Source organism: Actinotignum inguinis, from assembly GCF_051265835.1.
Lineage (GTDB): Bacteria > Actinomycetota > Actinomycetes > Actinomycetales > Actinomycetaceae > Actinotignum > Actinotignum timonense.
Genome location: NZ_JBOZDP010000002.1, coordinates 171,793 through 287,135, shown reverse-complemented (window position 1 = coordinate 287,135; position 115,343 = coordinate 171,793). Strand labels below are relative to the sequence as shown.

97 protein-coding genes, 1 tRNA gene, 2 pseudogenes and 1 riboswitch (2 of these 101 only partly in view) are annotated in these 115,343 nt (G+C 62.2%); of the genes and pseudogenes, 33 read left to right on the top strand and 67 right to left on the bottom strand.

Annotated elements, in window-relative coordinates:
- On the bottom strand, window positions 1-805 hold the start of the coding sequence (gene ppc, locus ACRQFC_RS02530) for a phosphoenolpyruvate carboxylase (protein WP_320757150.1). It extends 2,009 nt beyond the left edge of the window; only the first 805 of its 2,814 coding nucleotides appear in the window; it begins with the start codon at window positions 803-805; its stop codon lies off the left edge, out of view.
- 198 nt (window positions 806-1,003) lie between these two features.
- Here ppc and ACRQFC_RS02525 point away from each other — a divergent pair, with 198 nt between their 5' ends.
- The 8 genes from ACRQFC_RS02525 to ACRQFC_RS02490 all read left to right on the top strand — a co-directional run bounded on the left by ACRQFC_RS02525 (window position 1,004) and on the right by ACRQFC_RS02490 (window position 7,821).
- Window positions 1,004-1,975 (top strand): sugar-binding transcriptional regulator, encoded by a 972-nt coding sequence (locus ACRQFC_RS02525; RefSeq protein WP_155875945.1) that lies wholly within the window; start codon window positions 1,004-1,006, stop codon window positions 1,973-1,975.
- Between the two features lie 332 nt (window positions 1,976-2,307).
- Window positions 2,308-2,982, top strand: a complete 675-nt coding sequence (gene deoC, locus ACRQFC_RS02520) for a deoxyribose-phosphate aldolase (RefSeq protein WP_320757214.1) — start codon at window positions 2,308-2,310, stop codon at window positions 2,980-2,982.
- Window positions 2,983-3,106: 124 nt separating this feature from the next.
- Window positions 3,107-4,513 (top strand): L-fucose:H+ symporter permease, encoded by a 1,407-nt coding sequence (gene fucP / locus ACRQFC_RS02515; RefSeq protein WP_320757149.1) that lies wholly within the window; start codon window positions 3,107-3,109, stop codon window positions 4,511-4,513.
- 58 nt (window positions 4,514-4,571) lie between these two features.
- Window positions 4,572-5,669, top strand: coding sequence for an aldose 1-epimerase family protein (locus ACRQFC_RS02510; RefSeq protein ID WP_435734638.1), 1,098 nt, complete (start codon window positions 4,572-4,574; stop codon window positions 5,667-5,669).
- Entirely contained in the window at window positions 5,669-6,577 is a 909-nt protein-coding gene (gene rbsK, locus ACRQFC_RS02505; protein ID WP_087070794.1) for a ribokinase, read from the top strand. The genes ACRQFC_RS02510 and rbsK overlap by 1 nt, the downstream gene beginning before the upstream one ends.
- Window positions 6,578-6,745: 168 nt before the next feature.
- Window positions 6,746-7,120, top strand: a complete 375-nt coding sequence (locus ACRQFC_RS02500; protein WP_416341460.1) for a hypothetical protein — start codon at window positions 6,746-6,748, stop codon at window positions 7,118-7,120.
- A 59-nt stretch (window positions 7,121-7,179) separates the two neighbouring features.
- The gene (locus ACRQFC_RS02495; protein ID WP_435734637.1) at window positions 7,180-7,557 is read left to right on the top strand and encodes a YxxD family cognate immunity protein YxxD; all 378 of its coding nucleotides are present in this window, start codon (window positions 7,180-7,182) and stop codon (window positions 7,555-7,557) included.
- A 42-nt stretch (window positions 7,558-7,599) separates the two neighbouring features.
- Window positions 7,600-7,821: a hypothetical protein gene (locus ACRQFC_RS02490; protein WP_435734636.1), complete on the top strand. Its 222-nt coding sequence runs from the start codon at window positions 7,600-7,602 to the stop codon at window positions 7,819-7,821.
- 241 nt (window positions 7,822-8,062) lie between these two features.
- Here the strand turns inward: ACRQFC_RS02490 and ACRQFC_RS02485 are convergent, their stop codons facing one another.
- The 3 genes from ACRQFC_RS02485 to ACRQFC_RS02475 all read right to left on the bottom strand — a co-directional run bounded on the left by ACRQFC_RS02485 (window position 8,063) and on the right by ACRQFC_RS02475 (window position 9,318).
- Complete coding sequence (locus tag ACRQFC_RS02485) at window positions 8,063-8,752, bottom strand: DUF981 family protein (RefSeq protein WP_026429366.1); 690 nt, start codon at window positions 8,750-8,752, stop codon at window positions 8,063-8,065.
- Window positions 8,753-8,758: 6 nt separating this feature from the next.
- Window positions 8,759-9,010, bottom strand: coding sequence for a hypothetical protein (locus ACRQFC_RS02480; protein ID WP_016442796.1), 252 nt, complete (start codon window positions 9,008-9,010; stop codon window positions 8,759-8,761).
- Window positions 9,011-9,244: 234 nt separating this feature from the next.
- Window positions 9,245-9,318, bottom strand: a tRNA-Pro gene (locus tag ACRQFC_RS02475).
- 329 nt (window positions 9,319-9,647) lie between these two features.
- Between ACRQFC_RS02475 and ACRQFC_RS02470 the strand changes: the two genes are divergently transcribed.
- From ACRQFC_RS02470 to ACRQFC_RS02445, 6 genes are all read left to right on the top strand, one after another.
- On the top strand, window positions 9,648-10,097 hold the full coding sequence (locus ACRQFC_RS02470; RefSeq protein ID WP_016442798.1) for an FHA domain-containing protein: 450 nt from the start codon (window positions 9,648-9,650) through the stop codon (window positions 10,095-10,097).
- A complete protein-coding gene (gene ftsR, locus ACRQFC_RS02465; protein ID WP_284903277.1) occupies window positions 10,090-10,902 on the top strand; it encodes a transcriptional regulator FtsR in 813 nt (270 codons plus the stop codon). Before ACRQFC_RS02470 ends, ftsR begins: the two co-directional genes overlap by 8 nt.
- 226 nt (window positions 10,903-11,128) lie before the next feature.
- Complete coding sequence (locus ACRQFC_RS02460) at window positions 11,129-12,547, top strand: purine-cytosine permease family protein (RefSeq protein WP_435734635.1); 1,419 nt, start codon at window positions 11,129-11,131, stop codon at window positions 12,545-12,547.
- A gap of 52 nt (window positions 12,548-12,599) precedes the next feature.
- Window positions 12,600-14,366: an adenine deaminase C-terminal domain-containing protein gene (locus tag ACRQFC_RS02455; protein WP_435734634.1), complete on the top strand. Its 1,767-nt coding sequence runs from the start codon at window positions 12,600-12,602 to the stop codon at window positions 14,364-14,366.
- A 43-nt stretch (window positions 14,367-14,409) separates the two neighbouring features.
- Entirely contained in the window at window positions 14,410-15,417 is a 1,008-nt protein-coding gene (add, locus tag ACRQFC_RS02450) for an adenosine deaminase (RefSeq protein WP_435734633.1), read from the top strand.
- Window positions 15,418-15,778: 361 nt separating this feature from the next.
- Window positions 15,779-16,342 (top strand): MerR family transcriptional regulator, encoded by a 564-nt coding sequence (locus ACRQFC_RS02445; protein WP_026429372.1) that lies wholly within the window; start codon window positions 15,779-15,781, stop codon window positions 16,340-16,342.
- 160 nt (window positions 16,343-16,502) lie between these two features.
- Here the strand turns inward: ACRQFC_RS02445 and ACRQFC_RS02440 are convergent, their stop codons facing one another.
- A complete protein-coding gene (locus ACRQFC_RS02440) occupies window positions 16,503-20,165 on the bottom strand; it encodes a S8 family serine peptidase (protein WP_435734632.1) in 3,663 nt (1,220 codons plus the stop codon).
- Window positions 20,166-20,573: 408 nt separating this feature from the next.
- On the opposite strand from ACRQFC_RS02440, the gene ACRQFC_RS02435 reads away from it, so the two are divergent.
- On the top strand, window positions 20,574-20,927 hold the full coding sequence (locus ACRQFC_RS02435; protein ID WP_016442806.1) for an RNA polymerase-binding protein RbpA: 354 nt from the start codon (window positions 20,574-20,576) through the stop codon (window positions 20,925-20,927).
- Between the two features lie 57 nt (window positions 20,928-20,984).
- Here the strand turns inward: ACRQFC_RS02435 and ACRQFC_RS02430 are convergent, their stop codons facing one another.
- Genes ACRQFC_RS02430 through ACRQFC_RS02410 form a run of 5 tightly spaced genes read right to left on the bottom strand, consistent with a single transcriptional unit; the run spans window position 20,985 to window position 28,297 of the window.
- A complete protein-coding gene (locus ACRQFC_RS02430) occupies window positions 20,985-21,755 on the bottom strand; it encodes a polyprenol monophosphomannose synthase (protein ID WP_284896419.1) in 771 nt (256 codons plus the stop codon).
- A gap of 2 nt (window positions 21,756-21,757) precedes the next feature.
- Window positions 21,758-23,383, bottom strand: coding sequence for an apolipoprotein N-acyltransferase (lnt, locus tag ACRQFC_RS02425; RefSeq protein WP_284896417.1), 1,626 nt, complete (start codon window positions 23,381-23,383; stop codon window positions 21,758-21,760).
- Complete coding sequence (locus tag ACRQFC_RS02420) at window positions 23,380-25,977, bottom strand: DEAD/DEAH box helicase (RefSeq protein ID WP_435706577.1); 2,598 nt, start codon at window positions 25,975-25,977, stop codon at window positions 23,380-23,382. The genes lnt and ACRQFC_RS02420 overlap by 4 nt, the downstream gene beginning before the upstream one ends.
- A complete protein-coding gene (locus ACRQFC_RS02415; RefSeq protein ID WP_284896414.1) occupies window positions 25,974-27,248 on the bottom strand; it encodes a WYL domain-containing protein in 1,275 nt (424 codons plus the stop codon). Before ACRQFC_RS02415 ends, ACRQFC_RS02420 begins: the two co-directional genes overlap by 4 nt.
- Window positions 27,245-28,297, bottom strand: coding sequence for a helix-turn-helix transcriptional regulator (locus tag ACRQFC_RS02410; RefSeq protein WP_284896413.1), 1,053 nt, complete (start codon window positions 28,295-28,297; stop codon window positions 27,245-27,247). The genes ACRQFC_RS02415 and ACRQFC_RS02410 overlap by 4 nt, the downstream gene beginning before the upstream one ends.
- 36 nt (window positions 28,298-28,333) lie before the next feature.
- Between ACRQFC_RS02410 and ACRQFC_RS02405 the strand changes: the two genes are divergently transcribed.
- Window positions 28,334-29,449: a DUF3866 family protein gene (locus ACRQFC_RS02405; protein WP_284896424.1), complete on the top strand. Its 1,116-nt coding sequence runs from the start codon at window positions 28,334-28,336 to the stop codon at window positions 29,447-29,449.
- Between the two features lie 304 nt (window positions 29,450-29,753).
- Here ACRQFC_RS02405 and ACRQFC_RS02400 read toward each other — a convergent pair whose 3' ends face one another.
- From ACRQFC_RS02400 to mihF, 12 genes and pseudogenes are all read right to left on the bottom strand, one after another.
- On the bottom strand, window positions 29,754-30,557 hold the full coding sequence (locus tag ACRQFC_RS02400; protein ID WP_284896412.1) for a hypothetical protein: 804 nt from the start codon (window positions 30,555-30,557) through the stop codon (window positions 29,754-29,756).
- A 195-nt stretch (window positions 30,558-30,752) separates the two neighbouring features.
- On the bottom strand, window positions 30,753-31,799 hold the full coding sequence (locus tag ACRQFC_RS02395) for an ABC transporter substrate-binding protein (RefSeq protein WP_284896411.1): 1,047 nt from the start codon (window positions 31,797-31,799) through the stop codon (window positions 30,753-30,755).
- A gap of 145 nt (window positions 31,800-31,944) precedes the next feature.
- Entirely contained in the window at window positions 31,945-32,748 is an 804-nt protein-coding gene (locus ACRQFC_RS02390; RefSeq protein ID WP_284896409.1) for an ABC transporter permease, read from the bottom strand.
- Window positions 32,749-32,851: 103 nt separating this feature from the next.
- Window positions 32,852-32,970: riboswitch (FMN riboswitch) on the bottom strand.
- A 72-nt stretch (window positions 32,971-33,042) separates the two neighbouring features.
- Window positions 33,043-33,717: a ribulose-phosphate 3-epimerase gene (gene rpe / locus ACRQFC_RS02385; RefSeq protein WP_284896407.1), complete on the bottom strand. Its 675-nt coding sequence runs from the start codon at window positions 33,715-33,717 to the stop codon at window positions 33,043-33,045.
- Between the two features lie 10 nt (window positions 33,718-33,727).
- On the bottom strand, window positions 33,728-35,170 hold the full coding sequence (locus ACRQFC_RS02380; protein WP_284896405.1) for an RsmB/NOP family class I SAM-dependent RNA methyltransferase: 1,443 nt from the start codon (window positions 35,168-35,170) through the stop codon (window positions 33,728-33,730).
- Window positions 35,163-36,146 (bottom strand): methionyl-tRNA formyltransferase, encoded by a 984-nt coding sequence (gene fmt, locus ACRQFC_RS02375; protein ID WP_284896403.1) that lies wholly within the window; start codon window positions 36,144-36,146, stop codon window positions 35,163-35,165. The genes ACRQFC_RS02380 and fmt overlap by 8 nt, the downstream gene beginning before the upstream one ends.
- Before the next feature lie 48 nt (window positions 36,147-36,194).
- Window positions 36,195-38,432, bottom strand: coding sequence for a primosomal protein N' family DNA-binding protein (locus ACRQFC_RS02370; protein WP_284896401.1), 2,238 nt, complete (start codon window positions 38,430-38,432; stop codon window positions 36,195-36,197).
- 108 nt (window positions 38,433-38,540) lie between these two features.
- Window positions 38,541-39,740 (bottom strand): methionine adenosyltransferase, encoded by a 1,200-nt coding sequence (metK, locus tag ACRQFC_RS02365; RefSeq protein ID WP_284896399.1) that lies wholly within the window; start codon window positions 39,738-39,740, stop codon window positions 38,541-38,543.
- Window positions 39,741-39,814: 74 nt separating this feature from the next.
- Window positions 39,815-41,098, bottom strand: coding sequence for a bifunctional phosphopantothenoylcysteine decarboxylase/phosphopantothenate--cysteine ligase CoaBC (gene coaBC / locus ACRQFC_RS02360; protein ID WP_284896397.1), 1,284 nt, complete (start codon window positions 41,096-41,098; stop codon window positions 39,815-39,817).
- Window positions 41,098-41,346, bottom strand: a pseudogene (rpoZ, locus tag ACRQFC_RS02355) (DNA-directed RNA polymerase subunit omega); the annotation flags it as partial. The pseudogene rpoZ and the gene coaBC, both read right to left, overlap by 1 nt.
- Before the next feature lie 66 nt (window positions 41,347-41,412).
- Window positions 41,413-41,982, bottom strand: a complete 570-nt coding sequence (gmk, locus tag ACRQFC_RS02350; RefSeq protein WP_035277244.1) for a guanylate kinase — start codon at window positions 41,980-41,982, stop codon at window positions 41,413-41,415.
- Window positions 41,983-42,081: 99 nt separating this feature from the next.
- Window positions 42,082-42,390: an integration host factor, actinobacterial type gene (gene mihF, locus ACRQFC_RS02345; RefSeq protein ID WP_016442823.1), complete on the bottom strand. Its 309-nt coding sequence runs from the start codon at window positions 42,388-42,390 to the stop codon at window positions 42,082-42,084.
- 239 nt (window positions 42,391-42,629) lie between these two features.
- On the opposite strand from mihF, the gene ACRQFC_RS02340 reads away from it, so the two are divergent.
- Together ACRQFC_RS02340 and ACRQFC_RS02335 are read left to right on the top strand one after the other, a co-directional pair.
- Window positions 42,630-43,007 (top strand): RNA-binding S4 domain-containing protein, encoded by a 378-nt coding sequence (locus tag ACRQFC_RS02340; RefSeq protein WP_087070820.1) that lies wholly within the window; start codon window positions 42,630-42,632, stop codon window positions 43,005-43,007.
- Between the two features lie 204 nt (window positions 43,008-43,211).
- Window positions 43,212-43,805, top strand: a complete 594-nt coding sequence (locus ACRQFC_RS02335; protein WP_284896395.1) for a hypothetical protein — start codon at window positions 43,212-43,214, stop codon at window positions 43,803-43,805.
- Between the two features lie 631 nt (window positions 43,806-44,436).
- On the opposite strand, the gene ACRQFC_RS02330 is transcribed toward ACRQFC_RS02335, so the two are convergent.
- The 10 genes from ACRQFC_RS02330 to ACRQFC_RS02285 all read right to left on the bottom strand — a co-directional run bounded on the left by ACRQFC_RS02330 (window position 44,437) and on the right by ACRQFC_RS02285 (window position 55,238).
- Complete coding sequence (locus tag ACRQFC_RS02330; RefSeq protein ID WP_284896393.1) at window positions 44,437-45,120, bottom strand: transcription antitermination protein NusB; 684 nt, start codon at window positions 45,118-45,120, stop codon at window positions 44,437-44,439.
- Entirely contained in the window at window positions 45,120-45,683 is a 564-nt protein-coding gene (gene efp / locus ACRQFC_RS02325) for an elongation factor P (RefSeq protein ID WP_016442826.1), read from the bottom strand. Before efp ends, ACRQFC_RS02330 begins: the two co-directional genes overlap by 1 nt.
- A gap of 47 nt (window positions 45,684-45,730) precedes the next feature.
- Entirely contained in the window at window positions 45,731-46,252 is a 522-nt protein-coding gene (locus ACRQFC_RS02320; RefSeq protein ID WP_101594822.1) for a shikimate kinase, read from the bottom strand.
- A complete protein-coding gene (gene aroC, locus ACRQFC_RS02315) occupies window positions 46,249-47,460 on the bottom strand; it encodes a chorismate synthase (protein ID WP_284896392.1) in 1,212 nt (403 codons plus the stop codon). The genes ACRQFC_RS02320 and aroC overlap by 4 nt, the downstream gene beginning before the upstream one ends.
- Before the next feature lie 130 nt (window positions 47,461-47,590).
- Window positions 47,591-48,211 (bottom strand): prepilin peptidase, encoded by a 621-nt coding sequence (locus ACRQFC_RS02310; protein ID WP_284896391.1) that lies wholly within the window; start codon window positions 48,209-48,211, stop codon window positions 47,591-47,593.
- A gap of 156 nt (window positions 48,212-48,367) precedes the next feature.
- Window positions 48,368-49,759: an endolytic transglycosylase MltG gene (gene mltG / locus ACRQFC_RS02305; RefSeq protein WP_284896390.1), complete on the bottom strand. Its 1,392-nt coding sequence runs from the start codon at window positions 49,757-49,759 to the stop codon at window positions 48,368-48,370.
- Window positions 49,752-50,243, bottom strand: a complete 492-nt coding sequence (gene ruvX, locus ACRQFC_RS02300) for a Holliday junction resolvase RuvX (RefSeq protein WP_087070825.1) — start codon at window positions 50,241-50,243, stop codon at window positions 49,752-49,754. The genes mltG and ruvX overlap by 8 nt, the downstream gene beginning before the upstream one ends.
- Window positions 50,243-52,924, bottom strand: a complete 2,682-nt coding sequence (alaS, locus tag ACRQFC_RS02295; RefSeq protein ID WP_101594840.1) for an alanine--tRNA ligase — start codon at window positions 52,922-52,924, stop codon at window positions 50,243-50,245. Before alaS ends, ruvX begins: the two co-directional genes overlap by 1 nt.
- Window positions 52,925-53,162: 238 nt before the next feature.
- Complete coding sequence (gene rpsD, locus ACRQFC_RS02290) at window positions 53,163-53,783, bottom strand: 30S ribosomal protein S4 (protein ID WP_016442833.1); 621 nt, start codon at window positions 53,781-53,783, stop codon at window positions 53,163-53,165.
- Between the two features lie 111 nt (window positions 53,784-53,894).
- Window positions 53,895-55,238, bottom strand: a complete 1,344-nt coding sequence (locus tag ACRQFC_RS02285) for a replication-associated recombination protein A (protein ID WP_284896389.1) — start codon at window positions 55,236-55,238, stop codon at window positions 53,895-53,897.
- Between the two features lie 236 nt (window positions 55,239-55,474).
- On the opposite strand from ACRQFC_RS02285, the gene ACRQFC_RS02280 reads away from it, so the two are divergent.
- Entirely contained in the window at window positions 55,475-58,117 is a 2,643-nt protein-coding gene (locus ACRQFC_RS02280; RefSeq protein ID WP_284896388.1) for an MMPL family transporter, read from the top strand.
- Window positions 58,118-58,124: 7 nt separating this feature from the next.
- A complete protein-coding gene (locus tag ACRQFC_RS02275) occupies window positions 58,125-58,673 on the top strand; it encodes a DUF421 domain-containing protein (protein WP_284896387.1) in 549 nt (182 codons plus the stop codon).
- A gap of 137 nt (window positions 58,674-58,810) precedes the next feature.
- Here ACRQFC_RS02275 and aspS read toward each other — a convergent pair whose 3' ends face one another.
- Complete coding sequence (gene aspS / locus ACRQFC_RS02270) at window positions 58,811-60,667, bottom strand: aspartate--tRNA ligase (RefSeq protein WP_284896386.1); 1,857 nt, start codon at window positions 60,665-60,667, stop codon at window positions 58,811-58,813.
- Between the two features lie 251 nt (window positions 60,668-60,918).
- Between aspS and ACRQFC_RS02265 the strand changes: the two genes are divergently transcribed.
- The 4 genes from ACRQFC_RS02265 to ACRQFC_RS02250 all read left to right on the top strand — a co-directional run bounded on the left by ACRQFC_RS02265 (window position 60,919) and on the right by ACRQFC_RS02250 (window position 65,781).
- The gene (locus ACRQFC_RS02265) at window positions 60,919-62,373 is read left to right on the top strand and encodes an MFS transporter (protein ID WP_284896385.1); all 1,455 of its coding nucleotides are present in this window, start codon (window positions 60,919-60,921) and stop codon (window positions 62,371-62,373) included.
- Between the two features lie 100 nt (window positions 62,374-62,473).
- A complete protein-coding gene (locus ACRQFC_RS02260; protein WP_284896384.1) occupies window positions 62,474-64,582 on the top strand; it encodes a DEAD/DEAH box helicase in 2,109 nt (702 codons plus the stop codon).
- Between the two features lie 100 nt (window positions 64,583-64,682).
- On the top strand, window positions 64,683-65,054 hold the full coding sequence (locus ACRQFC_RS02255; RefSeq protein ID WP_284896383.1) for a hypothetical protein: 372 nt from the start codon (window positions 64,683-64,685) through the stop codon (window positions 65,052-65,054).
- A 241-nt stretch (window positions 65,055-65,295) separates the two neighbouring features.
- Window positions 65,296-65,781 carry a DcrB/PsbP domain-containing protein gene (locus ACRQFC_RS02250; RefSeq protein WP_284896382.1) on the top strand — a complete coding sequence of 162 codons (486 nt, stop codon included), beginning with the start codon at window positions 65,296-65,298 and terminating at the stop codon, window positions 65,779-65,781.
- 256 nt (window positions 65,782-66,037) lie between these two features.
- Here the strand turns inward: ACRQFC_RS02250 and ACRQFC_RS02245 are convergent, their stop codons facing one another.
- From ACRQFC_RS02245 to ACRQFC_RS02230, 4 genes are all read right to left on the bottom strand, one after another.
- Window positions 66,038-66,922: an SDR family NAD(P)-dependent oxidoreductase gene (locus ACRQFC_RS02245; RefSeq protein WP_284896381.1), complete on the bottom strand. Its 885-nt coding sequence runs from the start codon at window positions 66,920-66,922 to the stop codon at window positions 66,038-66,040.
- Complete coding sequence (gene pheT / locus ACRQFC_RS02240; protein WP_284896380.1) at window positions 66,922-69,465, bottom strand: phenylalanine--tRNA ligase subunit beta; 2,544 nt, start codon at window positions 69,463-69,465, stop codon at window positions 66,922-66,924. Before pheT ends, ACRQFC_RS02245 begins: the two co-directional genes overlap by 1 nt.
- Window positions 69,465-70,544 (bottom strand): phenylalanine--tRNA ligase subunit alpha, encoded by a 1,080-nt coding sequence (gene pheS / locus ACRQFC_RS02235; RefSeq protein WP_087070835.1) that lies wholly within the window; start codon window positions 70,542-70,544, stop codon window positions 69,465-69,467. The genes pheT and pheS overlap by 1 nt, the downstream gene beginning before the upstream one ends.
- 149 nt (window positions 70,545-70,693) lie before the next feature.
- Window positions 70,694-72,361, bottom strand: coding sequence for an MFS transporter (locus ACRQFC_RS02230; protein ID WP_051278604.1), 1,668 nt, complete (start codon window positions 72,359-72,361; stop codon window positions 70,694-70,696).
- 521 nt (window positions 72,362-72,882) lie between these two features.
- On the opposite strand from ACRQFC_RS02230, the gene uxaC reads away from it, so the two are divergent.
- Together uxaC and ACRQFC_RS02220 are read left to right on the top strand one after the other, a co-directional pair.
- Complete coding sequence (gene uxaC, locus ACRQFC_RS02225) at window positions 72,883-74,334, top strand: glucuronate isomerase (protein WP_087070837.1); 1,452 nt, start codon at window positions 72,883-72,885, stop codon at window positions 74,332-74,334.
- Between the two features lie 211 nt (window positions 74,335-74,545).
- Window positions 74,546-74,854, top strand: coding sequence for a hypothetical protein (locus ACRQFC_RS02220; protein WP_026429409.1), 309 nt, complete (start codon window positions 74,546-74,548; stop codon window positions 74,852-74,854).
- A 136-nt stretch (window positions 74,855-74,990) separates the two neighbouring features.
- Here ACRQFC_RS02220 and ACRQFC_RS02215 read toward each other — a convergent pair whose 3' ends face one another.
- From ACRQFC_RS02215 to hrcA, 19 genes are all read right to left on the bottom strand, one after another.
- Window positions 74,991-75,830 carry a TrmH family RNA methyltransferase gene (locus tag ACRQFC_RS02215; RefSeq protein WP_284896378.1) on the bottom strand — a complete coding sequence of 280 codons (840 nt, stop codon included), beginning with the start codon at window positions 75,828-75,830 and terminating at the stop codon, window positions 74,991-74,993.
- A gap of 82 nt (window positions 75,831-75,912) precedes the next feature.
- A complete protein-coding gene (locus tag ACRQFC_RS02210) occupies window positions 75,913-76,626 on the bottom strand; it encodes a glycerophosphodiester phosphodiesterase family protein (protein ID WP_284896377.1) in 714 nt (237 codons plus the stop codon).
- Between the two features lie 77 nt (window positions 76,627-76,703).
- Window positions 76,704-77,087 (bottom strand): 50S ribosomal protein L20, encoded by a 384-nt coding sequence (gene rplT / locus ACRQFC_RS02205; protein WP_026429412.1) that lies wholly within the window; start codon window positions 77,085-77,087, stop codon window positions 76,704-76,706.
- A gap of 37 nt (window positions 77,088-77,124) precedes the next feature.
- Window positions 77,125-77,319, bottom strand: coding sequence for a 50S ribosomal protein L35 (gene rpmI / locus ACRQFC_RS02200; RefSeq protein WP_016442851.1), 195 nt, complete (start codon window positions 77,317-77,319; stop codon window positions 77,125-77,127).
- Between the two features lie 81 nt (window positions 77,320-77,400).
- Window positions 77,401-78,069 carry a translation initiation factor IF-3 gene (infC, locus tag ACRQFC_RS02195; protein WP_087070840.1) on the bottom strand — a complete coding sequence of 223 codons (669 nt, stop codon included), beginning with the start codon at window positions 78,067-78,069 and terminating at the stop codon, window positions 77,401-77,403.
- A 286-nt stretch (window positions 78,070-78,355) separates the two neighbouring features.
- Window positions 78,356-79,117 (bottom strand): HisA/HisF-related TIM barrel protein, encoded by a 762-nt coding sequence (locus tag ACRQFC_RS02190; protein WP_284896375.1) that lies wholly within the window; start codon window positions 79,115-79,117, stop codon window positions 78,356-78,358.
- Complete coding sequence (locus tag ACRQFC_RS02185; RefSeq protein WP_284896374.1) at window positions 79,083-79,649, bottom strand: hypothetical protein; 567 nt, start codon at window positions 79,647-79,649, stop codon at window positions 79,083-79,085. The genes ACRQFC_RS02190 and ACRQFC_RS02185 overlap by 35 nt, the downstream gene beginning before the upstream one ends.
- A 28-nt stretch (window positions 79,650-79,677) precedes the next feature.
- Window positions 79,678-80,199, bottom strand: coding sequence for a YbhB/YbcL family Raf kinase inhibitor-like protein (locus ACRQFC_RS02180; protein ID WP_284896373.1), 522 nt, complete (start codon window positions 80,197-80,199; stop codon window positions 79,678-79,680).
- A 65-nt stretch (window positions 80,200-80,264) separates the two neighbouring features.
- The gene (uppS, locus tag ACRQFC_RS02175; protein WP_284896371.1) at window positions 80,265-81,101 is read right to left on the bottom strand and encodes a polyprenyl diphosphate synthase; all 837 of its coding nucleotides are present in this window, start codon (window positions 81,099-81,101) and stop codon (window positions 80,265-80,267) included.
- Window positions 81,098-81,829: a DNA repair protein RecO gene (recO, locus tag ACRQFC_RS02170; protein WP_284896369.1), complete on the bottom strand. Its 732-nt coding sequence runs from the start codon at window positions 81,827-81,829 to the stop codon at window positions 81,098-81,100. Before recO ends, uppS begins: the two co-directional genes overlap by 4 nt.
- Before the next feature lie 11 nt (window positions 81,830-81,840).
- On the bottom strand, window positions 81,841-83,721 hold the full coding sequence (locus ACRQFC_RS02165) for a 2-isopropylmalate synthase (protein WP_284896367.1): 1,881 nt from the start codon (window positions 83,719-83,721) through the stop codon (window positions 81,841-81,843).
- 183 nt (window positions 83,722-83,904) lie between these two features.
- Window positions 83,905-85,509 carry an alpha/beta hydrolase family protein gene (locus ACRQFC_RS02160; protein ID WP_284901279.1) on the bottom strand — a complete coding sequence of 535 codons (1,605 nt, stop codon included), beginning with the start codon at window positions 85,507-85,509 and terminating at the stop codon, window positions 83,905-83,907.
- Window positions 85,510-85,512: 3 nt separating this feature from the next.
- Window positions 85,513-86,421: a GTPase Era gene (gene era, locus ACRQFC_RS02155; RefSeq protein ID WP_284896363.1), complete on the bottom strand. Its 909-nt coding sequence runs from the start codon at window positions 86,419-86,421 to the stop codon at window positions 85,513-85,515.
- Window positions 86,422-86,427: 6 nt separating this feature from the next.
- The gene (locus ACRQFC_RS02150) at window positions 86,428-87,708 is read right to left on the bottom strand and encodes a hemolysin family protein (protein ID WP_284896362.1); all 1,281 of its coding nucleotides are present in this window, start codon (window positions 87,706-87,708) and stop codon (window positions 86,428-86,430) included.
- A gap of 6 nt (window positions 87,709-87,714) precedes the next feature.
- Window positions 87,715-88,200: an rRNA maturation RNase YbeY gene (ybeY, locus tag ACRQFC_RS02145; RefSeq protein ID WP_026429421.1), complete on the bottom strand. Its 486-nt coding sequence runs from the start codon at window positions 88,198-88,200 to the stop codon at window positions 87,715-87,717.
- Window positions 88,201-88,310: 110 nt separating this feature from the next.
- Window positions 88,311-89,282 carry a PhoH family protein gene (locus ACRQFC_RS02140; protein ID WP_035277247.1) on the bottom strand — a complete coding sequence of 324 codons (972 nt, stop codon included), beginning with the start codon at window positions 89,280-89,282 and terminating at the stop codon, window positions 88,311-88,313.
- A gap of 6 nt (window positions 89,283-89,288) precedes the next feature.
- The gene (locus ACRQFC_RS02135) at window positions 89,289-90,074 is read right to left on the bottom strand and encodes a 16S rRNA (uracil(1498)-N(3))-methyltransferase (RefSeq protein ID WP_284896360.1); all 786 of its coding nucleotides are present in this window, start codon (window positions 90,072-90,074) and stop codon (window positions 89,289-89,291) included.
- The gene (gene dnaJ, locus ACRQFC_RS02130; protein WP_284896359.1) at window positions 90,071-91,183 is read right to left on the bottom strand and encodes a molecular chaperone DnaJ; all 1,113 of its coding nucleotides are present in this window, start codon (window positions 91,181-91,183) and stop codon (window positions 90,071-90,073) included. Before dnaJ ends, ACRQFC_RS02135 begins: the two co-directional genes overlap by 4 nt.
- A gap of 136 nt (window positions 91,184-91,319) precedes the next feature.
- The gene (gene hrcA / locus ACRQFC_RS02125) at window positions 91,320-92,339 is read right to left on the bottom strand and encodes a heat-inducible transcriptional repressor HrcA (RefSeq protein WP_026429424.1); all 1,020 of its coding nucleotides are present in this window, start codon (window positions 92,337-92,339) and stop codon (window positions 91,320-91,322) included.
- A gap of 142 nt (window positions 92,340-92,481) precedes the next feature.
- On the opposite strand from hrcA, the gene ACRQFC_RS02120 reads away from it, so the two are divergent.
- The 3 genes from ACRQFC_RS02120 to ACRQFC_RS02110 all read left to right on the top strand — a co-directional run bounded on the left by ACRQFC_RS02120 (window position 92,482) and on the right by ACRQFC_RS02110 (window position 95,349).
- Window positions 92,482-93,339 carry a DUF3097 family protein gene (locus ACRQFC_RS02120; protein ID WP_284896423.1) on the top strand — a complete coding sequence of 286 codons (858 nt, stop codon included), beginning with the start codon at window positions 92,482-92,484 and terminating at the stop codon, window positions 93,337-93,339.
- Between the two features lie 181 nt (window positions 93,340-93,520).
- Window positions 93,521-94,483, top strand: coding sequence for a DMT family transporter (locus ACRQFC_RS02115; protein WP_284889062.1), 963 nt, complete (start codon window positions 93,521-93,523; stop codon window positions 94,481-94,483).
- Window positions 94,484-94,560: 77 nt separating this feature from the next.
- Complete coding sequence (locus ACRQFC_RS02110) at window positions 94,561-95,349, top strand: SDR family NAD(P)-dependent oxidoreductase (protein ID WP_101594937.1); 789 nt, start codon at window positions 94,561-94,563, stop codon at window positions 95,347-95,349.
- Between the two features lie 34 nt (window positions 95,350-95,383).
- Here ACRQFC_RS02110 and hemW read toward each other — a convergent pair whose 3' ends face one another.
- The 3 genes from hemW to lepA are packed head-to-tail and all read right to left on the bottom strand — an operon-like array spanning window position 95,384 to window position 99,495.
- Complete coding sequence (gene hemW / locus ACRQFC_RS02105) at window positions 95,384-96,652, bottom strand: radical SAM family heme chaperone HemW (protein ID WP_101594941.1); 1,269 nt, start codon at window positions 96,650-96,652, stop codon at window positions 95,384-95,386.
- A gap of 6 nt (window positions 96,653-96,658) precedes the next feature.
- Window positions 96,659-97,639: a tRNA (guanine(46)-N(7))-methyltransferase TrmB gene (gene trmB / locus ACRQFC_RS02100; RefSeq protein ID WP_244899277.1), complete on the bottom strand. Its 981-nt coding sequence runs from the start codon at window positions 97,637-97,639 to the stop codon at window positions 96,659-96,661.
- Window positions 97,640-97,641: 2 nt separating this feature from the next.
- Complete coding sequence (gene lepA, locus ACRQFC_RS02095; RefSeq protein ID WP_087070857.1) at window positions 97,642-99,495, bottom strand: translation elongation factor 4; 1,854 nt, start codon at window positions 99,493-99,495, stop codon at window positions 97,642-97,644.
- Between the two features lie 100 nt (window positions 99,496-99,595).
- On the opposite strand from lepA, the gene ACRQFC_RS02090 reads away from it, so the two are divergent.
- From ACRQFC_RS02090 to rpsT, 3 genes are all read left to right on the top strand, one after another.
- Window positions 99,596-100,573: an LLM class flavin-dependent oxidoreductase gene (locus ACRQFC_RS02090; RefSeq protein ID WP_244899282.1), complete on the top strand. Its 978-nt coding sequence runs from the start codon at window positions 99,596-99,598 to the stop codon at window positions 100,571-100,573.
- A 122-nt stretch (window positions 100,574-100,695) separates the two neighbouring features.
- Complete coding sequence (locus tag ACRQFC_RS02085; RefSeq protein WP_101594948.1) at window positions 100,696-101,208, top strand: PH domain-containing protein; 513 nt, start codon at window positions 100,696-100,698, stop codon at window positions 101,206-101,208.
- Between the two features lie 160 nt (window positions 101,209-101,368).
- Window positions 101,369-101,635: a 30S ribosomal protein S20 gene (gene rpsT / locus ACRQFC_RS02080; protein ID WP_016442875.1), complete on the top strand. Its 267-nt coding sequence runs from the start codon at window positions 101,369-101,371 to the stop codon at window positions 101,633-101,635.
- 119 nt (window positions 101,636-101,754) lie between these two features.
- On the opposite strand, the gene ACRQFC_RS02075 is transcribed toward rpsT, so the two are convergent.
- From ACRQFC_RS02075 to ACRQFC_RS02050, 6 genes and pseudogenes are all read right to left on the bottom strand, one after another.
- Entirely contained in the window at window positions 101,755-101,937 is a 183-nt protein-coding gene (locus tag ACRQFC_RS02075) for a hypothetical protein (protein WP_101594951.1), read from the bottom strand.
- Window positions 101,938-103,257: 1,320 nt separating this feature from the next.
- Window positions 103,258-104,691, bottom strand: coding sequence for a Re/Si-specific NAD(P)(+) transhydrogenase subunit beta (gene pntB, locus ACRQFC_RS02070; protein ID WP_180948638.1), 1,434 nt, complete (start codon window positions 104,689-104,691; stop codon window positions 103,258-103,260).
- 48 nt (window positions 104,692-104,739) lie between these two features.
- Entirely contained in the window at window positions 104,740-106,266 is a 1,527-nt protein-coding gene (locus ACRQFC_RS02065; protein ID WP_101594961.1) for a Re/Si-specific NAD(P)(+) transhydrogenase subunit alpha, read from the bottom strand.
- A 226-nt stretch (window positions 106,267-106,492) separates the two neighbouring features.
- Window positions 106,493-107,470, bottom strand: a complete 978-nt coding sequence (gene holA / locus ACRQFC_RS02060) for a DNA polymerase III subunit delta (protein WP_101594964.1) — start codon at window positions 107,468-107,470, stop codon at window positions 106,493-106,495.
- Window positions 107,471-107,684: 214 nt separating this feature from the next.
- Window positions 107,685-109,409: pseudogene (locus tag ACRQFC_RS02055) on the bottom strand (ComEC/Rec2 family competence protein); the annotation flags it as partial.
- A 548-nt stretch (window positions 109,410-109,957) separates the two neighbouring features.
- Window positions 109,958-110,974 (bottom strand): ComEA family DNA-binding protein, encoded by a 1,017-nt coding sequence (locus ACRQFC_RS02050; protein WP_101594967.1) that lies wholly within the window; start codon window positions 110,972-110,974, stop codon window positions 109,958-109,960.
- 117 nt (window positions 110,975-111,091) lie between these two features.
- Here ACRQFC_RS02050 and ACRQFC_RS02045 point away from each other — a divergent pair, with 117 nt between their 5' ends.
- On the top strand, window positions 111,092-112,990 hold the full coding sequence (locus ACRQFC_RS02045; protein WP_284896355.1) for a helicase HerA-like domain-containing protein: 1,899 nt from the start codon (window positions 111,092-111,094) through the stop codon (window positions 112,988-112,990).
- Here the strand turns inward: ACRQFC_RS02045 and ACRQFC_RS02040 are convergent.
- Window positions 112,962-113,939, bottom strand: a complete 978-nt coding sequence (locus tag ACRQFC_RS02040) for an aldose 1-epimerase (protein ID WP_284896421.1) — start codon at window positions 113,937-113,939, stop codon at window positions 112,962-112,964. The two genes, ACRQFC_RS02045 and ACRQFC_RS02040, sit on opposite strands and share 29 nt — an antisense overlap.
- Window positions 113,940-114,076: 137 nt before the next feature.
- Window positions 114,077-115,343, bottom strand: partial view of a leucine--tRNA ligase gene (locus ACRQFC_RS02035; protein WP_101594978.1) — the final stretch only. It continues 1,634 nt past the right edge of the window; only the last 1,267 of its 2,901 coding nucleotides appear in the window; the start codon falls outside the window, past its right edge — the gene reads right to left on this strand; it ends in the stop codon at window positions 114,077-114,079.

The following is a 115,343-nucleotide window of genomic DNA, read 5'->3' as shown; positions in this document are numbered from 1 at the left end:
TTCCGTCGCGGTCCCCACCGATCCAGGATCCGAAACGAATCGGCACTGCGTCTTCCGGAAGGCGGGCACCGTAACGTTCCAGTTCGTCACGGAAATCCGTGATGACATCGGGAAGGGTATCCGTGTAGAGGCTGCGCAGATACCACATGACATTGCGGGCTTCGTCCAGAGGAGTGGGCTGTACCCGGCGCAATTCATCCGTGAGCCAGATACTCTCCATCACCGAGGCGAGTTCGCGATCTTGGCGGGCGCGTTCTTCACTGCCTTCTTCCGTTTCCGTCTCTACAATTTCCGAGACGCGGCGTAGCTTGGTGAGCACGGCGCGCCGCTGCGCTTCGGTGGGGTGAGCGGTAAAAACAAGGCGAATATCAAGCGAATCGACGGTTTTTTGCAGGCCTTCCAGCCCGACCGCGTCATAGATTCGGGAAATTGCGCGCGGCACCCAGGATTCGGCCGGCTCTTTATCACCGATAACCTTGATACGGAACGTTTGTTCCGCGGCATTGGCCAGCAGGAAATATTCCGCGAAAGCGCGGGTGAGAATAATGGCGGTATCCGTGGACATATCATCCAGGGAGCGCTGCACTTCCGAAGCTGCCGTCTCCGAATCTAGGTCACGCGCAGCCGCGCGAACTTTCTCAATAAGGTCGAGGGTTTCTTCCCCGTGCTGCTGGGCGATTTCTTGACCGAGCATCGTGCTCAGGCGCCGCACAACCGCGCGCAACGGGGCGTCAAAATCTTCAGTGGAGCGGGCCGTGGTGCGGTCAACGGAGTCGTGGAGCTGAATATCTTGGTCGTGGCTCACTAGATCTACTCGCCTCTCCTTAGGGATCTCACCGTCACGGTATCGGGCGAGGCACAGCTGTGGCGTGTGCCCTTACCGATGCCGCTCTCCATCCTAACGCTAAGGCCGCGCCCCGGTGTAATCACAGGTCCCGGGTGGAACGACGCCGCGGCGACTGCGTTGTTACGTGCGCGGGAAGCCTCGCTTACACTAGCGGTGGTGAGGTACGACGACGAGGTGGTGCACGTGGACTCTGGTCTTTCTACTCGGGATATTGATGCGCTTGATGCCGCAAAACTGTATTACTCCGGTCTCAGTCAGGATGAGGTCGCCCAGCGGATGCACCTGGCTCGCTCCACGATTTCCAAGTTGCTCAGCCACGCCCGCAAACGCGGTTTTGTGCGGATTACCGTCAATGATCCGCGTGAAGATGATGCTTTCCTGTGCGCGCGTTTGAGCGAACGCTTCAATTTACTGGATGTGCGCCTGGTCAGTCCTCCCAGTTCCGCGCCGGAAGATATGCGCGAGGCCCTCGGGCGGGTGGGCGCGCAGGTGCTCAGCGAACAGATTCGTGACGGCGACGCTATCGGCATCTGCCTTTCGCGCACGACCGAAGCGGTCTCCCGCCATATGCCTCGTATTCCGCGCAAAGGCGTTGCCATTATTCAACTCACGTGCTGCATCGGGGCGTGCGTGCGCACCATTGATGAAACGATGGTGATGGAACGCATTGCCGCCTCCTGCGGCGGGCAGGCCGTGTATTTCCAGCTCCCGGCTTTTCTCAGTGCTCAGCAACGTGAAGATCCGGGCGTGAAGGCGCGCTTGCGAGCTACGCGCACGCAGCGGGCCAGCACTCGGGTGGTTCTCTACACCGTGGGGGATGCCCGCTCGAATCTGGCCTATCTGGCAGGTTTCCGCCTGGAGGATGCGGATATGACGCGCCTGCTCACCACCTCGGTTGGTGATATTTGCACCCATTTCATTACCGCGCAGGGCCGGATATGCCTCCCGGATCTCAATAATCGCGCCACCGGGATTAGCCTGCCCGAGTTGCGCGAAAAGGAGCAAAAGATCCTGGTCGCCGGAGGGCCGGATAAACTCCAAGCAATTTATGCAGCCCTGGCCAATGGCTATGTGTCCCGCCTGGTCACCGATGTTGGGACCGCGCGGGCTTTGACGATGATGGCCTGACGATGAGTCTGAACGCAGTGATCCGAAGTTGAACCGCTGAGGGATAACAAGGCTAAGCTGCCGTGTAACAAATGTTCCTTTCGCGAACATCGGTGGCAATATGCGCGCTCCGTAACCGCGCCACAGTGGTTTTCCCGCAAGCTGACGCCGTTCTATACGCTGCCGAAGCGCGGGGCAGCGCGTGGCGCGCAAGCGGGGCTCTCGCCTAGATTCACTCGTGAACACCGGGAACGGTGTTATATCAGTAGCGTGAGACTGCTAGGGGAGACTACGGTGGTGGAGTTTCCCGCTATCAGCGTGAATCACGGTGGGAAACATACAAAGGAGTCATGATGCCCGCTCTCGATCATTATCCACATCCCGCACAGCTCATCGACCACACACTCTTGCGAGCCGATGCACGCCGCGGCGAAATTGAGGAACTGTGCTCCCAGGCCCGCGACCTGGGAACAGCATCGGTATGCGTTAACCCGGTGTGGGTGGAAACTTGCGCGACCCTCCTTGCGGGTAGCGGCGTCAAGGTGTGCACCGTTATTGGATTCCCCTTGGGGGCCAGTACTTCGGCAACCAAAGCTTTCGAGACTCGCGATGCTATCGCGCATGGGGCTACCGAAGTAGATATGGTCATAGACCTGGGTGCGGCACGCGATGGACGCTGGGAGGATGTGGAAACGGATATCGCCGCGGTAGTGGGTGCGGCTCAGCCCACCGCACTGGTCAAGGTGATCATTGAGATCTGCCTGCTCAGCGATGAGGAGATCGTGCACGCCTGCCGGGCTGCCCAACGTGCCGGAGCGGATTTCGTAAAAACCTCAACGGGCTTTTCCTCCGGTGGGGCAACGGAACACGCTGTCGCCCTCATGCGGGCAACTGTAGGGGAAGAGATGGGGGTGAAAGCGGCCGGCGGAATCCGCAGCGCCGCTGATTTCCGCGCCATGGTGGAAGCCGGAGCCAATCGCATCGGAGCTTCCGCCGGAGTTCAGATCCTCGCCGAATTACAGCGCTAAACACACTAAACACCCGAACAAGTACCAGCAAAAACAACCGAATATTCTCCATCCGGGAGGTGGGGTGGCAGCGAGGCCGCAACCCACCACCCGCGGGCGAACTTTGACAAAAGAAGGACTAGTCATGTCAGGAAAATCGGGCAATGACGCCCCACTGCGGACCACACTAAAACCGCACGAAGAAGAATCCGGAGTTCCCAATACCAGCTTCGGTCTCATTAAAGATCCCTCCCTCCAGCTGCGCGACGGTTATCTCAACCGCACTCCGCTGCTCCAATACATTCTTATTTCTATTTGTTTCCCATTGTGGGGAGCTGCCGCGTCCCTCAATGACGTGCTCATTACCCAATTCAAATCAATTTTCGAGCTCTCTGATTTCGCCTCCGCCTTCGTGCAATCCGCCTTTTATGGCGGGTACTTCCTGCTGGCCATCCCCGCCTCGCGGGTGATCCGGAAATGGTCGTATAAAACCGGGATCCTGGTGGGTCTGAGCTGCTATATCATCGGCTGCACGATGTTCTTCCCGGCCTCACATATGGCAACCTACTCCGTTTTCCTGGCAGCGCTGTTCGCTATTGCTACCGGGCTTTCCTTCCTGGAGACCTCCTGCAATACCTATTCCACCATGATTGGCCCGCGGCGTAGCGCTACATTGCGGCTCAATATTTCCCAAACTTTCTATCCGCTGGGCTCTATTTTCGGAATTCTGCTCGGTAAATACCTGATTTTCACGGAAGGAGAGGCTCTTCATAAGCAGCTTGATGACCTGAGCGGCCTGGAGAAAACCCAATTTGCGCAGGAAATGCTCCAGCGCACCTTGCAGCCCTATAGGTTCATTATTCTGGTGCTCGCCGTCGTACTTATTTTGGTGGCGCTCACGCAATTGCCGTCGTGTAAACCGCTCAACGCCGCGCACCACCAGTCCCGGGCGTCCATTGGCGAAACGCTGCGCTATCTTGTCCACAATAAGCGCTTCGGCACCGGGATTCTCACCCAATTCCTCTACGTGGGTATGCAGACGGCGGTGTGGTCCTTCACGATTCGCCTCGCTCTCACCCTCGATACGTCGATTAATGAACGTACCGCCAGTAACTACATGGTGTGGGCTTTCGCGGCTTTCTTTACCGGGAAATTTATCGCGAATATTCTCATGACGAAGCTGAACGAAAACCTGGTCCTCGTGCTGTATTCCCTGGCCGGGGTAGCGGCCCTCAGCTACGTAGTACTGGTACCGAATATGACCGCGGTCTACGCCGCCATCGTAACCTCCGGGCTTTTCGGGCCGTGCTGGGCCACTATTTATTCACGTACCCTCGACGCCATCGAGGATAAGCGGCATACAGAAACCGGCGGTGCCGTTATTGTTATGTCGATTATCGGCGGCGCGGTGATCCCCGTCATTCAGGGACTGGTTTCGGACAAGACCGGGTCAATGCAGACGTCCTTCATCGTATCGCTATGCTGCTTCGTGGCGGTGCTCATCTACTTCTTCTCTATTTATCGTAAGGATCGCGCGTGCGCTGCGGCATGATCGCGCCCACCTGTCGTGCTGTTTTAAAACGTCACTGTTATGAACAAAGGAGATCATTATGACGTTCACTATTAATCTGCGTGAGGACCAGTTCGCCGAGGCACCGCGCTGCCTGGCCAAGTCCCCGGAGTTTCGGGTGATTGCGCAGCGCTATCCTTCGGGCGTTGCCTCGCTCACCGTGCATAATTCGCGCGGCTATATTGAGGTTCTGCCATTTATGGGCGGAATTATCTGGGACGCCCAATTCGACGGCATCTCGCTGCGCATGAAAAATATGTTCAGCCAGCCGCGCCCCGCCCGCGAGATTTCGGATACCTACGGCTGTTTCGCTTTCCATTCCGGCTTGCTCGCGGCCGGTTGCCCGAGCCCGGACGATACTCACGTGCTGCACGGGGAGTTTTCTTGCGCCACGATGGATCGCGCCTGGATTGAGATCGATAGTTGTGGGAACGACGGCGCTATTCGGCTTGCCTCCACCTATGAATACGCACGTGGATTTGGCGATCATTACCGTGCCACGCCCACGGTTTCACTGGGCGCCGGGGCCACCGATTTCACCATCGGTATGGATGTGGAGAATCTTTCTCCCTGCCAGCCGATGCCCCTCCAGTACATGTGCCATATGAATTATGCCTTCGTTTCCGGCGGCATTATGCGCCAGTCGCTCCCGGAGGGCAGTTTCCAATTGCGCCGCTCCATTCCCGCGCACGTCACGCCCACCCCAGAATGGACCGAGTTGAATAACCGGATTATCGCCGGTGATATTGATGCGGATTCCTTGGAAGGTGCGGAGAGCTTCAATCCGGAGATCGTGTACTTCGCCGATGATCTGCCCCGCTACGGGCAGAGCGCGCGTTTTGAGCTTGCGGCCCCGGAGGGGCACGCTTTCTTCACAGAATTTTCGACGGCGCAATTCCCCGTGGCGACCCGGTGGATCCTCTGGACTTTAGACCAGCAGGTGGCTGCTTTTGTTCTTCCGGGAACCAGCCGGCCCGAAGGTTTCCTGGCCGCTAAGGAGGCCGGCACCCTCATCTGGGTGGAACCCGGTGGCATAAGGAGTTTCCGGGTGCATACTGGCCTGGTACCGGAAGGGCAGGCCACGGAACTTTCTCACTCCCGCAGCGCGAAGAACGATACAGCAAAAGAGGCACACTAATGGATATCGCAGTAATCGGCTCGAATATGGTCGATCTTATTTCCTATATCAACCGCATGCCCGGCGACGGCGAAACCGTGGAGGCGCCCGATTTTGCGCTCGGCTGCGGTGGGAAGGGAGCCAATCAGGCAGTGGCTGCCGCACGCCTGGGTTCGGCGGTGCGGATGGTGACCCGGGTGGGTAATGACCTCTTTGCCGATAACACGGTTGCGAATTTCGAACGCAACGGGATTGATACCACCTACGTGCTGCGTACCGCGGCAACTTCGGGGGTGGCTCCTATTTTCGTCAATCCGGATTCCCAGAATTCCATCATTATTGTGCAGGGTGCTAATTCCTTGCTAACTCCGGCCGATATTGATGCCGCGGCGGCAGAGATTTCCAGGTGCAAACTGATCGTTCTGCAGCTGGAGATTCCCCTGGAAACGGTCTATTACGCTATTGAATTTGGGGTGAAACACGGAATTGATGTGCTTCTCAACCCGGCGCCAGCCCAACCGGATCTGCTGCTCTCCCGGGTGCGGGCCTGCACCTATTTCACACCTAATGAAAGTGAGCTATCGCTGCTCACCGGAATGCCGGTAGAAACTATCCCGGATGTTCGCAATGCCGCGCATACTCTGCTGGAGGCGGGGATGCGCAACGTTATTGTGACGCTCGGCGGTAGGGGAGTGCTCTGGGTGGCCGATGGCGTGGATATGCTGCTGCCGGCAACGCCGGTGGAAGCGGTGGATACCACCGGTGCGGGCGATGCCTTTATCGGGTGCTTCTCCCATTATGTGGTCGCCACCGGCGATATTGAGTACTCCTTGCGTATGGCTAATCGTTATGCTGCCGATTCGGTAACGAAACGCGGCACCCAAACCTCCTACGCCAGCAAAGAGGAATTCGCTCTCCTGCACAGCTAAACGGCGGTAGGGGATACGGATCCGCGCGCTGTTATATCCCCGCGCAGTGAAAGGCACGTAGAAAGTGGCGGCCAGGGGCTCTATCGGGAGCTTCCTGGTCGCTGCTGCGCTATAGTGCCAATAAGAACAATGCCGCATACCGTATCGAGCCGTCCGTGAGGGGAAATAATGGAACGAGGCTGGCTTTTTCATCCCGAAGAAAAATATCAATTTCACCACGTATGGGATTATGACAACCAGCATCCTGATGCACTTTACGAGATCAGCTTTTCTAATGGGGAATGTTACCGGGCGGTCTACTTCACCTCGTTCGAAAGCGATAATGCCGGTGAACTCGACATCGAAATGGACGATCCCCTCTACGACGAGTTTTTTGTAATGGATTTCGAGATTTTGGAAATTGTCCACGACGGCCCGCGCCGGTATAGCAATTTTCTCGCGGTCGATTACCGGGATTTTCCGGAGAAGATTATCGACATCACGACCAACACCGTGGTTTATCCGGCAAATTCAGCTCAGAATTCGGAAGATAGACATGAGTAAACCATTCCCTTCCAAGACGGGAGCTCATATTGTTCCTGCTGCGCCAAGGGAGGAATACCATGCGTCCAAAAATTGACCATCCCGAAGAACACGTGCAGGCAGGTCATCTGGAGGAATACCACTGGAATCATCTAAACGCGTGCTACCGCATCGTTTTCGCCGATGGTGAAGAATATATCGGCGTTTTTGATACAGCTTACGAAAGCGACAATTCCGGAGAGCTCGGGATAGAAATGGATGACCCCGAGTACGATGAGTTCTTCGTTGTTGATATCGAAATCCAAGAGATCCTGCACGATGGTCCCAGACGCCTCAACCAATACCTTTCGCTCGATTATCGAGACTTTCCGCAGAAGATTATTGACATCACGACCAACACCGTGGTTTATCCGGGAAATTCGCCGACTCGGGCAACGATACCTACTATCCAAAACTGAGGCCCACATCGTCCCTGTCACACTGAGCAAGAGGAACAATAAGTGACCGGCATCATCCATCCAGAGGAACGAAAGCAAGTAGATGTTCTTGAGGCGTACTACTGGGATCATCCAGATGCCCAGTATCGCATCGTTTTCGCCGATGGTGAGGAATACATAAGAATTTTTTCGCGGCATTCGAAAGTGATAATGCTGGCGAGCTTGGGATTGAGATGGATGATCCCCAATACGATGAATTCTTCGTCGTTGCGATTGAGATTGTGAGTATTGTTCACGATGGTCCCAGACGCCTCAACCAATACCTTTCGCTCGACTACCGGGATTTTCCGCAGAAGATTATCGACATCACGAACGGTGTTGTGCTCTATCCACCTTCGTCTCATTGTCCGAGCAGTACCGCTCAATAACAATCCGCGGGGCCCGGCTACTCGTGACGAGCAGTACCGAACCCCGCGGATTATTTTGGCGGTAGCAGTGAAAAACTACCGCGCGATGATGAGATTATTTAGATATAGGAACCGTCTGGCTGCGGGAAGAAGCCCACGTGGCTGTAGAACACCGTGAAGGACAGGAAGATCCACAGCATGCCCACGCCCCAGGTCAGGATGGCGGCAATACGCGCCACCCACTTGCTATCCGGAACGAAGGGGGAGAGGATCGCCGAAACCCCGGTGCCCACGTACAGGAACATGACCAGCAGCGGCTCGATGAGCGATCCGGCCATGAGGCGCGCAACCGGCTCAATTTCCGGGGGACGCCACATACCGAAGTGCATACCCGCGATGCCGAAAAGCACCAGCCCGAAGCCACCAATAGCGGCAACGTAGAGAAGCGGACGCAGCGTGGCCACCAGATCGAGGGGGCGCACACCCTTATCCGCAAGCTTTTCAGCACGCAGAATCGCAATACCGGCGATGAAGGTCAAAATTCCGTAGAAGGCAGCTGGCTCACCGAAGGTAATGTTATCAACGGAGCAGCAGAAAGCGCCGTCGATCTGGGCCAGCGGCCAGGTCAGGGTCATATGAATACCGGTAATCCCCAGGAAGGCACCGGTAGCAACGAAAGTCCAGCCCCACCCGGCCAGGGTGCGGTGATTCGGGTTCGCAGCCACGCGGGCGAAAAGAACCACGAGCACCATAATCGCACCGGCAACGAGCGCCATGGTGGTGTTATACGTAATACCTTGCATGAGCATGGCCCGTTACCTCCTTTCCGAAAGCAGGAATTGGCGGATGGACATCAAGGCGATGGAAGCGGCAAAAGTGATGCACCAGCTCAGGACGCCAAGATCCTGCCCGGTACTTCCGCTTGCCGTGGCCCAGAAGACCAGCCCGATAACGAGTCCAAGCGCGAGGACAACCCAGGTGGCTTTTGCGAGGAGCGACGCCCACCTGGCAACCTTGTGCTCCTCTAGGTCAGTGGGGATACCACTGAAATCTTGATGATTTTCCATGTGTCAAGCATAACTTAAATCGCCCAGACTTTTATCAGCTTGTGTGGAGCATTTCTTCGGACAATAGTCCCGTGTGACGTAAATCGCTGAAAACTCGCCATTTTTGCGAAATTTTAGTTGTAGTACGACGACGCTGCGTGTCTCACCACCCGGAATGGACTCAGCAGCACGCCGGTACAGAAACCCGATATAAGAAAATTCCCGAGACGCACTGCTGGCATCCCGGGTAAAACGTCGGGCTAGCGGGATTTGAACCCACGACCCCTTGACCCCCAGTCAAGTGCGCTACCAAACTGCGCCATAGCCCGAAGCGATAAGAAAACTTAGCGCTATCCCCGCCCCAATAACCGGATTTCAACATCAGGTCATCGCCACGTGGACCACATGAGATTACCTCAAACGAATAGAAAAAGACAAATCCCAGAAGGTGACATAGCCCGCTCTTCGCGCGGTGCTCCGATATGCCCTGGGCCGTGTCGCGATAAGTACAGCGCCGCACCGCGATATGCCCGACGCAGTGCCGCGATACGCCTCGAGACGGATGACCTCACTAGAGTTATGGTCCCGAATCGTTATAGGATTGTTACCGATAATGAGGCGCCGGAGGAAGTTCTCCAGGGCAGTGAAGGAGAGGCATATGGCTGAACAATTTGATCCGAGGTCGGCCGCACCCGCGCCCACGGAAACATCTCGCTTCACCGCTATTGGCGCCCAGCCCGATCAACCGGTGGCCGAACGCCATCTCAGCCCCCAAGAATGCACCGCCATCGATGCCCTCCCCGCCGGCTCCGCACTCCTCATTGCACTATCCGGCCCGAATTCGGGGGCCCGGTTCCTCCTCGATGGGGAAGTGACGAATGCAGGGCGTTCCCCGCGCGCGGATATTTTCCTTGACGACGTTACCGTTTCCCGCAAACACGTGCAGTTTTTCCGCCGTGGCGATACGTTCCACGTGCGTGATTCCGGCTCCCTCAACGGCACCTACGTTAATCGGGAACGGGTGGATGATGCCGTGCTCCGTACCGGAGATGAAATCCAAATCGGAAAATTCCGTTTGACCTTCTACGCTTCGCGAGCCGGTGCGTGATACACCGGTGATATCTCGCGCTTCTACGGCCACCCCGGATTCTTCCTTCTCGCCCGCTTCCGCTCCGCGCCGCATGCGGGCGGATGGTAGCCCGAGCACCTGGCCTCACGACCTCAGCCACGAACCAACCCTGCGTATCGGGGAGGTTCGCCGTGCCCTCACCGATGAATTCCCCATGCTCTCGGTTTCGAAAATCCGGCATTACGAATCCATCGACCTTATTTCTCCCTATCGCACCGCAACCAATCAGCGGCTTTTTTCCACCTCGGATACCGAACGTTTGCGTTTTATCCTGAGGGAACAGCGTGACCGCTTCCTGCCCCTCGACCAAATCCGGGAAGAGCTGCGCCAGCTCGATGAAGGCATCATCGAGGCACCGGGCCGCCCCGGGGGGATGCGCGCCGTCGCCGCACCGGAAGTGCGCCGCCCGAAACCGGGCGAACGTATCACCCAAGCCGAATTGGCCGATATGACCGGAGCGGCGCTGGGCACGATTGAAGAGCTGGTCACCGCGGGAATCCTCGCCACCGATGCGCGCGGGCGCCTCTCCGCGCAATCGGCGGATATTGTGCGCTACTGCGTGATGCTGCTGGAAGGCGGCTATGACCTGCGCCAGATTCGCAGCGTCAAGAATTCCGCGCACGCCCAGGCCGTGATGATTACCACCCAGCTGGCCACCGAGCTGGCAAAGAAAACCCCGGTTGCCTCCGAACGCGCCCTCAACCAGGCCGCCGAGGATGGCGCCACCATCGCCCGGCTTTACGGCGCTTTGCTCACGGAAAACGTCGAAGTGGAACTGCGCTAAATCGCATCGCGCGCCGCTGGAAAACACGTCGCGTACCGTCGGAAAACACGTCACGCGCCGCCCGCTTCGCACCCCTGAAAATGCAGCTCACGGCGCTATTTGCGCAAAAGTGAGCCACGCCGGGCAGACAGCACCGCCCACCCAGGAGTAGGGTGGCAGTACAACTTCATATCGATTGAACCGAACCCAGGTCATGCTGGGCACCTCAACTAGCAGGAGACAATTAATGTCAGGTTCTGTGGAAACCCAAGGTATCGACCTTGTTTCTCCCCGGGAAAGGTACGGTCGCCCCCGCGATCTTTTCTTTCTGTGGGCGGGCACAACCACGAATATTTTTACCGTGTCCTACGGCGCCATGCTGGTGCTGCTGTACGGACTTTCATTCACCCAGGCGCTCGCCGTTATTGTGATCGGCAACGTTATTGCCTATCCGCTTCTCGCGCTTACCTCCATTCAAGGGCCGCTCACCGGTACCACCACGATGACCATTTCACGGGCATCACTCGGTACCCGCGGGGCTCGTATTAATGGAGTGCTGTCCTGGCTTATGCTCATCGGCTTCGAAGCCGGCGGGCTCATTCTCGTCTACTACGCCTGTGAGGCACTCCTCGCCCGTGCGGGCATTGCCTTAGAGGGCGGCGGGCAGATTGCCGTCGTCGTTCTTCTTGCAGGGATTCAGCTTCTTCTTCCCCTTCTTGGCCACCGGATTCTCATGGCAGCGCAAAAATACGCAACCATGATTTTCACGGTGGCTTTTCTTGTGTTGGCGGCCCTCATTATTCCGCAGGCAGCGCCGGGTGCCTCGGCGGGCACCGATTCGCTTTTCACTCTGATTTCCGCAACCTCGCTCGTTATTGTCTCAGGTGGGCTGTCCTGGGCGCCGAGCGGCGCGAATTTCTCCCGCTACCTGCCTGCCGATTCTTCGCCCCTCGCGGTGGGAACCTGGGCCGCGCTGGGCGGGTTTATTCCCTACGTGCTGCTTCAGACCCTCGGTGCCGCGATGGCAACTGTGGTGGTTCCCGCGGAGGTGGAGCTGTCCAATCCGCTGGCTGTCCCGGCTATTCTCAGCCCGGCTTTCGCGGTGCCGTTCCTTATTCTGGTGATGGTCGGTTTGCTGCTCCAGAACGGCACTAACCTCTATTCCTCCGGCCTGAATTTGCAGACGGCCGGTATCCACGTGCCGCGCATGGTGATTGTGTGCATCGACAGCCTCATCTGCGTGGCCATCTGCATTTTCGCGATCCAGCAGGAAGCTTTTTACAGCCTCCTCAACGCTTTCGCGGCCTCGCTGAGTATCTGGCTGGCGCCCTGGGTGACCGTGTATCTGCTCGATTGGGTGGCGCGGCGCGGCACCTACCATCTTTCCGGCTTGGCCATTGAATCCCACGGCCCGTACTGGGGCAGCGGTGGGGTGCGCTGGTCCGGAATGGCCGCGCTGCTGGGCGGGATGCTCTGCTCGGCGCTGTTCACGAACTCGGGTTACCTGGTGGGTCCGCTTACTCGGCTCCTCGTGGACGTGCCCGCCGCGGCCCCCGATCTGTCCATTCCCGCCGGCATGATCGCCTCCACCCTGATCTACCTGGCCCTGCGGCCGGTGCGTGAACGTGAACGCGCAGCCCGCCGCGCCTTTATTACCGCTGCCTAAGGGCCCGCAACAGCCATATCCGCCCCGACCCTCATAGTTTTTAGGAGAACCCATGCCTCATCGTCAGCTTCTCGACGTCGCCTACGGGCGCGCCCACGCCGATACCATTATTGATAACGGAATCCTGGTGAACGTGCTCACCGGGGAAACGTACCCGGCCTCCGTCGCTATCGCCTATGGGCGGGTGGCCGCGGTGGGGAACGTGGACGCGCAGCGCGGCCCGAATACCACCGTTATTGATGCCGACGGCGCCTACCTGACTCCCGGTCTCATTGACGGGCACCAGCACATCGAATGCTCCAAACTTTCCGTGACCATGTTCGCGGATCTGGTGTCCCGCTACGGAACCACCTCCGTGATTTCCGGCCTGGACCAGATCCTGGTATCCGCCGGCCTGGAAGGCGTGCAGGAATTCCTGGCCGAAGCCGAAGAATCCTCCATGCGAGTATGGTGGGGTGCGCCCGCCAAGGCACCCTACACGGTGCCCGAATCCACCGTGGGGCACCGTTTCGCCGTGGAGGACCACCGGAAAGTGCAGCGCATGCCCGAATGCGTGGGCCTGTGGGAAACCGTGCAGGAAATGGTGGAATACGGCGATGAAGAAGTCCTCACCGCCATGGACCTGGCCGAAGAAAACCGCCTGCATGCCTTCGGCTGCGCACCGCTCGTGGATGCACGGCGGGTTGCCGGCTACGCGGCCTCCGGCGTAACGCTATGTCACGAATCGTATTCTCCGGAAGAAGAACTGGAGAAGATGCGTAACGGCATCAATATCCTCATCCGAGAATCCACCGCCGCCCCCATGCTTGCGGAAAACATTAAGCTCATCACCGAGATGGGCGCCCCGGCCCACCGGGTTGGTTTCTGCACCGACGATGTGACCGCCACCGATATTCTGGGCCGCGGCCACCTCGATTACGTGGTGCGGCTGGCCATCGAGAAGGGAATTGACCCGGTGACCGCAATCCAGATGGCCACCATTAACACCGCCCGGATGTTCCAGCTCGATGACCGCATCGGCGCTATCGCCCCGGGGCGCTTTGCCGATATCCTCTTCGTTGATTCTCTCGAAGATTTCCGGCCCCGCACCGTCCTCAAGGGTGGGCGGATCGTGGCGCAGAATGGCGCCGCCGTACGGGCACCGCAGGCCCCGCAGCGCACCGCCACGGTGCTCGATACCTTTAAGCTCGCCCCGGTGAGCGCGGATCGCATCGCTGTTCCGGTTGCCGATTCGGCTACCTCGGCGCGGGTGCGCACCATCGTGCTCTCCAAGGACGTCGCCTTCAAGCGCCCCGGCGCCGAGGTGGAACTCCCGGTGGTGGACGGCAAGGTGCAACCCGATACCGCCCAGGATGCCATTTACGTATGCGTGGCCGAACGCTACGGCAAAACCACGAACCTGCCCGTTGCTTTTATTCAGGGCTTCGGCCTCAAGCGCGGGGCAATTGCCACCTCGGCGGCGCCGGACGATAACAATGTGGTGTGCGCGGGCGTGAACCCGGAGGATATCGCCCTGGCAATCAACGAAGTGACCCGCCTGGGCGGGGGACAGGTTGCGGTGTGCGATGGTGAGGTTATTGCCTCGCTTCCCCTCCCGGTGGGCGGTATTGTTGCCGACCTGGTTGCCGAGGATATGGCCGCCGCCGAAGCGGAGATGGACCGGGCCGCCCGCGAGGTGCTGGGCGCGGATCTCGATTCGCCCTTCGGCCAGCTCATCTTCCTGTCTATCACCGCGATTCCCGATTGGGCGATCACCGATCTTGGCCTCATTGACTGCGTCACATTTAACGTCGTCGACCCCGTTATTGCAGCGCGGTAAAGGTGCGCGACCGCGCGAACGTTACCACGCAGAAAGGAAAAATATGACCGCGATTTCGCCCTTCGTGCAGGGCCTGCCCAAAGTTGAGCTGCACCTGCATATTGAAGGAACCCTGGAACCCGATCTCAAATTTAAGCTCGCCGCCCGCAATGGCGTGGAGCTGCCCTACGCCAGCGAGGAGGAGGTGCGGGCTTCCTACCAATTCGATGACCTCGCTTCCTTCCTGGACGCGTATTACGAAGGTATGAGCGTGCTGCTCACCGCGGAGGATTTTTACGACCTCGCGATGGAGTATTTCCGCAAGGTTGCGCGCCAGAACGTGCGCTACGTGGAGATGTTCTTCGATCCGCAGGCGCATACTTCGCGCGGGGTGGAATTCCACACCGTGATCTCCGGGCTGCGGCGCGCCCAGATTGAGGCGCGCGAACAGCTAGGGGTGGATAGCGCTCTCATTATGTGTTTCCTGCGGGATTTCCAGGCGGAATACGCCATGGCGACCCTGTTGGAATCGCTGCCGTACCGCCCGTGGATTATCGGCGTGGGGCTCGATTCGGATGAAACCGGCAACCCGCCCGCCAAGTTCGCGGCCGTCTTCGCCAAGGCTCGCGAGCTGGGCTATCAGCTCACCATGCACTGCGATGTTGATATTGCCGATTCGGCCGAGCATATCCGCCAGGTCCTCGAGGACGTGCGGGTGGACCGCGTGGACCACGGCACCAATGTGCTGGAAAAGCCCGAGCTGGTGGAGTACATGGCCAGCCGCGGTATCGGCCTGACCTCCTGCCCGATCTCAAATACCTGGGTTTCCGACGGCTCCAAGGTGGGGCTGCTCACCGAGCTGGATAAGCGCGGGGTCAAGGTCACCGTCAATTCGGATGACCCGGCGTATTTCGGCGGTTATATCGCGGAGAATTACCAGCGCGTGGCGGACGAAGCCGGGGTCGATGAGGAGACTCTCAAGCGTTTTGCCCGCAATGCGGTGGATATTTCCTGGGCGCCGGCCTCCCTCAAGGAGCGCATCGCCGCGGAGATTGCCGCCTATGAGGGCTAGATGAGGTAGGCGCTGGGGCGGGCGAGTGGTATCTCGCGCGCTCGCCTCAGCCGCCTCAATTTTCACAATAACATCGCGTGTATCGTTTATCACATCGCGATGGGAACGACGGCGCCGGCCGCTTCTCGCGTGGGAGCGTGCTGGCGCCGCGGGCTTTAAGCGTTGGAAACTAGCCAATCTTGAGTGGAGATGCGGTAGGCTAGGGGAGTAGTAAACAGCGCTTTCTCGCGGCGCCTTACCCTAAAGCTCAAGTTGAGCTTTAGACACGCCGCGCCGTGCGCTGACCCGCTGGCCGGGCTGCTATATCGTGGTAGCTAACACTGGCAACCGGCCAGAATCTACGCTGCGAAACGGAGAGACTATGAGCGACGCGACTGCCAAGGACGCGACGTATCGGCGTACCCAACCGATGCTCTTCGGCGATCCTCTTCCCGAGCTTGACGCCGAAACCGGCTACCGCGGTCCGATTGCCTGCAAGGCCGCAGGCATCACCTACCGCCAACTCGATTACTGGGATCGTACCGGTCTTGTGTCGCCTACCGTGCAGAATGCGTCAGGTTCCGGCAGCCAGCGTCTCTACTCGTTTAAGGACATCCTGGTCCTCAAGGTTGTTAAGCGCCTCTTGGATACCGGGGTATCGCTTCAGCAGATTCGGGTTGCTATCGCGCAGCTCAAGGATCGCGGGGTGGAAGATCTGGCCGGTATCACCCTCATGTCCGACGGCGCTTCGGTTTACGAATGCACCTCCGATGATGAAGTGATCGATCTGGTCAAGGGCGGCCAGGCTGTTTTCGGTATCGCGGTTGGCCGGGTCTGGCGTGAGATCCAGGGTTCGCTTTCCGAGCTTCCTACCGAACGCGCTGAAGAAGAAGTGGTCGATGAATTGGCCCAGCGCCGCCTCGCCAAGCGCCGCCGCGGAGCGTAGCGAGGTAGCAACGGGAAGCTGGTGTTCTAGCTAGCTTTCCAGCAGTTTTATTCTTTTCCGCGAACTCCTATATAACGAAGAAATCCCGGTTACCCCTGCTGCCTGAGCAGTGAGGTAACCGGGATTCTTTTTGGGCTAGCGGGCCCGGGCTGGCGCTACCTTAGCGGCGCACAGCCGGGGTATCCGTTCCGTTACCGTCCCAGTCCCCGAGGAAGACCGCATCGCCGTGGCGCCCGTAGGCGAGCGTCGTTTCTGCATCTCCTCCGGTGAGGCGGTTGGTGATGTGGAAGGTGTTGCCGCGGCGCACCGCGAAGGTGTCCTTGCCGTCTGCGTCGAAGTCTCCGGCGAAGACCTGGTCATCAGCGCGTCCGTAGGAGAAGACCTGCTCAGCATTCCCACCAACCAGCGAGTTCTGGACGTAGAAGGTATTCCCGCGGCGCACCGCAAAGGTATCCTTCCCATCCCCATCGAAATCACCCACGAGGACTTCATCGCCAGCGCGCCCGTAAGAGAAGACTACGGAAGCCACGGTCGCCGTCCAGTTATTGGAGACGAAGAAGGTATTGCCGTGCGAGGCCGGGGGAGTGGCCGGCTTGCTCGGCTGTTCGCTCGGCTGTTCGCTCGGTTCCTCGCTCGGTTCCTCGCTCGGTTCCGGTTGGTCGCTGGGCTCGGGTGCCGGGGGTTCGGCCGTGGGCTCCACGCTCGGAGTAGGAACCGGGGTCGGTTCCGGAACGGGCGTGGGTTCTGGCTTGTCACTCGGGCTCGGTTCCGGCTCGGTCGGCTCCACTGAAGGTGTCGGCACCGGGGCGGGCGTGGTCGGATCGACCGTCGGCTCAACGCTCGGAGTCGGCGCGGGCGCCGGGGTAGTCGGTTCCACGCTCGGGCTCGGCGCGGGTGCGCTCGGCTCCGGCTTTTCGCTCGGGGTAGGTTCCGGCGTGGGCGTCGGCTGCGGCGTCGTGCATTCCTTCACGCAGAAGGGTGCCGTCACGAAGGTTTCTTCGCTGGAGCTGCGGGTGAAACCGGGGAGGGTCTCACCGCTCGGCTCAGTTGTTCCCCCGCCGATACCCTTCACGACCCGCAACTCGAAGACGTAGCGACCCGGGGCGGCCGCGGTGCGCGTCGTCGCCGAAGCTGATTCGAGGTAGGTGCCGTCCCAGGCGAAGCGCCCCAGATCGGTACGGCCCACTCCGTCCTCGCTATGCACCACGTTATTTTCCGAAACCGGGGCGCCCTTCGAGCCGTCCTCGTTGGCGTGGAAGACCCGGATCTCCAGCTTCTGCACCGGGGAATCGATATGGTATTCCACTACCGGAACCGCGCCGTTGGCATAGTCCATGGCGTAGGCGAAAAGCTCGGAATTGGGGGCGTTGGAGTACTGCGCACCCTTGTCCAGGCACTCACCCTTGTAGATGGTGGCCGGATTGGGGCAGGCAATGAGCTTGGTCAGCGAGGGCGGATCGTAGGCGAGCAGATTCGCCAGATCCGGGCGCTTCTGGGCAATATCCGGGCGAATATCCTTGACCTTCCACGTGGTGTGGAGGAATTGCAAAGCATTTTCGTAATCGCCCTTGAGGCCCGCGAAAGGCACCTGGTAGGTGGAATTATCATCGCCGTGGGCCACCACATAACCGCCGTAGATCGCACCCTCGGGCACATTCGTCGGATCGGTGACCGAGACCTGCACCTGTGCATCCGCCCCGGGTTGCACCGTCACCTGCGCGGGGTTAATCGCCACCTGCGCATCGGTCCCGTTGTAGGTGGTGAAATGATCGTGCGGTCCGCTGGTGGCGCGCACGTGGGTATCCGCCGTGAAGGTGTAGGTGACGGGCGCTGCCGAGGCGTTGTGCACGGTGAGCATCGTCGTTTCCTGCACATCCGAATCGCCCAGCGAAATCTTCGCGGGCGTGATCGCGGTGGGAGCACCGACGCCATTCGTGCCCGGTTCCGTGACCGCAGCGAGAGCCGCGGGCAGATTGACCAGGCCGGCGCCCTGGCGGTGGGTAGCGAGCTTCGGGGCATCCGCGCTGCCGTCCACGGTCACCGGGTCGGCGGTATTCTGCAAGGCTGTGCGCACCTGCGCCGGCGCGAGCTTCGGGTTGGCTTGGAGCAGCAGGGCCGCGCTTCCGGCCACGTGCGGGGCTGCCATCGAGGTACCCGAAATCGTCTTCCACGAGGGCGTCACGGCATCATCAACCGGCCACGCGGAATAAATATTGCCGCCCGGGGCGACCACATCGGGCTTGAGCTGGAGGTCCGCAGCTAGGCCCCAGGAGGAGAACTCGGAAATTTTCCCGCCGGTGGGGGAGGTGGCTACTCGCTTGGCATCCGTCCATTCCAGACTGGCGTTTCCGGCGGCCGCGGCCTCTTCGAAGCGCTCGCCCTGTTCCTGGGTGACCGCGATGACCGGGATCGTGACGGGCGGGTTTCCGGCGATGGTTGCGTTGAGGGTGCCGGGTTGGTTGTTGTAGATGATGACCGCTGCGGCGCCGTCGTCCTGCGCGGCACGCGCCTTCTGGTAGAAGGTCGAAGTTCCGCGCGAGATAAGCACTGCTTTCCCGGTAAACGGTGTTCCGGGAAGATCAACGGCACCGGTTTTTTGCCCTTCGGGATAGGCGACGACGTCGAGCCTACCCGCCGTGGGCACCGCGGGAGATTCTGTAACATTCTCAAATCCCTCAGGCCCGCCGTTGAACATCACGACCGGGCGCAGCACGTGGGTATTATCCACGGAGCCTACCGCGATAACCGAGGGGCCCACCGCCGGAGCACTACCGGAGAAAATGCCCTTCGCACCGGAATTACCCTGGGAAGCCGTTACCACCACACCGGAGGCAACGAGGTTTTCCGAGGCCACCGCGGTGGGGTAGTTAGGCCAGGTCGCGAAGGCCGCGCCGATGGACATATTGACAACGTCCATTTTGTCCCGCTGGGCGCGTTCGAGCGCGGAGAGAATCACTTCGGAGCTGGTGGAACCCGTGCATCCGAAAACACGGTAAGCACCGATCACAGCATCGGGAGCCACGCCCTTGAACGTGCTTTCCGGGTCGTTACCTGCGGCGATGCCGGCCACGTGCGAGCCGTGCCCACCGCCGGCCCCGCAGTCATCAGGGAGAGTATCCGGGTGGGGGACCGGCTGGAAATTCGGGTCGCTGCGATCCGTATTGAAGGAATCGCCCACGAAATCGTAGCCGGTCACGATCTTGTCATTGGGGAAAGCCCGCTCACCCTTGACGCCGTTCCCGCCGAAAGCCGGGTGATCGATGGCCACGCCGGAATCAATGATTCCCACGCGCACACCCTTGCCGGTGACGCCGAATTCCTCATTGGCCACGCTCGCGCCGGTCATATCCCGCGCGGAGTACATATCGGGGGTTTCCCCGGGGCGGTTCATTTCCGCATCAGATTCAACTTCGGCGGGCCGTTCCACCGTGAGCACCGGGTAAACACCGATCACATTAGCGTCATTAACGTAGCGCGCTAGTTCCACCGAATCGGCTTCGACGGTCACGCCGTTCCACACGTGCTGGTAGGAGGTATCCACCTCGCCACCGTCATCTTCGACCGTCTGGGTGAATTCCCGCTGTTCGCCCGCGATGCGAGCGGAGGAACCACCTCGAATAAGAGGTTCGCTTTTGAGTTCAATAAACCATTTGCCGGTGAAATTAGGATCGCTTTCCGCAGCGGCAACGGTGGCGCGGATATCGAGGGGTTCGTGCCCATCTGATTCCGTGGCCGCCGCGGTTGCGGGAGCGAGGGCGCCGCCAACGAGGGCGGCACACGCACAGGTGACGCCGAATCGGCGCCAGCGTGGTTGCTCAGCCATACATATCCTTCCTGATAGCTGGCCGCAGGCCCGGGCATAGAAATATGAGCCCAGCTCAACGGCATGCCAGCAATTTTGCCGAATATCTTAAATAATCAAAATTGATAGTCCAGAGTGTGAACGAGCGGCGGAACAGTATATGAGAGTGGAGAGTAGGGGCAAGCGGGGGACCAACAGGGTGCGAGCGGGGCTTACCGTCATCCTCGCGCGGCGCCGCCCGGCCGCATTTTGACATAATGTACATTATCGGCAAGTAGCGCAAGGGTGCCGGATTCTTGTCCAGCCCCTCTTTAACGCGTCAAGGCGCCCGTTTCCGGGACGTAACCACCGGGGCCCGCGGCGTCGTCGTTAATATGGAAACGGAGAAACGTCACGCGAGCAGGCATGCTCGCGAGGAAGGACAGCACGATGGCTGAACGTTCGTTGCGCGGTATGCGCATCGGAGCTAATTCGCTCGAAACTGATGACAATGTGGTTTTTGTGGACCGCCAGCAGGTGAAATACCGCTGCAAGAACGGCCACGAATTTGGCGTGGCGATGGCGGTGGACGCCGAAGTTCCTACCGCGTGGACCTGCCGCTGCGGCGTGGAAGCCGAGCTTATCGAGGGTGAAGGCGTGGATGACCGCAAGCCGCCCAAGCCGGTGCGGACCCACTGGGATATGCTCCTGGAACGCCGCAACGAAGATGAGCTCAAGGTGCTGCTGGAGGAACGCCTCGAGCTGCTGCGTGAAGGAAAGCTGCGGCTGCGGCGCAATCGCTAAGCGCGCTCAGTTTCGCGGCGCTGTACTCCACTACCGCGGCGCTCAATTCCGCGGCGCTCAGTCCCGCGGCCGGCGCAGCTGAGTGACCACGCGTTTCGCGAGGTTGCCCAGCTGCCTCCCCCGCCGCGTGACGCCCATCACCGTGGTGCGTTTGAGGGATTCGGTGAAGACCGAGCCGGAGAGCTTCGACTCCCCCGCCTCGCGCTCCGAAAAAGTGATGGGCATTTCAACGATATGGCCCCCGCAGCGCGCCATGTGGTCGGTCATATCGGTCTGGAAGAAGTAGCCGCGCGCTTCCACGGTGTCCAGGTTGAGGCGCTCGAGGATATCCGTGCGGTAGACGCGGTAGCCCGCGGTGGCGTCGCGCACCGGCAGCCCGAGCATCCCTTGAATATAGAGGTTGCCCAGGCGCGAAAGCGCCTCGCGGGGCTTGGACCAGCCGTCAATTTTTCCGCCCCGCACGTAGCGCGAACCGATGACCAAATCCGGCGCATCGGACATCGCGGCGCGTTCGAGCAGCAAGGGCAGCTGTTCGGGATGATGCGAACCATCGGCGTCCATTTCCACCACGTGGCTGTAGCCGCGCTCCATTGCCCAGCCGAAAGCCGCAATATAGGCGCGCCCGAGGCCGTCTTTTTCGGTGCGGTGCAGCACGTGGATATGCTCATCGCGCCCGGCCAGCTCATCTGCGATCTTCCCGGTACCGTCCGGTGAATTATCATCAACCACGAGGATATCCGCCTCGGGTACGGCCCGCCGAGCCCGCTCGATAATCCGCGGAAGATTCTCCGCCTCGTTGTACGTGGGAATCGTGATGAGAACGTGCACGACTAACCTTTCTTCCAGCGCAGCCTTGCGTACCACACCCATGCTATACCGCCAGCCGCGGCCGCCGCAGCCAGAAGTCCATCCCGGTAATACGGGTAGAAACGCGCCGCCGGAGTGAGACCTTCGTGCAGGGCGACCGTGGTGGTATGCGCTGCTTGCGTCCACGGTTCGGTGCGTTCACGGACCGCACCATTTGTTTCGACGACGCCGGAAATTCCCACGGTGGAAACCTGGAGCGCAATGCGCTGGTATTCGACCGCCCGGAAACGAACCATATCGAATTGCTGGGCGGATTCGGCACTATCCCCGAATGACGCATTATTGGTGGCCACCACGTAGAGTTGAGCGCCCTGGCGGATTGCCTCAGATCCCACATCGCCCAGCGCCACTTCGAAACAAATGGGGGTGGCCAGGCGTACGGTGGCGCCCTGCGCGCTCGGGGTGCCGGTTTCGCCGCCGGTGGGGCTCTCCGCTGGGGCGGACCCCTCCGCTGGAGCGCGCTCCCCCACCGGAATATCAAGAACCGCAGGTGCGGTGCCGGCCCGCATATCAACGGAGACCAGATCAACGGCCGAGCTGAACTTCCGGAAAAAATCCCGGTAGGGCATATATTCCCCGAAGGGAACCGGATGCTGCTTGCTGTAAACAGCGCTTACCTCTCCCCCGGTCTCGGTGGGCAGGTAGACAACAAGGTCATTGGTGCGGCTCACTGCTTGCCCGGTGGCATCGCGCTCATAGGATTGGGTACCCAAGAGCAGCGGGACACCCAGGTAGGTGGAGGTTTCGCTGACCAGGGCGCGGGCGCGCGGGTGTTCGCGAATATCGTGGTCGGAGGCGGATTCCGGCCAAACTACCAGGTCCACATCCTCCGGGTTAATCGCGCGGGTGGCGGCGCTGAGGTTCTCGGTCACGGTGAGGGCTTGATCGCGGCCCTCGGGGAGGCTACCCACCCGCGGGACGATTCCCTGCGCGTAGCCGATGCGCAGCGAACCGGTGGGCGCGGTGGCAGGAAGAGGAAGGGCCCAGGGTAGGGCGAAGAGCAGCGCGGCGCTGAGGGCCAGACTCGCACCCGCGAAGAGCCGCCCGCTGCGCACTCGCATCAGGGCCAGGCTGAGGGCGGCCCCGCAGATGACCACCGCGGCGGAGACCAGCATGGTGGAACCCCAGGGCGCTAGCCGCACCAGCGGGCTATCTACCTGGGAAAAGGCGAGGGTTCCCCAGGCGATCCCGCCGAAGGGCCACAGGGAGCGGGCCAGTTCCGCGCCCGCCCACACCAGGGCTACCGCGGAGAGGTAGATAAGCGGGCAGCGGGTCCAGCGCGCCCGGCACATAGCGCTCCAGGTGGCCACTACCAGCCCGGTAAACAGTGCTTGCGAAAAAGCGAGGGCGAGTTGGGGGATAAGATCCCCGGAGGCTTCCCCGGCCCAGGAAAAATGCAGGGAGAAAAATATGAATCCGGAAAGGAGTCCGTATCCGAAGCCGGCACTGGGGCGGCAGTGTGCCGCAACGAGGAGAAGCAAGGCGATGCTCACTGGTGCGAGGATCCCGTAGCTCAGGGGCGGGAAGGATGTGAAAAGCCCGAGCCCGGCCAGTACCGCGCCGCACAGCCGTAAAAGAGCACCGCTCACATGAGCTCCGATCGCCGCATGAGGTCACGGGCTTGGCGCGCGATATCGCTCAGCCAGGTTCCTTCGGTTGCTACCGTGACCTGCCCGAGGATATCGATAATACGGCGTGCGGCGGAGATGAAATCCCCTGCGGTCATGTGGGCTGATTCTAGGCAGGCTTCCAAGCCCACTCCCCCGGCCCAGGCCGCGAACACGTCCGCGCAGCCCGGGCTCAGATCCGGGGTGCGCGTAATCCCGTATTGAAGCTCCAGGGATTGCAGGTACTGGACTTCCGCGCGCGCTACGCGGGCGGTATCAACAAGCCGGGCCTCGCGCGGCAGCGCACTTCCCAGGCGGTCATCGGCCAAAAACATGGAGACCCATCCAGCTAGGGCCGGCGCGTCCAGGCTGCCTTCGGGGAGTTGCGCCAAGCACTGGTACATGAGCAGGTCGGCGTCGGTGTGCAATTCGCGTAATTGCGCGGCGCCCGGGCCCATGCGGATCGCGTCATTATCGCCCTGGAGCACCCCCACTTCGCGTAAGACGGCAGCCGTGGCATCAAATTCCCGCCCGGCCGAATCGGTGAAGGCGGCGATGCGCTGATCGAGTTCTTCAATGCGGTGGTGCAGCGAGATCCACGTTTGGGCCTCGTCGAGGTGGGCGTACAGATGCGGGCAGGATGCCACCGGATGCGCGGCGACTTTAGGATCGCGCGGGGTGGCGAAACGCGCCCAGGATGCCAGCAGGTCCCGGTCGATGCCCAGATCGGCGCGCCCACCCACCAGGTCGAGGATATCTTCGGCGATCTGTTCGCGCACCGCCGGCTTTTTGGTGGACATGCCGAAAGGCACCGTGACCGGGCCAATTTCCCGCATTTCCGAGGCGAGGGAATCTTCATATAGCCAGGCCAGGTCCCCGAACCAATCGATCACGCGCACGCGGTCCGGAGCGGCAGAAAGCACCAGGGCGTAAACGAGATCGGTGCTAATCGCGTAGGCGTACACGTAGCCCTGGCGCACGGCCGCGAAGCTCTTTGCGATGCGCTCCCGATAGCGCCGTTTCGCGGCTTTACGTTCGGCTTTCGCGGCCCGCCCGGCATTGCCGCGCAAGCGCAGGTAGTCAAGCAGATCACCGCGCGAGCAACTCAAGCGGGTTTCTTCGGTCTCCACCCGGCGTTGAATCCGGGCGCGCCGCGCCGCCAGGCCACCCAGCTCCGCATTGCGTTGGAATTGCGCGAAGGAGCGACCCATCAGATCACGCGCCGCCGCGTAGCTCATGCGAGCCAGCAGATTCGTCACGGTGTTATAGGAGGGCTGGAAAGCGGATATGAGTGGCTCCACCCGCCCCGAAGCCAGATCAGCCAGATGTTCCGGATCGGTTTCCGCATCAGCGAGGACCACCCCGTAGCCCACGGTATCGCGCCCGCGCCGCCCGGCCCGCCCGATGAGCTGGGTGTATTCGGTGGCGCTCAGATCCACGAAACCGTGCCCGTCCCAACGCTGAAGCTCCTCCAGAACCACCGTACGCACCGGCATATCGATACCGAGGGCCAGGGTGCCGGTGGCGTAAACGATGCTCAGGAGCCCGCGTTCCATGAGCCGCTCAGTTAGCTCTTTAATCGCGGGGAAAACCCCGGCGTGGTGGGCCCCGTAGCCGCGCTCCAGCGCCGCGGCAGCCCGCTCAAAATGCACGGCGCGCCGATCTGATTCCGTGAGCGTTTCGCGCAGGGCCGCGATTTCTTGTTTAATCTCCGCGCGTTGGGCGCGGGTGGTGAGGACCTCGTTATGGCGCAGCAAAGCTTCAACCGCTTTATCGCAGCCTTTGCGGGAAAAAATAAATTCGATAGCCGGGAGCATGCCCCGCTCGCCGAGCTTGTCGATAATGGCACGGCGTTCACGATCCGATACCCGTTTCTTGCGTTCCGCACTGCGCCGATCCAGCGCATTGACGAGGGCCGGATCGGGCTCCAGAGTATTCGCGTGGTAGAGCGGGAAGAGTTTGCGGCCTACATTAACGTATTGCGCGAGGGGAACGGGCCGTTTCGTGGATACCACGACGTCCGTTGGCCCGCGCACGGAGCGCATCCACGCCGCGAGTTCCTCAGTATTGGCCACCGTGGCGGAGAGCGCCGCCAAACGCACGTGATCGGGCAGCGATAAAATCGTTTCTTCCCATACCGGCCCGCGATCAGGATCGGCCAAAAAATGCACTTCGTCCAGAACCGCGTAGCCCACGTCAAGGATATCCGGGGATTCGTGCAGCAGCATATTGCGCAGCACTTCGGTGGTCACCACCAGAATCTGCGCCTCGCGATTAATACTCTGGTCCCCGGTGAGCAGCCCCACCTGCTCCTCGCCGATCTCGCGCGCCAATTCAGCGTATTTTTGGTTGGAGAGCGCTTTTATCGGTGCGGTATAGATACATTTTTTCGACGACGCTAAAGCCAGATACACGGCGTAGTGGGCCACCACTGTTTTCCCCGAACCGGTAGGTGCGCATACCAGCACATCATGGCCGCGTCCCAGAGCCGCGCAGGCCTCCAGCTGGAAATCATCGAGGTGGATCCCGCGGCTAGCGTAGCTTTCCCGATAGTCCTCGAGTAGCAGATCCGTCATTGCTCCCCCTCCGGTGTGCTTTCCGGTGTATGTTCACGGATGGCCGGCGTAGCGGCGGCGTCGCCCTCCTGCGCGCGTAAACGCGCGCAATAATCCGCCACCGCGCGCGCAACTTCCGGTGGTTCTAGGGCGATCACGTCGTCAATTTGCACGAGGAGTGAGACGAGCCAGGGAAGGGAGCGGGCGCGGACCTCAATGGTGAGCAGCTCCTCGCCGTCACGCGCGTTCGCGATGCCGTGCGCATTCGCGTTGCCGTGATCTTCATTCGACTCCCCGCGCGCATTCGTGGTGCTGAGCGCGTTGCCCTCGCCACGCGCATTCGCGGTGCTGAGTTCATCATTCGCTTCGCGCAGGCGTGCGCCGGGCAGGGTTTCCGCCACCCAGCGTGAGGCTCCGGTGACGGTGATGCGCACATCCGTGCCGCTCGGCTCCCAGGTATTTTCCCCGCGGGAACGCTGTGCTTTCTCGTTTTTCTCCACCTCGGCGAGCGCCCGGCGAGCCGCCGCGCGTTCCGACCTGCTGAGCTTCGCGCCGGGGCGGGCCGCGGTGATGCGATCCAGGCGGAAATGACGCAGGCCCTGCTCGGTGAGGGCGCGCAGCAGCGGGGCATCACCGGCCAGGATGACGAGGGGAATAACGTGTTCGCGCCCGGCCCGCGCGTGCGGAAGCGGATCGCTGAGCGCGCGTTCGTAGCTGAAATCGAGGTAGCAGCCACCTTCGAGGGCGGCGTGTACGGCCTCCATGGTGGCCGCATCGGCGGCCGGGCGGGTGGGCGGCCAGAGCGCGCCTTCGTATCCGGCTTCGCGTACCGCCTCCCCCAGTGCGGCGCGGGTGGCAGTGAGGGTCGCGGCGGCCGGCCCGGGGGCGGTCACATCCCGGGCGGCGTCAAGCAGCGCGGCCACCACCATAGCATCGTCCAGGGTGAAGGGAATAACCGGGTCGTCGGTCATGGAGCGCAGGTAGACGCGGCTCTCCGGGCCGGCCACAGTATTCGCCTCCGCCATGTTTTCCGGCAGCTCCGTACTACCCGAACGGCCCGCGGTATCCGCCGGCGCCGTGCTCCCCGCGCAAGCACCGCGTTCGGGCAGCTCCAATTCGAAGGGGACATCAAAATCAGCGGTTTCGGCCAGATTGGCATCCCAAAGATAGTCCAGAGTGCGTTTCCAGGAGGGGAACTGGAAATGGGTGGTGAGCTCGGCCAAAGTGGCGCCCTGGGGGCGTTCATGCAGGTAGATCAGCATCCCGAGGGTGGTGACGATATCGGCACTCATCGCGCTCCTCCCGCCTCCAGCGCGGTGGCTTCACCCAGGTTAATGAGATTGTTCACCCGGCGCTCCCATTCTTCGCGCAGTTCACTAGGTGCGGCCAGGCGTACATCCACCCCGTAAAAAGCCAGGTATTCGAAAATACGATTAAGGCCCACGGTGGAGAATCGGTAGGCCGTCCAACCCGCGGGGGCCGGTGCGTGCGCGGGATCTGGCGTATCTGCTAGAGCTGGCACATCCGCTGCAGCCGGCGCACCTGCTACAGCCGGAGCATCCGCGCAGCTGAATTTCTCCCCGCGGGCGGCAAGGCCGGCCGCGGCGCCGTCGCGAATATGCAGAATAATATCCACATCAAAATGCTCCCCGCTCACCTCCCCGCGCGGGAACTCACACCGCTCACCCACGCTGAGGGTTCCGGAAATCACGCGGCTAAGACGGAAAGTGCGCTCAGCCCAGGAGCCGAAATCCTTACCGCCGCTCTCCCGCGAGCGTGCCAGCCCGGAAACATAGAACATGCCGTAGTGCTCAGCGAAGTTCCACGGCTCTACCTCATAATGTTTGACCCGGTCAGCACCCCTGCGATAATCAAAGCTGACCCGGCGGCGGTACTGCAAGGCACGCGCAACCACCCGTGCTGCCGCGCCGCCCGGAATCCGGACGCGCAGGTGGGTGGGGACTGCGGCGTCGCCGTTTTCCGGAGGTGCGCCCGCAAGAAGTTTCGCCACCCCCAGGCGCGCCGATTCGCCTTGGGGATCGCCCGCGTCGATACTGGAGCGCAGGGCGTGGAGCACCCCGGCCCCGATGCCGGTGACCCGCGCGAGCACCGGCGCCGCGGAATCGTATGAATAACGCCACTGGTCGTCAAAAATAATGGGATATCCGGCTTCGCGCAGCGCGTCAATATCGCGTTGGAAGGTGCGCAGATCGATTCCCGCCTCGGCGTAGGCCGGGATGCGCTCCATGAGTTCGGCCGCGGTGAGGAAACTGCCGCGGCGAATCGTGTGGAGGAGCGCGAGCTGGCGTTCGCGGTGCCGGCGTGTCTCTTTCTGCTTCACGTACCCAGCCTAGCCGACGGTAGAGTTAAAGCCGTGATGATGTGGCGCAGAGGGAAAATTCTTTCCCTGGGGAAAACATGGCGCGGGGCGCGCGAAGCCGAGGTCGAGCTTGAGGACGGCAGTCGCGCTCGGGCGCTTGCCTATCCCGATCTTGTGGGCGAACCGGCCGCCGGTGATACCGTGCTGCTCCAGGCGAGTGCCGCCGCGCGCGGGCTGGGCACCGGCGGGTATTTCTTCGTGTGCGCGATTCCCGAGCGGCTCCCCGCCGACTCCCCCACGCCCGGCCATATCGTCAAGGCCCGCTACACGCCGCTCCAGTACCTCACCCTGGGTGTGGATGAACAGAATTCCCCGTACCACGAGCTGCTGCGCGAGGCCGATTCCATTGCCGGGATGCCGGTGGTGGCTGCGGATTTGCATTCGGCGCTTCCCGCCATTGTTGCCGGGGTGCGTGCGCGCGTGCCGGAGGCGCGTATCGCGTATGTGATGGACGACGGCGGAGCTCTGCCAGCGTGGTTCTCCCGCACCGCTGCGCAATTGGAAGATCTTGGCCTGATCCTGGGCACAATTTCGTGCGGGCAAGCCTTCGGGGGGAAGCTCGAAGCTGTCACGATCTACACTGCCTTGCTGGCGGCACGCCTGGTGTGGCAGGCGGATGTAGCCGTGGTGGCGCAAGGGCCGGGGAATTTAGGCACGGATACCCGATGGGGGTTTTCAGGAACGCGCGTCGGTGAGCATCTCAATGCCGCGGATACCCTGGGGGGAATCCCGATTGCGGCCTTGCGCATGTCAAGTGCGGATCAGCGGGAGCGCCACCTGGGGCTTTCCCACCATAGCGTTACCGCGCTCACGCGGGTGGCGCGCTGCCGGGTGAGCTGCCCGGTGCCGGTACTGGGTGAGGATGCGCTCTCCCGCGCGGTGCCCGCTGAGGTAGGCGCGCGGCTGATCGAGCAACTGGACGAGCTTTTCCAAGCGCCACACCTGGAGCGGGTGGACGTGGCGGCGGATGCGGTAGCGAGCGCCCTCGCCGACTTCCCGGTACGGCTGTCTACGATGGGGCGCTCGCTCACCGAAGATCCCCTCAATTTCTTAGCGGCCGGCGCGGCCGGCTACGCGGCCGGGGAGCTGGTGGAGCGGGCGCAGCCGAGGTAAGCTGCGTGCCCGAGGTGAGCCACGCGGCCGGCAGGCCGGTAGCGCGCAGCTGCGTCGTTGCTGTCATAGCAATTCCTGAGGATTGATGTGCAGCGACCTTGGCGGTTGCTGGGTAAGCGCTTCTTGCGCGAAGGATACCTGCGGAACATCCGCAAACCTCCTAGATTGTGCGTGACAAACACCCAAATAGGTGCTTCGCATATCTAGTGTGCGCAAGTGTCCGGGTTTTGTGTGGGGTGCAAAAACGCCCGTCCAGCACTGGAAAGGTACGGGGCGGATGTTGAGCCGCATAGGGGCTAGGAGTTCACGGGCAGCGCCAAGCATTGCCCTTAGTGTCGCCCTGCCAGCAGTCATCAGTGCCGTTAGGCTCCCAGGACTCAACCCATCGCCCACCGCCACTATTCGACTCCACCTCCGGTTCCGGCGCAGCCGGTGCTTCATATACAGGCTCAGGCCCGGGCGCTTCATAGGCCGGCTCAGAATAGCTATATCCATAGTCGGCCTCGCCGCCGCTATATCCGGTATCCCCGCTTACCTCACCGCCGGCGCCACTATCGTTTGCCGGCGCAGGTGCAGCCGGTGCTTCAGGTGCAGGCGCGGAAGCAGCGGCCGCCCTAGCCTTGATGGCCTCAGTCTTGGACTTGGCTTCGGTCAGCTTCAGGCCGGCGCCACGCAAAGTGTCACACTCAGGGTCAAGGGTGGCCGGGCACTCCTTGCCTAGATAGGAGGTGACGGCGTTCGCCTGCTGGGTGGTGAGAGTTTTGCTGAGGGCCGCGAGGCTCTCAGCGAGCTTTTCGCGCTTAGCAGCGGCCTCTTTTACCTTGGCCACGTCCTTGCCTGGCTTTTCAGCCAGCCCGGCCTTAGCGTCCGCAACAGCCTTTTCCAGGGCCTTGCAGGTTTCGTCCGTGCCGCCATTCTCGGTGCAGCCGGTGGTATCAACGGTAGAAACCACCTTTTCCAGGGCGGTACCGGCCTTGGTGTAGGCGGCCGTTGCCTCCTCTAACGCCTTGGCGCGGTTGTTATGGACAACAACCGCCCACAGGCCAGCCCCCAGGAGCACTACTGCCATAACGCCGGCAATAATCGCCGCGATCTTTTTCCGGGACATCTTTGATTTTCCTCTATATTTATGCACCGTGCTTTGGTTACCAGAATAGCGGTGCGCGGCCGGGTATAGGCGGCTAACACCACTCCGGTTCAAGCGAACTCGGCCAGCTACGCGGCTGGGAAGCTAGTGGCGCGGGCACAGCCGAGGTGAGCTGCGCACCCGGTAGGCCGATGGCGCGCAGCTGCGTCGTCGTTCTTAATGTGCGCTACCACCGGTCAGATCAACGAACGCATCAGCCGCAGCAACCGGTTCGCGCAGGAGCTTCTCGGACATGAACGCGGCCATCGCCTCCCAACGCTGCGCGTCCTGCACCCCGAGCGGAGTGCGCCCGGCATAAAGCTCAATGGTATTCGCGAGGACTTTCTCAGCCGCGGCCGCGTTATCCGCTTCGCGCAGGGCCGGCACATGCTTCGCGGTGATCTCCACGGTTTCCTTCGGGTTGCTGCGCGCGAAGTTCACGGCGCGGTCAAGAGCTGCGAGCATGCGGGTGAAATCATCGCGATGGGCATCCACGGTGGGGCGCAGCGAACCGAGCCCCACCCCCACGAGCGGCAGCCCGCCCGGGAGCATCTCGATAGTGCGCACCGGCACCCCCTGGCGTTCCACGCTGGGAACATCGGAGTTACGGAAGCCGATAATCGCGTCCACTTCCCCGCTGGCCAGGGCCGCGGCCTGGGTGTAACCGATGTAGTTCACGCTAATATCCGATTCGCTCCAGTTATGGGCAGCCATGAGCGCCTGGAGGGCATAGTAGTTTTCGCCATACGGGCCGGGCAGGCCGACGCGGCGTCCGGCCAGGTCAGCAGCGCTCTTGATCGGGGAATCAGCCGGCACGATGAGAGTGACGGGATAATCCTGGTACATCGTGGCCCAATTGACCACGTCGATTCCGTTCGAGCGGCCTTCCATCATTTCATCGCCGCCCGCGAAGACCACATCTTCGCTCCCGCTGGATAGCGCGCCGAGGAGGGATTCTTGGGCACCGTGGTGACGCAGCGTGATATCGAGCCCGGCTTCGCGGAAATAGCCCTGGTCTTCGGCCACGTAGAAAGGCGCGAATTGGATATCGGGAACATAGGTGAGGCCAACGGTGAGGGAAGCGGTGGCGCTCGCGGTAGTTGGCTGCGCGGCGGAGGGCGAGGCGCTTTCGCCGTTTTTATCCGCGCCTCCTCCCGCGGCGCCTCCCGCGCATCCGGCCAGGCCGAGGGTAGCTGCCGCGAGTGTGGCAATGAGTCGTTTCATGGGTGTCCTTTCTTGTGTGTTGCGCTTCTATGCGCTGGGGTCTTGTTGGGGCTGAGCTGTGGGTTTCGGTTGGGCCTTCGGTTTCGGTTTAGGTTTTGCTTTGGCGGCCAGCGTTAGCGCACCGGATCGTTACCGCACGGCATCGTTACCGCACCGCCGCGGTCACGTGTTTTTCGACGGTAAAGATGAGCAGGTAGATGCTGATGGCGGCGGCGGCCATGACGACGATGACGGCGAACATTCCGGTGATATCTCCGGTGGGTTGGGCGCGCGAGAGCTCGGTGCCCAGGCCCGCTCCCCCGATGATCATTTCGCCCACGACGGCGCCGGTGATAGAAAGGGTGAATCCGGTGCGCAGGCCGGCCAGGATGGAGGGCGCTGCCAGGGGCACGATGATGGGGAAAAGGAGGGTGAGCCGAGCTGCGCCGTCGAGCCGAGCTGCGGCGATGACATCGCGGTCGATAGCGTGCACGCCCACCGAGGTGGAGACGATAATCGGGAAAATCACCATGATGGTGCAGAGCACCACAATCGAGGGCATCCCGTAGCCAATCCACACCACGAGGAGCGGCGCGAGAGCCACGGCGGGGACGGCTTGCGAGGCGGCGAGGAAGGGTTGGAGTGCGCTGTTGAGGAGCCGCCAGCGGGCCAGGGCAATGCCGAGGGGAATTCCGAGGAGGGCCGCCCAAGCGCAACCGGTGAGAGCCGCGGTGAGGGTGTTGCCCAGTGCGCTGAGGAGGTAGGGCGGGTGGTCGCCGATTCCGAGGAGTGCGGTGGCGAGGCGTTGCCCGACCGCGCCGGGTGCGGGAAGGAGATGTTCGGGCACCAGGTGGGCGCGGGTGACCACCACCCAGAGGAGAAAAACCGCGAGGAGAGAAAGGGTGGCGGGTACCCACGCGGTGCGAGACGAGCGCGGGCGTGGGTGAGAGTTGCGGCGCACAGTGTTCACGTCCTGGTTCCTGACCTTCCCGATGGCCGGGAATGCTGAAACCGGGAGACGCTGACGCCGCGGCACGCCGAAATAGCGTAGCCGAAGCAGGGCTTGGAGCCCTTCGATGCGCCTCCCATCCGGACTGTTACCGTCGGTTGGGGAATTCCACCCCATCGGCCACTTGCGTGGTTCGCGGACTGTTACCGCCGGTTCAGACTTTCACTGACCCCGGTGCATCGTGTTCTATATTAGCCCTTCGGGTGGTGGCGCGCATCCGTAGTTAATGTGTTGCGTGCTGGCACGCGCCCGTCGTTACTTTGAAGCGTGCTGGCACGCGCCTGCGGCAAGTTCACGGAGCTTCTCCACCTCGGCATAGGCATCCTCCGCGCGGAATACCGCCGAGCCCGCAACGAAGTTATTGGCTCCGGCAGCCGCGGCTTGTTCGATGGTGGAGCGGGAAATGCCGCCGTCTACCTGGATCCACACGTCCAAGCCGGCTGCCTCAATCGCGCGCCGAGTGCGGGTGACTTTCGGCATCATCGTTTCGATGAAGCTCTGCCCGCCGAATCCCGGTTCCACGGTCATGATGAGGATCATGTCGAATTCGTTGAGGATATCGAGGTACGGCTCGATGGGGCTGGCTGGTTTGAGGGCTAGTCCGGCGCGGGCGCCCTGCGCGCGCAGTTCGCGGGCTAGGCGCAGCGGGGCTTGGCAGGCTTCAGCGTGGAAGGTCACGGAGGCGGCTCCTGCCTCAGCGTAGGCGGAGGCCCACCGATCCGGGTTCTCGATCATGAGGTGCGCGTCCAGCGGAACACTGGTTGCCTGCGCCGCCGCCTCAAAAATGGGCAGGCCGAGGGCGAGGTTGGGGACAAAATGGTTGTCCATAATATCCACGTGCACGAAATCGGCGTTGGAGATTTTCTCCAGTTCATCAGCGAGATGCCCGAAATCGCAGTTGAGGATCGAGGGGGAAATCTTCACGTCCATGATGGTCCTTTCAGGAGCGCCGCTCCGCGGGCGCGGGGGCGGATGCGGGTTTGAGGATGCGTGCCATGTACATGGTGTCCGTGTGATGGATATCAGGCCAGAGTTGCACGGTCATTCCGTGGGAGGCGGCCGGGCGCAGGGCCCGCCGGTTCGCGGTAACGGTCACGTCTCCGAGTTCCGCACCGGCGGTGCGTTCTAGGAAAGCGGAGATGACGTCGCGGGTTTCCGCGAGTACCGGAGAGCAGGTGGTGTAGAGCAGCAGTCCGCCGGGGCGCAACGCACGGTAGGCCGAGTCGAGGAGTTCACCTTGGAGTTGCGTGAGTGCGCCCAGGTCGCTTTCTTTTTTGCGCCACCGCGCTTCAGGGCGACGACGCAGCGCTCCCAAGCCAGAACATGGCGCATCCACGAGGATCCTGTCATAGCTATCCGGTTCCTGGGCGCCAATCTCCCGCCCATCGCCTTCCCGCAACGCCACGGTATCCGCCCAGGGTGCAACGTTTTCTTCCACGAGATCGAGGCGGTGAGCCTGGGGTTCATTCGCGAATACGCGGGCCCCGCGCCGGGCCGCCGTAGCGGCGATAGTTGCGGTTTTCCCGCCCGGGCCGGCGCACATATCCAGCCAGGATTCATCCTTCCCGGAAATGGAGGATTCCGTAACAACGGCGGAGATCAACTGTGAGCCCTCATCTTGGACGCCGGCGACCCCGTCGCGCACGGGCCAGAGCCGGTGCGGGTCACCGGAGGCTAGCAGCACTGCGCTGGGCACCAGGTAGGGATCTTCCCACGTCATTTTGGCGCGTTCAATCCGGGCTTTAAGGTGTTCGGGTGAGATATTACGGCAGGCTAACGCTACTTTCGCGGGCGTGTTATTAGCTTCGAGAACGGCTTCTACTTCGGTTGAGCGCCCGGCGGCGGCGAGGGAGGCTTCCAGCTGGCGCACGATCCAGCGCGGATGGGAATGCCAGACAGCCAAGAATTCTTCCCGGGATGCGGTGCTGTTTTCGATAATTCCACGCCAGGCATCCCGGCGCTCGGAAACTCGGCGCAGCACGGCATTGACGAAACCGGCGATTCCCTGCCCGAGTTCATTGCGGGCCAGCGCAACTGTTTCGTTAATGGCCGCGTGGGGTGGTGTTTTCAGTTCGATGAGCTGGTAGCAGCCCAGGCGGAGCAGATCGAGGGCACCCGGGTCGATTTCTGCGAGGGTACGGCCCTGAGCGCAGCGGGCGATCATGGCATCCCAGCGGCCCTGGAGCCGCAAGGTCCCGTAGGCGAGGTTGGTGGCGAAGGCGGCGTCGCTTCGATTGAGGCGCGCCCGGCTCACCATGCCCGGGAGGATGAGATTAGCGTAGGCATCTTCGGTATGGACTGCCCGCAGTGCGTCATAAGCAACGAGGCGGGCGTGGTTCGATGACTGGCGGCGTGGTACCCAGCCGGCGGGGCGCTCATTCATGCTGGCCCTCCTTCACCTCGGCATCGAAACGGGTGTGCGCGGCCAGCCGGGCACCGTTGAGCCAGGCGGAGGCATCCATATGTGCTTTGCCAGGCGGGGCAACCCGCAGTAACTGAATTGTTCCTTCCCCGCAGCCGACCACGCCGGCCGGACCGATTTCGCCCGGAGCCAGGGTCACGCGTGTGGCGGGTACTTCGGATATTTCGGGGGCTTCTGGTGTTTCGGGCGCAATGACGCGCACCGATTCGATTTTGAAACGCTGCCCGTTGAGGGTGGTCCAGGCCCCGGGTGCGGGGTTGGCGGCACGGACGCGATCCGCGATGCGCTGGGCGGGCCACTCCCAGTTCACCCGCGCCCAGGACGAGTCAAATTGCGGAGCGAGGGTAACCTCCCCACTTTGAGGATGCGCGTGGGCGCTGCCGGTGGCAATAGCGTGGAGGGTATCGCTCAATTGGCGCGCCCCGGATTCTGCCAGGCGGGCAAGCAGCTCTCCAGCGGTTTCCTCAACCCCGATCTGGGTGGCTTCGCTCGCGAAAACAGGGCCCGTATCCAGACCTTGTTCAATCTGGAAGACGCTGGTTCCGGTGGTGGTATCCCCCGCGGCAATCGCGTAATTGACCGGCGCTGCCCCGCGCCAGCGCGGCAGGAGGGAGAAGTGCAGGTTGATCCAGCCGTGGCGCGGCACGTTGAGAAGCGCGGGCGGAATAATGAGCCCGTAGGCAACCACCGCAACAGCTTCGGGGGCAAGTTCAACGATCTGTTCCTGGATCGCACCCTCTTTCAAGGTGCGGGGAGTGAGCACGGGAATACCTAGTTCTGTTGCCGCGCGGTGTACCGGCGAAGGGGTGAGCACCCGTTTGCGACCCTGGGGTGCCGGTGCGCGGGTGAGCACTCCCGCGATATCGAAGCCTTCATCATGCAGTAGCTGCAAGGCCGGGACTGCGGTCTCCGGTGTTCCTGCGAATAATATTCTCACGTGTCAATCCTACCTAGTTCTTTTCCGTGCCTATCTCATCCGGGCTGGTTACAGGGGCGGATTGACCTGTAAACGCAGTGAGCCACCCAGGCGCTGGGCGGAGTAAGAGCCGTAGGTTTTTCGCGCTTGCCGAGTGAGAGTGATGCCCCGGGAGAGTTCTGCCCGGGCATAAACAGTGATTTCTGCCGGGCGTGCCCCCGGCACCGGGCCAAGCAGCACAATTCCCGAGGCCAGTTCGAAGGCTCCCCCGGTAAGCAGATCAGCTTCTGTTTCTTTCCCGCTCTCCGAGTGCCATTCTTTGCTACCGGTACCAGGAGAAAACTGGGTGAAGAGATGCTCACCATACGCATCCTGAACATCGTGCGTTCCCTGCGTACCGCGCGCCCCGGCTGCGCCTCGCACGCCTGCCGCGGATTCCCCGCGGTTGAGCGCGGCGCGCAGCATGGCAAGGTAGGTACGCACATCTCCGCTGGCCCCGGTGATCCCCACCCAGGTGGCGGTGGGTGGCAAATCCAGTTCGGTCCGTTGTTCGAGCAGCTCAGCCGCATATTCGCCCAATTCCCACCTGGCGATCCGGTTGAGGAGTTCGGGTGGTGCTCCCCCGGCTACCAACATATGGCCGCCTTCTCCCGCGCAGCGCACCCGAGCCGCGACCCGCGCAAGCACCCGAATAAAACGTGTTTCAGCACCCAGGCCTTCCCCGAGGAGGTAGCGTGCATCCAGCACCAATGCGGCGGCGAATCCGCCTTCGGCTTCCGGTTCCGCACCCGGGGTTGCCACCACGATCCGCGGGCGCTGGGAGACCTTCCCAATAATTCCCTCCGGGGAGTGCGCTCCGGAGAGAATAATGCCCACCCCGGGGAAAGCCCGCCCAATTTCTTCTGCGGTGCGCGCTGAACCAATCCGGATAGCTCGCAGTTTCCCGTTGTGGCAGTGCTGGCAGCGCCACGGGTGCACCCGCACCCCGCACCGTTGGCATTGCAAAGGATCATGCGGCCTGCCCTGAACCAAGTTCCCTCCACAGATCGCGCATAGGGCACGCTCCCCGCAATAGGCGCAGCACAGTGCCGGTATGTACCCGCTGCGCGGCACCAGAATAAGAACAGGGCCATCTTCCAGAGCCCGCCGCAGAATGGGAAACGCGGGTTGAGGTAGGCGTAAATGATCCGCTTCTCCCCCGGGCCACTGGTGCGGGCCAGAAATATTCGGAAGGGTGGCACGGCGCGCTGCCGCGGTACCATCCAGCAAGGTGATGCGGTGTTCGGATAGCAATTGCGCGCATTCTTCACTCACATAGGGTGAGAAGGCAAGGAATGCAACGTTTTCCCGCCGTGCTCGTTCCAGTATCACGTCACGCGCGGCCAGGTAGGGCGCACGGATATCCCGCAGGGTGGAGGCGGCATCATCCATGATGATGGCGAGCCCCAGGTCAGTGAGCGGAGCCCAGGCGGCCCCGCGGGTGCCCACCACAATGCGTGATTGCCCCGAGAGCACGCTCAAAAAAGCACGGTAGCGTTTTTCATGGGATTCTTCAGAGACCATGAGCGTGGGCTTTTCCCCCACCCGGGTGGCGAGAGTAGCTTGCAGCGTTCGTGCCGCGCGGGTGGTGGGAACAACCAGCAGGACGCTGCGCCCGGCGCGCCGCACTGCTTGCACGGCCCGAACCAGGACCTCCACTCCCCCGGCGGGCCCGGGTAGCGCAGCCATGCAGGCCCGCACGGCTTTCCCGGCCCCGAGCGCCGCAAGGAATTCCGGCCCGCCCCGATATGCCTCCCAGGGCCCCGGTTCAGGAGCCGGGCGCGGGCTGGCCAAAGGAATAGCCTCTTGGGCATCGGTCAAGAATTCTTTTGCGGCGCGCGCGTGCCGTTCCGGGATAGCAGCCCGCAAAATATCAGCAACTGTTCCGGCGTATTTATCGGCAAGGGTGCGGGCAACCGAGTATACCGATGCGGTGAGAACAGGGTATTCCGAGACCACCCGATACAGGGGGCGCAGCCGCCCGCTACCTTCCGTGGTGGCATCCCGGGCAACGATGAATCCGCCCACCCGTTGCGCACCGAGATCTACCACCACCCGGGTTCCCACCCGGGCACTATCCGCGAATTTTTCGGGGATAAGGTAGTCAAATACCCGGTCCATATGAGGTTGGGAATGGAGCACATGAACGTGCGCCACGGGATTGGGCACCTTGGAGCGCACGCGGGTGCGTGCCGGGCGCGCCTCAAGCAGGGCGCCCTGCTCCCCCATGAGGGGGAGGGCATCGAAATCAAAGAGTGTGCTCTCCATGCAACCTAGGATATCCCGGCCCTACGACAGAAAAATCCGCCGCGAAATTTCAGGTCTTAGACACCTTAGATATCTGAGATACCTCAGGTAGCCCTACCTCACGCATCCCTAGATAGCGCGGAGGAGTTCTTCAACCCGATCCGTTTTCTCCCAGGTGAATTCGGGAAGTTCCCGCCCGAAATGACCGTAGGAAGCCGTCTTTGCGAAGATGGGGCGCTTGAGTTCCAGGGCCTCGATAATCGCCGCGGGGCGGAAATCGAAGACTTTCTGAACCGCGTTTTCGATGCGACCTAGTTCTTCTGTTTCCGTGCCGAAGGTATCCAGGCGCACGGATACCGGGTGGGCGCGCCCAATAGCGTAGGCGAGCTGGAGTTCGCACCGGGAAGCGAGCCCGGCGGCAACCACATTCTTGGCCGCCCAGCGCGCCGCGTAGGCCGCGCTGCGATCCACTTTGGAGGCGTCTTTTCCGGAGAAAGCCCCACCGCCGTGCCGGGCCATCCCGCCGTAGGTGTCCACGATGATCTTCCGGCCGGTCACTCCGGCGTCGCCCATCGGTCCTCCCACCACGAAACGCCCGGAGGGGTTAACGAGAAGCGCAAATTTATCGGTATCGATGTCGATATTTTCTTCTTCGAGAACGGGCGTCACCACGTGGTCGCGCAGGGTTTCCGTGAGCCAGTCACGCTGCACATTTTCATCGTGCTGGCTGGAGATGACCACGGTATTGAGGGCCACGGGCCGCGCACCTTCGTAGTCAATGGTGACCTGCGTTTTCCCGTCGGGGCGCAGCCCGGGAACCACGCCTCCGCGCCGCACCAGCGCCAGGCGTTCGGCAAAGCGATGGGCGAGCAGAATGGGCGCGGGCATAAGCGTTTTGGTTTCATTGCAGGCGTACCCGAACATGAGGCCCTGATCCCCGGCGCCCTGCAGGTCGAAATGATCGTATTCAGCTTCCTGGCTTTCGCGCCGTTCCAGGGAAGTATTCACACCGGCCGCAATATCCGGGCTTTGCTCATCGATGGAAATCGTCACGCCGCAGGAGTTGCCGTCAAAGCCGACCTGCGAGGAGTTGTACCCGATCCCGGTCACCACATTGCGGATAATATGAGCGATATCCGCGTAGGCATCCGTGGTCACTTCACCGGCCACGTGCACCAATCCCGTGGTCACCATGGTTTCCACGGCGACGCGCGAATTCTCATCCGACGCGAGCAGCGCGTCAAGAATGGAATCGGAGATGAGGTCACACACCTTGTCGGGGTGTCCTTCCGTGACCGATTCGGACGTGAACGGTTGCCGGTAATGCATCGTATCCCCTCGCTATTTCAAACTATTTCGTCAGTATTAGTCACCAGCAGCTGGCAGGTAAGGCAAGCCTTATTCTATACGCGCTCGGTGGTGAAATGATCGGCTATAAGGCCCGCAATAATAACAGCCATCTGGGCTTTGGTGCCCGCTCCGCTCGCGATGATCTCACCTGCTGGAGTGACCACGGTGATCTCGGTAGGTACCTCGCCGAATCCGGCTTTCTCCCCCACCCGATTGATGACAAGTAAATCAGCGCCTTTGCGCCGCGCTTTTTCGCGTCCATAATCCAAGACGGTTCCGCCCGCATCCCCGGTTTCCGCCGCGAAACCCACAATGAGCTGGCCGGCCCTGCGCCGCTTATGGGAAATATCAGCCAAAATATCGGGATTTTCCACCAGTTCGACGACGCGTTTCCCGCTGCCGTCTTTTTTCTGTTTGCTCGCGGCGGTTTCGGCCGGGCGGAAATCGGCCACCGCGGCGCTCATGACCACGCCATCCACATCCTTCACCCGCGCCAGAACCGCTTCGTGAAGATCGCGTGCCGAACTGACCGGAACAATCTCAGCTCCCGGAGCAAGTGCGGTAATATCGCGGCTCACATGGGCCGCTAGTACGGTGACTTGCGCGCCGCGTTCCAGCAAGGCGCGCGCAATTTCCAGGCCGAAGCGCCCCGAGGAACGATTGCCGATAAAACGGACCGGGTCCAGAGCCTCATGAGTACCGCCCGCGGTAACGAGGATATGCCGTCCGCGCAGCGACGTACGTTCCGCACTATCCTGCATGGCGCGCGTTTCCGGGTTTTCGCCGGTGAGGATCGTCCAGGCGTGCGCGAAGATCTCTTCCGGTTCGGGCAGCCGGCCGGGCCCGGAATCTGCCCCGGTGAGTTGCCCGGTGGCGGGTGGAATAATATGCACCCCGCGCGCCTGCAGCACCGCAATATTTTCTTGGGTGGCCGGATGTTCCCACATTTGGGTATGCATCGCCGGTGCCATGACCACCGGGCATTGCGCCACCAGCAAAGTGTTGAGAAGGAGGTTATCAGCTATGCCTGCCCGGGCTTTCGCGATGGTATTCGCAGTTGCCGGGGCAATCACAATGAGATCGGCTTCTTTTCCGAGCCGAACATGCGCAACTTCATCAGCGTGTTCGCTGGTGCGCACCAGAACGGGATGGTGGGTGAGGGCTTCCCACGTGGTGGCCCCGACCATCTCCAGGGCGGCCGGGGTGGGAATAACATGCACATCCGCACCGGCTTTCACAAAAAGCCGGACGAGGTAGGCCGCTTTATAGGCGGCGATACCTCCGGTCACGCCGATAACGACGCGCGGCGCGTGCTCTACTTTTCGTCCAGCTGCCATTCGAGCTTGTCCTCGGCGATTTCACGCAGCGCGATGGACAGGGGCTTTTCTTCCGGTTCCGCCGAGACAAGCGCACCGTAATGCTCGATATTGCCGTCCCCGCGCGCCATTTCCTGCTTGTAGGAGTTGATCTGACGCGCACGATCCGCTGAAAGCACGCACAGCGCATACTTCGAGTCAATCTTTGCGAGAAGATCATCGATGGGCGGGTTGGTAATACCTTCGGGTTCCGGAACAGTTCCGAACATGTAGTTCCCTTCTGGATAAACGTGGCACCGCGTACGGGCACCACCGTGAAGCTTCGGCCTTTTATTCTAACGCGTGGGGGCGATGAGGTCGAGGATTTCGCCGGTGGCACGTGCCACGGTGTCATTAACGACGACGGCGTCAAACTCCCCCTGCGCAGCTAATTCACCACGGGCGGTTTCCAGGCGGCGTTCGATGGCCTCCTCAGTTTCTGTACCGCGCCCCCGCAGCCGCGCCTCAAGTTCTTGGAACGACGGCGGGGCTAGAAAGATCTGGAAAGCTTCGGGCAGCGACTGGCGAACCTGGCGCGCCCCTGCCAGATCTATTTCAAGAAGCGGAATTTTGCCCGCTGCGTATGCTTCCAGCACGGGTTGGCGCGGGGTTCCGTAACGGTGCTTCCCGTGAACAACAGCCCATTCGAGCATCTCCCCGCTTTCCACGAGGTGATCGAAGTGTTCATCATCCACGAAGAAGTAGGATTCCCCTTCGCGTTCCCCCGGGCGAGGCGCGCGCGTGGTTGCAGAAATGGAAAGCCAGATGCGCGGCTCCCGCTCAAGGAGCTGCGCAACCACGGTCCCCTTCCCTACCCCGGAAGGGCCGGCAAGCACGCAAATACGGCGATGATCCTCAGGTGTCATGACATTTATTGTGCCACAGCCCTACGACACAATTTTCGCTCGCGAAGTTCCGTGCCGGTCGGCCGCCGGGAGTAGTTGAGTCCTGCCCCGGCTCAGCCTTTAACCGAAAAGCGCGATAAGAGCCGCAGTTTGATGCACACCCAGCCCGCGCACCCGCCGAGAAGGAGCGATCCCAATATCGGCCATGGCCCGCGCAGCCTTGGCTTCACCGATACCGGGAAGTGCCCGCAGCAGCACGCTGGCGCGGGTGCGCGCGATGACGGGGTCATCACGCTGAGCCAAAACCTCCGAAAGGTGCAGCTGTCCGGATTTCAGTTGCTGCAAAAGTTCCGCGCGGCGCCGCCGTGTTTCGGCGGCCTTATCCAAAGCGGCGAGACGCTGCTCCGGAGTAAGTGGTGGTACCTCCACAGTGTCCCCTTTCTAGCGCATCAGATATACCCTGGTGCTCATAACAATTCCGTCAACATCAGTCACGGCGACGCTGACGCTACGAAACTTCTTCGTCTTGTTAGTAGCGTAGAGCGAAATAGCGCTAAATAATATAAGAAGCCACGCCCTTGTTTTTTTATAAAACCATCGCGGCAGGTCAGCGCCGCGGCTTGTGACGAAGTTCGCGACCGGTAGCGGCGTCCGGGTAGGCTACAGCCATGGAAACTACCCGGATTGACGTGTGGCTATGGAGTGTGCGCCAGTGCAAAACTCGCTCGCTCGCCACCTCCGAATGCAAGGCTGGCCACGTGCGCATCAACGATGAACCGGTCAAGCCCGCCGCGAAAGTCCGTGTTGGTGATGTGGTGCGCTACCGGGTGGAAGGCTTTGATCGGATCCTCAAAGTTACCGGAATTATTACCAAGCGCACGAGCGCCCCGCTGGCTCGGGAAAACTACGAGGATCTCACCCCGGTGCGGGAAAAAGTTTATCTGCCGGTGATGAGGCGCGATCCTGGCAGCGGCCGGCCGACGAAGAAAGAACGGCGCGAACTCGACCGCCTTTTCGGCCGCAATTCCAATTACGGCCGCCGGTGAGCAATGATTCAACTTTCCGTGCGCGTTCACCCCCGACTCCTAAACCAGCCCCTCACTCAGGTTCGAGCTTCCCCTTCCAGACATAGCCACCTAATTAAATGAATGCGACATTCCATTTCAAGGACTTTAGCACTATAGTTCAATATGAGGTAGGCCACTTCCTACTTTGTATTTGCAACAACGACGTTCTAAAGGAGCTGTTATATGTTCACGCCACCACCATTCATCCGCGCCGCAGCAGTGATTATCGCTACTGGAATCCTCGGTTTGACAGTGACTTTCAGCATACCTTCGCAAGGAACTGAAAGTGATGTTCAGTCGGATGCTGTTAGCTACACACTCACACAGCACGACGACCCATCAAAACAGAATTTTGTTCCACTACCTGGAGACCCGCGTTACCCCGTTTCTAGCACCGCCCTCCGAAGCGCATCTGGTGCACAACAGATTGGCGGTTTTGAACTTAATATCCACGGAGCGAAAATTCCGATCCCTGCAATGCTCCTACACCACGAAATTGAAGGGCGTGGAACATTAGTAGAGTCGGAATACGCTTGGGTTGCAGGAATCCCCGGACAAATATGTAACTACAGAATCTACTTCCAGAACAGAGATTCCCAAAACAGTAAAATATACACAAATTCCTCAAACATAGTCATCAATGGTTGCGCCTCAGTTAAAACACAAACCATCTACCATCCAGTCAAGAATTTCACAGCTGAACCTGGATGGATGTGTGCCCGCTTTGAAAAAGACGGGGTCTTCGTCGGCGAACAGTGTCATCGAATCAACCCCTAACGAAGTACAACACTCGTATTGAACCTAGAACGAATCGACGAGAGCGAGAGGATCATTTCGTAAGGAAGAAAGAGATCACTATGAAAACCAGAACTACCACCGCACTAACAATAGGCGCCATCGCGCTGCTTCTCTTCAGTTTCGCTTTTGTGGCCGGGTGTTGGAACAATGTTTATCTCGCACGGATAGACACCAACTTTGAAAATTTCGAACCTCCAATAACGATCACCACAATCCGTAGTCTCGTTACGGGCCTATGGTATCTGATGACAGCGCTCATCACTGCGATTATTGCTTTCATCCTCTTGCTTATCAGGTCCAGTTTGTTATCTAGGCACCGTGAACAAGAACTTCTTGAACTCATGGCTCTCGATAGCGTTAGCACCGATGTCGGGCCACGCATACTATCTGGTGAGGGATGGAAACCTAGCTCTTCATCGAGCGGATAAAGTGATCGTCTCTCATCGCCTAGACCGTACAAGCGTCGTCTAGACCATAACAAGCGCAATAATGGCGGGTTTCCACAAGTATGCTGTGGAAACCCGCCATTATTTGCACGGTGTTACGGGTGAGATTTTCTCTTCACAATAACCCGGTGCTTTCTCAGTGGTCAGCGAAGCATGACGTTGCGCTAGGCGTGAGGTTCATCGGTAGCAAGCGTTGACTCTCCCCGGCTGTCCTCAGGCACCTGAGTCGGCGAATTAGCTGCGGATACCGCCAGACCGGCATCGGAGGCTTCGAGAGTATCCAACTGGCCGGTGCGGATAGCATCAATGAGGCCCGCCTCGTCGGATTCCGAAAGCTCGCTTTCTTCGCCAGATTCCACCGCGCTAGCGGCGTCGTCGTTCTGAAGAATAGGTGTGCTGCCGCTTTCCTCACGTTCGCGGATGTCGGCAGCCTTGTTGAGCACGCCCATCACGAAACCGACTGAGCGGTCCGTGGAGAATTCGCGCACCAGGTTGGTCCACTCCACGATAACGGCACCGCGGAAAGTCCCCAGGTACATGAGTTCGGCAACCGCCCCGCGCAAAGCACTGCGATCCACCGCGTTCATGCGGTCAAGGGCCCAATCCTCCGAGGATGCCTCAATGAGGGTATCCACCTGCGAGATTTGCTGCGCGTAAGCGGTCACGATCTGCGAGCCGAATTCCCCGATGGGAACCTGGGCCGTGGAGACACGCTGGCGTTCGGCAAGGAGGTCGAGGATACCCGCTTCCGAGGTGATGTTCTTTTCATCAGCTTCGAAAAGCACATCCAGGGCGCGGTGGCGCTGGGTGGAGCGGCCCGTGGACCGGCGTTTCTTCTGTTTAGCCATTAGTCGTTCGCCCGGGAAATGTATTCACCGGTGCGCGTATCAACCTTAATCTTGTCCCCAATATTGAGGAAGAGCGGCACCTGGAGTTCGTACCCGGTCTGCACCGTAGCCGGCTTGGTGCCCGCATTCGAGCGGTCGCCCTGGAGACCCGGTTCGGTTTCCGTCACTTCGAGGATCACCGAAGCGGGCAGTTCCACGAAGAGCACATTACCTTCGTGGAAAGCCACGATGGCCTTCTGGTTTTCCAGCAGGAAGTTCGCGAGATTGCCCATGACTTCAGCGGTGACGGGAACCTGTTCGTAGGTATCCTCATCCATGAAGATGAAATCAGTGCCGTCATGGTAGAGGTACTGCATATCGCGGCGGTCCACGGTGGCGGTTTCGACCTTAATGCCCGCGTTGAGGGTGCGATCCACAGTCTTGCCGGAGAGGACATTCTTCAGCTTGGTCCGCACGAAAGCGGGGCCCTTGCCCGGCTTGACGTGCTGGAACTCAACAACCTGCCACAGCTGGTTGTCGAATACCAGGACCATGCCATTCTTCAAATCATTGGTTGTTGCCACAAGGTATCCTTTCAGAAATAGTCCTCCCCAAGTTTACACGGGGAGTTTCATCTTTGCGACGCACACGCCTCCAGGGCCGCGCGGATCCGGCGTACCACTCGATGCGGGGAACCCCCGTCGGAAGTTACCGTCACACTTGCCACATCGCGGTAGAGCGGTGTGCGCTCCCGGTCGAGTTCGCGCAGCCGCGCCGCCGGATTATCCTCAAGGAGCGGGCGGCGGGTGCGTGATCCGGTAATGCGCCGCACCAAAATATCCATCCGCGCTTCGATAAGAACTACGGGATAGCCGCGCAGGGCCCGGCGGGTGGCCTCACTCAAAATAGCGCCTCCCCCCAGGGAAAGCACACCGTCAAAATCCGCGAGGGTCCGCGCGATAATATCGGCTTCCAGCCGCCGGAATCCCTCTTCGCCTACCGTCTGGAAAATCTCGGGGATGCTCTGCCCGGTTTCGCTGACGATAAGAGCATCCGAATCCGCGAAGGGAAGCTCAAGATCCTTGGCCAGCAGCTTTCCCACGGTCGATTTGCCCACTCCCGGCATCCCGACCAGCACTGCCCGCACGCTCATCGGCGTTCTTCCGGGATGCGGTTCAGGTAGGCGCGCACCGCCGCTTGGGTATCACCGAGGGTATCCCCACCGAATTTGTTCTGGATTGCTTCCGCGAGCACCAAGGCCATCATCGCTTCGCAGATAACCGCCCCGGGGACCACGGCGCTTGCATCGCTGCGCTGGTGCAGCGCGGTGGTGGCTTCCCCGGTTTCCGTATCAATCGTGCGCAGGGCCCGCGGGACGGTAGAAATCGGCTTGAAAGCAACCCGTACCCGGATCGTTTCCCCATTGGACATGCCGCCTTCGATGCCACCCGCCCGGTTGGTTAGGCGATGCACGCCGTCTTCCGTGCGGACAATCTCATCATGGGCCTGGCTGCCGGGCCTGCCGGCGGTGGCGAATCCGTCCCCAATTTCCACTCCTTTAACGGCTTGGATCGACATCATGGCGCGGGCCAGTTCCGCGTCGAGACGCCCATAGGGGGTTGCGTAACTGCCCAAACCTTGCGGCACGCCGTAGGCAAGAACTTCGACGACGCCGCCCAGGGTATCCCCCGCGCTTTTCGCCCGATCAACTTCATCCATCATGGCCTGCGCCGTGGCCTCATCCAGGCAGCGCACCGGCGAAGCATCGAGAGCCGCGGCATCGCCCGGCCCCGGAACGGTATCCGAGGTATCACGCACTCCGCCGAGGGCTACCACCCGGGAAAGAATGGTGATTCCAGCGCTTTGGTTCGCGTACTCGCGGGCGATGGCACCCAGAGCCACCCGGGCCGCGGTCTCCCGGGCCGAGGCACGCTCGAGGACATTCCGAGCATCACTGTGATCGTATTTATTCATACCGGTGAGATCGGCGTGCCCGGGCCGGGGCGCGGTGAGGCGCTTATTGCGGGCAAGTTCTTGGCTATCTCCCCGCCCGGCATTACGCAACAGGGCTTCGGGTGGGACCGGATCAACGGACATGACCGCTTCCCATTTGGGCCATTCGGAATTCTCAATAACGAGGGCGATGGGTGAACCGAGGGTGGCTCCGTGCCGCAATCCGGTAAGAACGTGCAGCTTATCCTGTTCGAATTTCTGGCGGGCACCGCGACCGTAGCCGAGCCGGCGGCGGGCCAATTGATCGCGAATGATATCCGAGCTCAGGCTCAGGCCCGCCGGGATCCCCTCGATAAGTGCCACGAGGGCTGCTCCGTGGGATTCCCCCGCTGTTGACCACCGAATCATGCGCCGTCCTTCCCCGTTCCTATGTTCATAGGTCCCGCTACCCATTCTGGCCACCCGTGCTGGTGCCAGATGAGTAAGCGGTTCCGTTCCGCCCGCCGCTGCCCGGTGCTACCGGGATGCGGGCGCCTACCTATCCTAGCCCGGCCAGCCAGGCGAGGGCGCCACCGCCCATGAGCCACGGCCCGAGCGGTACCGCATCAGCCAGAGTGAGATGGGCGCTCAGCACCCGCACCGCGGCGAAGATACCCGCGCCCACAATACTGAGAAGCAAGGCAAGCCCGAGCTGCGGGCCCGTCCACCACCCCAGCACGATGAGCATTTTGACATCACCCCAGCCGAGGTGGGCAAGGCAATGCGCCACGTAGCCGCCCAGGCCGGCCACTGCTCCGATAGCGATATCCTCCCACTGCCCGCGCAGCGCGATCCCGGTGAGTGCGGCTCCCCCGGCCGCGGCCAGCAGCGGATCAGGAAGGAGCTGTACCCGCGCGTCCACTACCGCGGCAAGCGCCAAGAATGCCCCGCAGATGGCTTCGCAGAGGAGCGCAAGCGTACCGGCGCCTAAAAGTGCTCCGGCCCCCAGGAGCGCGCCAGCAGCGCCAGCTGCACTAACCGGGCGCCCACTGCCAAGCGCCCCTACCGCGCGCGAGCACCCCAGCCCCGCCCAGCACAGGCTCAGGCCCACCAGAAGCACGACCGCTACCGGTGGGCTGAGGGTGCCGCGCAGGATGCGCTCGCGGGAAAAGAAGGTCATGCGCTCAGGTTACGGATGCCCCAGCGCCTCAGCCAGTACCCGTTTGCGCCCTGTGGATAGCACCGCCATTTGGGCAACCTGGGGATAAGTACCGGCACCGCCGAATGGGCACGTGCCAGAGTCCCTTGCGCCGTCGTACCTATACGCGGCTGTGCGCTAGTGGTCCTTCTTCTCTCCGTCCGGGTGCGCGGCGTACCACTCGCGGAATTCGGCCTGGAAACGCATCTGCTCCTCGTAATCGGCCGTGAACTTTGTTTCCCCGGTTTCCAGATTGACGGTGGTGAAGTAGAGCCAATTGCCCTCGGCCGGATTGACGGCCGCTTCAATGGCCTCCACCCCGGGTGCCCCGATAGCGGTGGGCGGCAGGCCCTTCACCCGGTAGGTGTTATAGGGATTATCCGCATCCAATTCGGCCCGGGTGGGCACCCCGCCGGATTTACCCACCCCGTAGAGCACGGTGGAATCCATCTGGAGCCGCCCAGCGACCTCCGGGGCGTTATCCCCCAGCCGGTTCTCAATAACCCGGGCAACTTTCGGATAATCAGCCGGATGCCCTTCACGTTCCACAATGGACGCCGTGGTGAGCACTGCCTGCCACCGGCTCCGCTCCGCACCGCTGGCTTCCAGGCGCCCCACCTGGACCTCCACCATCTGCTGGAGTGCCTCGGTCACCGTGGTATTCGGGTCGAAATCATAGGTGGCGGGCGCCAGCCAGCCTTCCACATTCCCGCCGGCTTCCGCGGGCAGCCCGATAGCTGCGGCGTCGTTCATCGCATCTTCGACCACGCCAACATCGATATCCATGAGGTTACCGAGCCGGTCCCGCACCTGCCATTTCGTGAAGCCTTCGGGAATCGTCACCTTAATTGTGGCGGCATTGGCCGGGTCCAGCAGCGCGGATAGCGCGGCCGATGCGGACATCTGCTCGCGCAGGGTATAGGCCCCGGCCTGGATACCCGTGGAACGCGGGTCGCGGGAAAAGACATCAATAAATGCGCCCTCGGTGGCAACAATATTTTTTTCGGCGAGCACCGCGGCAATCTGCCGCCCGGTGGCCCCTTCCGGAATCCGCACCACTACCTGGCCGGTTCCTTCTCCGTTGTAATCGCGCACGGTATCCGAGCTGTGCAGCAGGCGCGGGAAGAAAATAACAGCCGCCGCGGTGAGCGCGGTGACCAGCAGAACAGTAATAATTCCGGTGGTGATACGACGACGCCTACGCAAGCGGGCCCGCTCATTGCGCCGCGCCGCGGCCCGGCGCCTCGCCTCCGCGGCATTGCGACCTTCTGAATTTCGCCCCGATGAGCTACGCCCGGCCGGCACCCGCCCGGAGCTTTCCCGCCCCTGCGCGCCGCGCCCGTGCGGATGACTTCCGCGCGTCGCGCCCCGCTGGGAGCCGCCCCGAAACTCGCTTCCTCGCGACGCCGCGCCGCGTAACTCGCCGCCTCGCTGCGAGCCAGCCCCGTGAGACCTCCCCCGCGCACCCGATTGGCGACGGCGCGGGGTATCGGCGTCGTCCGCACTCAAGCGGTCAAAAACGTCACTCATTATCGCCTTTCGCTTCGCTTTGCGCTTCGGTTGTCGCCGCCACGAGTTCGCCGGCAGGTGCGCCGGTGAGCCGCTCTGCTTCCAACGCATTATTAAGAATAACGGTCGCGGCAACCTGGTCAACAACGGCGCGGTGGCGCCGCGAGCTGCGCCCCGCCTCATGCAATTGGGCGTGGGCGGCCACGGTGGAAAGGCGCTCGTCGAATAACCGCACCGGCACCGGGGCGATACGTCGGGCTAAACGCCGCGCCCACCTGCGCGAATACCGTGCGGAGGCGCCTTCGCTCCCGTCCATATTGCGCGGCAAGCCCACGATCACTTCGATGGCGCCGCGCTCGCGCACCTCGCGAGCAACTTCACTCACGTCCGTGCCGTTCGCCGGGAGCGTGGCGACCGGAGTGGCGAGGATACCGTCGCTATCGCAACTGGCCACGCCGGTGCGTGCCCGCCCTACATCCACTCCGATCCGTACGCCTCGCCGCATTAGCCGCGCAGCTCCGCTTCCAGAACCGCGAGGGCTTCATCCAGCTTGGTCACATCCGAACCGCCACCCTGCGCGAGGTCCGGCTTACCGCCGCCGCCCCCGCCCAGGATCTTCGCGGCGCGCGAGACCAACGCCCCGGCCTTCATTCCGGCACTGCGCGCCGCTTCGGACGCCGCCACCACGATGAGGGGCCGCTCATTGCTAATCCCGGTAATAATCACGATGAAATCATCGGAAGGCGCCAGCCGCCCGCGCACTTCCGTGGCGAGCACCCGCAGGTCATCCGCGCTTTCCACCACGCCCAGGTGAGCGCGGTAGAGGGTGCGATTGCCCAGGTGCACGCCCTGGGAAATAACCGTGTCTACCTGCCCCACAATATCCTTCTGGCGCAGCGCCGCGATTTGCTTTTCGGCCGCCTTGAGCTTGCCGAGCATGGTGTCGATACGCTCGGGTAGTTCCTCCGGGCGCACCCCCATCATCGCGGTGAGCTGGGAAACCAGGGCGCGTTCGCGCGCCCCCTGCGCGTAGGCGCTTTCACCCACCAGCGCGTCAATTCGGCGCACCCCGGAACCGATGGAGGATTCACCCAGCACGGTAATCATCCCGATTTCCCCGGTATTCGCCACGTGGGTGCCGGCGCAGAATTCCCGCGACCAGGCATCATCAATGGACACCACCCGCACAATATCGCCGTATTTCTCCCCGAAGAGCATTTGCGCCCCGAGTTTCTTGGCTTCTTCAATCGGGTATTCCGCCCACGTGACTTCCAGGTTGTCCTGGAGGCGCTCATTGGCGCGCGCTTCGATCTGCGTCATAACATCCACCGGGATTTGCGAACCGTGCCGGAAGTCGAAACGGAGCCGCGAGGGAGCATCCTCGGAACCGGCCTGGGTGGCCTGCTCCCCGATAAATTCGTGGAGCACCTTGTGGATCATATGAGTTGCGGTATGTGCCTGGGCGATCCGGTGGCGGCGCAGGGTATCGATTTGCGCGTGCACGATATCGCCCACCGCGATGGTCCCTTCGGTCAGCGAGCCGCGGTGCACATGCAGTCCCTTGACGGGCGCCTGCACGTCAACGACGTCGAACATCCCGCCCCCGGCCACGCTAATGGTGCCGTGATCGGCCAGCTGCCCGCCCATTTCGGCGTAGAAGGGGGTCTTGTCCAAAATAACATCGGCATCGGAGGGCGCGCTCACCGCCGGCACCGGCACCCCGTTTTCGAGGATGGCCACCACGCGCGCTTCCGCGGCCTTTTCGAAGTAGCCGAGGAAGGAGGTGGGCCCGCCCTGCGCATCGAGAATCTCATGGTACACGTGGGCGTCCACGTGCCCGGTTTTCTTCGCCTGGGCATCGGCCCGCGCGCGTTCGCGCTGCTCGGTCATGAGGGCCCGGAAGCCCTTTTCGTCCACGTCCACACCCTTTTCGGCCGCCATTTCCAAGGTGAGGTCGATGGGGAATCCGTAGGTATCATGCAGAGTGAAGGCCGCAGAGCCGGGAATAATCACCTTGCCGGTATGCGGCGCGCTCTTTGCGCTATCCACGGCCGCCGCGAAAATCTGTTCGCCGGTGGCCAGGGTGCGCCGGAAGGCGGCTTCTTCTTCCACGGCCACCTGGTGAATCTGCCCGAAGTTTTCCTCCAGATCGGGGTAGGACTCCTTCATGGCATTCTTCGAGGTTTCCACCAGGTCCCCGAGGACCGCGGCATCCACCCCGAGCAGGCGAACCGAGCGGATGGCCCGCCGCATGAGCCGGCGCAGCACGTAGCCGCGTCCGTCATTGCCCGGGCGCACGCCGTCATTAATAAGCATCATGGCCGAACGTACATGGTCGGCGATCACGCGCATGCGGACGTCGTCTTCTTCGTTCGCGCCGTAGGTACGCCCGGTGAGTTCCTGGGTGCGGGCAATAACCGGCCAGACCTCATCGGTTTCGTACATATTATTTTTGCCCTGGAGCAGGAAGGCGATACGTTCCAGGCCCGCGCCGGTATCGATAGCGGTTTGGTCCAGCTCCCCGAGCAGCGGGTAGTCACTGCCCGAGCCTTCCCCGCGCCGGTACTGGTCGAAAACGAGGTTCCACACTTCCAGGTAGCGATCCCCGCCCGGGTCCACGGTTCCGCCCACGGCATCCGGGCCGTATTCGGGGCCGCGGTCGTAATGAATTTCCGCGCAGGGACCGGCCGGTCCGGGCTGGCCCGTGGACCAGAAAATCTCTTCCCGGGTCAGCTTGACGATATGGGCCGGGTTCACGCCCACCTCAACGAGCTTGTTGAAGGAGACCTCATCTTCTTCCCAGATGGTCACCCACATCCGCTCGATTTCCAGGCCGTAACCGCCTTCGTCCAGCGGCGCGCACAGCAGCCCGAAGGCCAGGTCAATAGCGCCTTCCTTGAAGTAGTCCCCGAAGGAAAAATTGCCGCACATTTGGAAGAAAGTACCGTGCCGCGTGGTTTTGCCCACGTTATCGATATCATTCGTACGAATGCACTTCTGCACCGAGGCTACCCTCGGCCACGGAGCTCGCTGGGTTCCCACGATATAAGGAATGAAGGGAACCATGCCGGCAATCGTGAACAAAATGGACGGATCGGGCGACACGAGGGGCACGGACGGCTCAATATGATGGTCGTGCTTCGCGAAGTAATCCAGCCAGCGCCGGCGAATCTCAGCGGTGCGCATACGTATTTGTCTCCTTATGACTTATGTGGCCGAGCCGGCCACGCACCTATGGTACAGGCTCTCCCGCCCGCTATTTTCGAGGCGCGGGCGGGAGTGGCATATTTTTTTACGACGACGCCGCGGCTGCCTGCGTCGGCACTGCAAGCAGCGGCGGGCATCGCTGTCACATAGCTACCAAGCTATGAAATAAAGAAAGGGCACACCTTTCCGGGTGCACCCTTCCTCACGTCCCACCGATTTAGCGGGAGTAGTATTCAACGATCATCTGGACATCAGCCTGGACCGGAACTTCCACGCGGCGCGGGCGGCGCACCAGGGTGAACTTCAGCTTCTCCAGATCAACATCAAGATATTCGGGAACCGCGGGGAGCACATCGCGGTGCGCGCCCTGCGCGGCCACGAGGAACTGCGGGGAGGCCTGCGACTTCGGCTTGACCTGCACAACCTGGCCCGGGGTCACGCGGTAGGAGGGGAGGTTGACGATCTTGCCGTCCACCATCACGTGGGAGTGGCCCACAACCTGGCGAGCCTGGGCGATGGTACGCGCGAAGCCGGCGCGCAGCACCAGGGCGTCCAGGCGCATTTCCAGCAGCTCCACGAGGTTTTCACCGGCCAGACCATCCTGGCGGCGCGCTTCTTCCCACACGCGGCGCATCTGCGCTTCGCGGATGCCGTACTGGGCGCGCAGGCGCTGCTTTTCCTTAAGGCGGACCGAGTAGTCGGAATCCTTGGTGCGGCCGCGGCCGTGCTCACCGGGACGGTAGGGGCGGCGCTGCATATAGCGCTCAGCCTTCGGGGTGAGGGCGATGCCCAGGGCGCGCGACTGACGCACGGCCTTACGAGAACGATTTCCTGCCATGAATTATCTCCTGTAGATGTACGTTCCAGCGCCGAGCGGCGCCGGTTCGGGGCCAACACAATCGGCTAAGACCCCAGGTGTTACTTCTCGCAAAGCAACCGAACTAGTGTATCAGTTCTCCCGGCCGAGCACCTCGCGGTTACGGGCCAGGCGCGGGGTGATATTCGCCTCGTAGCCGCGGGTGGTGGGTTCGTAATACCGGGTGCCTTCCAGGCCCTCCGGCATGAATTGCATGGGGGCGATACCGTCCTCGTAATCGTGGGCATAGCGGTAGCCCTCCCCGTAGCCGCGTTCGGCAGCTCCCTTAAAAGAAGCATTGCGCAGCGCCAGGGGCACCGGGGCGCTTTTCCCGGCCCGCACATCGGCAATCGCGGCATTAATCGCGCGGTAGGCCCGGTTGGATTTCGGGGCGGTGGCCAGGTGAACCACGGCTTCCGCCAGGATAATCCGCGCTTCGGGCATCCCCACCAGCGCCACGGCCTGGGCTGCCGCGGTGGCGGTTTGCAGCGCGGAAGGATCGGCCATCCCCACATCTTCAGCCGCGGAAATCATGAGGCGGCGCGCGATGAACCGCGGGTCCTCCCCCGCTTCCAACATGCGCGCCAAATAGTGCATGGCCGCATCCACATCCGAGCCGCGGATCGACTTGATAAAAGCGGAAATAACCTGGTAGTGCTCATCGCCATCGCGGTCGTAGCGCACGGTGGCACCATCGGCGGCCCGCGCCACATCCTCCACGCTCACCCGGTGTTCCCCGCGGGCGCGCGCCCCGTCCACCGCGGCTTCCAGGAGGGTCAGGCTGCGCCGCCCGTCCGCCCCGGCCAGGCGCACCAGGTTAAATTCCGCATCCTCGTCCAGGGTATATGCCCCGCCCAGCCCGCGCTCACTGGTGAGGGCCCGATTGATGATGGCGCGGATATCGTCGTCGTTCAAACCGCGTAGCGTGACGAGAAGCGAGCGCGAGAGCAGCGGCGCCACCACGGAAAAGGCCGGATTTTCGGTGGTCGCGGCCACCAGGATCACCCACCCGTTTTCCACGGCCGGTAGCAGCGCGTCCTGCTGTGTTTTCGAGAAGCGGTGCACTTCGTCAATAAAAAGCACGGTTTCGGTGCCGTTGCTCACCAGTTTGCGCCGGGCGCTCTCCACCGCGGCCCGCACGTCTTTCACCCCGGCACTCACCGCGGAGAGCTCAATAAAATCGCGCTGCCCGGACCGGGCGATGAGGTACGCGAGAGTTGTTTTCCCCACGCCGGGCGGTCCCCACAAAAATACCGACGACGGCGCAGACCCGGCCTCCGCGTCAATGAGGCGGCGCAAGGGCGCACCACGGGCGAGTACCTCATCCTGACCTACCACCTCGGCGGCCGTGCGCGGGCGCATCCGCACCGCCAGCGGGCCGGTATCGGAATCAGGCACCCCGCGGGCATCAACTTGGCTACTTTCGAAGAGATCCACCCTCCCAGTCTACGAGCTCGGCGCTTAGGCGCACGCGTGGGGCGGGCGCCGGGTACGAGCACCGGGTACGGGCGGGATGGGCGCAGGGTACGGGCGGGGCGGGCGCCGGCTCACGTGCGGGCCGAGCACCGAGTACGGATGGCGGGTACGGGCAGCGCGCGCGAAAGCTCCAGGTCAAGCGTTCAAAGATGGCTTAAAAACCGCTATTTTTCGGGAAAATGAGCGATAATAGAGGCATGACAGAGTTGTTAGCGCGTGCCTCTATTCGCCACCCGTGGAGAGTCATCATCACCTGGATATTGTGCGCCGTTGTTGCCGGTATCGCCGCACTGTCAGGTTTCGGTCAGGGAGGCCTGTTCTCCCGTATGTCCTCCACCCAGGGCCTCACCACCGGAACGGAATCCGCCCGCGTCCTGGAACTCACCGATTCCCAGGGCGATTACCGCATGGTGGCCGTGATCCACGGCGCCGCGAATCCGCAGGAACTCACCGCTGATATTGCTGATCTCAGTGAGAAGATCGCGAAAATCCCGGGCGTTGCCAGCGCGGTGAGCTCGCCCTCCCTCGTGCGGGAAGCCGAGGCGGAAGGCGCCGCCCAAGCGGAGGAAAAAGCGCGCGCTGAGTATCAGAAAGCCGCCGCCGCAGCTCAGCAGCAACTCGCCGCCCAGATTGAGGCGGCTACCGGGCAGCTCATGCGCGCCGGTATGCCGCGCGAAGCCGCCCAGGCCCGCGCCACCCAAGAAGTAAGCGCCGCGGCGGCCGCGGCCCAGGCGGGCCAGCCCAGCGAGGAAGAAGTCATCGCTTCCGCGCGTGAAGAAGGCATCGCGCAGGCCCGCACCCAGGCGAGCGAGGAAACGGCGGGTTTGCGCGCCGCGAGCGGCTTCGCCCTCGTCATCACCTTCACCTCGGATGCAAAGAGCGAGGCCACTGAGGCAGAAGTCCAGCAGGCGCTTGATTCTTTCGCGGCCGCTCACTCGGTCCAGGTGGATGCCACCTCCGCGAACGCCGCGATGACCGCTATTAACGATGTGGCCCGCCACGATCTGGTGCGCGGGGAAGCCATTGGCCTGCCCGTGGCTCTCATCCTCATGGTGCTGGTCTTCGGCGGGGTCCTCACCGCCCTCATGCCGCTGGCCGGGGCTATTGTGGCCATCATTATTACCCTGGGCGGTATTTGGCTCCTCACCTTCGTGGCGGATGTGGATTCCTTCGTGCTCAACGTGGTCTCCATTATTGGCTTGGCGCTGTCCATCGATTACGGCTTGCTGGTGGTTTCCCGCTACCGGGAAGAAATCACCCGTGGGATTGAAAAACGCTACGGGCCGGGCGTGCGCCCGGAGAAGAAAGACCTGGCCGTCATTATGGAAGGGGCGCTGGCCACCACGGTTCGCACCGCCGGGCGCACCGTCATCTTCTCCGCCGTCACCATTGCTTTTGCCATTGCCGGGCTGCTGGCCTTCAATTCCCGCATTATTCGGGTGATTGCCATGGGCGGTTTCGTCGTCGTGCTGCTCGCGGTTATTTCCGCGGTGAGTTTGGTGCCCGCCCTTTTGCGCATCGCCGGGCCGCGGCTGGCTCAGCCTTCGGTGCTCGCGAAAATTCCCGGGCTGGGGCACCTCATGCGCGCGGTGGGTGATACCCATACCGATCACGGGGTGTTCTCGCGGATTGCCGGCTGGGTGCAGCGCCGCCCGTGGGTGATTATGGCCGTGGTGACGGCCATCCTCGTGGTCATGATTATTCCTATTAAGGACACCACTTTACGTACGGATACCAGCGAATATATTCCGGTGAGCTCCTCGCCGGGCACCACCCAGGAAATTCTCAAACGCGATTACCCGGATTTGAGCCAGCCGGCCATTACGGTCCTGGTAAAGGGCGACGCCGCCTCCCTGCGCGAGCAATCGGAGTGGATCGCCGGGCTGCCGGCGGTATCCAAGGTTGGGGAATCCACGAAGATGGATAACGGCTGGCATAACCTCGGGGTATTTGTTAGCGGTGGGGATCCCACCTCCGCCCAGGCCAGTACTACCGTTCGCGATATTCGCGCCCACGCGGAAAGCGCCGCGAATACGGAGATCCTGGTGGGCGGCAGCGCGGCCATCCAGATTGATTTCAATCAGGTGCTGCGCGAGGGTGCACCCATCGCTTTCGCGGTGGTGCTACTCGCCGTGCTCATCTTGCTCTTCCTCATGACCGGCTCGGTGCTGATCCCCCTCAAGGCGATCATTATTAATTCGCTCTCCCTGGTGGCCTCCCTCGGGCTCACCGCTTTCCTCTTCGATAACGGCCTGCTGGGCTTGCCGGAAACCGATGGACTCACGGCGGTGGTGGTGGCCTGTGGCCTGGCCTTCGGCTTCGGGCTCTCCATGGACTACGAGGTATTCCTGGTGGCGCGCATGAAGGAATATTGGGATGCCGGGGAATCGAATGATCGGGCGGTTTCCTTGGGCTTGCAGCGTTCCGGGCGGATTATTACCTCCGCAGCCGCGATTATCGTGGCGGTTTTCGTGGGCTTCTGCTTCGGGCAGATGCTAGCGATCAAGGAAGTGGGCGTGCTGCTGGCCATCACCGTGATTGCGGATACCAGCCTCAGCCGTATCCTCCTGGTTCCGGCCACCATGACGGTTCTAGGCAAGTGGAATTGGTGGGCGCCGCGCTGGCTTTCGCGCATCTACCAGCGTTTCGGGGTGTCCGAAGGTGGGCACCGCACCCTCGAACACCACGAGCCGGCAACCGCCACGGACAGTGCGCCGGTAGCGCTCCCCGCGGGCGCTACATCGCAAAACGCCAGCACCACCACCGCCAACGCCACCGATGCCACCGCAAGCGCGAACACCGCGGCATCGGCGCCACGCGGCGGGCACGCCACGCCATAATGGAGGCATGTCTGAGATCAATCACCTGAATCTGGCCGAGCTACTGGGCATCACCTGGTTGCAGGCGGGCGCCATCGCCGTGGCCACCTGCCTCATCTACCTTTTCCTCGTGGTGATTTTGCGGGCTCTGGGGCAGAATGTCGTGAGCCGGCTATCCACCTCGGATATGGCGGCCGTCGTCGTTATTGGGGCGATCGCGGGGCGCGTCACCCTCGGGCATACTCCCACCCTGGCCGGGGGCGTCGTCGCCCTTCTCACCCTGTTCTGCATGCAAGCATTGCTGCGCTTTATCGCGCTCTCCCACCGCGGGGAGGCCTGGGTGCACGCGCGGCCCGTCGTTATTTGGGCGCGCGGGGAACTCACGCCCGCGGCGCGCCGGCATTCGACCACCACGGAAGAAATCATGATGGCCGTGCGTTTGCGCGGCGTTGCGTGTGTGGACGACGTCGCAGCTGTCATCCTCGAACCAAACGGGCAGCTATCGGTGCTCACCGGGCCGGCCACCGCGCTTGATCCGCGCTTGCTCGCGGGTGTGAAAGATGCCGAGCGCATCTGAGTACGCTCGGCGTCTTTCCTGCATATCGCTAGCTTCTTCGCGGCTGCCGACTACAGGCCACCGCCTACGCGGCAGCTAGGCCGCTGAGCCGCTACTTTCCAGCAACTTGCCAGCTACTTCCCGGCAACCGCGGGCCGCTACTTTCCGGCAGCCGCCCCGGCAGTATCACCGACCGCCGGCGTTTCCTCCGCGAGGGGCGCCCCGGTTGCGGCATCCACCGCGCCAGAGCGGGCCTTCGGAGTGGCATCCACACCGGCTTCCTTACGCTGCTGCGCGGTAATTTCCGCGGGAGCATCGGTGAGGGGATCCCAGCCGTTGCCGATCTTCGGGAAGGCGATAACGTCGCGGATCGAGGGTGCCTTGACCAGCAGGGACACAATGCGATCCCAGCCGAAAGCAATCCCGCCGTGCGGGGGCGCACCGAATTTGAAAGCTTCGAGGAGGAAACCGAATTTCTCCTCGGCGGCTTCCTTATCGATACCCATGACCTTGAAGACGCGTTCCTGGATATCGCGGCGATGGATACGGATGGAACCGCCGCCGATCTCGTTGCCGTTGCAGACGATGTCATAAGCATTCGTCAGCGCGCCGGCCGGATCGGTATCGAAGGTATCGAGGTGTTCGGGCTTGGGAGCGGTGAAAGCGTGATGGACGGCGGTCCAGCGCGAACCGAGGGCCACATCGCCTTCCGCGGCGGCCTGGGAAGCCGGCTTGAACATGGGGGCATCCACCACCCACACAAAAGCCCAGGCATCCTCGTCAATAAGGCCGACCCGCTGGCCAATTTCCAAGCGGGCCGCACCCAGCAGTTCGCGGGAGAAGGTCGGCTCACCCGCGGCGAAGAAGATGCAATCCCCGGGCTTCGCGCCGGTGGCTTCGGCCAGGCCAGCACGTTCCGCGTCGGTGATATTCTTGGCCACCGGGCCACCCAGGGTGCCATCCTCCGCGATGGTGACGTAGGCCAGGCCGTGCGCACCGCGCGCCTTCGCCCATTCCTGCCACTTATCGAAAGTGCGCCGCGGCTGGGAAGCCCCGCCGGGCATCACCACCGCACCAACATAGGGATTCTGGAAGACCCGGAAGGTGGTGTCCTTGAAGTACTCGGTCAGGTCGATGAGTTCCAGCCCGAAACGCAGGTCCGGTTTATCCGAACCGTACTTTTCCATGGCGTCCTTAAAGGTCATCCGCGGAATCGGGGTGGACAGGTCGTAGCCGATGAGCTTCCAGATTTCGCGCAGCACTTCTTCGGCCACCGCGATAACGTCATCTTGATCAACGAAGCTCATTTCCACGTCCAGCTGGGTGAACTCCGGCTGGCGATCCGCGCGGAAATCCTCATCGCGGTAGCAGCGGGCGATCTGGTAGTAGCGTTCCATCCCGCCCACCATGAGCAGCTGCTTGAAAAGCTGCGGGGACTGCGGCAGGGCGTACCAGGTTCCCGGGTTGAGGCGCGCCGGAACAATAAAATCGCGGGCGCCTTCCGGGGTGGAGCGGGTGAGGGTCGGGGTTTCAATCTCCACGAAATCGTGGCCGTCGAGTACCCGCCGGGCCGCCTGGTTCACCTTGGCGCGCAGCCGCAGGGCCTTCTGTTCGTAGGAGCGGCGCAAATCCAGGTAGCGGTACTTGAGGCGAATATCTTCGGAGACCTTGCCGGCCCCTTCGGCGTGATCGGATACCTGGAAGGGCAGGGCTTCGGCGGGGCTGAGGACCTCAACGTCCGTGGCCTCCACCTCGATCTCCCCGGTGGCCAGGGCAGCATTCGCATTGCCTTCCGGGCGTTCGCGCACGATCCCGGTCACCTTAATGCAGAATTCGTTACGCAACTCGTGCGCAATTTCTTCACGGACGGTCACCTGGGCGATACCCGAGGCATCACGCAGATCAATGAAGGCGATACCCCCGTGGTCACGGCGGCGATCCACCCACCCGGTCAGCGTCACTTCGCTGTCAATATCACTTGCTCGCAGCGAGCCGGCATAACGAGTACGTAACACGCTTTTGTCACTCTTCCTATCGTGGGAAACGGCTAGACGGGCCGTCCTAAGGTGCTTGCGAGACGAGCAAGCACCGGCTCCATGGTAGAACCCGCGGCACGCTCCGGGCAAAAGTTACGCTCCGGCCGCTCGCCGATGCGTCCCGTTGCGTTCCGCCGCCGCACCACACGGCCCCACGGTGGCACACACCACCGCATATACCGGGCTCCGCCTCTTCCTTTCTGCCCCCTTTCGCTGGTCTAATGGATCTAATGAGCAGGTATCTATCTCCGGAGCGCGAACGCCTTTTCCGTATTTTTTCCGTTGGCTTTATTTCGCTCGTTGCTTTTGAGAGCATGGCGGTCACCACGGCCATGCCTACCGTGGCGCGTGCTTTTGACGGGCAGAACCTTTACGCCCTCGCGCTCGGCGTGGTACTTGCGGCCCAGTTAATGACGACGGCGCTCGCCGGGGAATGGTCCGATTCCAAAGGCCCGCATTCTTGCCTGTACACCGGCGTCGTGCTTCTCACCGTGGGGCTCACGATCTGTACCGTCTCCCCCAGCATGGAAATTTTCGTGGCCGGCCGCGCTATCCAAGGCCTGGGCGGGGGCCTCATTATTGTGCCCTTCTACACCATCGTGGGCAATAGCGTGCAGCCGCGTCGTCGCCCCGGATTTTTCACCGCTTTCGCCGCGGCCTGGGTCCTCCCCTCGCTTTTCGGCCCCCTGCTCGCCGGAATTATTGTTGAGGCGATGTCCTGGCGGTGGATTTTCGGTTTTGTGCCGGCCACCATCCTGCTCATCGGGCCCTTCTTCTTCATTGGGATGAATAAAATCCCGGATATTGATCGCGTCAAGAAACCGATGAATATTCGCACCATGGTCATTCCGGCCTTCGGGACCGGAGCCCTGGTGGCTTGCCTGCAGATTATGAGCGGGGCAACGGAGCATAGTGCGCACACCTTCGCCATTATCGGGGTGTGCGGATTCGCTTTACTTTTCTGCGCTCGTCCGCTTTTCCCGCGCGGGACTTTCCGCGGGGTGCGCGGGCTGCCCGCAACTATTGCCACCCGCGTTCTCCTCGGTACCTTCACGGCAATTGAGATGTTTCTACCGCTCCTGCTCCAGGATGTGCACGGGTGGAGCCCGGTGGAAGCTGGTCTTATTTTGTCGGTCGGTTCGATTACCTGGGCGGTGGGATCGTATTTCTCGGGGCGGATCACCAATGCCGCGCTGCGCCTACGCCTGCCGCTATGGGGCTCAATTGGCGATGCAATCGGCCTTGCCCTGGTGCTGGCTGGCTCGCATCACGCTTTGCCCGGAAGCCTCGTTATTATCGGGTGGGCCATCGCGGGTATTGGATGCGGCTTCGCGTTCCCGGCGCTGAGCGTGCACGCGCTCGCCTGCACCTCCCAAGAGGGCCAGGGCCGCACTTCTTCGGCGCTCCAGGTGGCCGATTCCATGGGAACCTCGCTCGTTGCCGCAATTATTGGAATTATTTATTCGGTGCTCACCCCGCCGCAGGATATTGCGCTGATGGCCGGCATCGCGGTGTCCATTGCGCTGACCATTGCCGGCGCGGTGGTGGCCAGCCGTATTGTGCCACCGGCGGGTAGCGAGGCCGCGGAAAATCTTGCCGAATCGCAGCGCCTGAGCGGCGTGGGTCCGGGCGGGGAAAAGCTGAGCGGCTCGGATATGCTCAGCGAAGATTCCAGCGCCGCGTGAACAGAGGGCAAGCTCACCGCATATATCCAGCACCGGGCTTGCACCCCGGAGTAAACTGGTAGCGGCGCGTTTGCGCCCCCTGTGCCTATGTTAGGAATTCATGTCTGAACATCTCGGCGAAAATACGCCGTCTGATTCTTCCTCCACCGCCACCCCGGCGACTTTCGCTGACCTCGGTCTTTCCGAGGAAACGCTCACCGCTATTCATGCTCTCGGTTTTGAACACCCCTCCCCGATCCAGGAGCAGGCCATTCCGCTGCTGCTCAGCGGGCGGGATGTTATCGGCGTCGCCCAAACAGGAACGGGGAAAACTGCCGCTTTCGGTTTGCCGCTTCTGGAACAGGTGGATACTAGCAGCGCCGTCGTTCAAGCTCTGGTACTCGCACCCACCCGCGAACTCGCGCTCCAGGGCGCGGATGCCATTGAATCATTCGCGCGCGGCACAGATACCAACGTGCTGGCCGTGTACGGCGGTTCTCCCTATCCCCCGCAGCTGCGCGCCCTCGAAAACGGCGTGCATGTGGTGGTGGGCACGCCCGGGCGCATTATGGATCTCATTGATCGCGGCGCGCTCGTGCTCGATCACGTTTCTTACTTCGTTTTAGACGAAGCGGACGAAATGCTGCGCATGGGCTTCGCGGAGGACGTGGAAAAGATCGCCTCTGACCTGCCCGCCGAGCGCGTATCGGCGCTTTTCTCCGCCACCATGCCCCCGGCGATTCGCCGCGTGGCCGATTCTCACCTGAACGACCCGGAGGAAATTACCGTCACGCCGCCGGCCTCCACGGTTGCGAATATTACCCAGGAATTCGCGGTGGTTCCGGCCCGCCGCAAGGTGGGTGCCCTCGCCCGGGTGCTCGCGGTTTCTGAAGCCGACGCCGCCCTTGTATTCGTGCGCACGCGCGCCACCGCGGAGGACTTGGCGATTGAGCTGGGTACCCGCGGGGTGGCCACCGCGGCGCTTTCGGGCGACGTCGCCCAAAAGGATCGCGAACGCCTGGTCTCGCGCCTGCGCGACGGAACCCTGGATGTTCTGATTGCCACCGACGTGGCCGCGCGCGGCCTGGACGTGGAACGCATTGGGCTGGTCGTCAATTTTGATGTGCCGCGTGAAGCCGATACTTACGTGCACCGCATCGGCCGCACCGGCCGCGCCGGGCGCGAGGGCCGCTCGCTCACTTTCGTGACGCCGAAGGAACTGCCGCGCCTGCGCCGCATCGCGAAAACCACCAAATCGCAGATGGAAGAAATCGATCTTCCCACCCCGGCGGAAGTCTCGAAACTGCGTGCCGCCAAACTCATGGAGCAGGCCCGCACCCGTTTCGACGCCGGGCGCCTGGGCGTCTACCGCGAGGTCCTCGAGCAATTCCTGGCCGCCCAGCAGGAGGCGCAGCAGAATAAGAACGACGACGCCGCAGCCTCCCCCGCTACCCTCCCGCTTGACCAGGGCGTTGCTGAGGCAGCAAGCTCGGTTCCGGCTGACTCGGAAGGCGCCGTCGTTACCGATACTACGGAAGACTTCGAGAACGAAACCGGTACCGGAAACAGTACCGATGTTGAAACGGAAACCGGTGCAGAAAACGAGGCCGCGACCGAGGCTCCCGCACCGATGAGCCTCGAGGATATTATCGTGGCGCTGCTGGCCTTGGGCGTGCGCGATCCCGGGCCTTCCGCGGATGAAGAGGAAAGCTTTACCGGGGAGGACAGCCGCGATTCCTTCAAGAAGAAGCGCCGCGAGGCTCGCGAATTCAAGGGCGGGAAGCGCTACCGCATTGAGGTGGGGCACAAGGACCGGGTGCGTCCGGGCGCGATTGTTGGCGCGCTCACCCACGAAGGTGGGCTGCGCGGCTCGGACCTGGGCCATATCGATATTTACCCCACCTTCTCCCTGGTGGAAATTGGGGTGCCGCTTTCTCCGGAAGCCCGCCGGCGTATCTCCGAAGCGCAGGTTTCCGGGCGTGCCCTGCGGATTTCTGAAGACAGCGGCGCTCCCGCCGCCCGCCGCGGCGGCCACAGCCGTTCGGATCGCGCGGGGCGTTCGGATCGGGGCGCACGCGGAGACCGGCGCGGGCGCGGCCGCGGTTCTTTCAACCGTGGCGATGATGGCGATTACGGTTCGGATTACCGTTCTGAGCGCCGCTCGGATCGGCGCCATGACCGGCATGATCGCGGGGAGCGCCGCGGTGGGCGCGGGTGGCGGCGTTCATAGTTTGCGCTTCCCGGTGTTCACGCGCTGGTAACCATGTCCCGGTAGAGTGGCAATGGGTGGATAATCTTTCATCCATCGCCACGCTTCCGAGGAGAATTCCATGCGTAAACTTGTTGCCGGTCTTGCAGCTATCTGCACCGCATTCACTCTGACGGCCTGCTCGAACGGTTCCGGAAAGGATGCCGCCCCCTCGCGTGATGAGGTTGTGGCCGGACTTAACAAGGGATTCAATTCCGCTATTGAGGAGGCGGGTAACAAGCTCCCAGCCGGACTTCACGAATCCATTCTTACCGGCTTCGTCGAGTGTATGGCCGATGGTGCTATCGAACAAGGTGTCTCCGTGGAGGGCCTCAGGATTATTGCCAACGGTGACGTAAAGAAATTCGATGAAGTCTCTAAAGAAGACAACGATATCCTCCAAAAGGTAACGGAGAACTGCGCCACGAAGCTCGCCGGGCAGCCCCAGGGGTAATACTCATCGGGAAGAGCCACCGGGTCATCCCCTGCCCAACGGGGAGACGGCCCAGCTCGTAACGTATCTTCATGCAAGCATCCGCGAAGTTGCGCGACACTCGTGGGATTGCGCGACTCCCGCGGGGTTGCGCAACTCCCGGGGCTGAGCGAGGCGGTGGATTTCACGTGGGCGCCCCGCGGGCGAAAGCCGCGTAGCTGATAGTATCTACTTGTTTTATTCCGCATGGAAATGAGTGAAGATGCGTAAACTTTTTGGTGTAGCGGCTGTGGCCTGTCTCGCGGTGAACCTGGCTGCCTGCTCGGGTAATAGCACTAAGTCGGAATCGGCTTCGCCAGCTGCGGAAACGTCGGCGGCCGCCTCGGTGCCGGCAGTTCCTTCGGCAGCAGATGCGAGTCCCGCTCAGCCTTCCGCGCCGATCACCGATAAGGGTCCGGCAGCTATTGCAACGGACGGCCCGGCTCCTACCCGCGATGAGGTGAGCGCCGGCATGCTTGCCGCTACGTCCGAGCTGCTCAAGAACACGCAGGATATCCCGGAAGCTCAAAAGGCCATGCTCCCCAAGCTTGTGGAGTGCACGGTCGATGAGGGGCTTAGCCGTGGCCTATCTGAGCAGGGCCAGCGTAATATCGCCGCGCAGATCCTTTTGCTCTCGCAGGAAGACCAAGCGATTATGGGCGAAGCAGCCAAGGTCTGCGGCGAAAAGTTCGGGGCTAATACCCAGTAATCATTGGGCTGGCTGCCGGCACAGGATGCGAGTCTCGGCACATAATTAATTGCTGATCGTGTTCCTCGCGCGCACTTTGTGTGTCGCCAGTCTGTGCCGCAGATGAGTCGATGACGCGGGGTCGGTAGCAGATAAGTCTCTGCCGCAGATAAATAGCAGATGAGTAAGGGAGGGAGTCTCCATGCAGGAGGCTCCCTCCCTTAGTCCGCTGTGCTTATGCACGCCGCTTATGGGTGCTGATTATGCGCGCCCGGTTTTAGGCATCCCATCCGGTGAGCCGCAGGCGGCGCGCTCGCCCGGACACCCCGCGCGCGGAGAGTTCGCGGAGCTTCTCCAGGGAATCGGTCCCGGCCCGCACCTGGGTGCCCGAGAGCCCATCGAGCTCGCCGGCTGCGAAAGCCTGGGCAATAGCCACGGATTCGCCGAGCGGTACCCATTCGGTGCGGTCTCGATAACGTTTCATGGATGCCGTCATATCGGTTTTCACCGCGCCGGGATTGAGGGAAAGCACCCGCAAACCGCGCTGGTAACCGGCCAAATGCAAGGATGCGGCCAGCCGCAATAGCGCCGTTTTCGAGGTGTAATAGGAGACCGCGTCCGCAGAATCGTGGGATGCCGCGGTAGCGGATAGATCCAGGATTCTCCCGCCGCCACGCTCCAGCATAATAGGCACCAAAGTTTGGGCCAGCTGGAACGGGGCTTCCACGTTAATCGCGATGGTGCGCTGGAAATCCTCCAGGCTGGTATCCCAGGGAAGTTCTTCTTCCCCGTATACCCCGGCGGAATTGAGCACCATATCGGGGGCGCCTTCCTCGAGGAGGATACGCAACATCTCTCGGATCGAGGATTCTTTCGCCAGGTCACACCCGAGGGTAATAACCTGGGCACCCCGGATCTCGCATTCGGTGGCGGTACCATCCAAATTGGAGAGCTTGGTCGCCAGCAAAATGAGGGTACGTCCGGGCGCCGCTAAACCAATAGCGAGCTCCTTGCCCACGCCCCGGGAAGCCCCGGTAATGAGAATCCGGCGGGCCGGTGCGAGTCCTTCCGATTCCTGCTGCGCAGTTACTTGCGGTTCGGTAACCTGCTGCCCGGTCACCTGCTCGCCCGTATCCACGCGCTCCACCTCCTGCTGCGCCATTAGGCCCTCAGCTCCGCGCCGAAGTCCTTGCGCATCCGGCGTGCCACCCGGTGGCGTACCTGGGCAGTTTCTTCAGCGGTCAGGGTGTGATCGGTGCGGAAGCGCAGCGCGAATGCCAGCGACTTCTTCCCTTCTGGAACGGGATCACCCGTGAACACATCGAAAAGCTCGATGTCTTCGAGGGCCTCCCCCGCGGCGGCCACGATGGCGGCCCGCACATCACCGGCGATCACATCGGCATCAACAATAAAGGCAAGATCTTCCTTGGCGACCGGGCTGGTCCACACCGGCTTGACCGCGGCGGGTTCCACGTTTTCCGGAAGCGCGGCGTCGGTATTCACCTCGAAAGCGACCGAGCGCGCCGGAATATCCAAGGCCTTGCACACCGCCGGCGCGAGTTCCCCGGCGTAGCCAACAACGCGGTCTCCGGCCAGGATGGCCGCGCAGCGCCCCGGGTGCCAGGGTGCCTGGTTCGCGGCACGCACCGAAACCTCAGCGAGCATACCGGCAGCGCGCCGCCCGGCTTCTACCGCATCCCGCCAATCCCAGGTTTCTACCGGGTAACCGGCCCGAGCTGCGGTACGCGGCCCGCAGGCCACCCCGGCCACGTGATGGGGTTGGGCGGGGATAGCAGCGTGGAGGGCGGCAATCTCTTCCTCGGAAGGGCGCTGGCCCGCCACCGGAATCGGGGCCGGACTGATACCGGCCGGCCGGCTCACCGTGCCCATCTCAAAGACCGCCACCGCCGGATTACCGCGCTTGACATTGAGCGAGGCCACCGGAATGAGGGTATCGAGCAGGGAGGTGCGCAGCAGATTGGCCTCATCCTGCAGCGGATTGGCCAGCGCGATAGCGGTGCGCCGCTCATCATCAGCGGCGTAGCCGAGCTCATCGAAACGCGCGGCCGGAATAAAGGGATAGGTCAGCACCTGCACCCACCCGGTTTCCGCCAGGGTGCGCGCAATATCGCGGCGCTGGCGCTGCGCGGGGCTCAGCCCCCGCCCGGCCGGAGCTGTGGGAACCGCGGTGGGAATCGCATCATAGCCTTCCAGGCGCGCGATTTCCTCCACCAGGTGAGCCGAGCCCACCAAATCCGGACGCCAGGTGGGAGGTTGCACGCTCCACACCGCGCCGCCGCGTTCCACGGTGCAACCGATATCCGTGAGGATCTCCGCAATACGATCCTCGCTCAGCTGCAACGAGGTCAGGCGTTCCACATCCGCAACCGGGAAAGCGAGCGCGGGCAACTGGTGTACCTGCCCGTACACAAAGACCTCATCGGTTGCTTCTCCCCCGCCGTATTCCACCAAAAGGTCGACGACGCGCTGCGCGGCCACTGCCGCTACCGCGGGATCCACCCCGCGTTCGAAACGCTTGGAGGCTTCGGTGGGGAGCTTATGGCGCCGGGCGCTGCGCGCCACTGATACCGCATCGAAATGCGCTGCTTCCACCAGCACATTGCTGGTTTCCGCGGTGATCTCAGTATCGGCTCCGCCCATCACGCCGGCCAGGCCGAGCACGCGCTCTCCCCCATTATCGGTAATAAGAAGATCTTCCGGATCGAGGGTACGTTCCACATCATCAAGGGTGGTGAGTTTTTCGCCGGCCTTGGCCCGGCGCACCACCAGCCCACCGCCGCGGATCTTATTCAGATCGTAGGCGTGCAAGGGTTGGCCCAGGTCCAGCATCACGTAATTGGTGGCATCCACCGCCAGGGAGATGGACCGCTGGCCGGCTTGCTGGAGGCGGCGTGCCATCCAGGCCGGGGAGGGCGCCGCCGGATCTACCCCGCGCACCACCCGGGTGACAAACAGATCGCATCCGGGCTGGCCGTGAATCGGCGCGTTATCTTCCACCCGTACCGGGAACCCGGAGGAGGTGGCCTCCGGGAGCGGAGCGTCCGCCAGGCCCGGATCGGTGAAACGAGCCCCGGTGGAGTGGTGGTATTCGCGGGCTACCCCGCGCATGGAGAAGCAGTACCCACGATCCGGGGTCACGTTAATTTCCAGGGTTTCCCCGGGCAGGCCCAGGAATTGCCTGGCATCACTGCCGAGTTCCACACTGGCCGCGGCTGCGTCGTCGAGAACAATAATGCCCTCGCTTTCATCCGAGAGCCCGAGTTCGCGTTCCGAACACATCATGCCGTCGGAAATATGGCCGTAAGTTTTGCGGGCCGCGATCTCAAAACCGCCCGGCAGCACGGCGCCGGGGAGGGACACCACCACGGTATCGCCCTCCTCGAAATTATGGGCACCGCAAATAATGCCGCGCGAGGGCAGTTCGGAAGGCTCCCGCCCCGTTCCGGGTTCGTCGTTGTACTGACCTACGTCCACACGGCAGTAGTTAATGATCTTCCCGTTGCTTTGTTTCTTCGGTTCGCGGCTGAGCACCCGGCCGAAGACCAGCGGGCCGGTGACCGCGCCGGGGTGGATTGTTTCTTCTTCCAGGCCGACTTTTACCAGCGCGGCAGCCAGCTGCGCGGGGCTGAGATCCTCGGGCAGCTCCACGTGTGAGCCCAGCCATTCCTGCGGAATCAGTGGCATTAGTTTCCCCTCCCGGTGGTTCCGAATTGCATGGAGAAGCGCACATCGCCTTCCACCATGTCACGCATATCAGCGATGGAATTACGCAGCATTAGGGTGCGCTCCAGGCCCATTCCGAAGGCGAAGCCGGTATAAACATCCGGGTCAATGCCGTTATTGCGCAGCACTTCCGGATTGACCATGCCGCAACCGCCCCATTCGATCCAGCCCGGGCCGCCCTTCTTCTGCGGGAACCACAGGTCCATTTCCGCACTCGGTTCGGTGAAGGGGAAGAAGGAGGGCCGCAGCCGCGCCTTCGCTTCCGGCCCGAACATGTGGCGGGCGAAATGATCCAGGGTGCCCTTGAGATGGGCCATGGTCAGGCCCTTATCCACTGCCAAGCCTTCCACCTGATGGAATACCGGGGTGTGGGTGGCATCCAGCGCGTCGGTGCGGAATACCTTGCCCGGGCAGGCGATGTAGAGCGGGGCACCGCGGCGCAGCAGCGCGTGGGATTGCACGGGCGAAGTGTGGGTGCGCAGCACCAGGTTGCGTTCCTCGGTGACCGCACCATCAGGGCCGACGACGCCCGATACGTAGAAGGTATCTTGCATCTGGCGTGCCGGGTGGTCAGGCCCGAAATTCAGGGAGTCGAAGTTGAACCACTCGTGCTCCACTTCGGGGCCTTCGGCGATCTCCCAGCCCATGGCAATAAAGAAATCAGCAATGTCCTCACTGAGAACCGTGAGCGGGTGGCGTGCCCCGCGCGGAGAGCGGTTGGTCGGCACCGTGACATCCACCGTTTCGGTGGCCAGGGCCGCGGCCGCTTCCGCTTCCTCGATACGAGCGGTGGCGCTGGCGAGGGCCGCCTGGATTTCCTTGCGGGCCGCGCCCAGAAGTTTGCCGGCGATGGGCTTTTCTTCTTTGGCGAGGTTCCGGATCTGCATATTCGCGTGAGTGATCGGAGCGTTATCACCGCTGTGCGCCAACCGCGCGGCTTTCAACTCCTCGAGGGTGGTGGCCGCCGCAAAAGCGCTACATGCCTGCGCGACGGCCGCCTGCACTCCCGCTTCGTCCAGGGGACTGAGCTGTGAGGACATAGCTGCCTTTCTTGTAGTTAACCATGTCAATTCTAGTCAAACTCGCCGAAAGTGCGTAACAGCGGGGCCGAGATGGACTCGGCCCCGCTGTGAGGTTACTGGTAGCTCGCTTGCGCCGCGGTACGCGGCGCCGGCGTCGTTCCTAGAATTTAGCGCTGGCTGAGGGGAACCTCAGGCCAGAGCTCATCCCAGGAATGCCCGGTAAGGTCTTCGGCAACCTTGCGAGCTTCGGGAGTGGCATCTTCCTTCGCCCCGCCCGCTTCCAGGCGGTGAATCTCATCCATGAGGATGGCGTGGGTGTGCTTATCCAGCTTCACAAAGCGGGACACCAGCAGCGCCACCCCGATGAGGATCGCGGGAAGGATGACCGTCACGAAGGCGATCATATGGGAAGCACCGGCGGACTGAACCACCTGGCAGGAGCTTTCCAGCGCACCGGAGGCATCCACCTTGCAAGCACCTTCGTGCAGCGGGGTGTAGCCGGAGGCCGCGAGGTTCGTGCCCTTTTCCAGCGGATTGACGAAGCCGCCCAGGTCCATGAACCAGCCCACGAGGAAGGTTCCCAGCGCACCGGTGGACTTACGCCCGAAGGTCATGACGGCGGCGTAGATGCCGGCGCGATCTTCGCGGGTCATGATGTAATCAACGTCCGGGATGAAGGGGTACACATTCCACGGGGTGTATTCGAGCAGCGCACGCCCGCACTGGTAGATCACCGCGGTGGCCAGCAGGTAGATGAAGGCGTTGCTTTCCGGCCCGATGAGGTAGATCGCGCCCACACCCGCCAGCGAGGCGAGGATCAGGGTGAAGGAGAAGGCCCACAGGAAGCGCGGCCCGTGCGAGAGCATGAGGAACATGGCCCAAATCGTCATGGGGATACCCACGATGGACACGGCCTGCAGCCAGAAGCCCTGGGATTCGCTCATCCCCACCGCGTAGACCGCGAAGAAGGTCAGCGCCGAAGCGTAGACATCCTTCCCGGTGAAGGAGAAGAGGTAGACCGTCAGGTGCTTGTTGTACGAAGAGTTGCGGAATACCGAGGTGAATTCCACCGCGGTGTGCTTGAGCATCTGGAAACCGTTCATCTTCGGCATGGCATCGAGTTCGGCCACGAATTCCGGGGTGAGCGGGCGCTCCCAGGTGGTGGCGTAGGTGGTGAACACGCCGATAGCGAAGAGCACCGCGAAGGCACCGCCAATTCCGAGGTAGGCCCAGGGGTTGGAGACGTTGCCGCGCACCAGCGCCGGGATGAAGAACACCACGAAGGTGCCGGTGGCCGAGCAGAACATACGCATCGAGGAGAGCGTGGTGCGTTCCTCGTACTTGCGGGTCATTTCGGTAGGCAGGGTTTCCCACGGAATGAGGATGATCGCGATAATAACCTCGATCAGCAGGTAGATAACGAGGTAGTACCAGAATCCGCCGAAGGGAATCCACAGCAGCGGGAAGATGAGGAGCAGCAGAGGCGCGCCAATCATAAGGAAGAAGTGGCGCCGGCCGAAACGCCGCCCCAGCTTCGTGCGGTAGAAACCGTCCGTCAGCGGGCCGATAAACACCGAGATAACGGCGTCCACGATACGAGCCACACCGAGGATGAGGCCGCCCTGGGTAGCCGTCACCCCGCCGTAGTTCGTGAAGAAGTAGAGCAGCAGACCGGAGATGATGGTATTCCACCCACCACCCATGAGGTCCACCAGCCCGAAACAAATACCGCGACCAATGGTGATCGGCTTGGCGGTGTACACGCGCAGCTTGGAGAGTTTCTCCAGCTCGCCACGCTTATCGGCGTCGAGGGCGCCGCTATTGTGTGTTCCCATTTTCTTTTGTCTTTCTGTGAAAGGAGGAACGGTTGTGGTTCGCCATCGACTCTTACCGCGCTCACGCTCGGCTTCCGTGCCCGCGCGAGCTGTTACCGCGCTACACTGCCGCGAAGCTATCACTACCGCTCTTTCGCATCAAAAGCTTATAAGTTTCCGCGGCTTTCCAGCAGTTACCTAGCTCCCCCGTTCGTATCGTGGACGAGGAACGTGCCGCCGGGGAGATTCTCTGAAAACCGCGGATTCTCGCGGTTTTTAGCACGACGACGGCGCTGACGCGCACCCTTTCGCCACCACCATGATATTTTTCACATTTAGAAATTCCCGTTTCTAGCTCTCAAATACTCTCCCGAAAACCGCATGTTTTCGCGTAAAGTGAGAGAGCGGGCCGCGGCGTCGTCGCCGTTGGCTACGCACCCGGTCTCCGTGCCCGCGTGCCCCCGGGCGGGGTGGAGTACCTTAAAAGAAGCAAGCCGAGGCGAGGGAAAGCCCCGCGCCCGGCTCAAAAATAGGAGGATTCAATGTCGACGCCCCTCACTCTCAACCCGGACCGGCTTTTCCCGGCAGATCCGACGCAGCGGAAACTGGCGCGCGAAATTTTCGAGGTCACCAAGAAGCATCCCATTATTTCCCCGCACGGCCATGTTCCCCCCGAATGGCTCGCTCTCAATACTCCCTTCACCGATCCCACGAGCATGCTCCTCACCCCGGATCACTACACCAACCGCCTCCTGCACGCGGTGGGCCGGGTGGATCTGGCCGATCTGGGTGTGCCGGTAGGAAGCCCGCTCTCCCCCGAAAAGTCCCGCGCGGCCTGGCGCCTGTTCTGCAAGAACTGGTGGACTTTGCGCGGTACCGCGGTGCAGGGCTGGTTTGAATCCGAATTCGTGGACGTCTTCGATGTGCATGTGCGCCCCTCCGAAGAAACGGCCGATGAGATCTACGATCACATCAACGCCCTCCTCAAGACGGAAGAATTCCTCCCCCGCTCGCTGTACAAGCGTTTCAACCTGGCAATGATGGCCACCACCGATGATCCGGTTTCGGACCTGCGCTACCACAAGCAGCTCCTGGATGATCCCACTTGGGAAGGCTATATTCCGCCTACCTTCCGCCCCGATAAGTACCTCGAACCGGCCACCCCGGACTTCAAGGCCAATGTGGAGGCGCTCGGCCAGGCAGCCGATCAGGATGTGTCCACCTACGAAGGCTACGTGGAAGCCATGCGCAAGCGCCGCCTCTTCTTCAAGGAGATGGGCGCGGTATCCTCCGATCACTCGCATCGCGATCCGGGTACGGCACGCCTGCCCGAAGCGCGGGCGGCCGAACTCTACAAGCTGGCCCTGGCCGGCAAGATTTCGCCAGAAGATGGCGCAGCCCTGCGCCGGCATATGCTCAACGACCAGGCGCGCCTGGCCTGCGAGGACGGCCTGGTCATGACCTTCCACCCGGCCGTGTACCGCAACCATCACCAGGCGGCCTTCGAGCGCCTGGGTGCGGATGTCGGGGGCGATGTGCCCATGGCTGTGGAATTCACGAATAACGTGCAGCCCATGCTTTCCGAATACGGAGACAACCCGAACTTCCAGGTTGTTTTCTTCACCATCGATCAGGATGTCTACCAGCGCGAACTGGCCCCGCTGGCCGGATACTACCCGAGCGTGTACGTGGGCGCCCCGTGGTGGTTCATCGATGAGCCCGATGCAATCTTGCGCTACCGCGAACAGGTCACCCCTTACGGCACCTTCTACAAGACCTCCGGGATGATCGACGATACCCGCGCCTTCGCTTCCATTCCTGCACGGCACGACGTCGCCCGCCGGATGGACTCGGTTTACCTGGCACGGATGGTGGCCGAACATCGCCTGGAGCTTGATGAAGCCCTCGAGGTATCCGAAGCCCTCGTGACCACGATTCCGGCTCGGGCCTTCCGGGTGGATACCTCCAAGCTGAGCGGGACCACCGCGAAGTAAGGAAACACGCCCACGTAACGGGTACTCGTCGGTGACCGGAGTACCGCTCTGGAACTGGAGTGCAGCTCCGTAACGAACTACCCGGGACTGAGAATTTGGCCGTGCGCGATACGTTCGCGCACGGCCAAGTGTTTAACTACCTTAATGTGAAGTGACGGCCGCCACTTTGCTATGATCGACTTGTTTCATTAATCAATGGAAAGGAGTCGCCATGGCGAACGAATTTGTGGACAAGATTAAGGAAGGCGCAACCGAGGCTTTTGATCGGGCCAAGGAATTCGGCCAGAAGGCCGCCGATAAGGCGGGCCAGCTGGGCGATGCTGCGAAGGAAAAGTTCGAGGAAGTCAAGGACGAACTCACGGACAAGGACCACGGCGATAAGGCTGAGGAGAAGGCCTCCGATGCCGGTGACAAGGCAAAGGATGCTGGCGAAAAGGTCAAGGATGCCGCTTCCGATGCCGGTGATGCCGCTAAGGAAAAGTTCGAGGACGTCAAGGACAACCTCTCCGATAACAAGTAAATCCACCATTATCGGTACATCCACCCAGTACTGATATATCCACCTCAGTAGCGATGGGTTACCCGGCAGCGGGTGCCCCGCAGCGGGGGGCGAAGAAGATTCTTCGCCGCCCGCGTGGCTTACCCTGTGTATTTATTTAGGGGCGGTGCTGGATCATCGCCGTCGTACTGGAAAGGATCGCGGCGGCCATAGCAACATTGCAGGATTCGGCTTTCCCGTAGATAGGGATGGCGACGGTCGCATCCACATTGGCATCCACATCCGCGAAGCCGTGCGCTTCATTGCCCAGCAGCCAGCACACCGGCCGGGTGAGATCCGGGCCGAGGGGTGGTTGCCCGAGGTAGGCGGCGTCGTTCGCCGAGGCCACCAGGGTGGCCAAGTCCCACTCCCCCTCGCCGGTGGCCGCTAGGAAGCTGATGCCCGCGCGCTCAAGCACACCGTCGAGCTTGCTGACGTTAATGGAATCGAGAACCGGGAGGTGGAAAATGGAGCCGGCCGAGGAGCGAATAACTTTCGGGGACCACAGTTCCACGCTGCCGCGCCCGAGGAGCACCGCATCGCATCCGGCCACATCCGCGGCCCGAATAATGGCCCCCACATTACCGGGGTCTTGAATATTCGCGGTGGCCAGCACCAGCTTTGCTTCCTTGACCGTGGGGGTGAGCGCGGGAGTTTCCGGAATATCGATAACGGCCACAACGCCGCGCGCATCTTCGGAGAGGGCCTGTATCTCATCGGCGTTGAGCGGGTGGTGGTAGACGCCGGCATTTTTGATGAGGTCACCGAGCTCCGGGTTGGAAATGAGGCTCGCTTTCGTATAGTAAACGTCGCGAACCAGATTCGCGCGGTGCGCGAGGAGTTCTTGAACGGCCCCGGGACCTTCCACCAGGGTTTGCCGGAAACGTTCGCGCTGCTGGGGGCGGTGCAGGCGGGCGGCGCGGGTGAGTTGGGTATGCGATGCGGGTGTGCTTTTCACGGGTTGTTTCTTTTTCTGTAGGGGTAGGTGTAGGCGGCAAGTTGTAGGTTGTAGGTTGCAGGTTGTGGGTTGTCGGGAGCCGCTAGGGCCGCACGAAGCCGTCGGTAAAGATGCCGGCCACGCCCCAGCGTTCTAGTTGCCGGGCACGTTCGGGGTTGTTAACTGTGTAGACGTGCACGTCTCGGCCCGCCGCGCGGGCCTGCGCCACCACGGCCGCGGTCACGGCGTCGTCACTCACATGCAGGTAACGCGCATCGGTGAGGTCAAGGACGGTGCGCCAATCCGGCCCGAAGGTCGCGCGCTCGAATAGCGCTCCGCGTGGGATTTCCGGGGCGTGGCGCGCGAATTCGGCCAGTTGCAGGTGGGAGAAAGAGGAGACGAGCGCCCGCTCGGGGCCGAGCCGCCGGGCTTGTTGCGCCACCGCACGAACCAGGGCGCGAGCCTGCTCGCCGCCCTGCGCGCAGGGTTTCATTTCGATATTGATGCCCATCCCAGTCTCTAGGGCAAAATCGACGAGCTGCCCGAGGGTGGGGATTTTTTCTCCCGCGAAGCCGGGGCTGAACCAGGAGCCGGCGTCCAGCGTTTCCAGGTCCTGGGCGCGGAGTTCATCGACGCGCCCGTGGCCGGTGGTGGTGCGCTCCAGGGTGGCGTCGTGGCACAGCGGGAGGGTGCCATCCGCGGTGATATCCACATCCGTTTCGATCCAGGTGAATCCTGCCTGGTAGGCGGCCCGGAATGCAGCCATGGTGTTTTCGGGGGCGTCGGCGGACAGGCCGCGGTGGGCGAAAAGTTTCATGATTGTAGTCTAAACGCAGCGGCCCGAGTAACGAGGTATCGTCACTCGGGCCGCTGATGCATCACGCTTGAAAAAGCTTAGGCAACCTTGGGTGCGTTCACGTCTTCCGGAAGCGCAGCCTTGGCAGCATTGACCACCGCGGTGAAACCGGTGGGATCATTGACGGCCATTTCAGCGAGCTGACGGCGATCAACTTCAATTCCGGCCAGGCCCAGGCCCTGGATGAAGCGGTTGTAGGTCATGCCTTCGGCGCGCACGGCCGCGTTGATGCGGGTGATCCACAGCTTGCGGAAGTCGTTCTTCCGCTTTTTGCGGTCGCGGTAGTTGTAGACGAAGGAATGGGTGACCTGTTCCTTGGCCTTGCGGTAGAGGCGGGACCGCTGCCCGCGGTAGCCGGACGCCCGATCGAGGGTAGTGCGACGCTTCTTCTTGGCGTTAACGGAGCGCTTGACGCGTGCCATGTTTTTCTCCTTTTACAAAACTTTTCGTCGGACGAATCTAGCGGCCGAGCAGACGGTTAACTTCGCGAAGGTTGGACTTGTCCACAACCTGGTCGCGCGAGAGCCGACGCTTCCGGGTGGAGCTCTTGTGCTCCAGCAGGTGGCGCTTATTGCGCTGTTCGCGCATGAGCTTGCCGCTTCCCGTCACGCGGAAACGCTTCTTCGCACCGGAGTGCGTCTTCATCTTGGGCATTGTTCATCCTCACTCGTGCCCCGGGGGCACATTTGATCTACCAGATCTTTCGCGCCCGCGGGCGCGCTTTCACAAGGCAACTTATTCGGTTGCGGCTGCGTTGTTATCCGTTTCGGAGGTTTTTGCGTTGCGTTCGGCCGCGCGTTTGGCGGCTTTCGCGCGCCGGTTCTCGCGTTCAGCTTCACGACGACGCCGCTGATCGGACTTCGCTTCGGACTTCCGCCGCGTGGGCGCAAGAACCATGGACATATTGCGTCCGTCAGCGCGAGGTGCTGCTTCCACGGTGGAAATTTCCGCGAGTTCTTCAGCCAGGCCGGAGAGCAGGCGCACACCCATTTCCGGGCGGGATTGTTCACGGCCGCGGAAACGAAGATCGAATTTGACCTTATCCCCGGCGTTCAGGAAACGTTCCGCCTGCGACTTCTTGGTGTTGTAGTCATTACCGTCAATCTTCAGCCCAATCCGGATGGATTTGATCTGAGTATTGGCCTGGTTACGACGAGCTTCCCGAGCTTTCTGGGCGGATTCGTACTTGTATTTCCCGTAGTCCATGAGGCGCGCGACCGGCGGATTGGAATTCGGAGCAACTTCCACCAGGTCAAGGTTCGCCTCAACGGCCAGGCGGAGCGCATCTTCCGTGCGCACCACACCAACCTGTTCACCGCTGGGGCCAACAAGGCGCACCTTAGGGACGTGGATGCGATCATTTACACGCGGTTCGTTGTTAATTGCAGTTCCTCTGTTCCTCAACGTGGACAACGCACGGAGTACTCCCGAGGTGACACGGCACGCCAAACGGCCATGTTACGAACCCGCTACCCTTTGAATATGACCCGGTCCTTCCTTTTCCGAAAATTTCTTTTCGAAACAGCGGCCCGGGCGGGCGGCTAGGTGGGATTTCTCCACTTGCGTTCCGGCAGAATGCCGGATTGACCGTACTAGTTTAGCACATCGGCATGAGTTACGGATAACACCGCGGGTTATTCTCCCCACATGCAACGGCGCAGCCACGCCCCGCAGCCACGGAACTCACCGCTCAGGCAAGCTCCTCGAGGGCTTGGGCAACGGTGAAGTTGCCTTCGTAGAAGGCTTTGCCAATAATGACGGAGTCCACGCGGCCGAGCGAATGACCATCCGCGCTCGCATCGCGCTCGCTCAGCTCCCGAACGCCGCGCAGATCGGCAAGCGTCGCCATACCGCCCGAGGCGGTGATATGCGCTTGGCTCAGCTCCGCGACCCGCTGGAGTAACTCAAGATTAGCCCCGGCGAGGGCGCCATCTCGGGTTCGATCCGTGACGATATAGCGGCGCGCACCGGCGTCGTCGAGAAAATCTATAACCTCACGCAACTCCCCAACATCGGTACCGGCACCGCGCGCAACCACCCGGGCGCCGTCGACATCAAGACATACGGCAACCCGGTCCGCGTGCTGCGCCAGTACCCGCGCCACCCACGCGCGATCCCGCAGGGCGGTGGTCGCGAGGTTAATGCGTTCTGCGCGGGTAGCGAGGGCACGGTCGAGCACCTCCGGGGTGTCGATTCCCCCGGAAAGCTCCCAGCGCATCGGGCTGCTCTCCATGAGGCGCTCCAGCAGGGAGAAATTATCCCCGGTGCCGTATACAAGGTCGAGATCCACCAGGTGAATCCACTGCGCCCCGGCCGCCCGGAAATCCGCGATAGCCGCGGCCGGGTCACTCCACGCTTCCGGGCCGCTGCCCAGCCGCGCGGAACGCCCCGCCCGAATATCTACCGCAACGAGCAGCTCACAGCTCATCGCGATCCCCCGCGGAATCCTCATTACCATCTTCGCCCCGCGCTACTTTGCGCAGAATCTTCTCAATATCTGCCTGCGTGAGCTGCGCAGAATCCCAGGTCTCACAGTCGGTAATGGAGCGCTCCCCCAGCAGGAGCTCCTCCACGATGGGATCCAGGGAGTTGAGCAGCAAACCGGAAGCGATTTCCTCATCGGCCTTGCCAGCGAAGAAACGCCGCGCGCGCACCATCCCGGATACGCCCGGTTCAAAACCGGTAGATTCTTTATCCAGATTGACGTCAATAAGAATGGAACCGTAGGGGCTGAGACGGGAGAGCATTCCGGCCACCGCGGGCGCGTCGTCGGAAAGGGAGGCGGGTTCCTCATCGGGATCCGGGCCGGTGATATTGCGGATATCCCATTCATCGTAGACGGGCGTTTCCAGCTGGCGGTACACCAGCGCCCCGGAATCCGTGGCCACCACCTGCACGTCCAGGCCGTGCAGCGCGCAGAGCGCCGCGAGGGCATCCGCGCTATCAAAAGGTGTGAGTACCGCGTAGGTGCGCACGTCAGTCATCGAGTTATCCTCCCCTTGCGCTTCGTTATTAGTTATTTTCCCAGGTGCCGGTGAGCAGGCCGCGGCCGAGCACGTGTTCGCGCGCCAGGAAATACGCCACCGCGGGCCGGGTTTCTGCATCGATATCCAGTACGGTATCGAGGGCGAGCACCGCGAAAATATAGCGGTGCGGGCCGTGGCCGGCCGGCGGGGCGGCGCCCTGGAAGCTCGGGGTTCCGCCGTCGTTCTTCAAAGTGAGGGCGGGTGCCGGAAGGTCATCAGAGCGGCCGGCCGCAATTTCGGCGGTATCGGCGGGCAGATTCGCAACCGTCCAATGCCAGTAACCGGACGGGGTGGGAGCATCCGGGTCATAGCAGGAGACGAGCAAGCTCACCGTGCCCTCCGGCGGGATATCCCAGCCCAGTTGCGGATTGCGGTCCGCGCCGCCCGGGGTGGTGCCGGTGCCGGTTGCGCTTTCGGGCAGGGCTTCCCCGTTCGCGAAATCATCGGAGGTGAGGTGAAGATCAACGCTTCCGGCCGGCACTCCGGCGTAGGGATCGTGGGTGGTCATATCCGCTCCTTATGCGTGCTTGATGCGTGGCGCCGCGGCCGTGCGGCGGGCGCGCTTAGTCCAGTCTAGCGTGATGAGGCCGCGCCTTCCGGCGCAATTTTGTCGACGGCGCCGCCGAATCGCCTTTCGCGCTGCCCGTAGGCGGCGCAGGCTTCCCACAGGGCACGACGCTCGAATTCCGGCCAGGGCAGCGGGGAAAAATACAGTTCCGCGTAGGCGCTTTCCCACATGAGGAAATTGGAGGTGCGGTATTCCCCGCCGGTACGGATAAGGAGATCGACGTCGCGCATGCGGGGGGCGTAGAGCTGGGCGGTCAGAGTTGCTTCGCTAATGCGCTCGGCTTTGAGTTCCCCGCGGGCCACCCGCTCGGCCACCGCGCGCACCGCATCCACGATTTCCGCGCGCCCGCCGTAGTTAATGCACAGATTGAGGACCATCCGGGTATTTCCCGCGGTCAGTTCTTCCGCGGCGCGAATTTCACGCAGCACCGAGCGCCACAGCCGGCCCTCGCGGCCCACCCACTGAACTCGCACTCCCCATTCGTGGAGCTGGTCGCGGTTGGCGCGGATAATATCGCGGGAAAATCCCATGAGGAAACGCACCTCGGAAGGCGAACGCCGCCAGTTTTCGGTAGAAAAAGCGTAGACGGAGAGCTCTGCGATTCCCACTTCCAGGGCGCCGGCCACCACGTCCATGAGGGAACGCTCGCCGGCTTTATGGCCTTCGGTTCGCGCCAGCCCGCGGGCATTCGCCCAGCGCCCGTTGCCGTCCATCACGATGGCTACGTGCTCGGGCACCTGCCCCAGTGGCGGGGGCGTGATGCCGGGCCGGTGGGCCGGGGTGGGGCGCTCCAGGTGAGGGAGGTGGTCCAGCTGCGCTCGATTCGGGTGCTCGTCTGTCATGATGCCGACCTCACGATCTGCAAGGAACGTACCTTGCGTTCCAAATACCATTGCACATACGCGGAAATATATCCGTGTGCGGTTTCCCCGGCGCTGCCGGCCAGCGCGTCAATAACTTCCCAATCTCCGCGCGCCAGGGCCGCGAGGAGCCTGCGGGTATCTTCGCCCGGATAGGCGGCCCCGCGCGGGGCACAACGCCGGCACACCAGGCCGCCGGCTTGCACATGGAAGGCGGTGAGATCATCCCCGCTGCCGCAGAGCGCGCAGGAGGTCACCGCCAGGCCCCACCCGGATACCGCCATGGCGCGCAGCAGGTAGGAATCCATAATTGGATAGGGGGCGTGCTGGCGGGCAGCCAGGGAATTGAGGGCGCCCAGGAGAAGGCGGTAGTGGGCCCTATCCGGTTCGCCTTCCGCCCCGAGTTTTTCCGCGACTTCCACCATGGTGCTCGCGGCCGCGTAGGCTTCAAAATCGGGCGCGATAGCCCGCCCGAAAGGATTGAGGGTGGCCACTTCCGTGACAATATCGAGGCTGCGCCCCCGGTAGAGCTGCACATCCACGTAGGTGAACGGCTCCAGGCGCGCCCCGAATCGGGAGCGGGTGCGGCGCACCCCTTTGGCCACGCAGCGCACCAAACCGTGCGCGCGTGCCAGCAGGGTGACGATGCGGTCCGCTTCCCCCAGGTCCTGCGTGCGCAGGACTATTCCTTCATCCCGATAGAGTTTCACTGGCTCCCAGTTTAGCGGTGCGCGCGATTGACAGCCGAGATAATCGCCTTGAGGCCGGCGCGTGTCGTGGAGGTGTGAATACCGCAGCCCCACAGCACCTGGTCATCAATCTCGCATTCCACATAGGCGGCCGCCGAAGCATCCGTACCCTCGCTCAGGGTGTGTTCGGCATAGTCGAGCACGTGGATATGTTCGCCCAGCTGTTCCATGGCATTGACGAAAGCGTGGATAGGTCCGTTACCGCTGCCGTGCAGGCTGTGCTGCACGCCGTCCGCCTGGGTTTCTACGACGGCGCTAATATCGGTCACCCCGCCGCTGTTATTGGTGAATTCCAGGGCGCGCAAACGGTAGCGGCCCCACGGGGTGCTGGTCGTACCCGGCGCGCCAGGTGCGTTCTGCGAGGCCGCAGCGCCCGCCGCGCCGGCCGAACCCGCTGCGCTCGTTGCACCCGCCGGCTTCACCGCCGCAGCGCCCGCCGGCTCCTGCTCCCCGTATCCTTGCGAGAGCGGGAGGTATTCGTCCACGAAAATATCCCACAGGGTATCCGCGCTGACTTCTTCGCCGGTGCGCTCCGTCCAGGTTTGCACGATGCGGGAGAGTTCGATTTGCATGCGCCGGGGCAGGTCCAGGTTGCGGGTGGTTTGCATGAGGTAGGCAACCCCGCCTTTGCCGGACTGGGAATTAACCCGCACGATGGCATCGTAGGTACGCCCCACATCCTTGGGGTCAATGGGCAGATAGGGCAAGGCCCAGGGAACCTGCCGCTCGTCTCCCCCGGCTGCGGCCAGATCCGCGGCCCGGCGTTGCATCCCCTTCTTAATGGCGTCCTGATGGGAGCCGGAGAACGAGGTGTAGACAAGCGAACCGGCGTAGGGCACCCGCGGGCCCACCTCAATCCCGGTGCATTCTTCGCACACATCCACAATGGCATCAATATCGGAAAGATCCAGCTCCGGATCAATTCCCTGCGAATAAAGATTCATGGCCACCGTAATAAGGTCAACGTTTCCGGTGCGCTCCCCCTGCCCGAAGAGGCAGCCTTCCACCCGGTCAATACCGGCGAGCATCGCCAATTCGGTGGTGGCCACCCCGGTGCCGCGATCATTGTGGTTATGCGCGGAAAGCGCTACGTATTCGCGCTTGGGGATATGGCGGGAGAAGTATTCGATTTGATCGGCGTAGACGTTCGGGGTGGCGCGTTCCACCGTGGTGGGAAGATTAATAATAATTTCGCGCTCGGCATCCGGTTGCCACACATCCATGACCGATGAGCACACCTCAAGAGCGTAATCAATTTCAGTATCCACGAAGATTTCCGGGGAATATTCGAAGCCGAAAATAAGATCGTCCGGAAGTACCTTTTCGGCGTATGCCACGATTTCCCGGGTTCCGGCCATGGCCAGTTCGCGGATGGCTTCCTTGGAGGAGCCGAAAACCACATCGCGGAAAACCGGCGAGGTGGCGTTGTACAGGTGCACGGTGGCGCGCGGGAATCCGGCCAGCGCATCGATGGTGCGGTGAATAAGTTCGGGGCGCGACTGGGTGAGAACCGAGACGGTCACGTCGTCAGGCACCGCGCCGTCTTCCGCCAGGGAGCGCACAAAATCCCAATCGGTTTGGGAGGCCGCCGGGAAACCGATCTCAATTTCCTTCACGCCAATCTTGACGAGCAGATCAAAAATCCGCCGTTTGCGGATCATATCCATCGGTTCGATAAGGGCCTGGTTGCCGTCGCGCAGATCGGTGGAGAGCCAGCGCGGCGCCTTGGTAATACGATTATTGGGCCAGGTACGATCCGGCAGTGCAATCGGATTTGTATCCAGGAAGGGCCGATACTTGTAGAAGGGCATACCCGAGGGGCGCTGACGGTGCGTGTATCCGGAAGTTTTCATGGGGTGGTCACCTTTTATTTTTTGTGTGGCGGTCAATTTTAAGAACGACGGCGCAGCTTAACCCGCCGCGAGGAGCCGAATAAGCTCGCGGCGGCTCATAAGGAGAAGGCGAGAGGTACCCATAGGCATAACTCTAACCCCTCAGCTAGCTGAATATGCACAGATTTGTCCGCGATGTGAGACTTACAGGACCGCCGGGAAAGCATTCCAGTATCCCAAGCTCATGAGCAGCACCGCTTGGGCACACAAAGTGAGCAGCGTGGTAACCCGCGCGATACGCCCCATGCCGGGCCGGGCATTCCAGCTGCGGAACGCGGCCCGCACGTGCATCCACGCCGCACCTAGCGCCGCCAGGTGAACAAGGGCGAAACCGCCCTGCACGATCAGCAGATTATGGGAATAGGTGAGCGCGATATGGGCAACGGCCACCAAATACACAAGGAAGACCGCCCAGGCACCCACCACCGAGAGGGAAGCGAGATTGAGAGCTGCCCCCGATCCGGAGAAATTCGAGAGGCGATGCCCGCGCACCGGAATCCAACACACCGCCACCAGCACGATGCTCACCGCCAGGAGGGCCACGCCTCCTAGCGCAATATAGAGCGCTGTTTGGGCGGTGAACCACCCGCCGGCCGCGAGGGTGGGGGCCACGAAGGCCTGCCGTGGTTGGTCACCGGCCACCCGCGGTTGCGCCGTCGCCGTAAAGGGTAAACCATTGACCCAATCCGCAGTATCTTGCATGGCCGCGCGTGAAAGCTTGCTGCGGTTGATCTGGAGGCCGTGGTCGGCGTCCTTGTAATAGCGCACCGTGAGCGCGCTATTGCCGGCCTCTTCCAGGTAGCGGGCCATCATCTGCGGGCCCTGGATGGTCGGCATGGAATTATCGGCCGTGCCGTAGAGCATGAGGACCGGCATGGTCATCTGCTTCTCGTAGGGGGCCGCATCGAAATCGATATAGCGGAAGGTATCGGGGCCAAAATCCTGGCCGATGAGTTTCGGGATGGCGGCGCGCAGCCGGGCCGGGGCGTGAATTTCGCGCAGGTAGGCGTCCGCCGCGTAGGCCCCCTGCTGGCGGATCGGGAGCACCGGCGCGCTGATGAGGGCCACGTAATTGACCGCCTTCGCGCTGGTGGCCACAATCGGGGCCACGAAGCAGCCTTCGGATACGGCGTAGAGGCCCGAGTGGCGCGCATCAACATCCTCCCAGGAGAGCATCTCCCGGTACACATCCTCAAAATCCGCGGCGAGCTGGAGGTAATCGCGATGCGTCGTCGTATAGTTCGCCACCCGTTTTTCCGGAACCACCGTAATAATCCCGGTGGAGGCAATCGCTTCGGTTTCCCGCCCGAAATCGCGCGCGGAAGAGGTGCCGGTGCCGTGGATAAAAAGCATCCCGGGCACCACCGAAGCCGCGCCCACCGGGCGTTTGACGACGGCGGGAATCAGGGTGCCATCGCGCAAGGTGATCGTGACGGTGCTACTGGCCACCTGGTAGGTTCCCAGCCGCGCGGTGGGGACCCCGGTGGAAATGGTGGTATCCGGGGTTTGCGGGGCAATCGCCGCGGTCATGGGCTGCGGATTCCAGCCCGGGCCGAAGGCGCTCCCGATGAGCCCGGCGGCCAACACCACAATCAGCCAGGTGACGAAGCGTTTATGGGTGGGCAGCCAGCGCCGCCAGCCCCGGCGCGCGGTGCGTTCCGCGCTCTCCAGGTGGCTAGCCGGCACCAGGGTGCGCCCCGGCGGCGGATTATCGGTAGGCGGGGTGTAGGGAAGATCAGTCAGGCGCACGTATCAGAACCCGAGTCGATCCAGCATTTTCGGGTCGCGCTGCCAGTCTTTGGAGACCTTCACGTGCAAATCAAGGTAGACCGGCGTGCCCAGCAACGCCTTAATCGCTTTGCGGGCATCGCGCCCGATCTGGCGCAGGCGCGCTCCCCCGCGTCCAATAACAATCCCCTTCTGGGAATCGCGTTCCACGTGCAGCGAAGCATGGATGCGCACCAACGGGCCCCCGTTGGGTGCGGTGTCCTCAATAATTTCGTCGATGGTGACCGCGAGGGAATGCGGGAGTTCTTCGCGCATTTTTTCCAGGCCGGCTTCGCGGATCAGTTCCGCGATGAGGGTTTCTTCCGTTTCGTCGGTGATGGCATCCAGCGGATACAGCGGCGGGGAAACGGGCAGTTGCTTAATAATCTGCTCGGTGAGGAGTTCCACCTGGTCCATCGTGGCTGCGCTCACCGGCACGATCTCGACGAAATCGTGGAAAGCCGCCACGGCCACAGTTTTTTCCGCGAGGACTTCGCGGGTAACCAGATCAGTTTTGGTAATCGCGGCGATCATGGGAACTTTCGCGCGCACCGCAAGATCGAGGAGGTATTTATCACCCGGCCCGAGTTTTTCATTGGCGGGCAGGCACATAATGATGGTGTCCACATCGGCGATGGAATCGCGCACCATATCGCCCAGGCGTTCGCCCAGCAGGGTGCGCGGGCGGTGCATTCCCGGGGTATCCACAAGGATCACCTGGCCGGCATCCCGGGTCACAATGGCGCGGATAATACGCCGGGTGGTTTCCGGGCGGGCGCTGGTAATGGCGACCTTTTTCCCCACCATCGCATTGGTGAGGGTTGATTTCCCGGCGTTCGGGCGGCCCACCACCGAGGCGAACCCGGCCCGAAATTCTGTGTTCTCCACCGTCATTGTGTTCTAGTCCTCGCCCTCATCTTCGGTTTCTTCGCGCGCAACGATAATAGTCGATAACCGGCGCCGGCGCCCTTCGAAGCGGTCGGCCACCATGTGGATTCCGGCCACGGTTGTTTCGGCACCACGGATGGGGACCCGCCCGATGCTCTTGGCGAAGAGGCCGCCGGCGGTATCTACGTCGTCGTCCTCCAATTCGATTCCGAAGAGGTCACCCAGATCGTCAATGGGCATGCGCGCCGGGATTCGGAAGCTTCCCGCTTCGAGTTCTTCCACGGCCGGGAGGGCCCGGTCGTGCTCATCGGAAATTTCGCCCACGAGTTCTTCCACGAGGTCCTCGATGGTGACCAGGCCGGCAATTCCGCCGTATTCATCCACAACGAGGGCAATATGGACCTGGTCGGCCTGCATTTCCCGCATGAGGGTGTCAATAATCTTAGTTTCCGGAACGAAAACCGGTTCGCGTACCAGATCGGCTACCCGCAGGTCATCGTGCTGGTGGCGCCGGTGCACCCGCCGGATTACGTCTTTGAGGTAGAGCACGCCGATCACATCATCAATGGATTCCCGGTAGACCGGCACCCGCGAGAAACCGGAGCGGGTGAAGAGGGAAATGGCGCGGTCCAGGGTTTCATCCGCCTCCACCGCGATCATATCGGTACGCGGCACCATGACCTCACGCACCAGGGTATTACCCATATCGAAAAGCGATTGCAGAATATCGCGTTCGGCATCGTCCAGGGCTTCGGATTCCGCCACGCGTTCCACCATGACGGCGAGCTGGTCTTCTTGGCGCTGTTCGGCTTCCTCGGGTGAGAATTCGCGTTCCCGGATGAGCAGCGAGAGCAGCCAGGTGAGTGGGGAAAGCCACCAGGTGGCTTTGCGTAGCACCCGCTGGTGGCGTTCCACCCCGAAACTCAGGGGGTTGAAGAAGGCGAAAGCGAGGAGGGCCAGGACCGTCACGCCGAAGAAAATGGGGAAGATCTGCCACCAGGCCGCCACATCCGTGCCCAGGGCGAAAGTGAAGCAGATTCCGTAGCTGGCCATGAGGAGGGCACGCACCACGGCGATGCCCATGGAGGCGGCCGGGCGGCGGGCCATAATGGCCACCACGCGCGCCGAACCGCGTTCCTTATGTGCGTACATTTCCGCGGCTTCGGTGCGGGTCATGCGCCCGAGGGCCGCGCCCACTACCGTGCACCACAAGGAAAGCACGAGGCACAGTCCGGCGGCTATATAAAACGGGGCGGAGGGCAGCGTTCCCGCTGCCACGGGTAAGTGATCCATCCTTTCTTACACCTCCGTGGGGCGCGGATCGCCTCCCCCGCGTTCGGACAGGAACACGAGGAGGAGTTGGCGTTGCAGAGCGAACATGGTGTCTTTTTCTTCCGGGGTTGCGTGATCGTAGCCGAGCAGATGCAGAATCCCGTGGGTCACGAGGAGCAGAATTTCTTCCGCGGTGGAGTGCCCCATGGCGTGGGCTTGGCGGCTGGCAACCTGCGGGCATACCGCAATATCTCCGAGCATTCCCGGGCGCGGTTCTTCGCCGGGCGGGGCCGGGCGCACCTCATCCATGGGGAAGGACATCACGTCCGTGGGCCCTTCCAGATCCATCCACGTGACGTGGAGATCCGCCATGGCATCCTCATCGAGGAGCACGATGGACAGATCCGCCATAGAATGCACCCGCATCTTATCGAGGACGTAGGTGGCTAGCTCCGAGATCTCTTCCAGATCCGGAGCCGGACTAAAACTCGATTCGTCATTTACTTCTATCATGTGGTCTTTCCTGACAACCGTTCCCTAGCTTCTCCCGAAACTGCCCTACCGCAACGCACGCCGCAGCGTACGCCGCACTACGCGCCGCTACTCACGCCTATCGCCCCGAGCTAACGCTGCCGGGAATCCCAGCGGGCATAGGCATCAATAATTTCGGCAACTAAGCGGTGGCGCACCACGTCCGCCGAGCTGAGCTCCGAGAAATGAATCCCCGGAACATCGCGCAGAATCCGGCGCACCACCTGCAATCCGGACACTTTATTCGCCCCGAGATCAACCTGGGTGATATCGCCTGTCACCACCATTTTAGAGTTGAAGCCGAGCCGGGTGAGGAACATTTTCATTTGTTCGGGTGTGGTGTTCTGCGCCTCGTCCAAAATCACGAAGGCATCGTTGAGGGTGCGCCCGCGCATATAGGCCAGCGGCGCCACCTCAATGGTGCCGGCCGCCATGAGTTTCGGGATGGAATCCGCGTCGAGCATGTCATACATGGCGTCGTAAAGCGGGCGCAGGTACGGGTCGATTTTATCGGTGAGAGATCCGGGCAGGAAGCCGAGGGATTCTCCGGCTTCCACCGCCGGGCGCGTCAAAATAATACGTTTGACCTGCCCGTCATTGAGGGCCACCACCGCTTTGGCCATGGCCAAATAGGTTTTCCCGGTGCCGGCCGGGCCGATCCCGAAGGTAATATCGTGGGCGTCGATGGCGTCCACGTAGGCTTTTTGCCCCAGGCTTTTGGGCCGGATCGTTTTACCGCGGTTCGATAAAATATCGGTGTGCAGCAGCGTGGTGGGATGCGCCACGCCGGCGCGCGCAATATCAACGGCGCGGGCAACCGCGTCCCGGGTGAGGATTTCACCTTCGGCGACGACGTCGATTAATTCCCCGATGAGCGATTCGGCAAGATCGAGTTCCGCGGCCGGGCCCGTCAGAGTGATCCGGTGGCCGAGCACGTGAATGGTGGTGGGGGCCAGCCGTTCTTCCAGGGTTCGCAGCACGTCATCACGATGCCCGAGCAAATGAATCATGGAAACCCGGTCCGGCACCACAATGGTGCGCTGGCTGTTTTCTGTGTGCGTCATTACGTCCTATAGTAGCGTGCTCAGCGCGCGCACGGTGGCGATACTTGCCAAAGCGTAGGCCCCGGCGGAGGCGCTGCGCAGCACATGCGCTCCCAGCAGCACCGGGATGGCCCCCGCTGCCTGCAAGATCTCCATTTCTTCCGGTGCGATACCGCCTTCCGGGCCGATAATGACAGCCACGGGGCCGGCTATGTGCGCGGTACTCACTTTTCCGCGGGCCACCGCCTCGGCCAGGGTCAGTTCGGCTTCCTCGTGGCAGAGCAGCACGGTGCTCCCGGTGAGGGCCTGGGGTAGCTGCGCCGTCGTACTTAAGGAACGGATGCGCGGAATATAGCTGCGCCGCGATTGTTTCGCGGCGGCGCGTGCCGTTGCCTGCCAGCGGGCCCGGCCCTTCTCCTCTTTGTTTTTCCAGGAGGCGACGCAGCGGGCCGCTTCCCACGGGAGGATATCCCACACCCCGTATTCGGTGCAGGTTTCCACGGCCTGTTCGTCGCGGCCGCCTTTGGCGAGGGCCTGGACCAGGGTGATCGGCCCGGCCGGTTTCGGCTCCGCGCTCGCTTCCTCCACGCGGGCGCGCACCTCATTTTTAGCGACGGCGCTCACCGTGCAGCGGGCCCGCCGGCCCTCCCCATCGGAGATGAGGATCTCCTCCCCTACCCGGATACGCATGACGCCAGCGTGGCGGGCTTCGTCACCGCTGAGGCTCAGTTCCTGGCCCACGCTCAGGGCGACGCCGGCTCCGCCCCCGGGCCGGGTGGCGGGGAAGTCGGCGAAGAAAAGCGGGAGCGTCACAGCGAACTCAACCTTTCGCGCAATTTATCGAAGAACGATTTGCCCTGCTCAGCAAGCTGGGCGTCCTGCACGCTTTCCCCGCGTAAGTCGGCCAGTTCGCGCAGAAGTTCGCGTTGGCGTTCATCCAGGTCGGTGGGGGTTTTCACCGCGACGGTGATCCGCATATCCCCGCGGCCCTTGCCGCGCAGCCGCGCCACGCCCAGACCCTTGAGGGTGAGGACCACGCCGGAGGAGGTCCCGGCGGGAATCTCCAGCTCGCGGTCCCCATCCAGGGTGGGTATGGTGACGCTACCGCCCAGGGCCGCGAAGGTCATGGGTACCTGGACTTCGCCGAGGAGTTCATCGCCCACGCGCTGGAAAATGGGGTGTTCTTCCACCCGGATTTCCACGAAGATATCGCCGGCCGGGGCGCCGAAGGTTCCGGCATCGCCCTGGCCGCGCAGGCGGATGCGCATACCGTTCTCGATGCCGGCCGGGATCTCCACGGTGAGGGTTTTTTCTTGGCGGATGCGACCGGTGCCGTGGCAGGGGCGGCAGGGATCGGCGATAACGGTGCCGTGGCCTTCGCAGGTATGGCAGGGCACCTGGGTGACCATCTGGCCAAAGAGGGAATTCGTGACCTGCTGGACCATCCCCTGGCCCTGGCAGGCCCCGCAGGTGACCGGCTGGGATCCGGCCGCGCAGCCGCTGCCCGCGCAGGTGGGGCAGACGGTGAAGAAGGAGTCGCTCACCTGGCGCTGGGCTCCGAAGACCACATCGGACAGTTCGATGCTCAAACCGAGGAGGGCATCGCGCCCGCGTTCCCCGCGCGGGGCCGGGCCGCCGGCGCGCATTCCCCCACCCCCGAAGAAGGTGGAGAAAATATCGTTCATATCGAAACCGAAACCGGCCGCTCCGGCTCCCCCGCCGCGTCCGCCCAGGTCATATTGGCGGCGCGAATCCGGGTTGGAGAGCACCGTATACGCTTCGTTGACTTCCTTATAGCGTTCGGCGGCTTCCGGACCGGCGTGATCCGGGTGTAATTTGCGCGAGAGGCGCAGGTACGCTTTGCGGATTTCTTCTTGGCTCGCATCGCGTTCCACCCCGAGGGTTTCGTAAAAATCAGCCACATTTCTCCCGTCTTTGTTCTTTTCTGCGCCCTGCCCGCGCGCCGGCGTGCTTGACTCCGAGTGACCGCGCCCGGCGCCGCGCGCTACGCTGCGATAGTTCCGTTCCCTACCACTGCGATCATCACTACGCCTGCCACTACGACTGCCCGGACAGAATACCGGATAGATAGTGGGCAACGGCACGCACCGCCGCGATATTCCCGGGATAGTCCATTCGGGTAGGGCCGACGACGCCTACCCGGGCCACTTCATGCCCGGCTACTTCGTAACTTGAGGAGACCACCGAGGTCTCGCTCAGGTTTTCATGGTCATTTTCCACGCCGATGGATACCGCCACATCAGTTTCCATCGCGGCGAGGAGGCGCAGCAGCACCACCTGTTCCTCCAGGGCATCCAGCACCGGGGAAATCGAGTGGAGGAAATCTACCGAGTGGCGCGAGAGATTGGCGGTGCCGGCCATGGTGAGGCGGTCCTCCGCGCCGGTATGCACCGCGGTGGTGAGCGCTGCCGCAATATCGCGCAGGGCTGCGGCAGCTTCCGGTTCACTGCGCTCGGCAATCTCCGCGAGGACTGCCACCGCGGTGGTGAGCGGCTGGCCGTTGCAGCGGGTGGTGACTTCCCGGCTCACCGCGTCCACATCCAGGCCCTCCAGGTGCGGAGGCACCGCGATCACGCGCTGTTCTACCCGCCCCGCGCTGGTAATAACCACGAGGAGAATCCGGGTAGCGCCGAGCCAAATGAGTTCCAGGTGGCGCAGCACCGCTTTATCGAGGGCCGGGTATTGGATAACCGCGACCTGCTGGGTGAGATGGGAAAGCAGGCGGGCCGCGCGCTCCAGCACATCGTCCAGGTCCACCGCGGCATCCAAGATTTGGCTAATGGCGCGCCGTTCCGCCCGGGAGAGCGGTTTAACGGTGGTGAGGGAATCCACGAAAGCCCGGTAGCCGGCATCGGTGGGGATACGCCCGGCCGAAGTATGCGGGTGGGTGAGCAGCCCGGCTTCTTCCAGAACCGCCATATCATTGCGAACGGTGGCCGGGGAAACTCCCAGCGCGTAGCGTTCCACGAGGGCCTTGGATCCCACCGGTTCGCGGGTGGTGACGTAATCGCGCACAATCGCCTCAAGAACGCGCCCGCGCCGATCTTCTGCCGCCACCGGTATCCTTCCTCCCTGCGCCGTGGAACCACCGAGATGCTCTTGGTGTTACCTTGAGTTATCTTGAGCCCGCTCAGCACTCTACACCTTCGAGTGCTAATTCTACGCGGGGCGGACCCTGAGCGCATACCCTTAGAGCGTGATGTTCTCTGCTACCGGAATGCCTGATCGCTACGGCGACGACGTGCTCGCCCACGACCCGCACGACCACCGCCGCCCCTCCCGCCCCGTCCCGGCGGCACCCGGCCTCCTTATTGAAGACGTGGCTTCCGGCTTTGTGGGCGAAGTGCTCTCGGTGGGGAAAGTGGCCGGGCGCTGGCAGATGGAACTGGAGGGCCGCGGCGGGGTGCGCCGTTCCTTCCCGCTGGGCAAAGGCTATTGGATCGACGGCGAGCCGGTGGAGATCACCGCCCCACGCGTGGAGGCACCGCGCGGCCGGCTCCTCACCGCCTCCGGTTCTTTTCACGTGAAAGCACGGGCGCGCGTCGCACGTGCCTCGCGTATATGGGTGGAAGGTAAGCACGACGCCGAACTGGTAGCCAAGATCTGGGGTGAGGATCTGGCCCTCGAAGGTGTGGTGGTCGAGGAATTACTCGGGGTCGATAATTTGGAAGCGGTGGTGCGGGAAACTGCCCCCGATGATGAGCATCGCCTGGGCGCGCTGGTTGATCACCTGGTACCCGGCTCTAAAGAATCGCGGATCGCGGCGCGGGTGGCCGGCCCGGGCGTGCTGGTGCTCGGCCATCCCTATATTGATGTGTGGCAGGCCATTAAACCGGCTGTGATCGGCTTGCGGGCCTGGCCGGAGGTACCGCGCGGGGAAGATATTAAAGTGGGTACCCTGCGCCGGCTCGGCTGGCCGCACGAAACGGCCGAGGATATTGGCCGGGCCTGGGCCCACATCCTCTCCTGCGTGCACTCCTATAAAGATATTGAGCCCGCACTGCTGGGCCGCATGGAAGAACTCATCGATTTCGTCACCGCCGCCGGAACGCGGTAGTAGCCGTTATCTGAGCGCCATCACCGCAGCTCACGCGTCCGCCGGCTTCGCCACGCGAACCGAGCTACAATCCCGATGCCCTCAGGGTATATCCTTGCTGCGTGCGCTTATCCGGCCCCGGCCGGAGCCGCTGCCCTCGTTGTTTCGGTTCTTCTTCACCCCTATCAGGAGTTGTGATCACGTGGCCCTCCAGCGCCGCTCCCTCGTGGACAAAATCGCTGTTGCGTCCCCGCGCGGCACCCTCGCCGTCGCTTCAGTTCTCGTGGGACTTGTTTCTCCCTTCATCACGCTATCGGGAGAAAACGCCACCACGATTGTGTTCTTCCGCTTCGGCTTAGCTTTCCTTGCCCTGCTGCCCATGGTGGTTCACGAATGGCGCCAGTACGGGCCGATGCGGCGCGCTGATCTGCTACTCTACGCGGTGTGCGGGGTGTGCTTCGGGGTGGATATGGCCCTGTGGACGCCCTCCGTGCTACTGGCCGGCCCCTCGGTTTCCGCCGTGGTGGTCAATTACGTGCAGGCCCTCGCGGTACCTTTGGTCGCGTGGCTGTTCTTCCGCAACCGGGTGCCGTGGATGTTTTTCGTAGCCGCACCTTTTTCCCTCGGCGGGATTTTCTTGCTTTCCGGTATTCTCGACGGCGCAGGCGGATCTGACCTGGTACGTGGCATTATCCTCTCCGCGCTCGCGGGTCTGACCTACACCGTTTATGTAGTCCTCACGGGGCGCACCAATTCGCCGCATCACCAGGGCACCGCCATGGCGATTGTGTGCCTGGTTACCACGGTGGTGTCCACCCCGCTGCTCATTGCCACTCACGGGCCCCTCACCCTCGCGCTGTCGGCGAGTTCCTGGGGCTGGATGATTCTTATTGCGCTATCCAGCCAGGTGCTGGGGTGGTTGTTCTGCCAGGCGAGTATGCCGCTGGTCAATCCTTCTGTGGCCGCCACCCTTATTTTGATTCAGCCGCTGAGCGCCATTGTTTTTTCCGCGGTTCTTGTGGGTGAACGACTCTCCGCCCTGCAATGGCTAGGCGCGATTATTATGCTGCTCGGAATTTTCCTCATCGGGCGGGCCCCGAAGCGCCGCTACCGGCTCGGCATCAAGCGCCCCTCGCTGCGCATCCGGCGTAGGCCCGTAGCGTAAAACTTCCCCGACGAACGACCTTCGCGGCGCCCCTTCGATAGATTGCGACTATGGTCCCCTACCACGAAGGAGTAGCTATGCGGGGTAACAATGTCACCACTTTCCCGGTTCTTGCCGATAAGAGCGTTATTGTCACGGGCGGAGCCTCCGGACTCGGGCGCGAAGCATCGATTCTTTTTGCTGAAGCCGGCGCCAAGGTCATCGTCGCTGACTACAATCTGGAAGGCGCTGAAGAAACTGTCGCTACCATCAAGAAGGCCGGTGGCGAAGCTATTGCGGTGCGTACCGATGTTTCTGATTCCGAATCTGTCCAAAAGATGGTTGCTACCGCGGTAGAAACCTACGGGCGCTTGGATGGTGCTTTCAATAATGCCGCGGCGGCCCCCGATAATGCGCTCACCTCGGAATTCGATGAAGACTACTGGGATAAGCTCATGAAAGTCGATCTCAAGGGTGTGGCGCTGTGCATGAAGTACGAAATTAAGCAGTTCCTCGCGCAAGGCGATGGAGGTGCCATCGTCAATACCGCTTCGGTTTCCGGAATTCGGCCCCAACCCTTTAACCCCGCCTATGTTTCCGCCAAGCACGGAGTGATTGGCCTAACCAAGGTGGCAGCAGTGGAGAACGGGCCACATAATATCCGCGTCAATGCTATTGCCCCGGGCGCAATTGATACTCCCATGCTGCACGATGCACTCGAAGCCCTGGGTACGAGCGGCGAGGAATACGCACCCATGATTTCCTTGCTCAATCGTTTTGGTAGCCCGCGCGAAATCGCGCAACCGGCCCTGTGGTTGCTTTCCGATGCGGCTTCTTACGTGACGAGCACCGTGATCGCCGTGGATGCCGGTTACACCGGGCGTTAGCGCCCGGCACGTTCAGAAATAACCAGACCCCGCGCTACCAGAGCGCCCGGGTCACGGTATCAGCCAGGAGCCGTCCGCGCCGGGTCAGAACAAGACGCCCGGCGCGGGCGCTTTCTGCCTCAACTAAACCGTCCCGAACCAGGCCCTCCACTACCGCGGCATCCACGCCGGCGGGAATATCAATTCCGCGGCTCATCCGAATACCGAGCATGATTTTTTCTTCGCGTTGTTCGGCCGGGCTGAGAATTTCCCGCTCCAAGGCCGGCGAAACAATGGCCGGCCGGCTCGCGGCCGCCTCGCCCGGCGCGCGGAGCGCGGCGGCGCCGTCGTCGTTCCCTATTCCGCGCGCCCAGACTCGATCCGCATAAGCACGTGGGTGTTTGACGTTCCAGAACCGGACCCCGTTAATATGCGAGTGGGCACCGGGGCCGTACCCCCACCAATTCGCGTTCTCCCAGTAATAGCAATTGTGGCGGCATTCGTGGCCGGGGCGGGCCCAATTCGAAATCTCGTACCAGCGGTAGCCGGCCGCGGAGAGGATATCGTCGGCGACCTCGTATTTATCGGCGAGTTCGTCCGGATCGGGGAGGCTAATGAGGCCGCGGCGGGCCTGCATCCCCATTTTGGTGCCCGGTTCCACCATGAGCCCGTAGGCGCTGATATGCGCGGGTTCGAGGGCAAGGGCGGCCGCGAGCGAGGTGCGCCACTGCTCCATCGTTTCCCCGGGCGCCCCGTAAATAAGATCGAGGGAATACTCCAGGCCCAGTTCGCGGGCCCAGCCAGTCACGCGTTCGACCTGGCCAGGGCTGTGTTGGCGGTCAAGAGTGCGCAGCACCTCGGGCACGGCCGATTGCATCCCGAAGGAGATGCGGGTGAAACCGCCGGCCCGCAGGGTGGCGAGAGCCGCGCGGTCCACGGATTCCGGATTGCATTCCGTGGTGATTTCGGCGCCCTCGGCCAGGCCGAAAGCGCGCTCCAGCTCCGCGAGCACCGCGACGAGCTGCCCGGCGTCCAGCAGCGTGGGAGTACCGCCCCCGAAGAAAACCGTCCGCAGCGCGCCGCGGTTGGTGCCGGTATCGAGGACCTCGTGCGAGAGCACAATCTCCCGGGCGAGGGACGCCGGGAAATCATCGCGGCCCGCGCCCGGCCCGAAGCTCGGCTTGGTATAGGTGTTGAAATCGCAATAGCCGCAGCGCACTGTGCAAAAAGGAATATGAACGTAGGCGGAAAAACCGGCGCTCACATCCGGGTTCGGGAGCGCGCCGGAGGCCGGGGCCGGCTCGCCGTGCGGGAGGGACGCCATCGGAGCCTAGGCTCGCGCCGCGGTATCGGTATCCGCGGGTGCTGCGGTACCGGTATGCTCGGGCGCCGCGGGTTCCAGCGCGGTGCGCAGCGCGAGAATATCATGGATGGTGCGCCCGGCCGCGATGCCGCGTTCCTCGAAACGGGTGAGCACGCGTTCCTCCCAGCGCGGCGCGAAACCGCCGCGTTCCGGGGTGGGATCCGCGGGGTCCGGGCGTTCACCGGCGTGCGGATTCGTGAAATACGGGGATGATTCGACGACGTCGCGCATCTGCCACGCGTAATTATCCCAATCCGTGGCCAGCCGCCAGGCGCCCCCCTCCCGGAGCATTCCGGCCACCACCGTGGCAAAAGGCGCAGCAACCAGGCGGCGCTTATGGTGGCGGGCTTTACGCCAGGGATCGGGGAAGAAAGTCCACACCTGCTCGGCACGCGGATTCGCAGCATTCGGATGGGTGGCACTGCGCGCCGGCCCGCAAGCAGTCACGTCTTCCCCGCGCGCCAGGCCCGCGCATTCCAGCCCAAAGAGGACGGGGAGCGCTTGGGCGGCGTCGGCCTCCAGCACCCGCACATTCTCAATGCCCGCGCGCAGAATACTGGCGACGCAGCGCGCCGCGCCGGGAGCCCAGGCTTCCACGAGCAGCACATTATATTCGGGATGGCGCTGGGCGAATGAAACACCGTGCTCGCCCGAACCGGGGCCGATTTCCACGGCGAGCGGCGCCTCGCGGCCGAAAACTTCCCCGAGGTCACAACGCGAATCCAGGGCTACCGTGGTGGCCTGGGGGCCGGGTGCCAGCGGCACAAAAAGTTCGGGGTGGCGAGCCACCGTTTCTTCGTGGCGCGCACCCAGGCGCGAACCGCGCAAGGAGAAGGAGCGGATGCGCCATTGGGAGCGCTCGGGTGCGGAGGGCCCGGCTGCGCCGTCGTGCTGCTGCGGCGCGGCATCCGGGTGAGCCGCGCGTAAATCTTCGGGACGCTCGGACATATCTACTTCCCCGTGGGTGCTTCGGAGGTGAGAGCCGCCACGAAAGCTTCCTGGGGCACGTCCACGCGCCCGATGGATTTCATGCGCTTCTTACCTTCCTTCTGCTTCTCCAGCAGCTTGCGTTTACGCGAGACGTCGCCGCCGTAGCACTTGGAAAGCACGTCCTTACGCAGCGCCTTGATGGTTTCGCGGGCAATAATGCGCGAACCCACCGCGGCCTGCACCGGAATTTCGAATTGCTGGCGCGGGATGAGGGTCTTGAGTTTCTTCGTCATCTCATTGCCGTAAGAGTAGGCCTTGTCCTTGTGGACGATGGCGGAGAAAGCATCGACCTGTTCGTGATTGAGCAGCACATCCACCTTGACCAGATCGGAGGGCTGTTCACCGGCAATATCGTAATCGAGGGAAGCGTAGCCCTTCGTGCGCGATTTGAGCTGGTCAAAGAAATCGGTCACGATCTCCGCCAGCGGCAGCACGTAGTGAATCTCCACCCGTTCGGCGGTGAGGTAATCCATGCCCTGGAGCGCCCCGCGCCGTTCCTGGCACAGCTCCATAATGGAGCCCACGTAATCGGAAGGAGCCAGGATAGTGGCGCGCACGGTCGGCTCGTAAATCTCGCGAATTTTCCCTTCCGGGAATTCCGAAGGATTCGTAACCGTGAGTTCTTCACCGGCATCCGTGATGACCCGGTAGATCACCGAGGGCGCGGTGGCAATAATATCGAGGTCGAATTCCCGCTCGAGGCGTTCGCGAATAATCTCCAGGTGGAGCAGACCGAGGAAGCCACAGCGGAACCCGAAACCGAGGGCCACCGAGCTTTCCGGTTCGTAAACCAGCGAAGCATCATTGAGCTTGAGTTTTTCCAGGGCCTCGCGCAGGTTCGGGAAATCGGAGCCATCCATCGGGTAGATCCCGGAGTACACCATCGGTTTCGGATCGAGGTAGCCGGGCAGGGCTTCGGTGGCGCTTTCTCGAGCGCCGGTCACGGTATCCCCCACGCGGGTTTGGCGCACATCCTTCACGCCGGTGATGAGGTAGCCGACCTCCCCGGCGCCCAGCGCGGTAGTGGGCGTGGGTTCGGGGGAAATCACGCCCAGTTCCAGGAGTTCGTGTTCGGTGCGGGTGGCCATGGTGCGCACCTTCGAACGGGTGGTCAGCTCACCATCAACCACACGCACATAGGTGACGACCCCGCGATAAATATCGTAAACAGAATCGAAAATCATGGCGCGAGCCGGGCCGTCCGGGCGCCCCGACGGCGCGGGAACCTCCGCGACGATCCGGTCGAGCAGCTCGGGCACACCCTCCCCCGTTTTCCCGGAGACTGCCAGGCAGTCTTCCGGTTCCACACCCAGGAGCGAGGCCACTTCTTCGGCGATTTTTTCCGGTTGCGCGGAAGGCAAATCGATTTTATTAAGGACGGGAATAATCGTGAGATCGTTTTCCATGGCCATATACAAATTGGCCAGGGTTTGCGCTTCGATTCCCTGGGTGGCATCCACGAGCAGCACCGCACCTTCGCAGGCCGCCAGCGAACGATTGACCTCATAAGAAAAGTCCACGTGGCCCGGGGTGTCGATCATATTGAGAGCGTAGGCTTTCCCCTCCACCGACCACGGCAAACGCACGGCCTGCGATTTGATGGTGATGCCGCGCTCACGCTCAATATCCATCCGGTCCAGGTATTGATCACGCATTTCACGCTGCTCCACAATCCCGGTGAGCTGGAGCATCCGGTCAGCTAGCGTGGACTTTCCGTGATCAATATGCGCAATAATGCAAAAATTTCGGATACGCTCGGGCGCCGTCGCGCCCGGAATAATGGCGCGCGATTCCTCAGCGGAAGAAATAGGCACGTCTCTCCTTCACAATAAACTCTGCTCAAGTATAGTCCTTGGACCATAATGGATATGGATATATCGGTCACGGGAGTTTGCCATGAATGTTCCTTTGTCAGTGTTAGATTTCGCTACGCGGTACGACGGCGAAGCTCCGGCCGCGGCCCTGCATCGCTGCGTCGATCTTGCTAAGCGCGCCGAAGCCGCCGGCTACACCCGGGTGTGGTACACCGAGCATCACAATATGCCCACGGTGATCTCCTCCTCCCCCGCGATTATCATCGGCTACGTTGCCTCGCATACCTCCCAGATTCGGCTGGGCGCGGGCGGGGTGATGCTCCCCAACCATTCCCCGCTCGTCATTGCTGAACAATTCGGGGCGTTGGCGGACATGTATCCGGGGCGTATTGATTTAGGACTCGGGCGGGCCCCGGGCACCGATAGCCGTACCCTCTACGCGCTGCGCCGCGATGCCAGCGCCTATGAGAACTTCCCGCGTGATGTGGTGGAACTCCAGGGATTCCTCGGGGATACCTCCCGAGTGCCGGGGGTGGCGGCCTATCCGGGCCAGGGCACCCACGTGCCCCTCATTATTCTGGGTTCTTCGCTTTTCGGGGCGGATCTGGCCGCGCAGCTGGGCCTGCCCTATTCTTTCGCTTCCCATTTCGCTCCGCGCCTGCTCCACGAGGCAATTGCCCACTACCGGGAGAATTTCCAGCCCTCGGAAGAACTGGCCGAGCCCTATGTTATTGCGGCGGTGAATGTAACAGCGGCAGAAACTTCGGAGGCAGCCGCCCGCGAATTTGAGCGGGTCAAGCGGGCCCGGGTCCGGAATATGTTGCTGCGCGGGGCGCCGGGCCGCGATATCTCCGATGCGGATCTTGATGCGGTGATGGACAGCGCGCAGGCTCGCCAAATCCTCGATATGCTGCGCTACACCGCGGTGGGGAACGCGGCCGAGGTGGGTGAATATCTGCGAAAGTTCGCCAGCGATGCGCAGGCCGATGAGCTCATGATTTCAGTGCAGGCTACCTCGCATGACGAATCACTGGCGTGCTTGGAGCTGGCCGCGCGTGGCTACGGCTTGGATAACTGAGGAATGCGCAGCGCTGGCAGCTAGGCGCGGCGTCGTACCGTAACGCGTAGCTTCGCGTTTCTCTCCCCCACGCTATCGGCCGCCTCACACGCCCGCGTTTTCTTTGTGGCACGATGGTTAGTATGCCTCTGTCGCAAAAACTACTCGGAACCGGCGAAGAACTCCTTGTCCATATGCACCCCGATGCCCGGCATTTGCTGCCGCGGGCGCTCGGTGCCGCGGCGGTGGTGTTCCTGGCGGTGCTCGGGGTGGTAGCGCTGCCGGCTCGGTGGCAGCCGCTGGCCGGGTGTCTGGTGGTGGCGGTCGGGGCGGGCGCGCTTATTGCGATTGCCGGATGGCCGTGGCTGCAGTGGTATATGAGCACGGTGAGTATTACCAACCGCCGGATTATTACTCGGCGCGGGGTGTTCACGAAGCTCGGGCACGATCTTCCGCTCGCCGCGGTGGCACGGGTGGATGCGCAACCTTCAGGTACCGGCACCTCCGGTTCCCTTCTTGTGACGACGACGTCAGGTGCCACGGTCACCCTGCGCCGCATCGCGAATCTTCCGGCTGTCACCACGTTCCTGAATACACTGCTGGACAAGCGCGCGGGAGAGGGGATTCACACCGAGGCCTCGCGCGAAACCGCCTGATTCTGGTAGTGTTTGGAGATGGACTTTCACCGGTCGGGTGGCAAGTCCTTGTTCTTTCGTAACAACCACGGGTGCCCCACGCCCGCAGTCCTACGAGGAACGCTTCCCTCTCCGACCATATTCATCTATCGCCTAGCGATTGACCGAAAGAGATATTTCATTGGCTAATATCAAGCAGCAGAAGAAGCGCGTTCTGACGAACGAGAAGCGTCGCCTTCGCAACCAGGCCGTTAAGTCGGAACTGAAGACCTACATCCGTAAGACTCGCCTTGCCGTGGAAGCCGGCAATGCCGAAGAGGCGGAAACCCTCCTGGCCGCGGCCTCCCGCAAGCTGGACAAGGCTGTGTCCAAGGGTGTTATTCACCGCAACCAGGCGGCGAACCGCAAGTCGAAGCTCGCTAAGCGCGTGAACGCACTGGCCAAGTAGGCTGTGCCCCGGCGCGGTTGTATCTGTTATATCTACCGCGCTGATGCTTAGAGAAAAGCGGCTGGAACCTAGGCGTTCCAGCCGCTTTTCGTATCCGTTCGCATCCGGCGCGAATTTTCTCATTCTTCTCCTTCGTGCTCGCTCTCGCGTTCCTCTTCCAAACCGCGGCGTTCCGTATCCAAACGGCGCAGCGTAGCGCGTACTTCGTTTTCACGGTGCCACTGCCACAGTGCAAGGCCGAATAGCCCAAGCGTAACAAGGCCGGGGATAAGAGCGGAATCGTGCCAGCGGTTATCTTTCACTAAGCCCATTATCGCGACACCCAGCGTTGCGCCGAGCCACGAACTTGCCCATATGAAATATCTCTTCGAACGCATACCTCCTCCTTAAATTTCATTGCACGGACGATTGATGTTTTTATAAACTACCGGGGTGGATATTCACCCTGCATCCCGAGCTCTCCGCACTCTTCTTCCTCGCGCTCGCGCTCCGCTTCCAAACGACGCAGCGTAGCGCGTACTTCGTTTTCACGATGCCGGTGCCACAGTGCAAAGCCGAATAACGCAAGAGTGACAAGGCCGGGGATAAGAGCATAATCGTACCAGCGATCACCTATCAATATGTTCGCAATGCAGCCTCCCAGAGTAGCCCCGAATGCAAGTTGTGAGAAATAAAAATACCTTTTTGAGCGCATATTTCTTCCCTAGATCTCATTACATGGGCGATTGATTATTTTATAACCTACCGGGGTGAACGCTCCCCACAACAACCTAAGCTCTCCGCATTCATTTGGCCCGGGTGCACCCTTCCCCATTAGATAACCTGCGAGCACCCCTATAACGGACGCGCAGGCAATACCTCCTACACCCGTTACCCCTAAGGCACCGCAAATGGCACTACCAAGGACCCTGCCGGTTACCCCACCAATCGCCTTATGCTCGTCCGTGTTGAGATAAAGGTATAGATACCAACCTGCGGTCACTCGGAACTGAGGTGCGTAGCCCTGCTCCCGACCCATGACGGAGAGTTCTTGCGACGGCTCTTTCGTCACCTTCCACCGCAAGGATCCCGTTGTTCGAAGCTGACCATCCGGTGGCACGCTTTCCGCTTCAATAAGCACCTTCGCCAAGTCTTGCGCGAGAGCGTCATCCTCACTGGCAGGTATCGACATATTTACATGAGACCCCTGCGGCACCTCATTACCGGCAACAACTGCCGGGAGAGACCCGCCACAGGCAAATGCGAGAGTGACAGGAAGTACAGCGAAACTTTTGATAGACATAGCAACTCCTTCGTAGATATGAATACCTGTGACGCTTGTTACAGGTACGGTTTCACCGTAACACGAGCCGCAGCTACCGTAAATCAATTTCCTATTACACTTTTGCAACACTTCATTTAGTGCATATCACGTTTTGTTATATTTCTATCCAACAATCGAATTGAAGTCAGAATTCTGAAAGAAACTTATCTATAAGAGTCGCTAGATATACACGTAGCGCAGGTGGCCGGAACCTGAAAGGTGTTCCGGCCACCTGCGCTAACTGAGGGATTCCCTAAGCGGTTATAGTTGTTCAGCTCGCTCCGGCCGCGCCCGGGCTTGGGCGCAGGAGCGGGCTACCTTAACCGGGGAAAGCCGCATTGATGGCATCCACGGATGCCTTGGCATCGCCGAGCAGCATATCGGTATTCTCATTAAAGAACAGCGGGTTCTGCACCCCGGCATAGCCAGCATTGCCCATGGACCGCTTGAATACGATCACCTTCTTGGCATCCCACACATGCAGCACCGGCATACCCGCGATGGGCGAACCGGGCTCGGAAGCCGAAGGATTGACCGTGTCATTCGCCCCGATAACCAGCACGACATCGGTATCCGCGAAGGAATCGTTGATATCGTCCATTTCTTCCACGATGTCATAGGGGACTTTCGCTTCGGCCAGCAGCACGTTCATATGCCCGGGCAGGCGCCCGGCCACCGGATGGATAGCGAAACGTACCTCGGTTCCGTTATCGCGCAGCTTCTTCGTCAGCTCCGCCACCGGATATTGGGCCTGGGCCACGGCCATACCGTAACCGGGGGCAATAATCACCGAGCTAGCATCCGCGAGTTCTTGGGCCACCTCCGCCGCGGTGGTTTCCGTGTGGCTGCCATAGTCACGCGCCTCCCCGGTAACTGCGCCGTCGGACCCAAAACCGCCGAGGATCACGGAAATGAAGGAACGGTTCATGGCCTTGCACATGATGTAAGAAAGGTACGCGCCCGAGGACCCCACCAGCGCACCGGTAATGATAAGGAGGTCATTGCCGAGGGTGAAGCCGGCCATCGCTGCCGCCCACCCCGAGTAGGAATTGAGCATTGATACGACGACGGGCATATCGCCACCGCCGATCGCGAGCACCATATGTGCCCCGAGCAGCAGCGCAATAATCGTGATGAGGATGAGGGGAATGAGGCCGGCGCCCACCCCGCGGGTCCAGGCAAACCAAATAATAAGCCCCAGGCACGCCAGGATCGCCAGCAGATTGAGAAGATTGCGGGCCGGAAGCACCAGCGGCTTGCCGGGGATCTTCCCCGCGAGTTTCAGGTAGGCGCATACCGATCCGGTGAAGGTGATCGCGCCGATGAACACCGCCAAGCCCACTTCGCCCATATGGAAGGCGTTTGTGGGGGAGAAATCTTCTCCGGGTTGCTGGAGGAAGGAGTTGTAGCCCACCAGCACCGCTGCCGCGCCCACGAAGGAATGCAGCAGGGCGATGAGTTCGGGCATGCCCGTCATTTCTACGGTGCGGGCCCGCCAGATCCCGATGCCGCCGCCCACCACGAGGGCAAGGACAAGCACCAGCACAATAACAACGGAAGAAGCTTCCGTGGGGTAGGCAAGGACCGCGATAATTGTGGCAACAAGGGCCAGCAGCATCCCGATGGCGCCCAGGATATTGCCTTTCGCCGCGGTTTCCTGTTTGGACAGCCCGGCTAGGGCGAGGATGAAGAGCAGGGCCGCCACCAGGTAGGCGACGGTTTGCACGCTAGCAGCGACCTTGAGACCGCCCAGGCTCGGGGCGGCGAGGGTGACGACGTCGTTAATAGTGGTGAGCACGGCTTAGCTCCTCTTAAACATAGACAGCATGCGCGCGGTCACCAGGAATCCACCGAAAATATTGATGGATGCGATGGTGAGGGCGATGGCGGCAAGGATGGTCACGGCTATATGCCCGGAACCAAGCTGGAGGATTGCCCCCACCACGATGATTCCGGAAATCGCGTTCGTCACGGACATGAGCGGGGTGTGCAGCGCGTGCGTCACCGAGGTGATGACGTAGAAGCCCACCACGCAGGCCAGCATGAACACGATGAAATGCGAGGTCATGCTCGGCGGGGCCGTGAAGAGAATCCACAGCGCTACCGCCGCTGCCAGGCCGGCCCACAGGTAGCGCACGGCGCTGGGGCGGGCCGGTTCGGGCGCAGCCGGAGGTGCGGGAGGCGCCGGGGGTGCGGCCGGGGCGGCCGAGACCTTGATGGGCGGGGGCGGCCAGGCCACCGCTCCCCCGAGGGTGACCAGAATGCCGCGCACAATATCATCCTCGGTATCCAGGACCAGCTGGCCATCCTTCTGCGGGGTGGTGAGTTTGAGGAAGTTGACGAGGTTTTGCCCGAAAAGCTGGGAGGCTTGGCCGGGCAGGCGCAAGGCGAGATCTTCGTAGCCGATAATCGTCACACCGTTGACGGTGTGGACGATTTCTCCCGGGCGGGTACCGGCCACGTTTCCGCCGTTGGCCGCCGCCAAATCCACGATGACGCTGCCGGGTTTCATGGCGGCCACTGCCTCCGAGTCCAAAAGGAGCGGGGCCGGCTTGCCGGGGATGAGCGCCGTCGTAATAACAATATCCGCGGCGGCGGCTTCCCGGGCGTAGACAACCCCGGCTGCATTGGCCTGATCCGCGGTCATTTCGCGGGCGTAACCGTCCGCGGATTCCTGGCGCACCGGGATCTCCACGAATTCGGCGCCCATGGACTGGACCTGTTCGGCCACATCAGCACGCACGTCCGTTGCTTTGACGATTGCGCCCATCGAATTGGCGGTGCCGACCGCGGCGAGCCCGGCGACGCCCGCTCCGATAACGTACACGGTGGCGGGGGGAACTTTTCCGGCGGCAGTGACCTGGCCGGTGAAAAGCCGCCCGAAGTGGGAAGCGGCTTCGATCACGGCCCGGTAGCCGGAAATATTGGCCATGGAGGAACGTACGTCCATGGACTGGGCGCGGGAAATACGCGGAATTGCGTCAAGCGCCAGGGCCGTGAGTTCGCGGCGCGAAAGTTCCTCGATAAGTTCGGGCGAGCCGGCCGGGTTCATGCGCGCAATGAGGGTGGCGCCGCGGCTCATGCGGTCAAGGTAGCTGACATCCGGGGCGTCGGTGGCTAACACAATATCCGCGGCCCAGGCTTCTTGCGCGGAGACGAGGCGTGCGCCCGCGCTTTCGTACTGGCTATCGGGGTAGGACGAGGCCTCCCCCGCACCCGTTTCCACCGCGACCTCGTAGCCCAAAGCGATGAGCTTGGCCACGGTATCGGGGGTGCCCGCCACCAGGGGGTCACCCGGGCGGGTACTTTTAGGTATTCCAACAAGCATAAAGTGCTCCTCAGTACAGCACTGCCGTGCTGCGTTCTGCGTGGGCGGCGCTCCAGATACGCCATTGTCGCGCCGCCGCGGGACATCCCTTATTATTCCACGTTTCCTGAAAGGGCCTGAACGCGCGGGAAAGTGTGAGACCGCGGCAGCGTGAAGCTAGGCGAGCTACTACCGCGTACGCCGAGCGTTACTGGACGCAGCGCGGCCTATCGACCGCGGCCGGATACTACCTGCCGCGCCGGGCTCGCCCGATGGCAATAATCGCGTGTTCCACGGCGTACTGCGGATCGCGGGAGGCACCCTTGACCTGTTCATCGGCCAGCGCCACCGCTCGGATGGCTTGCCCGAGCCCGGCATCGCTCCATCCGCGGGCTTCGCGGCGAGCCCGCTGAGCTTGCCAGGGCGCCATTTTCAATTCCTTCTGGCTGATTCCCGGTGCCTGGACGATGGCGAGCTGGCGCAGTTTCGCCGCGAGCGCGGCCACGATAGGGACGGGATTGACCCGGGTGGCGAAAGCGTGGCGGGCCAGCGCTAGAGCTTGGCCGGTGCGCCCTGCCAGGGCCGCGTCCGCGATCTCAAAGGGGGTTGCTTCATTACGCCCGGCGTAGAAATCCCGAATATGGTCTTCGGTGATCATCCCCTCCACATCGGCGAGGAGCTGGGCGGTAGCACTGAGTAGTTCGCGCAGGTCCTGGCCGAGTGCATCAACGAGGGCCCGCACCGCGCCGTCCGTGATTTTGCGCCCGGCGGCTCGCACATCCGCCGTCACCAAACGCGCTTTATCATCATCGCGTTTGATTTTTTCGATGCGGGCTACCTGCCAGCCCCCCGCCGCGATGGCATCGAGGAGTTTTTTACCGCGAGTGCCTCCCCCGTGTTGGATAATCACGGGGATATCCGCGTTGGGTTGCGGGAGGTAGGCGAGCATTTCCGCCAGGAACGCGTCGTTCATGTGTTCGGCGCCGGTCACGGCGACGATGCGGTGGTCCCCGAAAAGTGAGGGTGAGGTGTGGAGGGCGAGGGAGCCGCGCTCGTAGGAGGCAGCGTCCAGGCGCACGACCTGCACCTCGGGGTGTGCTTGGCGAGCGAGGCGCACGAGCCGAGCCCAGGCGCGCTCGGCCAGCACCGGCTCTGCACCAATAATGAGGATGACCGGTTCTAAGCGGAGGGCGTCGTACCCGACGGTGCGTTCTTTGGCTGCCATGGCTCCATTCTCTCATGTCATAACTCACCTGTTGGACGGCAGGTGGCCGCACCGGTTCCGCGCACTTTGATACCAGCTCACCTTCCGCCCACGCTATTGCCCCGCACGTGAGGGTCGGATAGATGTGCGCGCCGGCATAGAGTTCGTAGACGCGCGCGGAGGGGTGCCCGTAACTGTTCTCACCTACGGATATGAGGGCAATTGCGGGGTCAAGTTCACGGGCGAGGTGCTCGGATTGGTCCGCGCTTCCATGATGGGCGACGACGGCGATATCAACCGGCCCAACCGCCCCCACGAGGCGTTCTTGGGCCGGGGCAGTCGCATCCCCGAGAACCACAATGCGCTGGGCGGCCATGGTGGTGCCGCCGGGTGAGCTAGTGCCGCCGGGTGAGCTAGTGCCGCCGGGTGAGCTAGTGCCGCTGGTCGAGCTGCTACCACCGGCCCGGCGCGGCTTATCTACTCCTTCAGCGTCGAGGAGGACAACGAGGGAATCGGCATTAGCTTCCTCAGGAATGCTACGCGCACCCGGCCGCGGGCTGAGAATCCGAGCAATGGGCACATTATCTACCCGCAGTGTTGTTCCCGCGGCTACTACGCTGACAGGAATGGAGTGCGATTCGAGCAGTTCCAGGGCGGTGCGGGACTGGGGCTTCGGGGCGGAATTTGGTGATATCCATACCGCGCTGATAGTGGTGGAATTGAGAACGTCACGTAATCCTTCTACGTGGTCGGAGTGGAAATGGGAGAGGATGAGCAGGTCAAGATGACTGACCTGGGCATCCGCTAAGCACCGGGCAGCGGCTGGGGTTTGCGGCCCCACGTCGATCATGATTGTGTATCCGCGCACCCGGTAGAGGAAAGCTGATCCCTGGCCCACATCGCATTGCACCGCCGCCCAATTGGGAGGAATCGCGGCACTCCCGGGCCAGCGCGATAACCCGAGGGCCGCGAGCGCGCCCACAAGAATAATGGCCGCACTCAGGCGGGGTACCACCAGGAGCGCCAGAACCGCGCATATATGACCGATGCCGGCAAGAACGAGGGGAATTCCCGAGCCGGGTAGGCAGGCGAGCAGGCGGGCTACCTGGTCGATCCACCACGTAGATAAAGCGGCACCGGAGATGGCGAGACCGGCGAGCATGGGGAATAGCGGGGCCGTGAGCGCGCCGACAAGTCCGAAAATGGTGAGCGGTGCGACCACGGGTGCCACGAGGGCATTAGCGGGGACCGCCCATAGCGACCCCGCTTCGGTAAAGAGAAGGAGCACGGGTAGGCAGGAAAGTTGGGCTACCAAAGGAATAGCTATGACCCGGGCCAGGGTGCCTGGGAAGAACCGGGTGAGGTAGTCAGTAAGCCGGTATCCCCCGCAGATAATTCCGAGGGTGGCACTGGCAGAAAGCAGGAAACCGTAGCCGGTTGCGAGCCAGGGATCCATGAGGGCAGCCGCGATGCTCGCACAGCTCAGGGCATTGATGGCTTGGCTACGGCGGTTCATTCCGAGTGCCACCAGCACCACCAGGCCCATGAGTGCCGCCCGGATGACCGAGGGTGCGGGTCCCACCAGAATCACCAGTCCGCCTAAACCCACTGCTCCGGCGAGGGCGGTGCGCAGCGGCCGGGCTCGACCAACCGCCATAATAATGATGCCGAGGACGAGAGAGACATGAGCTCCGGATACCGCAATGAGGTGGGTGAGGGCGGTTGTGCGCATAGCTTCTTCGAGTTCTGGGGATACCCGGGTATCGTCGCCTAGCGCTACCCCGGGAATGAGGCCGCGGGCGTGTTCGGGGCGGTCAGAAAGCAGCGCAGCGAGCGCAGTATCGATGCGGTGGACAACGCGCGCACTGAACGCGCCGCTTCCACTTAGCTGGAGTGCGGGCCCGGACCAGCGGGCACTTTCGCGCCGCCCTTCCACCGGGGTGAGCCGGCCGTGGCCCATCACGTATTGGCCGGCCAGTGCGGTGCAGGGAAGCTCCGCGCGGATGCGGGCACGCGGGCCGGCTTCGAGTCGCACCCCGTTCGGGCCCGCGGTGGTGATTGTGCGAGGGCGCAGGAGCGCGGTGCATTTTCCTTCTCCCCACGGTGTGGTGGAGGGCTCCGGACGGGTCGCGATAGCGGCTTCCAGTTCCACGCTTGCCTTGACCACTGGGATATGTGCCGCGGAGAGGGAAAGTAGCCCGGCGATACTGGCAGCACTCCCTGTGCAGGCCACCGCGAGGATGCTTAACACCACCCCGCTTGCCTTCCCACGCAGCTGCGGATGGGAGCGGGCGCGGCCGGCTACCGCCCAGGCTGCCGCGAGGCACAGGCCAGCGCCGAGGAATGCGAGCTGCGCGTGCCCATTCAGCGCCGCCCACGCCCCACCCAGGGCAGCACCAGCCGGTGGGAGGAGGCGCATATCTTGACCGTGGCCGGCGTTCACGGATGCCGAGCCGCGCTGCCTGCCGCGAGGACGGGCACGGGTAAGGGCGCGGGAGCGAACGCCGGTCATACTGTCACCAGGGCGGACAGCTTAGTGAATTTAGCTGGCCCAATACCGGGGACCTCGAGGAGATCCTCCGGGGACGTGAAAGGGCCGTTAGTTTCTCTCCAGCTGAGAATATCCCGGGCGGTGGCCGGGCCTACCCCGGGCAGGGTCTCCAAGTCGCTGGCCGAGGCAGTATTGAGGTTAATAAGAGCACCGGGATTGTTTTTCCCGGATCCCCCACCACCGGCACCACCGCCTCCACCTCCAGCGCCGCCATTCTTTCCACCTTTACTGCCGCCGCTCCCACCCGGGCTCGTACTGCCTCCCGAACCGGACAGCGCTCGCGGTGTTTCACCGGGTGCGGGTATGTGGATATGGGAGCCGTCTGTTACGGGTTCGGCAAGATTGATCGCGGCGCCGTCCGCATTCGGGGTGAGTCCGCCGGCTAATTCCACCAGGTCATTCACCCGGGCTCCTCCGGGAGCGCTATATACCCCCGGGGTGGTCACCTCGCCGGAAATATAGGCGACGATAGTTGTGGGACTGGATTCGCCCGCGGTGGGGGTGGCCGGCCCAGATTCGCTTCGTGCCGCTCCGCCTTCGGATGCACCCGCGGAAGCTGGCGGGCCGGAGGAAACCACGGCCGGGCCTTCGGTGGTAGAGACCGGGCCGGCCACGCTGCTCCCGGACGGTACCGCGGCGAGGCTAGCGGAAGCCGCGCCTCCCCCACGCCCGAGCCAGGCCAGCACCCCAAGAATGAGGAGCCCGCCCAGTAAAGCAATGGCGAAAGCGCCAAGTGTTCGGGGAGACCAGCGCCACCGCGATGCTTGCGCGGGCGTGGTAAGCACGGCGATATCTTCACCAGTACCCGCCCCGAGGGCAAGAGCCGCGAAATCCCGTACCGCACTGCGGCCCGGCGGCCCAAAAGCGCTCCTACCCGGCGGTCGATCCGAGCTCGGATCCAGGCCGGCCTCCGGTACCGGATCGGTACGAGGCAGGCTGAGGCGCGGGGCTGGGTGCGGTAATGAGGTAGTCATGGGCCTATCATGCGCGCCCGCACGCGGCCCGCGCCGGCGCTCCGGCACGCGTGGGGATAACGCTAACGTTTGGCCAGCTGTGGATAGTTCCTGCCACCGCCGCTCTACAATATTGGTATGAACGACGCCGATATTGCCCGCTTGCGCGCCGAGGCGGCCGAAGCCGCTGCCAAAGCTGCCCGCGCGGAAGCCGAACTCGCCCAGGCTCGCCTCGATGCCGCACTCGCCGCCACAATTGCCACTGATACCCCGCCCACCACCACGGCACAGGCCGCATCCGATATTGCGGGAAACACGCCGACAGGGAACACCACTGAAACCGCCACCGCGGCAGAGAAGCGCCCACCCGTGCAGCCGGCGGCGTCGTCGCCGCAAGACTCCCCGGAACAATCCCCGCAACCCACCAATGACGATTACGCGAGCGAGGTGGCGCGCAGCTACCAGGTATCCGGCCCGGCTCTCACCCTGGGCGCCTACCTGGATTCGGCCGGGAATCCGCGGCCCGACGTGCTGGTGCGGCTGCCTTTCGCGAGTTTCAATCGGCACGGGCTGGTGTGCGGGGCAACCGGAACCGGGAAAACTCGTACCCTCCAGCTGCTGGCTGAACAGCTGAGCGCGGCCGGCGTGGCCGTGTTCCTTACCGATATTAAGGGCGATCTTTCCGGCTTGTGCGAGGCGGGCACGGCTTCCGATAAGCTCACGGCACGCACCCGGGCTCTGGGGCAGGAATGGGCGGGGGCCTCGTTCCCGCTGCATCTGTATTCCCTCACCGAAACGACCGGGGTGCCGCTGCGGTCCACGGTGGAGGATTTCGGTGCGTTGCTGCTGGCGCGGGCCCTGAAACTAAATGACACCCAGGAATCGGCACTGGCTTTGGTTTTCGCGTGGGCGGAGCAGGAGGATCTGCGCCTGTACACCCTGGAGGACCTGCGCGAGGTGCTCCATTATTTGACCACGGACGGGAGGGCAGAGCTTTCCGGTATCGGCGGGGTGTCTACCGCGACCGCCGGGGTGATTTTGCGCGAGGTCTCCGCACTGGCGGCGCAGGGTGGGGATATGTTCTTCCAGCGCCCGTCCTTCAGCCCGAGCGAACTCATTACCCACGAAGGCGAGCGCGGCGTTATTTCCGCCCTTGAGCTACCGGACGTACGCGATATGCCCGAACTTTTCTCCACGTTCACGATGTGGGTGCTCAGCCGGCTCTTTTCCGACCTGCCCGAGGTGGGCGATACTCCCCTGCCCCGCCTGGTGTTTTTCTTCGACGAAGCGCATCTGCTGTTCTCCGGGGCGTCCCGGAACTTCGTGGACGAAGTAACCCGGGTGGTGCGCCTCATCCGTTCCAAGGGCGTAGGTGTTTTCTTCGTCACCCAAACCCCGCAGGATATTCCCGAATCGGTGCTCGCGCAGCTGGGCACCCGGATTCACCATGCCCTGCGCGCCCACACCCCCAAGGACGTCAAGGTTCTCAAGGAAACGGCAAAAACTTTCCCCTTCTCGCCCCTGGATATTGCGGCCGTGCTGCCCGCGCTAGGGACCGGTGAAGCTGTGGTCACGGGTTTGGGCGACGACGGCGCCCCTACGGCCGTGGCCCCGACCCGGCTGTGGGCGCCGCGCTCCGTCATGGGCCCGGCCAGCCCGGCTGCCTTGAGCACAGCCCTAGGGAAAACACCCCGGCCTGCTCCTCTTTCCGGGGAGGCCGCGAGCGAGGGCGCGGCCCGCGCGGTTGCCGAGCGGCGCGCGCAGCTGGAAGCCGCGGCGGCGGCAGCTAAAGAAGCTGAAGAGCAACGGCGGACCGAGGAGGCTGCGGCGAAGAAGGCCGCCCGCGAGGCGGAGAAAAAGCTGGCGGCCGCCGAACGCGAAGCCGAGCGGGCCGCCCAGCGGGCTCAGCGGAATGCCGAGAAGGAGGCTGAGCGCCAGGCGCGGCGCCGCGATGCCGCCATCGATTCGGTGGTGCGCAGCGCCGGGCGGTCCCTGGGCCGCTCGATTATTAATTCGATTTTCGGGCGGCGCCGCTAGCGCCGGCCGGATAGCTGATGGTGACGGTGAGGCTGCGGGACTGGCCCGGGGCGAGGGCCACCCGCCCCACCTGATCCGAGCGATTAAATGCATTGGGCAGGGCGGAAGCCGGGGCCACCAGGAGCGCTTCCCGCGCGCCGCGCTCCAGCGTATCCCCGGTCCACAGCCGCACATAGGGTGCTTCGCTGGGTTCCTGAGCGAGGATAATATCGCGTTCGCGGGCCGGATCGGTCAGGACGGTTGCCACGACGCCGTCGCTGGTAGGTACCAGCGAGGTAAAGGTGGAGTCGATCCGGCTAGCTCCGAGCACCGGCCACTCCACCGGGGTGCTCACCCCGGTAAGCGCGGCATCTCCGGGGGCCGGGATTCCTTGGGCATCGGCGGCGATTTTGGTGCGCGCGCTGACCGTTGCCGACATTTTTGAAATGGAGGCAAGCTGCGGGAAACGCATGTACCCGTTCCACGCGAGCGCCACCGGGGCGCAGCTTTCACCGCGGTTTGTCACTTCCACGCTAACGGAAAGATTGTGGGTGCCCGCGCTGGAATCCCCCAGCGCGTACACCACTTGCAGGCCTATCGGCCAGGGGTAGCCGGTGACCGCGGGAAGTTCCGCCCGCAAAATAAGGGCATCCGCGGAGCGTTCGCGCTGGAATTCGCAATCGTGGACGCGCAGGCAGCGCCCGCTGGTATCCGCCTCCAGCTGGTAGCTTTGCCCATCCCAGGTGTAGCGCCCACCGGCGAGCGGCCCCACCCAAGGTGCCTCAATCAACCCGCGCCCACCGGCAGCCTCCTCCAACTCAGCAGCGTTGCGGTACCCGGAAAACACCTCGCCATCAGGAGACCAGGAGAGGAGAGTGGCACCGCGTGCCGCCACGAGGGCGCTGGCTCCGCCGGGCGCGCTGAGAAGCCATGCCGGTTTACCGTCAAAGTCGTGCGTCGTGATGCGCATACGTGCCACGATGTCCTCCTTACTCCCGCGGGTTCCTTCCCTTGGATGAGTGCCCGAGTTCTGAGCTTGAGCTGGGTTCCGGGTGCGGGACCGGATTCTGGGTCTGAACCCGGCCCGCGCCCACAGCAATATCCGCTTTACGGAACGATATTAATGAGTCCGGGGGCCCGCACAATAATCTTGCGCGGTTCGCCGTCCAGGAAGGACTGCACCCGTTCTTCAGCTAGGGCCCGAGCGGTCAGATCCGCATCGGAAATATCCTGGGGTACTTCCAGGCGGGCCCGGACTTTACCCTTCACCTGCACCACGCAGGTCACGGTGTCATCCACCAGCAGCGAGGCATCACTGACCTGCGGGAATGCAGCGCGCGCCACCAGGCCGGACTGGCCCAAACGCGACCAGAGTTCTTCGGCGATATGGGGAGCCACCGGGGCCACCATCGCCACAATAGCGCAGGCGGCTTCCCGCGGCACCGCCTCCAACCCGGTGAGGTGGTTATTGAGCACGATGAGCTTGGAGATCGCGGTATTGATACGCATATCGTCGTAATCGTCGGCCACTCCCGCGATGGTGCGGGCCAGCAGCTTCGCGGTCTCGGTATCGGGAGCCGCATCGCTGACCGTCACCTCGCCGGTGCGTTCATCAACGATATTGCGCCACAGCCGCTGCAGGAAGCGCTGCGAACCCACCACCGCGCGGGTATCCCAGGGGCGGGAAACATCGAGGGGCCCCATGGACATTTCGTAGACACGGAAGGTATCCGCACCGTACTGGTCAGCCATATCATCGGGCGTGATGATGTTCTTGAGGGATTTGCCCATCTTCCCGTATTCCCGATTGACTTTCTCCCCCTGGTAGTAGAAGACCGCTTCCCCGTTTTCTTCGCGTTCTTCTACCTCATCGGCCGGCACATAGGCCCCGCGGGCATCGGTATAGGCATATGCCTGCACGTAGCCCTGGTTGAAGAGCTTGTGGAACGGCTCGGAGGAAGAAACATAGCCCAGATCAAAGAGAACCTTGTGCCAGAAACGCGCATACAGCAGGTGGAGCACAGCATGTTCGACGCCGCCCACGTACAAATCCACCCCTCCGGAGGTGTTACCGGACTCGGGCCGCGGGCCCATCCAGTAGGCTTCGTTTTCCGGGGCGCAGAAGCTATCGGCATTGGTGGGATCCACATAGCGCAATTCGTACCAGCACGAGCCAGCCCACTGCGGCATGGTATTGGTTTCGCGGCGGTACTTCTTGAGGCCGTCGCCCAGGTCAAGCTCCACATTCACCCATTCCGGATTGCGTTCCAGCGGGGGTTGAGGCAGCGAATCTGCGTCGTCGGCATCATAAGACGCGGGCGAGAAGTCTTCCATTTCGGGCAGCTCCAAGGGGAGCATCGATTCGGGTAGCGCG

Excerpts from the sequence above, each read along its gene's own strand:
- deoC (WP_320757214.1), top strand. The coding sequence starts at position 2,308 with ATGCCCGCTCTCGATCATTATCCACATCCCGCACAGCTCATCGACCAC.
- fucP (WP_320757149.1), top strand. The coding sequence starts at position 3,107 with ATGTCAGGAAAATCGGGCAATGACGCCCCACTGCGGACCACACTAAAA.
- ACRQFC_RS02510 (WP_435734638.1), top strand. The coding sequence starts at position 4,572 with ATGACGTTCACTATTAATCTGCGTGAGGACCAGTTCGCCGAGGCACCG.
- rbsK (WP_087070794.1), top strand. The coding sequence starts at position 5,669 with ATGGATATCGCAGTAATCGGCTCGAATATGGTCGATCTTATTTCCTAT.
- ACRQFC_RS02500 (WP_416341460.1), top strand. The coding sequence starts at position 6,746 with ATGGAACGAGGCTGGCTTTTTCATCCCGAAGAAAAATATCAATTTCAC.
- ACRQFC_RS02495 (WP_435734637.1), top strand. The coding sequence starts at position 7,180 with ATGCGTCCAAAAATTGACCATCCCGAAGAACACGTGCAGGCAGGTCAT.
- ACRQFC_RS02485 (WP_026429366.1), bottom strand. The coding sequence starts at position 8,752 with ATGCTCATGCAAGGTATTACGTATAACACCACCATGGCGCTCGTTGCC.
- ACRQFC_RS02480 (WP_016442796.1), bottom strand. The coding sequence starts at position 9,010 with ATGGAAAATCATCAAGATTTCAGTGGTATCCCCACTGACCTAGAGGAG.
- ACRQFC_RS02470 (WP_016442798.1), top strand. The coding sequence starts at position 9,648 with ATGGCTGAACAATTTGATCCGAGGTCGGCCGCACCCGCGCCCACGGAA.
- ACRQFC_RS02460 (WP_435734635.1), top strand. The coding sequence starts at position 11,129 with ATGTCAGGTTCTGTGGAAACCCAAGGTATCGACCTTGTTTCTCCCCGG.
- ACRQFC_RS02455 (WP_435734634.1), top strand. The coding sequence starts at position 12,600 with ATGCCTCATCGTCAGCTTCTCGACGTCGCCTACGGGCGCGCCCACGCC.
- add (WP_435734633.1), top strand. The coding sequence starts at position 14,410 with ATGACCGCGATTTCGCCCTTCGTGCAGGGCCTGCCCAAAGTTGAGCTG.
- ACRQFC_RS02445 (WP_026429372.1), top strand. The coding sequence starts at position 15,779 with ATGAGCGACGCGACTGCCAAGGACGCGACGTATCGGCGTACCCAACCG.
- ACRQFC_RS02440 (WP_435734632.1), bottom strand. The coding sequence starts at position 20,165 with ATGGCTGAGCAACCACGCTGGCGCCGATTCGGCGTCACCTGTGCGTGT.
- ACRQFC_RS02435 (WP_016442806.1), top strand. The coding sequence starts at position 20,574 with ATGGCTGAACGTTCGTTGCGCGGTATGCGCATCGGAGCTAATTCGCTC.
- ACRQFC_RS02420 (WP_435706577.1), bottom strand. The coding sequence starts at position 25,977 with ATGACGGATCTGCTACTCGAGGACTATCGGGAAAGCTACGCTAGCCGC.
- ACRQFC_RS02415 (WP_284896414.1), bottom strand. The coding sequence starts at position 27,248 with ATGAGTGCCGATATCGTCACCACCCTCGGGATGCTGATCTACCTGCAT.
- ACRQFC_RS02405 (WP_284896424.1), top strand. The coding sequence starts at position 28,334 with ATGATGTGGCGCAGAGGGAAAATTCTTTCCCTGGGGAAAACATGGCGC.
- ACRQFC_RS02400 (WP_284896412.1), bottom strand. The coding sequence starts at position 30,557 with ATGTCCCGGAAAAAGATCGCGGCGATTATTGCCGGCGTTATGGCAGTA.
- ACRQFC_RS02395 (WP_284896411.1), bottom strand. The coding sequence starts at position 31,799 with ATGAAACGACTCATTGCCACACTCGCGGCAGCTACCCTCGGCCTGGCC.
- rpe (WP_284896407.1), bottom strand. The coding sequence starts at position 33,717 with ATGGACGTGAAGATTTCCCCCTCGATCCTCAACTGCGATTTCGGGCAT.
- ACRQFC_RS02380 (WP_284896405.1), bottom strand. The coding sequence starts at position 35,170 with ATGAATGAGCGCCCCGCCGGCTGGGTACCACGCCGCCAGTCATCGAAC.
- ACRQFC_RS02370 (WP_284896401.1), bottom strand. The coding sequence starts at position 38,432 with ATGGAGAGCACACTCTTTGATTTCGATGCCCTCCCCCTCATGGGGGAG.
- metK (WP_284896399.1), bottom strand. The coding sequence starts at position 39,740 with ATGCATTACCGGCAACCGTTCACGTCCGAATCGGTCACGGAAGGACAC.
- coaBC (WP_284896397.1), bottom strand. The coding sequence starts at position 41,098 with ATGGCAGCTGGACGAAAAGTAGAGCACGCGCCGCGCGTCGTTATCGGC.
- gmk (WP_035277244.1), bottom strand. The coding sequence starts at position 41,982 with ATGACACCTGAGGATCATCGCCGTATTTGCGTGCTTGCCGGCCCTTCC.
- ACRQFC_RS02340 (WP_087070820.1), top strand. The coding sequence starts at position 42,630 with ATGGAAACTACCCGGATTGACGTGTGGCTATGGAGTGTGCGCCAGTGC.
- ACRQFC_RS02335 (WP_284896395.1), top strand. The coding sequence starts at position 43,212 with ATGTTCACGCCACCACCATTCATCCGCGCCGCAGCAGTGATTATCGCT.
- ACRQFC_RS02330 (WP_284896393.1), bottom strand. The coding sequence starts at position 45,120 with ATGGCTAAACAGAAGAAACGCCGGTCCACGGGCCGCTCCACCCAGCGC.
- ACRQFC_RS02320 (WP_101594822.1), bottom strand. The coding sequence starts at position 46,252 with ATGAGCGTGCGGGCAGTGCTGGTCGGGATGCCGGGAGTGGGCAAATCG.
- aroC (WP_284896392.1), bottom strand. The coding sequence starts at position 47,460 with ATGATTCGGTGGTCAACAGCGGGGGAATCCCACGGAGCAGCCCTCGTG.
- ACRQFC_RS02310 (WP_284896391.1), bottom strand. The coding sequence starts at position 48,211 with ATGACCTTCTTTTCCCGCGAGCGCATCCTGCGCGGCACCCTCAGCCCA.
- mltG (WP_284896390.1), bottom strand. The coding sequence starts at position 49,759 with ATGAGTGACGTTTTTGACCGCTTGAGTGCGGACGACGCCGATACCCCG.
- ruvX (WP_087070825.1), bottom strand. The coding sequence starts at position 50,243 with ATGCGGCGAGGCGTACGGATCGGAGTGGATGTAGGGCGGGCACGCACC.
- alaS (WP_101594840.1), bottom strand. The coding sequence starts at position 52,924 with ATGCGCACCGCTGAGATTCGCCGGCGCTGGCTGGATTACTTCGCGAAG.
- rpsD (WP_016442833.1), bottom strand. The coding sequence starts at position 53,783 with ATGGCAGGAAATCGTTCTCGTAAGGCCGTGCGTCAGTCGCGCGCCCTG.
- ACRQFC_RS02280 (WP_284896388.1), top strand. The coding sequence starts at position 55,475 with ATGACAGAGTTGTTAGCGCGTGCCTCTATTCGCCACCCGTGGAGAGTC.
- ACRQFC_RS02275 (WP_284896387.1), top strand. The coding sequence starts at position 58,125 with ATGTCTGAGATCAATCACCTGAATCTGGCCGAGCTACTGGGCATCACC.
- ACRQFC_RS02265 (WP_284896385.1), top strand. The coding sequence starts at position 60,919 with ATGAGCAGGTATCTATCTCCGGAGCGCGAACGCCTTTTCCGTATTTTT.
- ACRQFC_RS02260 (WP_284896384.1), top strand. The coding sequence starts at position 62,474 with ATGTCTGAACATCTCGGCGAAAATACGCCGTCTGATTCTTCCTCCACC.
- ACRQFC_RS02255 (WP_284896383.1), top strand. The coding sequence starts at position 64,683 with ATGCGTAAACTTGTTGCCGGTCTTGCAGCTATCTGCACCGCATTCACT.
- ACRQFC_RS02250 (WP_284896382.1), top strand. The coding sequence starts at position 65,296 with ATGCGTAAACTTTTTGGTGTAGCGGCTGTGGCCTGTCTCGCGGTGAAC.
- ACRQFC_RS02245 (WP_284896381.1), bottom strand. The coding sequence starts at position 66,922 with ATGGCGCAGCAGGAGGTGGAGCGCGTGGATACGGGCGAGCAGGTGACC.
- pheT (WP_284896380.1), bottom strand. The coding sequence starts at position 69,465 with ATGCCACTGATTCCGCAGGAATGGCTGGGCTCACACGTGGAGCTGCCC.
- pheS (WP_087070835.1), bottom strand. The coding sequence starts at position 70,544 with ATGTCCTCACAGCTCAGTCCCCTGGACGAAGCGGGAGTGCAGGCGGCC.
- ACRQFC_RS02230 (WP_051278604.1), bottom strand. The coding sequence starts at position 72,361 with ATGGGAACACACAATAGCGGCGCCCTCGACGCCGATAAGCGTGGCGAG.
- uxaC (WP_087070837.1), top strand. The coding sequence starts at position 72,883 with ATGTCGACGCCCCTCACTCTCAACCCGGACCGGCTTTTCCCGGCAGAT.
- ACRQFC_RS02220 (WP_026429409.1), top strand. The coding sequence starts at position 74,546 with ATGGCGAACGAATTTGTGGACAAGATTAAGGAAGGCGCAACCGAGGCT.
- ACRQFC_RS02210 (WP_284896377.1), bottom strand. The coding sequence starts at position 76,626 with ATGAAACTTTTCGCCCACCGCGGCCTGTCCGCCGACGCCCCCGAAAAC.
- rplT (WP_026429412.1), bottom strand. The coding sequence starts at position 77,087 with ATGGCACGCGTCAAGCGCTCCGTTAACGCCAAGAAGAAGCGTCGCACT.
- rpmI (WP_016442851.1), bottom strand. The coding sequence starts at position 77,319 with ATGCCCAAGATGAAGACGCACTCCGGTGCGAAGAAGCGTTTCCGCGTG.
- ACRQFC_RS02190 (WP_284896375.1), bottom strand. The coding sequence starts at position 79,117 with ATGAGGATTCCGCGGGGGATCGCGATGAGCTGTGAGCTGCTCGTTGCG.
- ACRQFC_RS02185 (WP_284896374.1), bottom strand. The coding sequence starts at position 79,649 with ATGACTGACGTGCGCACCTACGCGGTACTCACACCTTTTGATAGCGCG.
- ACRQFC_RS02180 (WP_284896373.1), bottom strand. The coding sequence starts at position 80,199 with ATGACCACCCACGATCCCTACGCCGGAGTGCCGGCCGGAAGCGTTGAT.
- uppS (WP_284896371.1), bottom strand. The coding sequence starts at position 81,101 with ATGACAGACGAGCACCCGAATCGAGCGCAGCTGGACCACCTCCCTCAC.
- ACRQFC_RS02165 (WP_284896367.1), bottom strand. The coding sequence starts at position 83,721 with ATGAAAACTTCCGGATACACGCACCGTCAGCGCCCCTCGGGTATGCCC.
- era (WP_284896363.1), bottom strand. The coding sequence starts at position 86,421 with ATGACGGTGGAGAACACAGAATTTCGGGCCGGGTTCGCCTCGGTGGTG.
- ACRQFC_RS02150 (WP_284896362.1), bottom strand. The coding sequence starts at position 87,708 with ATGGATCACTTACCCGTGGCAGCGGGAACGCTGCCCTCCGCCCCGTTT.
- ybeY (WP_026429421.1), bottom strand. The coding sequence starts at position 88,200 with ATGATAGAAGTAAATGACGAATCGAGTTTTAGTCCGGCTCCGGATCTG.
- ACRQFC_RS02140 (WP_035277247.1), bottom strand. The coding sequence starts at position 89,282 with ATGACGCACACAGAAAACAGCCAGCGCACCATTGTGGTGCCGGACCGG.
- ACRQFC_RS02120 (WP_284896423.1), top strand. The coding sequence starts at position 92,482 with ATGTTCTCTGCTACCGGAATGCCTGATCGCTACGGCGACGACGTGCTC.
- ACRQFC_RS02110 (WP_101594937.1), top strand. The coding sequence starts at position 94,561 with ATGCGGGGTAACAATGTCACCACTTTCCCGGTTCTTGCCGATAAGAGC.
- hemW (WP_101594941.1), bottom strand. The coding sequence starts at position 96,652 with ATGGCGTCCCTCCCGCACGGCGAGCCGGCCCCGGCCTCCGGCGCGCTC.
- trmB (WP_244899277.1), bottom strand. The coding sequence starts at position 97,639 with ATGTCCGAGCGTCCCGAAGATTTACGCGCGGCTCACCCGGATGCCGCG.
- ACRQFC_RS02085 (WP_101594948.1), top strand. The coding sequence starts at position 100,696 with ATGCCTCTGTCGCAAAAACTACTCGGAACCGGCGAAGAACTCCTTGTC.
- ACRQFC_RS02065 (WP_101594961.1), bottom strand. The coding sequence starts at position 106,266 with ATGCTTGTTGGAATACCTAAAAGTACCCGCCCGGGTGACCCCCTGGTG.
- holA (WP_101594964.1), bottom strand. The coding sequence starts at position 107,470 with ATGGCAGCCAAAGAACGCACCGTCGGGTACGACGCCCTCCGCTTAGAA.
- ACRQFC_RS02050 (WP_101594967.1), bottom strand. The coding sequence starts at position 110,974 with ATGACTACCTCATTACCGCACCCAGCCCCGCGCCTCAGCCTGCCTCGT.
- ACRQFC_RS02045 (WP_284896355.1), top strand. The coding sequence starts at position 111,092 with ATGAACGACGCCGATATTGCCCGCTTGCGCGCCGAGGCGGCCGAAGCC.
- ACRQFC_RS02040 (WP_284896421.1), bottom strand. The coding sequence starts at position 113,939 with ATGCGCATCACGACGCACGACTTTGACGGTAAACCGGCATGGCTTCTC.